The following is a 115,343-nucleotide window of genomic DNA, read 5'->3' as shown; positions in this document are numbered from 1 at the left end:
AGGTCGGGGAATCTGCGCTCGAGCTGTTCGATGCTCTGTTGATCCGCGGTGACGAGATCGAGATCGGTGGGCGTGAGCTCGCGCTCGGAGTGTTCCTCCACGTATTCACTCAGTGCGCCGAGTGCTCGGGCCCAGAGCTCCGCCAGTTCGGTGACTTCGGCCTCGCTGAGAATGCCGCGGGGGAAGGACCACGTAGCGCGCAGAATCGGACCGTGTGCGGTATCGGTCGTGACGGCGTTGATGTCGAGCACCGACGCGGCGGCCAATTCGCCGCTGTGCGCTTCGTCGAGGGTCACTTCCGAGATCGGCAGCCACGGCACTTCGCCGTGCTCGGGATCCGAGCCGGCAAATCGTCCGAGGTAGTTGAACGAGATCTGCGGCGTGGGCAGCTCACGAAGTTCCTCGTTTCGATCGAGGTACTTCAGGATGCCGAACCCGATTCCGTTGTCGGGCAGGCCGAGCAGCGTTTCCTTGACGAGTTTCACGGCGGAGGCGGCGGTTGATCCCCCGGCCAGTGCATCGACGACATCGAGTCCGGTGAGATCGATCCGGACGGGGAACAAGGTGGTGAACCAGCCGACCGTGCGCGAGAGGTCGGCGCCCGGTACGGCGTTCTCCTCGCGGCCGTGCCCTTCGAGGTTGACGAGCACGTCCCCGCTGCGCTGTCCGCGCGATCGACGCCAGGCGGTGACGGCAATCGCGAGAGCAGCGAGCAGCCCGTCGTTCACCGAGCCTCCGAAATGCTGAGGCACCGTCGAGATGACGTTCTCGGTCACGGAGGTCGGAACGTCGACGCTGACGCGGTCGACGGTGGCTCCGACATCGACGGCTGGGTCGAGCCCGCGTGCCCCGAGCAATGGCTCGTCGGTCCGCATTCTCGACCACAGGTCGATCTCGTCGCGTCGCTGCGCAGCGGTCTCGGCGAGCGCTGTCGCCCAGCGACGTATCGACGTTCCACCCGGCGGAAGTATCGGTGTTTCTCCGTCGAACGCCGAGGCATAAGCAGTGACCAGGCCCGGGACGAGCATGCGCCAGGACACACCGTCGACCGCGAGGTGATGAAGGACCAGGAGCAACCGTCCGGCTTCGGCCCGGTTGCCGTTCGAGCTGACGGGATCCAACCAGACTGCGCTGATCATCTTCCCGTGTTCGGGATCGAGGCGGCTGGATGCGTCCTGCATCGCGGTTTCCGCAGCGGCGACGAATTCTTCGCCGCTGGTGGACACGATGGGGGTTCGGCGCAGGATGTCGGGGGCGGTGATGCTCCCTGGCTCGCGGATCTCGAGTTGGTGAGTCGCGGCGTCCAGGCGCGCCCGCAGCACGTCGTGACGATCGAGGATCGTTTGCAATGCTCGTTCCAGCGCGGGGCCGGAGACATCCGCGGGCAGTGCGATCAGCGCGCTCTGGCTGTAACTGCGGATCGTGCTCAGGTCACCGCGACTGCGTTCGACGAGCCACTCCATGATCGGCGTGAGCGGTAGCGGGCCGGCTCCCCCGCCGGGTAGCTCCGTGAGAACCGGTGCCGTTTCCGATGATTCGATGAGGAGCACTTTGGTGAGGCCGGCCACGGTCTTCGCTTCGAAGACGTCCCGCGGAGTGAAGACGAGGCCTGCGGACTTCGCCCGTGAGACGAGTTGGATCGACATGATCGAATCGCCGCCGAGACCGAAGAAGGAATCGTCCACTCCGATACTGCCCCGACCCAGCACCTCCGCGAAGAGGTCCGCGAGGACCGCTTCGGTCGCGGTGGCCGGCGCCCGCGTCGCCTCGGTTGGTCCCGTGACGGTGAAGTCCGGAGCCGGGAGGCTGCGTCGGTCGAGCTTTCCGTTGACCGTCAGTGGAAGCGATTCGAGGACGACGATCGCGGTGGGCACCATGTACTCCGCGAGTTCGGCGGCGACGAAGTCGGTCACCGTCGCTGAATCGACGGTACTGCCTGTTTCGGCGACCACGTACCCGACGATCCGCGGTGACGCTCCCTCTGTCCGAACAAGTGCTACCGAGGCAGCGACGCCGGGGCAGCGGAGCATTGCGGCTTCGATCTCTCCGAGTTCGATGCGGAAACCACGCACCTTCACCTGGAAATCACTGCGGCCCACGTACTCCAACTGCCCCGCGTCGTTCCACCTCGCCAGGTCCCCGCTCCGATACATTCGATCCCCCGAACTACCGAATGGATCGGGAAGGAACCGCACCGAAGTCAATGCGGGTTTCCCGAGGTATCCCCGAGTCACCTGATCACCGGCGACGTACATTTCGCCGACGACACCTGGTGGTACCAAGTTCAGTCGCCGATCGAGTACGTAGACGGACAATCCCGGTACTGCTCGCCCGATGATGCTCGCCGACGCGTGCTCGCTGTCGTTGCGGTCGAGTGCGATTCGACTGACGTGCACTGTCGTCTCGGTGATCCCGTACATGTTGACCAACGTCGGAGCCGTGTCGGCCCGCCTGTCGTACCACTTGCGCAACTGCCCGAGGTCGAGCGCTTCGCCACCGAAGACGACGTAGCGCAGTGCAAGGTCGGGACCGGTGCCGTTCGGTGAGTACGCACGGTCGGCTTCGGCGAGTTGGTAGAAGGCGGTGGGTGTTTGGTTCAGCACCGTCACTCGCTCCCTGCGGAGCAGTTCGTGGAACATGTCCGGCGATCTGGTCGTGTAGTAGTCGACGACGACCAGCCGGCCACCGTGCAGCAGCGGCCCCCACAGCTCCCAGACGGAGAAGTCGAATGCGTACGAGTGGAACATCGTCCACACGTCCGTGTCGTCGAACCCGAATGTCGGGGCGGTGTTGTCCATCAGAGTCAGCACGTTTCGGTGGCTGACCTGGACACCTTTGGGGCGCCCTGTGGATCCGGAGGTGTAGATGATGTACGCGATCGCGTCGGGCAGAAGTGGTGTCGTCCGGTCCGCGTCGGTGATGCGATGGGGCGCGGAGTGATCGAGGCGTACCGCGATCTCCGGCGATCCGAGTTCGACGACGTCTATGCCGGATTCGATGATCTCCGAAGGTAGGTCACTTCGGAAGTCTCCGGTCGTGACCAGGCATACCGGCCGCGCGTCGTCGAAGAGGAACCGCATGCGCTCGGCCGGGTAGGTGATGTCGACCGGCAGGTATGCCGCTCCGGTTTTGATGACGGCGACGAGGGCCAGCACGAGATCGGTGGTTCTGGGCATCGCAACAGCCACCACGGATTCCGGACCGATACCGCGGCCGATCAGGAGCCGCGCCAGGCGGTTAGCGCGCCCGTCCAGTTCGGCGTACGTCATGGCGCCGTCGCTGTCGTTGACCGCGGTCGACGACGGATGTGCTGCAACAGCCTCGAAGAATCGGTCCGCGATGTTGTCCGCTGGGGCCGGTTCGGCGTGAGTGTTCCACTCGGTCAGCATCTGTCGACGCTCGTCGGCGCTCACGACGTCGATGTCACCGGTAGGAGTCGACGGCTCTCGCGAGACCGCCTCGAGGATGGTGAGCAGTCTGCGTGAGAACGAATCGATCAATTCACCGTCGAACAGGTCTGTGGCGTAGATGAATTCGGCGTCGATTCCATCCGTTCCGCCATCCGCGTCGTAACGCTCGGTGACCGAGAGTTGCAGATCGAACTTGGCGACGGGTAGGTCGAACTCGACTCCCGAGACCGACAGCCCCGGCAATTCGAGTTGTGGGAGTGCATTGTTGCGGAACTCGATGAGGATCTGGAACAACGGAGTGTGCGAAGTCGAGCGTTCCGGGTCGAGTGCGTCGACCAACCTTTCGAAGGGCAAATCGGTGTGCTGGAACGCGCCGAGGTCGCCTTCGCGAACCTGGGCGAGGACGTCCTCGAACGACGCGTCGGGCGTGATCTGTGTTCGCAGCACGAGAGTGTTGACGAACATACCGACCAGGTGATCGAGTTCGGCCTCGCCGCGGCCGGCGACGGGTGTCCCGATGGCGATGTCCTCGGTACCGGCCAGGCGCGCCGCAAGTACCGCCAGTGCTGCGTGCATGAGCATGAACATGGTGGTGCCGTGCTCACGTGCCAGGTCGGTCAGCGCCCGATGGGTCTGCGGCGATACCGCGAACCGGTGGACCGAGCCGACCATGGACGGCTTTGCCGGACGTGAGAACGACGTCGGCAACGCGATCGGCTCGCCCAGTCCCGCGAGTCGGTCCTTCCAGTAATCGAGCTGACGGGTCAGAGCCGAGTCCGGATCTTCCTCGGAGCCGAGCACTTCGTGCTGCCACACAGCGAAGTCGCCGTACTGCACGGCCAGTTCCGACCAGTTCGGCGCACTGCCGGCACTGCGGGCCGCATAGGCCGCTGCCACGTCCGCTGCCAGGGGGTTCATCGAGAACCCGTCGGCGACGATATGGTGGACGACGATCACGAGTACGTGCCTGCGCTCGTCCCCGTCGACGCGCAGGACCGCGCAGCGAATCGGAACTTCGGCCGAGGCGTCGAAGCCTGCCGAGGCCAGCTCGAGGATTCGATCGGACACTCTGGCAGCAGTGACGATTTCCGGCTCCAGGATCGGCATGACCTCGTCGCTTGACATCACCTGCTGAACCGGCTGTCCGTCGATCGAGGGGAACTTCGTCCGCAAGCTCTCGTGGCGACCCAGTACGTCCGCTACCGCGGCCTGCAATGCGGCGAAGTCCAGATCGCCGTCGAGGCGCACTGCCAGGGGAACGTTGTAGGCGGGGGACGTCACGTCGAACTGGTTGAGGAACCACATCCGCTTCTGTGCCAGTGACACGGGCAGTGGGTCCGGGCGGGATCGCCGAGTCAGCGGTGGTCTGGGGTTCTCTCCGCGGCCGACGCTCTCCGCCAGACGCGAGAGCTGCCGAACTGTCGGAGACTCGAACAGTCCTCGAACGCCGATGTCGGTGCCGAGAAGTGCGTTGACGCGGGCGATGACGCGGGTCGCGGTCAGTGAGTTTCCGCCGACGTCGAAGAAGTGAGTGTCGATACCGATCGGAGACACTCCGAGCACGTCCTCGAAAACGCCCACCACCAGCCGTTCCAACTCGGTGGCCGGTGCAGTGAGTGTTTCGGCATCGGTGTCGAAACGAGGCGCCGGAAGAGCAGCCCGATCGACCTTGCCGACGCCGGTCAGCGGTAGTTCGTCGAGCACGACGACGCTTGCGGGCACCATGTGTGCCGGCAGTAGCTCCCGTGCCGCCGCCCGGATGTCCTCGGCGCTCACCCGGCGTTCGTCGTCGCAGACGACATATGCCGCCAAGGCCTGCTCGTCGGAGGGTCCGCGCACCGCCAACGTGACCGCGTACTCCACGCCGGGCAGCTGACCCAACGCCGTGTCGACCTCGCCGAGTTCGATGCGGAAGCCGCGGATCTTGACCTGGAAGTCGCTGCGTCCGAGGTACTCGATGGTGCGGTCGCTGCGCCAGCGCACCACGTCGCCCGTGCGGTACATCCGCTCCCCCGGCTCGCCGTACGGGTTGGCGACAAATCGTTCGCTCGTCAGTGGTGAGCGCCCGTGATAGCCGCGCGCGAGTCCGACTCCGGCGACATACAGTTCGCCGGGAACTCCGACGGACACCGGTTGAAGTCTGCGATCGAGGACGACCTCGCTGAATCCGCGGTTCGGCGGTCCGAGATAGACCTTCTCGCCGGCCGGGATGGGGTCGCTGAGGTTGCAGGAGATGGTGGTTTCGGTGGGTCCGTAGACGTTGACGAACGATCTTCCCGGCGCCCAGGTGCGCACCAGGTCCGCCGAGGGCGCCTCGCCGCCCACCGTGATGGTGGTCAGTTCGTCGATTCCCTCGGGATCCACCGACGTCAGCGCTGCAGGCGTGATGAACGCGTGGGTGACATGTCCCTCGCGGAGAACGTCGGCCAGTTCGGTTCCTCCGTAGACGGTGGTGGGAGCTACGACCAGTTCACCGCCGACGGCGAAGGCGAGCAGATACTCGAGAACGGAGGCGTCGAAGCTCGGAGAGGCGAAATGCAGTGCGCGTGAATTCTCGGTGAGACCGTAGCGATGACGCTGTTCGTCGGCGAAGTTCTCGAGACCGGTGTGCGTGACGACGACGCCCTTGGGTCGGCCGGTCGAGCCCGAGGTGTAGATGAGGTAGGCAGTGTTCTCCAACCGCGGGGTTCCTCGACGCTCGTCCTCGCGTAGCGGCGCCGTGGACACTCCGGAGAGCCGAGCGATGCTCGTCGGGTCGTCGAGTTCGAGCCACTTCGTCACACCGCCGTCGCCGGGTCTGTGGGCAGCCGTGGTCAATCCGAGCGAGGATGCCGAGTCCTCGAGCATGAACGAGATCCGGTCACTCGGGTAGCGAGGATCGATCGGCACGAAGGCGGCGCCGGTCTTGGTGATCGCCCAGACCGCTGCGACGGATTCGAAGGAGCGTTCCACACAGATCGCCACCCGTGAATCCGGCCCGGCGCCTTCAGCGATCAGCACGCGCGCCCACTGATTCGACGCCTCGTCCAGCTCTCGATAGGTCATCTTTCTCTCACCACAGGACAGTGCGACCCGTTCGGGGAATCTGCTCGCGGTGTCCGAAAAGATGCGATCGAGTGTCCTGACCGAGCGGCCCTGCCGGCCGCGCGCGGGAACCAATTGCTGCACTTGCGAATCCGGCATCAAACGCAGTTTCGCCAGCGGCAGATCCGGTTGCGCGGTGATCAGCTCGAGGGTGCGGAGCAACCGGTCGGCGATCGCGTCGATGTCGTGATCGCCCAGGACTCCCGGGAAATACTCGAATTTGAGCCGCAGTCGCCCGTCTGCCGCAGAGGCAACGATCGCGAGTGGATAGTGCGCGGCATCCTCGGCGTCGTGGACGTCGAGAACGTGCATTCCGGCTATGTCGGTGCCGGAGGAGAGTCCACCGCGGTCGACGGGATACGACTCGAACACAGTCAGCGTGTCGAACGATGCAGCGGACCCCACAGCCGAAGTGATGTGCGAAAGCCCGACATGATGGTGATCGGACAACCGCGCCTGTTCCGCTTGGACGCGAACGCACAGCGCCGCCAGGGACTCTCTTGGATCGAGGCGAACTCGGACGGGGACAGTGTTGATGAACAAACCCACCATCGACTCGACGCCGGACACCTGGGGTGGTCGGCCGGAGACGGTTCCACCGAAGACGACGTCGTCGCGTCCGAGAAGTTCGGCGAGCACGATTCCCCATGCCACCTGGATCAAGGAGGCTGTCGTCAGGCCACGGGAGCGGACGAATCCACGCAGAAGTTCCGTCTCACGTTCTCCGAGCGCTGTGGTCGTCGAGCGTGAGGTAGCGCCGTCCTCGTCGACGGCGTGAGTTCCGGTGAGCAGCGTCGGGTCGTCGAGTCCGCGGAGTGCTTCGCCCCAGGCTTCGATCGACACGCTGTCGTCGCGAGTGCTGATCCAGCTCAGATAGTCCCGGTAGGGGTGTACGCGTGGGATGGCACTGTGATCACTGTCGGTGGCGTAGAGCGTCAGTAGGTCGCGGACCAGCAGCGGCATCGACCATCCGTCGAGGAGGATGTGGTGGTTGGTCAGGATCAACCGATACGCGTCGTCACCGGTTCGCAGAAGCAGGAACCGCAGCAGGGGCGGAGTGGCCATGTCGAAGCCGCGGACCCGATCCGCATGGAGAAGCTCGCGTATCTCGGTCGCTTGTTCGGTGGGGGCCAACGGAGAGATGTCGATCTCGGTCCACGGCACGTCAACGTCGGCGCTGATCACCTGCACCGATCGTCCACCGGTGTCGGTCGTGAACGCCGCGCGTAGGTTCTCGTGTCTGTCGAGCAGTGCCTGTGCGGCGCGGTGCAACCGGGACGCGTCGACGCCGTCGAGTTCGAGTGCGAGTTGGACGGTGTACGCGTCCACAGTGTGTTCGGCGTAGCGGGCGTGGAAGAGCAGTCCGGATTGCAGTGGTGAGAGGGACCAGACGTCGGTCAGTGTCGGGAACTCGCGCTCGAGGTGGTCGATGGAATCCTGGTCGAGGTCGATCAGGTCGATGTCGGACGGGGTGAGTCCCCCGCGTTCGCTCTGTTCGGCGTAGGTGGCCAGCGCGCGCAACGCCTGCACCCAGAGGTCGGCGATGGCGCGAGCATCGCGCTCTGCCAGCACGCCGGTGGGATAGGCGATAGTGGCACCGATGTGCGGTGCGCCCGAGATCTCGGTGGTGACGACGTTGACGTCCAGGACCGAACCCACTGGCATCTCGGACCGCGCTGCCGCTTCCAGATCGACGTCCCGGGCCAGTGCCCAGTCCCCCAGTGACTCTCCTGCTTCGGTGCCGGAGAAACGGCCCAGGTAGTTGAACGAGATCTGCGGTTGGCGGAGGTCTTCGAGTTCCGCTCGACCCACCTCGTCGAGGTAACGCAGAACTCCGTAGCCGATGCCGCTGTCCGGAACACCCAAGAGTTCTTCCTTGACACGCTTGAGCACCACCGCTGCCTCTGGGGCGCTGCTCATCACTTCCGCGATGTCGATGCCGGCGAGGTCGATCCGCATCGGGAAGACGCTGGTGAACCAGCCGACCGTGTGCAGGACGTCCGCACCGGGCACCACGTGAGCTTCGCGTCCGTGGCCCTCCATCGAGATGAGCACGTTGTCGGTTCGTATGCCCTGTGCCTGCCTCCACTGCGTCAGTGCCAGTGCGAGAGCAGCAACGAGACCGTCGTTGACTGATCCACCGAAAAGCGCCGGAAGCGTGGTCAGGACTGTGTCGGACAGTTCGACGGGTACGTCGGCGACAACTCGGCCGACCGAATCGAACGTGTCGAGCCGCGGGTCCAGCGGCCGGGTTCCGATCAGCGGGTCGGCACCTTCGAGTATCGAACGCCACCGGGGCAATTCGACTCTTCGATCGGGCGCGATGTCGCGGAGCGCATGCGACCAACGACGAACCGACGTGCCCGAGTACGACGGCTCCGGTTCCTCGCCTGCATCGATGCGGTGGAAAGCCGACGCAAGTTCCGGCACGAGGACGCGCCAGGAGACACCGTCGACGGCGAGGTGGTGGATCACCAGGAGCAGCCGGCCGGCGTTGCGCACGCCGGACAACCAGACGACCCGCACCATCACGCCCCGGCCGGGGTCGAGTTCTCGACGCGCACCGCCCAGTGCGTCGACGATCGCCCCGTCGAACACCGCGGTGCCCGGCTCGGCCTCTACCTCGATCACCCGGCAAATATTCTCGGCTGCAACAGATCCCGGCTCGCCGACAACAAGCCTGCGCTCGCCGTCGAGCTCGAGGCGTGCGCGAAGGATGTCGTGACGATCGAGAACAACTTGAAGAGCCGCGGTCAACTGCTCCACACTGTGAAGCCCGTGCGGCGCGTTGAGAAGAGTCGCTTGGGAGAACGAATCGAGACCTCGGAGATCGGAGCCGAGCCGGTCGAGCCACCACTGAGCCACCGGCATCAACGGCACGTGGCCCACGCCGTCTCCGGGAAGTTCCTCGAGCACCTCGGGTTCGTCGTCCTTGGTCGATGCCAGCAAAACCGCAAGACCGGCGACCGATTTCACCTCGAAGACGTCACGCGGGGTGAAGACGAGCCCGGCATCGCGGGCACGGGCGACGAGCTGAATCGACATGATCGAATCGCCGCCCATCGAGAAGAACGAGTCGTCGACGCCCACCGATTCGACACCGAGGACATCGACGAACAAGGCGGCCAGCGTGCGTTCGGTATCGGATTCGGCGGCCCGCGAGCGTGCCTGGGTTGCTCGCAAGTCGGGAACCGGCAGGGCTCGGCGGTCGAGCTTTCCGTTGGCAGTCATCGGCAGTTCGTCGAGAACGACCACGACCGCAGGAACCATGTACGGGGCCAGAGCCGAGCCCGCGAACGCGATGACGGCCTCGGGATCCACAGTCTGAGCGTCGTTGGCAGGCACGACGTATCCGACGATCCGTGCGGCGCCTCCGTCACGTTCGAGCGTGGTCACCACGGAATGTGCAACGCCGGGATAGCGAGCCAGAACTGCCTCGATCTCGCCGAGTTCGATGCGGAATCCGCGAATCTTGACCTGGAAATCGCCTCGACCCTGGTACTCGAGTTCGCCGTTCTTGTTCCACCTGGCGAGGTCGCCGGTTCGGTACATCCGTGCGCCCGCACTGCCCGCAGGATTGGGCACGAATCGTTCGGCGGTCGTGCCGGCGCGGTTTCGGTAACCGCGGGCGAGTCCGTCGCCGCTGACGTACAGCTCTCCCGTCACTCCGACCGGGACGCGGTGCAGGCGATTGTCGAGGACCCACGCGGTGATGCCTGTCGACGGGCGACCGATCGTGACTCGATCGGTCGGGGACATCGGCTCGGTGATGCTGGCGACGACCGTCGATTCGGTTGGTCCGTAGGCATTGATCATGATCCGGTGATCGCTGACCCAGGCGGCGACGAGGTCCGGTGGGCAGACGTCGCCGCCGGTTCCGATGCACACCAGCTCGTTCAGTCCGCTCGGATCGACCGTGGCCAGAGCGGCTGGTGTGATGAAGGCGTGCGTGACGTGCTGGTCGGCGATCAGACTCGTCAGTTCGGTTCCGCCGATGATGCTCGGTGGGGCGATGACCATCGTGGCCCCGGCACCAACAGCCATCAGGAGTTCGAGAATCGAGGCGTCGAAGCTCGGTGAGCTGAAATGCAGCGTGCGCGAGGTCGACTCGACGCGGAAGCGACTGCGTTCCTGCTCGGCGAGTGCCGAAAGCCCACGGTGAGTGACCATGACGCCTTTGGGGACGCCGGTGGAACCGGAGGTGTAGATGACATAGGCCGGGTTGTCCACGGACACCGCTGCCAGCAGCTCCGAGGCATCTATCCGCTGATCACCGATCTGTTCGAGGGTTGCGAGTGTCTTTGCCTGATCGAGCAGAACGGCGTCTGCCTCGTCGGGGACGACACCCACATGCTCGGCGGTGGTGAGAACGACGCCCGCTCCCGAGTCGTTGATCATGTGGTGCACGCGGTCGACGGGATACGCCGGGTCGACGGGTACGAATGCAGCGCCGGACCGGGCAACCGCCCAGATCGCGACCACGGATTCCAGTGACCGTGGTAATGCCAGGGCGACAACGGATTCCGGACCGACCCCGCGGCTGATCAACAGTCGTGCAAGCCGGTTGGCGCGGCGGTCCAGATCGGAGTAGGTCAGATGGCGGTCGCCGAAAATCAGTGCAGCCCTCTGCGGTTCGTCGACGTACTTCCGCTCGAGCAACGTCGAGAAGTGAACCTGCTCGGGAAGTTCCGGTGCGACGGCGCGAATCGTGTCGAGATCACTCACGAGATCGATGTCGCCGACCGGCGTGTGCGGTGACTCGGTGACAGCACCGAGAATCCGAACCAGGTATCGAGCGAAACCTTCGACGGTCGACTCGTCGAACAGGGCGCTCGCGTAGGTGAACCCGGCCTCGATTCCGGCCGGCCGGCCGTCGTCGTCGAAGGTCTCGGCAAGCGTGAGTTGCAGATCGAAATTCGAGACGGCGGATTCGAGTTCGAGGACCTCGACGTCCAAATCCGTCAGACGAACTGCTGGCCGAGTGGTGTTCTTGAACTCCAGCATCACCTGGAACAACGGTGAATGCGACGTCGACCGCTCCGGAGCCAGCGCATCGACGACGCGCTCGAAGGGGACGTCTGCGTGAGCGAAGGCGTCGAGGTCGGTGCTGCGAACTCTGGCCAACAGATCGGTGAACGAGGCGGCGGGGTCGACGTCGGCGCGCAGGACCAACGTGCCGACGAACATACCGACCATCGGATCCAGCAGGGCATTTCCGCGCCCGGCGATCGGTGAGCCGATCGTGATGTCTTCCATGCCGGACAATCTCGCCACGAGCACTGCGTATGCGGCGTGCACCGCCATGAACATACTGCTTCGGTGTTCGATCGCGGTTTCGCTCAGACGACGGTGGATGCCGGCATCGATGTCGAATCGAACGACGCCGCCCGAGAGATCCTGCACACGCGGACGCGGTCGATCTGCGGGGAGCGCAAGAATTTCGGGAACACTCGCCAGTTGACGTGTCCAGTACTCGAGCTGACCGGCAAGAGTGCTGTCCGCTTCGTCGATCCGACCGAGAGCCCTTTCCTGCCAGATGGCGAAGTCCGCGTACTGGACCGGAAGAGGAGACCAGTCGGGCGCCTCACCTCGATGCCTTGCCGAGTACGCGCTCATCACGTCGAACGCCAACGGTGCCATCGAGAATCCGTCGGCGCAGATGTGATGGACGACCACGGTCAGGACGTGATCTTCTTCGTCGACCTCGATCAGTTCCGCCCTGATCGGTGGAGCCTGCGTGACGTCGAAGCCCCTCGAGGTGAGACGTTCGATCTCCCCGAGTACCGCTTCGGCGTTTGCGGCGACAACCGGCAGCGCGCCCAACGCTTCACCGGGTTCGACGATCACCTGCGCCGGCACTCCCTCGACCATGGGAAACAGCGTGCGCAGCGATTCGTGGCGAGTAAGCACGTCGGTGATCGCGCCCTCCAACACGGCAACGTCCAACCGGCCTCTCAGCCTGATCGCTATGGCGACGTTGTACGCCGCGGACGTGACGTCGAATTGATTGACGAACCACATGCGCTTTTGTGCCAGCGACAGCGGGATCGTCTGTGGCCGCGGCAATGCCTCGAGCGGAAGGACTGCCGGTCCCCCTCGTGCCGTGGCGCACTCGACCGCCAACTGCGCAACGGTCGGCGCGTCGAACAACTCTCTGATCGACAAGTTCAACGACAGCGAATCGTTCACGCGCGCCACAGCGCGTGCAGCGACGAGGCTGTTTCCGCCGATCTCGAAGAAGTTGTCGTGAACACCGACTGCCCCGGATTCCAGAAGCTCCTCGAAGATCGCCGCCAACTGCGCTTCGAGCGGTGTTCGCGGCGCCAGATACGTCTGCGAGCTGTCGAAGCTGGGCGCGGGCAGAGCCTTCCGATCAAGCTTGCCGGTCGAACCGAGAGGGAACACGTCGAGGGCGATGACCACAGCGGGAACCATGTAGGCCGGAAGGAGACCTCTCAACTCGGTGCGTAGGCCGTCCGTGTCGATCGAAGTGCCGGTGTCGGCGATGACGTAGCCGACCAAACTGTCACCGACCACGTCGTCGTGATGGACGAGAGCAGCAGCTTGCGCGACACCGGGCAGCCTGAGCAATGCTGCTTCGACCTCGGCGAGTTCGATGCGCTGGCCGCGGATCTTGACCTGGAAATCGCGTCGACCGACATAGTCGAGCAGCCCGTCGGCGCGCCACCGGACGACATCACCGGTTCGGTACATCCGGGTGCCAGACGGGCCGTACGGGTCGGCCACGAACCTGTCGGCGGTGAGATCGCTGCGCCCGAGGTATCCACGCGCCAGTTGCACTCCCGCCAGATACAGCTCGCCGTGAACGCCGACCGGAACCGGATGCAGCCGCCCGTCGAGGACATAGAGCTGGGTGTTCCACACGGGCGCACCGATGGGAACGGTGACGGTCATGTCGGGGGTGAATTCGGCGGCGCTGACGTCGACGGCAGCCTCTGTGGGTCCGTACAGGTTGAACAGTCCCGCAGAACTCAGACGGGTGAACGCCTCCGCAGTGGTAGGCGCGAGGGCTTCACCGCTGCAGAACACCTGACGCAGGCTCGCACACTGCCCGGCAGTCGCGGCAGCGACGAATTCCGCGAGCATCGACGGAACGAAGTGCGCCGTCGTGACGCCTCTGTCGGCAATCAACGCCGACAGGTACCCGGGATCACGGTGCCCGTCCGGTTCCGCGATCACCAACTGCGCGCCGGTCTGCAGGGGCCAGAACAGTTCCCACACCGAGACGTCGAAGGTCACCGGGGTCTTGTGCAGCACCACGTCCGACGCGTGAAGGGGGTACGTGTCCTGCATCCACAGCAGGCGATTGACGATCGAACGGTGTGATACTGCAACACCTTTCGGTCGACCCGTCGATCCGGACGTGAAGATCACGTAAGCAGCATTGTCCGGGCGCAGGGGTCCGAGCCGATCAGCGTCGGTGATCGGCGCCGTCGTGGACACCTGACGATCGAGATCGACGGCCACGATCGGGACTCGCGCGGGAAAAGCGCCGTGGTCCTGGGGCCGGCTCAGCACGCAGATCGGTTCCGCGATGTCGAAGACGTACGCGATGCGCTCGGCGGGATGATCGGGATCCACCGGGACGTATGCCGCACCGGCACGGATCACGGCGTGGACCGCGACGAGTAGTTCCGGTGACCGTCGAATCGACACCGCGACGCGCATGTCCGGGCCGACCCCGCGGGCGATGAGGGTTCTGGCAAGTTCACCGACCCTCGCGTCGAACTCCGCATAGGTCAGTGTCCGCTCGCCGTAGACCAGCGCGGCCCCCTCGGGTGTCCGGGCTGCCTGCTCCGCCACCAGGTCCGAGAGGGTGGTGATCGGTACGGCGTGTTCGGTGGCATTCCAACGCTCGAGGACCAGTTCCGCCTCGCCCGGAGCTGTGAGATCGACGTCGCCGACGACGGATTCCGGGTAGGCAGCTACCGCGTCGAGGAGCATCGTGAAGCGATCAGCGAGGCCGGACATGGTGTCCGAGTCGAAAAGCTGGCTGGCGTAGTTCAACTGGCCGTCGAGATGGTCGCCGCGGTCGGTGAGAATGACCTGAAGGTCGAACTTTGCCGCGCCCGTCGACAGTTCGTCGACCGTGACCTCGAGCTCGGGCAAAGTGACCTCGGTGGGAGCGGCGCCCTGCATCACCAGCATCACCTGGAACAGCGGCGCCTGGTTGTCTGCGAGGGATTCGACGAGTACGTCGTACGGCACTTCGGTGTGCTGCAAGGCCGCCACGTCGACGTCGCGGACGCGGGTGAGAACTTCACCGAAGGTGAGTCCCCCCTCGAGAACCGTCCTCAGCACCACCGTGTTGACGAACATTCCGACGACGTCGTCGAGAGCGCGCTCGCTCCGCCCGGCCACCGGAGTGCCGATCGTGATGTCGTTCGCTCCGGATTCTCGGCTGAGCAGGACGGCCAGCGCGGCGTGGATCACCATGAACACGCTGACGTCGCTGCGCGCCGCGATCTCGCCGACCCGGCGGTACGTCGCGGAGTCGATCCGGAAATCGAGATCGTCACCGCGCAGCGAGACACTCGCAGGCCGCGGGTGATCCATCGGCAGTTCCGCGAGCTCACCGCGTTCGGTGAGCGTGTGCGACCAGAACCGCAACTGCTCGGCAAGAATCGAATCCGGGTCGGACGCTTCACCGAGCGCTCCGCGTTGCCACTCGCTGAAATCGCCGTACTGCACTTCGAGTGGCAGCCACGCCGGCACGCGTCCGCTCGCCCGCGAGGCGTACGCCACCATCACGTCACGAGCCAGCGGCGCCATCGACAGGCCGTCCGCTGCAATGTGGTGCACGACGAGGACCAAGGTGTGCTCGCGTTCGTTCACCTCGAGCAGAGTCGCGCGGATCGGCACCGATTCGCTGACGTCGAATCCCTCTCGCGCGAGCTCACTCGCCCGCGCCGAGGTCGCTGCGGCAGGCACCGTTTCCACCTCGAGATGATCGAACATCTCGTCCACACCGAGAACGTGCTGGACGGGGCCACGCGCACTCTCGGGGAAAACGGTCCGCAAGATCTCGTGTCGAACGATCACGTCCCGCAGCGCGGTGAACAGTGCATCGACGTCGAGATCGCCGGTCATCGAAACCGCGATCGGAATGTTGTACGCCGGCGAACTCGGATCGAGTTGATTGGTCAGCCACATTCGTTGCTGCGCCAGAGATACCGGTATCCGGTCAGGGCGATCGATACGCGTCAGTGCCGGGGCACGTGTGTTCCGCGAGTCCGCGAGGTCGGCACGTGCTGCCAGTGCGGAGACGGTCGGCGCCTCGAAGAGGTCGAGAACGCTCAGCGTCGTTCCGAGAGCTCCGTTGACCCGCGACACGACGCGGGTCGCGATCAACGAGTCACCGCCGAGGTCGAAGAAACTGTCGTCTGCTCCCGCCCGGGTGATACCGAGCAGATCGCAGAACACCGCCGAAATTCGCTTCTCGGTCGAGGTCTCGGGGGCACGGTATTCAGCCGACCCGCCCACAGAATCGATGTCCGGTAACGCTTTCCTGTCGATCTTTCCTGCCGGAGTCAACGGAATGGAGTCGAGGACGACGATCCGCGCCGGAACCATGTGGGCTGCCAACGAAGATCTCGCGTGGGCGACCAGCTCGGAGTTGTCGATGTGTGTGCCCACAGCCGCCGTGACGTACGCCGCCAACAGTGTTTCCCCACTCGGGCCCGCAACTCCGGCGGTGACTGCCTGTGCGACGCTCGGGTGGCGGCGCAGCACGTCGTCGATCTCGCCGAGCTCGACGCGGAAACCGCGGATCTTGATCTGGAAGTCGCTCCGGCCGAGGTACTCCAGCTCACCCTCGCCGTTCCACCGCGCGAGGTCACCCGTGCGGTACATGCGCTTTCCCGCAACACCGTTGGGGTCGGCAACAAATCGTTCGGCCGTAATCGTGGCACGCGCGTGGTACCCGCGCGCCAAACCGACACCGCTCACATAGAGCTCGCCGGCGACACCGATCGGCACCGGTTGAAGCCGCGAGTCCAGGAGGACGGTTGCGGCTCCGCGCATCGGCTTCCCGATGGTGACGGGAACATCGCTGCTCAGCGGTCCGGTCAGAGTGGCGACGACGGTGGTTTCGGTCGGTCCGTACGCGTTGAACATCGAGCGTCCGTGTGACCACTGATCCACCAGCGCGGGTGAGCATGCGTCGCCGCCGGTCACGACCACTCGTAGATCCGGTAGGCCGGCGGGATCGACTGTTGCCAGCGCGGCCGGGGTGACGAAAGCGTGGGTGACCCGTCCGATACGCATCACCTGTGCCAGTTCGTCGCCGCCGTACACGGTGGGCGGCGCGATCACCATCGTTGCCGAGCCCCCGAAGGCAAGGAGGAGTTCGAGGACTGAAGCGTCGAAGCTCGGCGAAGAGAAGTGCAGGGTGCGGTCTCCTGGTTCGACTCCGAACCTGACTCGTTCTTCGTCGGCGAAGCTGCTCAGCCCGCGGTGACTGACCACGACGCCTTTGGGGACACCTGTGGAGCCGGACGTGTAGATGAGGTATGCCGGATCGTCGTAGCTCAGGCGCGTACGCCGCTCGGCGTCGTCGACCGGTGCATCGGAATGGTGCGAGGTGTCCAGTTCGTCGAGGAGCAGCCAATCCACCGAATCGGCGAGCCCGCCGTGGTGCTCCCCCACACTGATTCCGACCACAGCTCCCGAATCGGTGAGCATGTGCCGAATACGATCCTCGGGGTAGTGCGGATCGATCGGGAGGAAGGCACCGCCGGTCTTGGCCACCGCCCACGTCGCGGTCACCGATTCGAGAGACCTCGACAGCGCAAGGGCGACATAGGTGCCGGGGCCGACTCCCCTGTTGATCAGTTCACGGGCGAGTGTGTTCGACTCGGCGTCGAGATCCCGGTAGCTCACCTCACGATCACCGAAAACGAGCGCTGGGGCATCGGGGTTCACAGCCGAGGCCCGGCGGAGAATATCGGGGAGAGTCAACGGGGAGGACGCGGTCGCTCCCCGCGCCGGTACCAGGGACTCACGCTCGAAGTCGTCGAGGAGATCGAGGTCTCCGACCGGCGTTCGCGGGGCTGCTGCTGCGCCTGCAAGGATCCGCACCAGTCGCGAGAGGAAGGCTCGGACCGTGGATTCGGCGTAGTGCTGCGTGGAGTACGCAACCTCGAGGGCGCCGGTATCTGCGTGGACGTCGATCGCCACGTCGAGGCCGGCAATCGTGGTCTCCTGCGAGCCGTCGTTGAGGTGGACGTGCAACTCGGGCAGTGCGGGGACACCTGCCGCCGATCGAATCGACAACGTATCGCGTTCTCGAGCAAGAGAACTCACGAACTCGTCGAACGGCGCCGCCGGATCGACCTCGCAGCGCAGGGGCAAAGTTCCCCACTCGGTCCTCGTTCCGATCAGCACGTCCCGGCGCTCGGTCGATCTCGACAGCAACGAAGCAAATGCGGCATGGACAACGGCAAAGAGGGAGACGCCTTCCGTGCGCGCAAGTTCGGCGACCGCGGGATCGAGTGGGACGCTCAGCCGATTCGTACCGGTGGGCTCCGATTCGGCGTCGATTCGCTCGAGGCCCAGTGTCTCGAGGTCCAGTGTGGAGCCCTCGTCGGAGTCCCCCAGGTATCTCGCCCAGAACCGCTCGAGTTCCCTGCGCTGTGCACTGCGCGCCCCTGCCTCGGCACTTGCCGGATGAATCCGGTTCATCGGCGTACCGGCCGGTGCTGCTGTCAGTTCTGCGACCAACTCGGTGAACGCCCGGTGGTGCTCGGCCAGTTCGTCGTGGCCGTAGCGATTGGGGTTTCCGCGAAAGTCGATCAACGTCTGCGCCGGATCGCCGCTCTGGTACACGTTGACCAGCAGATCCTCGACCGGACCCGACGTGACGATGTGATACTCACCGGTCAGTGGCCCGAGGGTTATCTCCTGCCGGAAGAGCATCACATTCATCATCGGGCCGGACAGACGCGCGTCGCCGACGGTCAGACCGGCATCACGCCGGATGTCCTCGAGGCTGCATCGCTGATGACGAAGCGCACCGAGAAGTTCGAGTTGCACGCGCCCGACCAGATCGTCGACACTTTCGTCCGGGTTTACGTGGATGTGTAGCGGCGCGACGTTGACCAGCATTCCGCCGGACCGCTGCAGCGGTGCCGTCGTCCTCGCGGAAACCGGCAGGTTGATCAGCACGTCGTCGTAGCCGGTACTGCGGGACAGGTAGCACGCCAGTGCCGAAATCAACACTGCGGCCGGAGTTGCACCGGAACGTGAATTCCACTCGTCCAAGGCAGCAAGGCTGTCCGCCGACATCGCGGCACTGACGAGTTCACTGCGTGCAGTCGGGGGTCCCTCACGGGTGGCCAACGTCGAACCGTGTTCGACGCCCGACACACGCTGGGCCCAGTACTCGCGGTCGGCTTCGAATCGGCTCGATTCGCGGTACTTCTGGTCGAGCTCGGACAGCGTCGTGACGTCGAGCGCCTTGTTCACCGCAGGCTCTCGACCTTCGACGGCTGCGGTGTAGATCGCCGCAATCCGATTGACGATCGTCATACCGCTGTATCCGTCGAGAGCGACGTGATGAATCCTGGTGTACCACAGGTAATCCCGATCACCAGTTTGAAGAATTGTCATCTCGACGAGACGATCGCGAGTCAGATCGAGCGTCGTCGCGTAATCGTTGTCCATCCACTCCGAGGCAGCCTGCCGAGGGTTCTCACGCTCGCGGAAGTCGAAGTAGTCGATGCCCGGGTCGATCGTGAAGTCCACGATCTGGCAGGGCTCCCCATCCGGGTACATCAACCGTAGAAACGGTGATTCGAACTCGTGGGCAGCCTCCACCGCGGCGCGACTGAGCAGTTGCATGTCCAAATCGCCGTGGAACTCGATGTACTGCGCGATGAAGTACGGGACCGTCGGGTGAAGTTGCTGCGCAAACCACATGCTGCGCTGCACCGCTGACAGGGGGAACGCTCCTGCCGGCAGGCTTCGCGATCCGGTGAGCGGGTCGATCCTCTTGTCGGTATCCATCACGACCACCCCCACACAGCGTTGTGACGATCAGCGCCGGGAAGTGTGGCTCGGGGATTGAAGAGAAACATCGCACCGCCTCGATATCGAGTGGAAACCATGTGGCGATCCTGCGAGAGCGCAGCAGAAGGTCATCGACCTCGACGAAGGGTCGCTTCGAAGTCCGAACCTCCCCGAAGGTCCGAACTCAGGATCAAAATTTGTCGTCGTCAGGCGTCAGGAGCACCGCAGTGTTGCAGTGCTCGACGCAAGGCTAGAAACCGGTTGCCCACACCTGCTCTACCGGAAACGTTCGGCTTCGCGGGCAAGCTCGGTCAACCGTTCACACAACTGTGTGAGCTCTGAACTCTCTGCGCCCTCGGCAACTGCTGTCGCCACATCTTCGGCAGCGCATCGGACCTCGAACATCCGATCCACGAGTTCGACCGCTTCGACTGCGGTCAAGATGACGGCGTCAGCCGGGATCGACGTGCCCTTGACGGCATTGCGCTGCTCGTACGCACGCTGTCGACAAGACTGGCTGCAGTACCGGCGTCGACGACCGACACCGGTCACCGCGACCTCTCGACCACACCACACACACGGGTTTCCCGAACGCGCAGACTGCGGTGATCCGACGCGGGTGCTCTCAGCCATGAATCGACACTGTACTCGAGATTCGGACGCCTTCGATGAACGCGCACGGTACCCGGTAAGATGGAGAGGTTGCGTCTTCTCGCCACACGGGAACCAATCGGGTGCTCGTGGCGTTGTAGATGAGTGTGAGCGTCTACTCCCCAAGTCAGGGCGCCCACCAGCGGTGACGAACGAAGAGAGGACACCACCATGGCAGATCGCGTACTTCGAGGTAGCCGACTCGGAGCTGTGAGCTACGAGACCGACCGTGACCATGACCTCGCGCCCCGTCGTATGGCCAAGTACAAGTGCGAGAACGGCGAGATCTTCGACATCCCGTTCGCGGACGAAGCCGAGATCCCCGGCACCTGGTTGTGCCGAAACGGCCTCGAAGGCACCCTCATGGAGGGGACTGCTCCCGAAGCCAAGAAGGTCAAGCCTCCCCGCACCCACTGGGACATGCTGCTCGAGCGTCGCTCGGTCGAGGAACTCGAAGAGCTCCTCAAAGAGCGTCTCGATTTGCTGAAGGCCAAGCGTCGCGGCGCATGAACTAGCACTTCGATCAAGACCGTCCGGTTCTACACCGGGCGGTCTTTCTCGTTCTACGGGGAGTGATCGTTCACAAGTCGACGTCATACTTCGGCCCTTCTTCGACGTGGCAACTTCAGGATGCTTCGCGGTCCTCAAAGACACTTCAGGACAACGTCATTGAGCATCCAGGCGCACTCGCGGGCCGACAGTGCGCAAATCCTGGACTTGCGCTGAAGAACCATCGGCACTGCGTCGTGCACCAGTGTGAGCTGTATCCCCCACCCCGCGACACACCAAACTTCGGTACACCAAACTTCGATACGGAGTGAACTGGTAGCCCAGTCACTCGGCCGGGGGGGGGGGGGGGGGGGGTGGGGGGGGGTGCCACCCCCCCCCCCCCCCCCCCCCCGACTGGGGTGTGGGTGAATGATTTGCGGTGCTGAACGGTTCTTCCGCTACTTCCCGGTCACCGAGTGATGCTCTGTGCCGCGGTTCCTTGGCGGAGGCGGGTGATTTCGTTGCGTGATTCGACGACCTGCGGGCTGTCGTCGCCCTTGCTGACAGCTAGGTCGCTGCACAGATCCAGCGCGGCACGAACGATATGTCGTCGTTGGCGGCGTTCGGTGCGAGTGGGTGCGGCTTTCGCGTAAGTGCGTTGTTGTCGCCATCCGCCGGCGGCTGTCACCTCGGCGTCGGTCAGGACGCCGGACTCGATTTCCGGGGCGAGAATGTCACGGACGAAGTGGGATTCACGTGGGTGCGCCCAGACGAACGCGATCCACAAGGCAGTGAACGCGAAGACGATGTCGCCGATCATGATGACGAACACGAACGAACTGCTGCCGCCGGCGATCGCGAGCATAGAATCCCACACGCCGTGGATCAGGATGGGTGCCCCGATCAACGCCAATCCGCGTCCGATCCGCCGGGGCTGGGCCGGGGTGCCGATCAGATAGATCACGCCGGCGCAGAAAAGAGCGGTGAACAGGGGATGAGAGACGATGTCGGAGTAGGTGCGGGTGGCGATGGAACCGAGCAGGCCGTCGGTTTGGTGGGCGCCGAAGCCCTGTGTTGCGCCGGCAATCGAGTACAGAAAGTCTTCGCTGGTCTGAAATCCCAAGCCGATGAAAGCACCGAGGAGCAGGCCGTCGGTTGCGGTGCGCACCAGGCGTGGTGCAAGCGCGAGGAGGACTACGATGCCGATGCCTTTGGCGGTTTCCTCCACGAAGGGTGCAGAGAGGCCCGCATGCCAGTCCTGAGCCCATACCTGCCCGAAAATCTTCGAGTAGAGCGAACCGACTGCTCCGTTCGCGGGTACTGCGATAGTGAACGTTGCTGCGGTGGCGCCCCAGATGAAGCCGGTGACCACTAGTCCTACGGGTTGGCGTTCATAGCGGTCGATGTGCCGGAACCACCATGTCCAGACCGCGGCGCTGATGACGCCGACGATGCCGGCAACGAGGAGTGCGCGCCCGAAGTATCCGGCGAAGGGAGCAAACATCTGCCAGCCTTTGACGAGGCCGAATCCGCACATCCACAGGTATATCCAGAACACGACGTTGCGTGGCTGGAAGAAGTGAAATTTCTCGCCCCAGGCCGTCGTATCGAATGCGAGGGAGCGGGTTTCGAGGAGATCGGTGCTCACTTGGTGTCTCCCTCGTGTGTGCCGATAGAGGCGATCATGTCGGTGATTTCTCGACTGCGGGCGGCGATCTGATCGGGTGGGCCGACTACCTGTACCCGAATTCCCTTGCCGTCGACGACGAATGTGGTCACCGATCCGGCGGACCGCGGAGTGTCAAAGCTGACCTGGACGCCGCTCAGACCCCCGGCGGTGCTGATCGGCTGGCGCGCACCGGAGACCGCAAGCACGGAACTGCCGTTCGTCGCAAGACTCACGGCATCTGTTTGGGAGAGGAGTTCGTCGGCAGTTCCACTGAATGTGTCGGCGTCGACGCTCACGGTGACGGTGCCATCGGTCAACGTCACACGTGGGAGCGAATCGGACGCGCCATGTTGGTCGGTTCGGAAACCACTGTCGACATTCCAGCCCGCAGGTGCGGCGAAGGAGACCGTTTCGGTCACGGCCATCCGGTCTCCGGCGCCGGTTGGATCTTCGGAGGAGACAGCGGAATCGATGGCGGGCACGATCACGGTCCAGAGCATCCACACCGCCAAGATCGCGAGGGCGTGTGGAAAGACTCGTGTGTCGAATCCGAGGAAGCGGTGATCCGCTGGTGGACGTCTTCCGTGTAGGGGCTCGTGCTTGTGTGCAGTACTCGAAATAACGCTCAATTTCCCTCGTTTCCATTGCACGGCAGGTGCACTGACTATCGCAGAAACGGACAAATTCCGTGCATCAGCCGGCACCTGCCGGTCATCGAGACGATCGTGCACCAAGTTCCCGTAGGCGCGAGATCACCGAGAGCTCCTAGTCGACGGTGAACCGTCGCATCGCCAGATGTCCGAACACGCCGACCAGAATCAACGTGACGCCTGCGGTCACGGAAACGGAGTCGGTCACCAACCCCGCGATGCCGGTCACGGCTACGAACACCGGCAAAAAGTCGAACAGCCTGAAAATCGACTGCGGTGGTTCGGTTTCGAGGCCCTGAGCCTGAGCGGCCTTGTTCGGCGCATACTCGGGGTACCACTCGGTGAAGGAGATCGCGAAGAAGGTTCCGAGCAACTGCAGAATCCATCCGGTCCAGAAGTTGTCACCGTCGTGCAGCAGTGCGTCTCCGAACAGGCCCACTACGGCCGACCAGGTGAAGGCGAGAGCCCACACCGCCGTAATGACGTAGTTGATGCGCAGAAACAGTGGCGTCGTCCAATACTCTTCAGGCGTCGACTCTTTCGCGTACTGCAAAGTGAAAGGATTGCGGAGCAGGATCGATCCGAAGGCAAAGACCACCAGCGCGATGTTGGTCAGTTCGCCTCCCCAGAGTTCGAACCACCGAATCGTGTTCGCCGACGCGAGGAGGCCGATGGCCGCCAGAACGCCGAAGAACACGACGTCGAAGACCTCCAACAGCTTCACGGTGCCGCCGCGCCGGTGACTGGCCGCCAAGATCAGCAGCGACAACCCGAGGGCTGCGGCCGCGGATTCCTCGAACCTTCCCGGCCCGGAGAGCAAAGACAGCAAGATCCACGGTGACAGGCCGGCGAGCGGTGACTGCAGAACCGCGTCGACGACACTGGTTTTGTGAACTGCATCCCGGGGCTCGGACTTGTCTGGCTCGGTTTTCTCAGGCTCGGTCACAAGAAGCCGCCTTACGCAGGAACGGGTGGCACAGCGAGTACCCGCGTAGGCGCTCCTCGGAACATCGGCAGCCCTAATATCCGATGCTCGGCTCAGATTGCCGCAGTCTCCTCGGGTGAGTGCTCAGCCTGATCTCGGCGCCGGGCCAGCACTGCCATGGCAATCGCGCCGACCGCGATGATGCTGAGCACGATCTCCGGCACCGGACCTACTCGGCTGGCAAGGGTGGAGCTGGTCGAGAGCGGCACCTTCGCCACCAGGGCCGCCGGCACGAACAGGTCGGTTTGCGAAGTCACCGCACCGTCGGGAGCGATGATGGCGCTGACACCACTGGTTGCGGCGACAACGACGGCGCGGCCGTGCTCGACTGCCCGCACACGCGACATTGCCAGCTGCTGATAGGTCATCTCGGTGTCCCCGAAAGTGGCGTTGTTGGTCGGTACCGCCAGCAACTGTGCACCGTTGCGCACCGATTCCTGGAACGCCCGGTCGAACGCCACCTCGTAACAAGTCGCGACACCGATGGGTACCCCCGCTGCATGGACAACGCCGTTGCCCTCGCCGGGAACGAAATTGCCCGCGCGATCGGCGTACGAGGAGAAGTTCCGGAAGAAGCTTCGGTAGGGCAGGTATTCGCCGAACGGCTGAATGATCTTCTTGTCGTGCTGTTCCTGAGGACCGTTGGCGCCGTCCCACACGATCACCGAATTGGTAGTCGTACGATCGGCGTTCACGAGTACGGTGCCGACAAGAATCGGCGCTCCGATCGCTTCGGAGGCCCGGGTGATGTCGGCAGCGGCATCGGCGTTTCGCAGGGGGTCGATGTCCGAGGCGTTCTCCGGCCAGATCACGACGTCAGGCTGATCGACGCGGCCCGCGTCTACCTCGGCAGCAAGTTTCACGGTTTCGGCGACATGGTTGTCGAGGACCTGCTTGCGTTGCGAGTTGAAGTCCAAGCCCAACCTCGGAACGCTTCCCTGAATGGCGGCGACGGTGATCGTTCGATCACCGGAATCCATGGTGGACAAGAACGGCGACACCGCGAGAGCAATGATCACGGGCACGAGGGCAGCGGCAACAGCTCCGAAGAATCCTCGGTCCCATCGTTTGGCCGCGACAGCGACTGCAACTGCTGCCAAGCCGGTACCGGTCAGGGCCACCGCGAAGCTGAGCAGCGGCGCACCGCCGACACTCGCAAGAGGGAGGAGCCACCCTTCGGATTGACCGAATGCGAGCCTGCCCCAAGGAAATCCGCCGAAAGGAACGCTGGAACGAAGCCACTCGGTGAGCGTCCAGGTCGCAGCAATCCACAAGGGTGCCCATGGCAACCTCGCCACCAGAACCGCAAGCAGCCCGAACAGTCCGATGAACAACGACTCCACCGCGGCCAACGCGATCCACGGGACCGCACCTACGAACACACCGATCCACGGAAGCAACGGCACCAGAAATCCGAGACCGGCCAAGTATCCGTAACCGAAGCCGGCACGAAGGCGCAGTCCGCCGCGCCCGAAGTTCGTCAACACACACGTCAGAAGAGCGATCCCGACGGGCGCCAAGAACCACAGCGGGCGGGGTGGGAACCCTGCGAAGATCAGGAATCCACCAGCGGCCGCGTACAGCGAACGTAGCCATGCGGAACCGGTGAGCACAGCGCTCACACGGGAGCGATCACCGACAGACGCCTCTGCGCCGGCCTCACTCACTCGACGAGCCGCGCTGATAGACGACGCGTCCGCGATGCACCGACTTGATGCAGACCGGAATCGGCGCATCTTCCGCCAGCCTCGGCAGAGCGGGTACGCGCGAGCGCGGATCGGTAGACCATCGCTGAACCGAGTCGGCGGGTGCGCTGACTTCGAGTTCGCCTGCCTCCCACAACACGTAGGAGGCCGGTGCGCCCGGATTGAGGGTTCCCGCGGCGCCGTCCCGCACTCCGCCCGCGCGCCAGGCGCCGCGAGTTGCCGCGGAGAAGGCCGCACGCGGCGAGATTCCACTTCCGTCGGTGCGGTGCTGGACAGCGGCGCGCAGCATCGCCCACGGCTCGATGGGGGTGACCGGGGCGTCGGAGCTGAATGCGAGCGAGACACCCTTACCGGCAGCAGGTGTAAACGGATTCAACGCTGCTGCGCGCTCGACTCCCAGGCGCGTGGCGTAAAGACCGTCGGTGCCACCCCACAGTGCGTCGAACACCGGTTGGACGCTAGCGATGACACCCAAGGCGGCAAAGGTTTCCGCGTCGGCCATGGACATCATTTCCGCGTGCTCGAGGCGGTGACCCAACGCGGCGACCTTGGGGCCACCCAGTTCGTCGGCGACCCTGCGGAACGCGGCAGCTGCCGACGAGACGGCGCCGTCACCGATGGCATGGAACCCGGCCTGGACGCCCGCGAGGGTACAGGCCCGGATGTGTGCGGCGATCGCGTCGACGTCGAGGTAGGCATTGCCCGTCGAATCAGGTTGGTCTGCATAGGGTTCGAGCAACCACGCGGTATGCGAACCGAGCGAGCCGTCGATGAAGAGATCCCCGCCGAGTCCGTCTGCTCCGGTTTTGTCGAGGAGCGCGCGAGCATCCTCTTCGCTGTCGACACGCTCACCCCAGTAGCCCCGAACCTCCACGCCGTGATCGTGGGCCAACAGTTCCTGGAAATCGGTCAATCCCGAGATGTCCGGTCCCCCGCACTCGTGAACGGCCACGATTCCGCGTGAGGCGCAGAGATCGAGCGCAGCGGTACGAGCAGAAGCGCGCTGAGTTTCCGTCAGCAGATTCCGAGCGGCATTGCGCGCCAGGTGGTGTGCGTCGAACGTCAACGGGCCTTCGGCTGAGTATCCAGCGGTGTCGGCGAGGCCGGAGATCCCGTCGCGCAGTGCGCTCGAGCACGCGGCCGAGTGAACGTCGATCCGCGAGAGATACACCTTGCGGCCAGGGGCGGCCGCGTCGAGATCTGCGGTCGACGGCGGGGTCTGTTCGGCCCACTCGGTGTCGTCCCAACCGTGTCCCCAGATGACTGCGTCGGGATGGGCAGTTTCGGGGTTCGCGGCTGCGAATGTTCGTACTCGCGAGAGACATTCGTCCAGAGAGTTCGCGCCCACGAGATCGAGGCCGACGAGATTGAGTCCCAGTGCGGTGATGTGGACGTGGGTGTCGACGAACCCGGGAGTGACAAACGCACCACCCAGGTCTTCGATCTCCGCGGCGGGGTGCAACGCCCGTCCGGCGCGCTCGTCGCCGACCCACACGACGGTGCCGTCGGTGATGGCGATCGAGGTCGCGTCAGGTGCAAATGAACTGTAGATCCGGCCGTTGACCAGCAGACGAGTAGTCACGAGCACCCAGTCTGCCTGTTAGTACTGCGGCCCCCGCGAACGGGTGGGTGTATCCGTGTCCAGAATCTCACCCTCGAGGACGAGTTCCTTGCCGTTGCTGGCGACGTACTCGGTGGTTTCGGGTGTCTCGACGATGATCTCGCCGTCGATCACCTCGCCGTTTCCGCGCATCCGCGCCGCGTAGCCGACGGTTCCGGCGAAGGCGTCACCACCGGCGGCAAATGCTGCTGCGCGCTTACCTGCCAGGAGCACTGCAAGCGGGCGCAGCGCCCAGCGGGTCGGCGGAATCAGAAGCAGCAGGCCCAGAACCGAAGTCACGAGTCCGGGTACGAACATCAACGCGGAGCCCGCCGCGACCAAGGCGCCGTCGGCGACCGCCAGTGACGGCGATCCCTCACCCCGCGTGGCCTTACGGAACCCGTCCATGACCCGTCGCCACTGCGAGCGCATGAGGATCAATCCGACAAGCGATCCGGCGAGAAACAGCAGCACTGTCCAGGCGACACCGATGGCGTTGCCCACGATGACCAAGGCTGCGATCTCGACGATCACGTAGAGGAGAAATACGGCGGCGATCATGACGTCCCCTTTCAGACGGTCTATTCGTTCAACGCTCGAGAGGCCGGTTTTTCTCCCGACAACGACGCAGAGGTGCAAAACAGGTGGGTGCCGTGAGTCACACGGGCCTTCTCTCACGCACGTGCGACTTGCCTGGCGTTAACTAACGCTCCGCTAACGATTCTAAACCTCAAGTTGACGTTGAGACTCAGCGCATGGTCAAGTCACTTCGGGCCGCATTTCCCGGCCTCATGAAATGAAGGAGCCCGACATGAGCCGACTCCCCGGCAAGACACTCGCCCGACGCATTCCCGCTGCCATCGCCGGCACTGCCGCCGTCGTGGCACTCACCGCCGGCAGCGCGATGATCAGCGCGGGAACCGCGGCCGCAGAACCGGTGGTACCCGAAGGAATTGCCGCACTGATCGCGCAGGCCGCAGCCATCTCCCCCGAAGCCTCTGCTGCTGTTCAGCAGTTGATCGGCACGGCAGGCGCTGATCAGATCACGACCGCTCTCGATCTCCCGGACATCGGCGTCACCAAGCCGCAGTCGTTCATGTACCCCGCACCGACGGTCGGGTGTGGCGTGGCCGGTGAACCCGTCACCGTCACCCTCAGCTCCGCACAGGCCGGTCCGAACTTCCCGTTGCCGCCGTGGGTCGAGGCCGACCATCTCCGGTTCCAGGCAATCCCGGGTTACGTCGGCATACCCAAGACCTCCGGGTTGAGTGTTGCCTGGATCAACGTCGGCACGTTCAAGGGCGGCATCGTCCCGTTGGACGAGAAGTTGCCCGTACTCGATACGCCGTTGCTCTCGAAGGTCGTCGACACCGGTGACGGCAAGGTGTTTGCCGCTCTGTTCGGCAATGTCGATTACGCAGACGGGAAGACCTGCATCGTGCTGCCAACAGTGGGCTCTTTTGATGCTTGAGCAGAGCGAAACGCTCGCTGCCTGACAGGCGGCTGGCCTACGCGCCCGGAGTCACCAGTCCGGTCTCGTAGGCCAGCACCACAGCCTGCACACGATCACGCAGATCGAGTTTGGTGAGAATGCGTCCGACGTGCGACTTGATCGTCGATTCGGACAGGTACAGCTGCTGTGCGATCTCGATGTTCGACAATCCCGTGGCCACGTGCCCGAGTACTTCGCGTTCGCGTTCGGTCAGGACGTCGAGAACCACCGGATCGCGTCGCGGCGCCGGACCGTCCACGATGAACCTCGACAGCAGACGACGTGTCACCTTCGGGGAGACAACCGCGTCACCGGCTGCCACGCTGCGGATTGCCGACACGAGATTCTCGGGCGGGGTGTCCTTGAGAAGGAAGCCGCTGGCTCCGGCGCGCAAGGCACCGAGAGCGTGTTCGTCCAGGTCGAAGGTCGTCATCACCAGGACCCTGGATTCGATCCCGGAGGCAAGAATCTGCTCGGTCGCTTTCACTCCGTCGACAATCGGCATCCGCACGTCCATCAATACGACGTCAGGCTTCAGCGCCACCGCCGCTGCGACCGCCGCGGCTCCGTCACCGGCCTCACCGATAACCGAGATGTCTTCATGTGCTTCGAGCACCATGTTCAGGCCCATCCGCATGAGTTCCTGGTCGTCGACTAGCAGCACGGTGATGGGCACGGCGTAAACCTATCGGGCCTGAGACGTCGGTGCCAATGCGATTGCGGCGAGCCGGTATCAATCGTGGATCTCGAGCGGCAACTCTGCGTACACACGCCAACTGCCGTCGGGGCGTCGTCCGGTCTCGAGTGTCCCGTGCAGTACCGCCACCCGCTCACGCATTCCGACCAGTCCATTCCCCGAACCGTGGGAGAAGGTCGAACTCGACGTTCCGTTGTCGACGACCTCGAGCAGCACCGCGGTGTCGGTGCGGCGCACGGTGACTCGGGCCTTCGGGTTTGCGCCGGCGTGGCGGAGGACATTGGTCAGTGATTCCTGAACGAGGCGATGAATGCCCAGGCTGACCGATGGACTGACATCGTCGAGCTCGCCGGTCAGCTCGAGGCGCACGCCGAGACCAGCGGCACGCATCATCTCGACGACCTTGGCGATGCCGGCCGTTCCGTGTTGCGGCATCAAATCGCTACTGACCTCGGTGCGCAGCAGCGAGACGGTCCGGCGAAGCTCGGCAAGGGCGTCGCGTCCGGTGCTGGAGATGTTGCCGAGCGCCTTCTTGGCCAACGCGGGATTGGAATCGACCGCATACGACGCGCCGTCCGCCTGGACGATCATCACGCTGACCGCGTGGGCGACGACATCGTGGAGTTCGCGGGCGATTCGGGTTCTTTCCGTGGCCACCGCATCCTCGGCACGCCGATCCCGTTCGTATTCGGCCACTTCGAGTCTGGCGGCCACTTCCTCGTCGTAGGCGCGGCGGGCGCTCAAGAACTCGGCGGTGATCCAGGCCAGTGCATAGAGCAGCGTCGCGATGATGATCGTCAGGATCACGTCTTGGCGGATGACGAGCAACGAGAGAGTCATGTCCAGGGCAAGGAAGCACGCGAATATCGCCCCGGTACGCCGATCGACGTAGGCGACGAGTGTGTAGAGCGAAACTCCGAGCGCCAGCAGGCCTGGATGTTCCGCAGCCGGATCCCCGGTCGCCCACATCATCAGGGTCGCGAAGTACGACATCGACAATATGGACGCAGCGGACACACGCGGATATTTGCGACGCCACACGACGGGAAGGCAGATCAGAAATCCGACGACGAGCTGGGGCCACCGCTCCTCACGCGGCGAACTGACGAACGTGACTACCTCGAGCGCGAAGAACACGAGCGCCAGCGCGCTGTCCGCGATCATCGGCTTTCCTCGCAGCCACAGGCTGAACCTCCGCATGTGCTCAAGAGTGTCACAGCTGTGAAAGAGTCACCGCCGTGGATATTGCTGATTGGGGACTGCTGATGACGGCAGCGACGGCGGCGGGTTGGGTGGACGCCGTCGTCGGCGGCGGCGGATTGATTCTGTTGCCCGCGCTCTTTCTGGTCGCACCCCAATTGACCCCGCAAGCGGCCCTGGCCACCAATAAATTGACGGCCTTCACCGGGACGAGTGCTGCGGTGTACACGTTCTCCCGTCGAATCCCGATGGAGTGGCGGCAGATGGCGCCGGCAGCCGCGTTGGCTGCGGTGACGGCCGCGTGCGGGGCGGCGGCCGTTTCGCTGATCGACAAGAAGTACTTCATTCCGATCGTGATGGTCGTCCTCGTCGCCGTCGCCGTCTTCGTGACAATGCGTCCGACGCTGGGCACCACGATCGCGACCCATCGTCCGACGCAGCGCAAGACCGTCCTCGTCCTGCTGCTCTCCGCCGGACTCATCGGCCTCTACGACGGTCTGCTCGGGCCCGGCACCGGCACCTTCCTCATCATCAGCTTCGCGACCTTCCTCGGAACCGAATTCGTTCGGAGCGCAGCGATGGCGAAGGTGATCAATCTCGGTTCCAATTTCGGCGCGCTCGCCTACTTCGCCGTCACCGGGCATGTCTGGTGGAGTTTGGGTTTGGCGATGGCGGTGTGCAACGTTCTCGGCGCGGTCATCGGTTCGCGGATGGCGCTGAGCAAGGGATCCGGATTCGTGCGGATCACGCTGTTGGTGGTCGTGATCGCCATGGTGATTCGCCTCGGATGGCAGCAGTTCGGCTGAGATCGGCGGTCGTCGGCTAGCGTCGTGTGCGTGACCGTCACCCGAGATGTCGATGCAGATTTCCTCGCCCTCCCGCTGCGAGCTGTCGCTGATGCGGCGCTGTCGGCAGCGAGAACGGCCGGCGCCCAGCACGCCGATGTTCGTGTCCACCGCGTGCTCACACAGTCGATCAGGTTGCGCGACGGCGTAGTTCAGGCTGTGTCCGACGGAGACGAGATCGGGGTCGCCGTCCGTGTGATCGTCGACGGCACGTGGGGATTCGCCTCGCACGCCGACGTATCCCCTGACGTCGCGGCTGCGCTGGCACGCCAAGCGGTCGAGGTTGCGAAGGCATTGCGCTCGCTCAATCGGGATCCGGTCACCCTTGCCGACGAGCCCGTCTACGCCGACGCGACGTGGGTGTCCCCGTACCTCGAAGATCCCTTCGCGACACCGACGGCCGACAAGGTAGCGCTGCTGGTCGACTACTCCGGACGGCTTCAAGCCGCCGACGGCGTGGATCACGTCACGGCGAGTGTCCTCCAGGTCAAGGAGCAAACTTTCTATGCGGATCTGGCCGGTTCGTCGATCACCCAGCAACGGGTGCGTCTACACCCCGAGTTCGAGGCCACTGCCGTCGACAAGTCGGCCGGCAGCTTCGAATCGATGCGCACCTTGGCGCCGCCGGTAGGCCGCGGATGGGAGTACCTCGGGGCGGAGAGCACATGGAACTGGGGCGATGAGCTCGCGCAGATCCCGGAGTGGCTGGCCGAGAAGACCAAGGCACCGACCGTCGAAGCGGGTCCGACCGACCTCGTGATCGATCCGACCAATCTGTGGCTCACGATCCACGAATCCATCGGACACGCCACCGAATACGACCGGGCGATCGGCTACGAAGCGGCCTACGCCGGTACGTCGTTCGCGACGCCGGACAAGCTGGGAACGCTGAAATACGGAACGCCACTCATGCACGTGACCGCCGATCGTAACGAAGAGCACGGCCTGGCCAGCGTCGGATTCGACGACGACGGCGTCGCCTCTCAACGGTGGGATCTGGTGGCAGAGGGAACACTGGTCGGGTATCAACTAGACCGCGTGTTCGCGCCGAGGCTGGGGCTGACGCGTTCCAACGGTTGCTCGTACGCCGACTCCGCACATCACGTTCCCATCCAGCGTATGGCCAACGTCTCGCTTTCCCCCGACCCTTCTACGGACACCTCGACTGCAGACCTGATCTCGCGAGTCGAGAACGGCATCTACGTCGTCGGTGACAAGTCCTGGTCGATCGACATGCAGCGCTACAACTTCCAGTTCACCGGTCAGCGGTTCTTCAAGATCCGTGACGGAAAGCTCGACGGTCAGGTGCGTGACGTGGCGTATCAGGCGACGACGACGGATTTCTGGGGCTCGATGGAAGCCGTTGGCGGTGAGTCGACCTGGCGCCTGCAGGGCGCGTTCAACTGCGGCAAGGCACAACCCGGTCAGGTTGCGGCGGTCAGCCACGGCTGCCCGTCCGCTCTGTTCCGCGGAGTCAACATCCTCAATACTCGTTCGGAGGCTCAGCAGTGATCGATCCGCAGCAGGTCGTCGAGCGTGCATTGGCCGCGAGGACGGTAGACGAATCGTTGGTGATCGTGACCGATGCGAGTGAGGCGTCGCTGCGGTGGGCCAACAATTCGATGACCACCAACGGAGTTTCGCTGTCCCGGACGTGGACGGTGATCTCGATCGTGCGCGAGGGTGACATCGCGAAGGTGGGCACTGTCAGTTCCAGCAGTGTCGATCCGGAGCAGATTTCCGCACTCGTACAGGCAAGCGAAGAAGCTGCGCGCACAGCCACTCCGGCTGACGACGCGTCCGACCTGATCACGCAGTCGGCGGCAGAGACCGACTGGGACCTGCCGGCCGCCCTGACCGACATCGGTGTCTTTGCTCAGTTGGCTGCCGACCTGGCGAAGGGCTTCGACGGCGGCGACCAGTTGTTCGGCTTCGCTCACCACCAGTTGCACACCACCTGGCTCGGAACTTCGACGGGCGTGCGACGTAGAACGGCTCAGGCCACCGGCTCCGTGGAAATCAACGGCAAGCGCGACGACGCCAGCGCCTGGGTCGGATCCGGAACCGTCGATTTCAGCGATATCTCGATACCGAAGCTCTTGTCGCAGTTGACCACTCGACTCGACTGGGCGGAAAATTCGGTCAGTCTGCCCGCCGGCCGCTACGAGACGATTCTTCCGCCGTCGGCTGTCGCGGACCTGATGATCTATCTGATGTGGACCATGGAGGGTCGCGGCGCCGAAGAGGGCCACACCGCACTTTCCACCACCGGTGGTACCCGGATCGGCGAGAAGCTCGGATTGCCACTGACACTCACCTCCGACCCCGGCGCCGAGGGCTTGCAATCCGCGCCGTTCGTGATCACGACGTCGTCGAGTGAATCCGTCTCACTGTTCGACAACGGTATGGAGATCGAACCCGTCGACTGGGTCCGAGACGGCGTCGTCAATGCGCTGGCGTACCCGCGCCACGCTGCACGAGAATTCGGTCGACCTGTCGCAGTTCCCGGCGACAATCTCATCCTGACCGGTGGTGACGACACCTCGATCGAGGACATGATCGCAGGTACCGAGAAGGGTCTACTGCTCACAACCCTCTGGTACATCCGTGAGGTCGATCCCACGACGCTGCTGTTGACCGGACTCACCCGTGACGGGGTGTATTTGATCGAGGACGGCAAGATCGTCGGTGCCGTCAACAACTTCCGTTTCAACGAGAGTCCGCTCGATCTCCTGCGGCGGGTCACCGAGGCTGGACGCACCGAGATCACGCTTCCCCGGGAGTGGAAAGATTGGTTCACCCGCACGGCCATGCCGCCCATGCGGATTCCCGACTTCCACATGTCCTCGGTCAGCCAGGCGCAGTGATGACGAAGGTCGTGATCGCCGGCGGCACCGGCGCTCTCGGCCGCCGAATCAGCGACGATCTCGCGGACCGCGGATATGACGTCGTGGTCCTGACTCGCTCACCGAAACCCGGCAGGCACAGGCAGGTTCAGTGGGACGGCGTCACGGTGGGCGACTGGGCGGGAGAACTCGACGGCGCATCGGTGATCAATCTGGCCGGCGAGTTGGTCGATCGCCGACCCACACCGGCAAACATCGCACTACTCACCAGTTCCCGAGTCGATCCGACCCGCGCGCTGGTCGAAGCGTCGAAACTACTGGCGAACCCTGTTCCGGTGTGGATCCAGGCGAGCACGCTCGCGATCTACGGCGACGCCGGAGAGACCCGGCTCGACGAGGCTTCCCCACTCGCTGACGGGCCACCTCAGATGACCGACGTCGCAAAGGACTGGGAGGCAGCGGTCGAGGGAGCAAACACGTCACGAGTAGTGATCCTGCGAACCAGTGTCGTGTTGGAGAAGGGCACACCGGCGCTCGAGCGACTGCTGTTGCTCGTGCGTCTCGGACTGGGCGGACGCGTCGCCTCGGGTAGGCAGTGGACCAGTTGGATTCACATCGAGGACTGGCTGTCGATCGTGCGCTGGGCACTCGAACCCGATTCGGCTGCCTCGGGCGTGGTCATCGCGACTGCTCCGGATCCCGTCCGAAACTCAGAACTGATGGCCGGGCTGCGCAAGCACCTTCACCGGCCACCTGCGCCGCCGACGCCCGCTTTCATGGTCAGAATCGGCGCGTTCCTTCTTCGCAGCGACGCTGCCCTGGGCCTGACGGGTCGTCATGCCGTATCGAAAGTGTTGGCCGACAAAGGCTTCCCCTTCACGTATCCGCGCTTCGACTCAGCGTTGGACGATCTGCTCGGCAACTGACGCGCGGTCAGGCTGCAGTGATGGCAAGTCCGATCGTTCCGGTCTTGCCGCGGCGAAGGAGACTGCCTTTCATGGTGATCCAGCCGAGGATTCCGTAGCGACGCGCGATCGCGTCGCGAGCATGATCGGTGCCCGGTCCGTCGAGGATCTCGGCGACGGCGGCCACCGGTTCACCCTTGGGATTTCCCCGAGCGTCACACGCAGCGACGGTGACCGACGGGTTTCGCCTGATGCGCTTGACCTTGTAGGAATCGGTGACGGTCCACATCAGGAGCTTGTCGCCGTCCGGCGCGGCCCAGAGTGGAGTCGCCACCGGAGTTCCATCCTTGCGGAAGGTCGTGAGTAGGACGTACTTGGCCTCGGAGACGCGCTTGAAGTCGGGGTTCACTCCTCGAGGATAGGTGCGAGCGCCTCTCGCTGAACACCGACAAGATTCCGCGACTATCTGGTGACCGATCAGTACCACCCAGGAAGTGCCACTTATGCACGTTTTATCCGGTTCTTCATGACGTCGGATACGCCGTTTCGTCCCCGAACTCCATCTCGAGTTATTCTGAGGCAAACCGTCGAACTGGGGAGTCGAACTTACACATGCAGCGCCGTGACATGCAGCGTCGTGACTTTTTCAAAGCCGCCGGGGCGGGGGCGGCAGTTGCAGCCGCGGCGCCGCTCATGTCGACGTCGACCAGCCACGCCACCCCCGCACCACTGCGGGCGCTCCCGATGGGTGCTGATCACTACCGCGCGCTCGTCCCCGAGTTGTTCGCACCATCTCCTACTCCCCCGGAGCATTCCGAAGCCATCGTCATCGGGTCCGGATTCGGCGCAAGCGCCACCGCCCTCCGGTTGGCGCAGAGCGGCACCCAGATCACCATCCTCGAACGCGGACTTCGGTGGCCGCATGATCCGCAACGGGAGATTCACACCTCCGACATGCTGGCCGACGGCCGCGGAGTCTTCCGGCGAACATCGTTCACCAACCTCACCGGACTCCCCGTGGCGTGCGACTACTTCAGCGGCGTCCTCGATGCCACCGACTACCAACACATCTCGGTCTGGCGCGGCGCTGCAGTCGGCGGTGGTTCCATCATCTTCACCGGCGTGATGATCGCGCCCGAGCGCCGATTCTTCGACGCAGTCTTCGGCAACTCCCTCGACTACGACGAGATGGCGTCCACCTGGTACCCCAAAGTGCACCAGATGCTGCGTCTGAGCCCGTTGCCCGAAGACATTTACCAAACCCCGAACTTCGGTCACTCGCGTCGTTGGGATCAGGACGCTCGTCGTGCCGGATTCGATCCGCAGCGGATCGACGGGATCTGGAACTGGGACGTGGTGCGCTCAGAACTCGACGGCCGAACCCGAGCCTCGGCCACTGTCGGTGACAGCAACATGGGTAACTCCAACGGCGCGAAGTTCGACCTCACACAGAACTACATTCCTGCCGCCGAAGCCACCGGACGAGCCACCGTCTGTTACGGACATCAGGTGCTCGCGATCAGTCGCGAACGTGATGGACGCTACGTCGTCGACGTCGAATCGACGGATCCGACGGGTGGCGTTCTGGCCCGGAAGACTCTTACCTGTGACCGTCTGTTCCTCGGCGCCGGCTCGATCGGCACCTCCGAACTGCTGGTACGCGCCCAGGCGACGGGCGCGCTGCCCAACCTCAACGAACACGTCGGTAAGGGCTGGGGAACGAACGGCGACGCCGGGATGGTGCGCTCGTTCGGCTTCAGTGACGGCACTGCGCAAGCCTCACCGTCGGCATCACGCATCGTCGACGAGTCGGGAATGCCACTCTCCCTGGAAAATTGGTACGTCCCCGGCCTACCCGTCAACATCGGCATGCTCGGAACATTGGGGATGACCCTCGACTCGCAGCGCGCCGACTTCGCCTACGACGGCGGCTCCGATCGGGTGGTGCTGAACTGGCCGAAGAACGGCAACGACGCCACCGTCGAGGCACTACGCGCCGTCCAGAACAAGATGGCCTTCGCCGGCACCACGCTGCCGTCGGCATTGCCGTTCGCGAAGGACGTCAATTCCTCGTTCACCGCGCATCCCCTAGGCGGTGCGGTTCTGGGCAAGGCCACCGACGGTTACGGGCGAGTCAAGGGCTACGACGGCCTGTACGTGATGGACGGCGCCGCTATTCCGGGCAGCACCGGCACCGTCAACCCGTCACTGACCATCACTGCTCTGGCGGAGCGGAACATCGCTCAGATCATCAAGTCCGGACGCTGACTCACTTCAGCGCCCGGATCTGCAGGTGATGCTCGAGGTCTACTCCCCCTCGAGCTCGCCTTCGGTTTCGAGGTACACCTGACGCAAGCCGTCGAGTGTCTTCTGCTCGGGGTGCTCCCACATGTTGCGCTCGGCGGCTTCGAGGAGCCGCTCGGCGATTCCGTGCAAGGCCCACGGGTTGGACTGCGTCATGAACTTCTGGTTCTGCTCGTCCAGAACGTAGGTCTCGGCGAGCTTTTCGTACATCCAGTCCGCGACCACGTTGGTGGTGGCGTCGTACCCGAAGAGGTAGTCGACCGTGGCCGCCATCTCGAAGGCACCCTTGTACCCGTGACGGCGCATCGCGTCGAGCCAGCGGGGATTGACCACGCGCGCCCGGAAGACACGTGCGGTCTCTTCCGAAAGTGTGCGTGTGCGAACCGATTCCGGCCGAGTGCTGTCGCCGATGTACGCCTCGGGCGACTTTCCGGTCAGCGCGCGCACGGTGGCAACCATGCCGCCGTGGTACTGGAAGTAGTCGTCCGAATCGGCGATGTCGTGCTCACGCGTGTCGGTGTTCTTGGCCGCCACGTTGATTCGACGGTATGCACTGCGCATGTCGTCGGCTGCCGGGATTCCGTCGAGGCCACGGCCGTACGCGAAGCCGCCCCAGTTGGTGTACACCTCGGCGAGGTCGTCGTCACCGCGCCAGGTCTTGGAGTCGATGAGTTGCAGCAGGCCGGCGCCGTAAGTTCCGGGCTTCGAACCGAAGATGCGGGTGGTCGCACGCCTGGCATCGCCGTGCTCGGCAAGGTCGGCCTGCGCGTGGGCGCGCACGTAGTTCTGCTCGTCCGTCTCGTCCAATGCGGCGACCAGCTGAACGGCGTCGTCGAGCAGTGCGAGCACGTGCGGGAACGCATCACGGAAGAATCCGGAGATGCGGACGGTGACGTCGATGCGCGGACGGCCGAGCTCGTCGAGATCGATGACTTCGAGGTTGACGACGCGTCGGCTTGCTTCGTCCCAGACGGGGCGAACACCGAGGAGCGCGAACACTTCGGCGATGTCGTCGCCGGAGGTACGCATGGCGGCGGTACCCCACACGGACAGACCCACCGAGCGCGGGTACTCGCCGTGATCGGCGAGATATCGAGCGGCGAGCGACTCGGCCATCGCCTGACCGGTCTCCCACGCCAGTCGTGAGGGAACTGCCTTGGGATCGACGGAGTAGAAGTTACGACCGGTGGGAAGCACGTTGATCAGGCCGCGCAGCGGTGACCCACTCGGGCCGGCGGCGATGAAGCCGCCGTCGAGCGCGTGCAGGACCTGCTTGATCTCGTTGTTCGTCTGCCGGAGGCGTGGAACCACTTCGGTGGCCGCGAACTGAAGGATCTTCACGATGGTCTCGTCGTCGCTGAGTTGTTCTGCCGCAGCGGGGTTCCAGTCGGCGTCGTACATGCCGCGAACCAGAGCGTGCGCCTTTTCCTCGACGTCGTCGACACGGTTGCGGGACTCGTCGCCGTCTTCGCTGAGCCCGAGAGCTTCGCGCAGACCAGGGACGCTCTGTTCGCCGCCCCACATCTGACGGGCACGGAGCATGGCCAGGACCAGTTCGATTTCGGCGTCGCCCTCGGGTGCGCGGCCGAGAATGTGCAGACCGTCGCGGATCTGGACGTCCTTGATCTCACACAGCCAACCGTCGACGTGCAGGAGCATGTCGTCGAACACGTCTTCTTCGGGACGCTCCGCGAGGCCGAGGTCGTGGTCCATCTTGGCCGCCCGCATCAGCGTCCAGATCTGCTGGCGAATGGCCGGCAGCTTGGACGGGTCCAGTGCGGAGATGTTGGAGTGCTCGTCGAGCAGTTGCTCGAGACGGGAGATGTCGCCGTAGCTTTCGGCGCGGGCCATCGGCGGGATCAGGTGATCGACGAGAGTCGCGTGGGCGCGACGCTTTGCCTGTGTTCCTTCACCCGGGTCGTTGACGAGGAACGGGTAGATCAGCGGCAGGTCGCCCAGGGCCGCGTCGGTGCCGCAGTTGCTCGACATGCCGAGTGTCTTGCCGGGCAACCATTCGAGGTTTCCGTGCTTGCCGAGGTGCACAACGGCGTCGGCGCCGAATCCGCCGTTGTCCGGTGTTGCAGCGATCCAGCGGTAGGCCGCGAGGTAGTGGTGGCTCGGCGGCAGATCCGGGTCGTGGTAGATCGCGACGGGCTTTTCACCGAATCCCCGCGGCGGCTGGACCATGAGGACGATGTTGTTGAATCGCAGTGCCGCGATGACAATTTCGCCGTCGGGGTCCTGCGAGCGGTCGACGTACAGCTCTCCGGGCGCTGCGCCCCAGTGCTCTTCGACACCGCTGCGCAGTTCCTCGGGCAGGGTGGCGAACCATTCGCGGTACTTCGCTGCCGAGATGCGGATCGGATTGCCCTCGAGCTGCTCGGCAGTGAGCCAGTCGGGATCCTGTCCGCCGGCCGCGATCAGGGCATGGATCAGCGCGTCGCCGTCCTTCGCCGCCAGGCCGGGAACTGCGTCCGGACCGTCGACCGGACCGAGATCGTAACCGGCAGAACGCATTTCGGTGAGCAGGTCGATTGCGCTCGCCGGAGTATCGAGACCGACGGCGTTGCCGATGCGGGCGTGCTTGGTCGGGTACGCCGAGAGCATCAGAGCAACGCGACGCTCGGTGGTGGGAATGTGGCGCAGCTTGCCGTGACGGACCGCGATCCCGGCGACACGGGCGGCGCGCTCGACGTCGGGGACGTACGTGGACAGTCCGTCGGAGTCGATTTCCTTGAAGGAGAACGGGACGGTAATGATGCGGCCGTCGAATTCCGGCACCGCGACCTGGGTCGCGACGTCGAGAGGCGACAGTCCGTCGTCGTTCTCGTCCCAGGTGGCGCGGCTACTGGTCAGGCACAGGCCCTGCAGGATGGGGACGTCGAGCGCAGCGAGTGCGGCGACATCCCAGGCTTCGTCGTCGCCACCGGCGGACGCGGTCGCGGGCTTCGTGCCACCGGCAGCAAGAACTGTCACGACCATGGCGTCGGCGCGGCGGAGCGTGCTCAGAAGTTCGGCTTCTGCGGTTCGCAGAGATGCGCAGTAGATCGGCAGCGCGGTGCCACCGGCCTCGGCGACCGCGTCGCACAACGCCTGGATGTACCGGGTGTTGCCGGCCAAATGCTGAGCGCGGTAGTACAGAACTGCGATGACCGGACCGCTCGCCGAGTCGGGATCGGGCGCGAAATCAGCGATGCCCCAGGAAGGCAGGTGGGCCGGCGGCTCGAACCCGTGGCCGGTGAGCAGGACGGTGTCGGACAGGAAGTGGTGCAGCTGTGCCAGATTCTGTGCGCCACCCTCGGCCAGGTAGTTGTGCGCCTCGGCAGCAACGCCGGCGGAAACCGTCGAGCACTCCATGAGGTCGGCGTCCGGCGCGTGCTCGCCGCCGAGAACGACTACGGGGAGTCCGGAGGCGAGGACCATGTCCAGGCCGTCTTCCCAGCTGCGACGGCTGCCGAGGATACGAACGATCACGAGGTCGACGCCGTCGAGCAAGGGCGGCAAGTCCTCCGAGACCAGCAAGCGTGAGGGGTTGGCCCAGCGATAGGAGACGCCGTCGCCGGCTTCCTGGCTGGCGCGGGCGCTCAGCAGATCGGTGTCGGACGTGGAGAGCAGAAGAATCACGGGTGAAGCCTTCCTGGGGTTTCGCGCCCCGTGGCACAGATCTGTCATCGACGGCGGTTGAGGGTCTGACTCGTGTTTCCGAGCGGAAACACGTCCCGCTCGAGCAACACTCACAGTGGCGCGACCGCACCGGACTCTCACCGGTTTCCTCAACTGCCGTCACTGGTGGTGGTGATGCTACCGGTCCGCAGAAGGCACTCATGACAGGTCGTACCCTGGAGCCATGCCCACGGACCGTTCACAGCCAGACGCGTGCCCGGGTGCACTGCAAGTTCACCACGCCGCCGACGGCGCACTGGCACGCGTGCGCCTACCCGGCGGACTCCTCACCCCGGTCCAATTGCAGACGCTCGCCGACGCAGCGCGCGATCTCGGCAACGGGCAGATGGAACTCACCTCGAGGGGCAACGTACAACTGCGCTCGGTCTCGGACCCCGAAGCCTTCGCGGCGCGTATCGCTTCGGCCGGTCTGCTGCCGTCCGCGACGCACGAACGAGTGCGCAACATCCTCGCGTCCCCACTGTCCGGCCGTATCGGGGGCGTCGCCGACATTCGTGAACTGGTCCACCGTCTCGATTCGGCGATCCAAGCGGATCAAGCATTGGCAGATCTGCCAGGGCGAACCCTGTTCACCCTCGACGACGGGCGCGGAGACATCACCGGGCTACGGGGCGATTTCGGACTCCATGCGCGCAGCGCCACCGAGCATTCACTGGTGCTCGCCGGTCACCGCACCACTCATCGTGTACAGGCGGACGACGCCGTCGAATTGCTCCTCGCGGCGGCTCGTTCATTCCTCGACGTCCGCGACAAGCACTGGCGCCTGGCCGAGGTTCCGGACGGAATCGAACGCACCCTCGAGCAGCTGGGTCTGAGCGCCGAGTCCACCGTTGCGGCGGACCTCACGCCGGATGCACGGCCCACTATCGGCTGGCTCGAGCAGCGCGACGGGACCGTAACTCTGGGCGGCGGCCTGCGATTCGGGCTGCTCGACGCTCGGCTGGCCGAGTTCCTCGCCGCCGTCGACAAGCCCGTCGTCGTGACGCCGTGGCGATCGGTGCATATCTTCGACCTCGACGAATGGGCAGCCGAGCAGGTAGTCCGGGTGCTGGCACCCATGGGGTTGATCTTCGACGAGAACTCACCGTGGCTCGAGGTCACCGCCTGCACCGGAAGTCCGGGATGCGAGAAGTCGCTCGCCGATGTGCGCACCGACGCGATCACCGCCGTCGAGCAGGCAGAACTTCCCGTTGTCGGGCGCCAGCACTGGGCCGGGTGCGACCGCAGTTGTGGACGTCCCCGCGGGGACGTAGCGGATGTGATTGCGACGGGCGACGGTTACCGGGTGAATCCGGCCGATCGGTGATGCCTCTATCGTGTGGCACATGATCGAGTACATCCGTGACGGCGCGGAAATCTATCGCCAGTCCTTTGCCACCATTCGGGCCGAAGCCGACCTGAGCCGTTTCCCGGCGGATGTCTCGCAAGCTGTAGTGCGCATGATTCATGCAAGTGGCCAGGTCGATCTCGTCGACGACGTCGCCTTCACACCCGGTGTCGTCTCGGCTGCGCGCGCAGCTCTGCGCGACGGCGCGCCGATTTTCTGCGACGCCCAGATGGTGGCTGCCGGCATCACGCGCAAGCGTCTGCCCGCCGGCAACGACGTCATCTGCACCCTCGGCGATCCGCGGGTTCCCGTGCTGGCGTCGACCATCGACAACACTCGCTCGGCGGCTGCTCTCGAACTGTGGGGAGCCAAGCTCGAGGGCGCTGTTGTCGCGATCGGAAACGCACCCACCGCACTGTTCCATCTCCTGAACCTCATCGAAGCCGGAGCGCCCCGTCCGGCCGCCATCGTCGGAGGTCCGGTCGGCTTCATCGGCGCTGCCGAGTCGAAGGAAGCCCTCATCGAACACGCCAGCGGGATCGATCATCTCGTTCTCCGCGGCCGACGCGGCGGCAGCGCGATCACCGCCGCCGTCGTCAATGCGATTGCGAGCGAAGTCGAATGAGTGCAGGCAAGCTCTGGGGTGTCGGTATCGGCCCCGGCGATCCCGAATTGGTGACCGTCAAGGCCGCCCGCGTCATCGGCGAGGCAGATGTGGTTGCCTTCCACTCCGCGCGGCACGGCAAGAGCATCTCCCGCGGAGTTGCAGCGCCGTACATGCGCGAAGGACAGATCGAAGAACACCTCGTCTACCCCGTGACCACCGAGACCGTTGATCATCCCGGCGGATACCAGGGCGCGATGGACGAGTTCTACGAAGCAGCTGCCGAACGGCTGGCAGTTCACCTCGCGGCCGGTCGAACCGTCGCGTTGCTCGCCGCCGGCGATCCGCTCTTCTACAGCTCCTACATGCACATGCACAAGAGACTGGCCGATCGCTTCGACGCCGAAGTGATTCCCGGCGTCACCTCCGTCAGCGCGGCATCTGCTGCACTCGGAAAGCCACTGGTCGAGGGTGAAGAGATCCTGACGATCCTGCCCGGAACGTTGCCGCAGGCCGAGCTGACCAGGCGGCTCAAGGAAACCGACGCCGCAGCCATTCTCAAGCTCGGACGCACGTTCCCGCCAGTCCTGCAATCGCTCGAGGATTCCGGCCGACTGGGCGAAGCGCACTACGTCGAGCGTGCGAGCACCACACGTCAACGCGTCGAATCCGCCGCCGACGTCGACCCGGACGGAGTTCCGTACTTCTCGATCGCCATCGTTCCGAGCCCGTCGAACAACCCTCGACCTGCAACCGAGTCTCGCGGCGAGGTGGTCGTGGTCGGACTCGGACCGGGCGACACCGCCTGGACCACACCCGAAGTGGCGCATGAGCTTTCGTTGGCCACCGACCTCGTCGGCTACGGCCCGTACGTCGATCGCGTGCCGACGCGTCCGGGCCAGCGTCGCCATTCCAGCGACAACCGCGTCGAAGCGGAACGCGCCGCGATGGCGTTGGACCTCGCGAAGAACGGCGCCCGTGTAGCTGTCGTCTCATCGGGAGATCCCGGTGTATTCGCCATGGCTGCAGCAGTTCTCGAAGTTGCCGCCGAAGACCAGTGGCGCGGGGTCCCGGTCCGCATCCTTCCCGGCATGACGGCGGCAAACGCTGTCGCCAGTCGCGTCGGCGCTCCCCTCGGGCACGACTATGCGGTGCTCTCGTTGTCTGATCGCCTCAAGCCGTGGGATGTCGTCGCGCGCCGCATTTCGGCAGTTGCAGCCGCAGACATGGCATTTGCGGTCTACAACCCGGCGTCGAAGTCCCGGACGTGGCAGGTCCAAGCCATGAAGGACCTCGTGCTCGAGCACCGCTCCCCCGAGACTCCCGTCGTCATCGGCCGCGATGTTGCCGGTGCCGAGGAATCAGTTCGCGTCGTGACCCTCGGAGAGCTCGAGCCTTCCGAGATCGACATGCGGACTCTGCTGATCGTCGGCTCCTCGATGACGACGGTCGTCGAAACCGGTTCGGGCCGTCAGGTGTTCACCCCGCGGCGCTACCCGGAGTGAACATCGCACAGCGATAGCATGACCTCATGCCCGTCAACCGGACCCGGAAAGCCAGATACGCGCGTAGGCGCAAACGCCGAATGGATCTGATGGAGCACGACCTGTCCGTCGAGCAGTGGTCCGCGCTCAAAGCGGCCTGGGGTGGCTGCGCGTACTGCGGCGAGCCGGACGAGTCGCCGCAACGTGACTGCGTGCTGGCGATCTCCCGCGGTGGGCGCTACACACTCGACAACATCGCACCGGCTTGCCGCTCGTGCAATGCGAGCAAATGCAACAGCGAGGTCACTCTCTGGTTGCGGCGCAAGGGTTATGACGAGAAGGCCTTCCTCCTGCGCCACGCGGAGATAGGGATCGAGATGAGGGCGCAGTTCTCGGAGCAGTCGTGACGGCCCCGGACGAGTTGCGCCTGATTCTCGACGAGCTCATGGAGTTCGAACCTCTGTTTCACCGAACTCGAGTAGCGATGTCAAGCGCCGAGTTCGATGCGGTCGTCGACCCGGAGTTCCGGGAGATCGGAGCCTCCGGCGCTCGATACACCCGCGACTACGTGCAGTCGGCAGTCGCGAGCCGGCGACTCCGCGGCGAGGTGAACGACGCCGCCGAACTCGGGTGGAGGGTTGACCGACCCGCGCTGAGCCGGATTGCACCTGACACGTATCTGGTGACTTACCGGCTGGTGCAAGCGCAACGAGTTACCGAGCGATCATCCATCTGGCGGTTCACCGAGAATCGATGGAGCGTGTTGTTTCATCAAGGCACAGTCGTCGAAAGTGGTTTGGAAGCGTGAACGAATCGACCCACAACCCCACCATTCCGCTTTGGATGGACATCACCTTCACCGCCTTCGTTCTTGCCTGGATCTTCATCACGATTAGCGCGCTCGTGGCGATCGTGCGCACTGACTTCGAACGCTCGGGCGGCAAATTCTGGTGGTCGGCACTGGTGATCGCGGTGCCTGTACTCGGTGCGCTCGTCTGGTTACTGTTCGGTCGACCCCCGCGTGACTCCAGGTCCCGAACCTGATCTACACCGACGGCCCGGCAGTAGTCTGAGTACGGTCCGGTGCTGTCACTCTGCGCCTATCAGGGGAGAACAACGAGATGAGACCACTTCGATACTCGATCAACGTCACACTCGACGGCTGCTGCCATCACGAGGCGGGGCTCCCACCCGACGAGGAGTCGATGCGCTACTGGACCGCTCAGATGGAACGAGCCGATGCCTTGCTGTTCGGCCGGGTGACCTACGAGATGATGGAGTCGGCGTGGCGGCGGCCCGCAACGGGCACATGGCCTGACTGGATGGACGAGTGGGAGATCCCGTTCGCCCAGGCCATGGACCGGGCGAAGAAGTACGTCGTGTCGAACACGCTGAGCGGGGTCGATTGGAATGCCGAACTCGTGCAAGGCGACTTGGGGCCAGTGATTCGACGGCTCAAGGAGCAGCCCGGCGAAGGCCTGTGGGTTGGCGGCGTAACACTCCCCCTGGCATTGGCAGACCTGGGACTGATCGACGAGTACGAGTTCGTTGTGCAACCGGTCCTCGCCGGACACGGACCGACGTTGCTCGCCGGTCTGCGTGAGCGCATCCAACTCGAACTCGTCGATCGCCACGAGTTCCAGTCGGGTGCAGTCGCCGTGCGATATCGGACCACTCAAGTACCGCCCCCGGGTCAGGTATCGGACGGTTAGTCGACGCATGGCTGGAAATGCGCGGTTGAAAGACATGTCGTCGCCTCAGGTCGGACACGAGAAAGTTTCCAGTCTTGTTCGATGTTCGGTATTGACCGGACACTCGGCACAGCACGAGCATTAGCCACCGAAGTCTCCGGACAACCCTCGACGAGATCGAAGCATCGAACTGGATCACGAACAAGTTCTTTCCGCCCGGCGGACCGTAAGGACATATGTCGCCATCGAGCGCCTCAGCAAAAATGGCCAAGCTGGACGGCTACTAGCGAGCGAAGGATCGAAATCGCCACCATCGCGAGCGCCACAAAAATGATCATCTGAAAAGCTTCGGTCAAATCGATGCAGGATTCGGTGACGCCACTACTTCGGGTCTTGCTGAGAAACGAAACCTGGTCGAGATCGTATCGGCGTCCGACACAGGCCGGACGCCGATACGAGTTCACGTCAGCTCACAGGAGCGCCACCGCTCCCGCCGAGGTGGCGGGCGAAGAACCGAGCCGAACTGTCTCGCTCGTAGTCGGGCACCGGATAGTGCCTGCCCGAGTAGGCGTGCAGCGTCTTCTCCTTCGAGCCGAAGGCATCGAACAACGCTATCCCCGACGTGCGGTCGTAATCCTTGTCGTCCCAAGGGATCCGGTACTCGACCGGGACCGCGAGCTTTCGTGCCGCTTCGATGAGGGAGTCGTCCACAAAAACTCCCCCGAAGCTCACGGCAGCGATCCTGGATTCGACCGGGGCCAACATGAGCCCGGTCACGACCCCTAGCGACACGCCGCCGAAGCCGATCGGAGCGTCGGCGTTGACGTCGGGCAGCGTTTGCAGAGCGTCGATGGTCGCCTGCCATTCCGGCACTGCACGCTCCGCCAACGATCGGTTGTACTCGACGACGATCGGGGCGATCGGCTCGTGGGCCGCCCTAGCCTGGTGGATCGCCTCGACCCACTGTTCGTCCTGTGTGTTCCGCGGGCGGTCGCCGTGTCCGGGCGCGTCGATCGCGGCGACTGTGAACCCGTGGGAGCTCACACTGTGGAGTGCGCTGGCAACCAGTCCTGGTGCCTTCTTGTGCATGCCGCCGGAGTGCCCGGACAGCAGAAGGGGTGATTCGACAGATCCGGACGCGGGTGACCAGAGCACACCGGTGATGTCGTCCAGAATGAAATGGCGTTCGACGACCCCGTTCGACGTTGTCTCGGAAGTGAATTCGATGGTCTGAGAATTGGATTGCATGGTGTTACCTTTCGGGATTGCCTACTCGAGGCGCTCCCGGCGACACCTACGTCAATCGCCGATCCGTGAACACGAGTGGGAGCACCCACATGGTTACAGCGTTCATGGGTCTCACCTCCTGGCGTGTTGTCACGGTCTCGCACAAGCTATCAACCCCAACCGAAGCTCGTCCAATCATTTTCCGGGCCACTGATCCGACAGACGGCCCTGCCAGTTCTACGATCGTGTGTAGTAGATTCCAAATGACAACCAACCGGTCGTTATGAGGAGTCTGATGTCGGTCGATCCAGTTCTCGCGCAGTACAGCGACTACGCCTTCGCGTCGTCTTTCGCGATTTACGTTCTCGCCCTGGTTCTTTCCGTCGTCGACTTCTCCAGCACACCCCTCTCTGCCACGGTGCGACCGGCACTCGCACATGCCGGAAGTGCATCGAATCCTGCATTGCCCGGCCGGATCGCATTGCTGCCGAATCGAACCCGCGCCCATCGTGCGGGTCGCGCTGCCATGTCTCTCATCGTCGTCGCCCTGGTCCTCAACGTCACCGCGCTTGCACTTCGCGGCATCTCGACGCACCGATGGCCTCTCGGAAACCTCTACGAGTACGCGCTTTTCCTCAGCGCGGCATTGGTGGCATGCTGGCTGGTCATTCTGCGCCGGTACCCGATTCGATCGTTGACCATCTTCGTTCTGTCACCCACCGTGGTGCTTCTGTTCGTCGCCGCCGCAAGCATGTATGCCGAGGCAGCGCCGGTCGTACCCGCTCTTCGTTCGTACTGGATCGGCGTGCACGTCACGATCATCGTCGCCGCCTCCGGCATCCTTACGTTCGCAAGTTCGGTCAGCGCACTTTTCATGATTGCCGAGGTGGGCCCGCAGTCGAAGAAACGCGCGTTGCGTTGGATTGCGGCACGACTGCCGTCATCCGAATTGCTTGACCGCGTGGCCTACCGAACAACGGTCGTCGGGTTCCCGTTGTTCAGCATCGGGGTGATCTGCGGGGCGATCTGGGCGGAGGCCGCGTGGGGACGTTTCTGGGGCTGGGACCCCAAGGAGACGGTCTCGTTCATCTCCTGGGTTCTCTATGCCGCGTACCTCCATGCGCGCGCTACCGCCGGGTTGAAGAACATGCGTGCGGCATGGATCAATGTTGCTGCGCTCGCCACCATGCTTTTCAACATGTTTGCGATCAACTACGTCGTGTCGGGATTGCATTCGTACGCTGGATTGAATTGACGCCTACAACGGGTCAGACCCGCGATCGGGCGACGCTCTGGCGGACGGCACGGATGTAGCGGCGCGTGACAAACGCCTGTACTCGACGTCCGATCGGAGCGCCGAGACGCACCCACCACGTTCCGGGCTTGGAGAACGCAACGATCTCGATACGAACCGCTTGGCTGGCCTCGTCGAACTGGACGACAAACAATTCCTCCCCGCATTCGGGGTGGCCCGCGCGGGTTCCGTACGCGAAGCCCTTGCGATTGGGTTCGTCTACGACATAGACGATCCGAACGGGGATAGTTACCGGACCGAGTCCGAAGGTCGCATCCTGACCCGCCACGGCGGTCGGGGCTGCCGTCCGTACGGCCAGTCCGGCTCCGCGGTGCATTCCCCAATTCGCGACGGTTCGAGCGGCAACCTCGAAATCCTCCCGTCCGGATCCGACCGTCGCGCTCTCGTGAACGTGGTGATAGCCGGCGGGGAGAACGCCTGACGTTGCGCCCACCTCGAGGTACGTCAGCCCGCCCGGGCGGGACGCCATCATTGCTCGCGTCGGTGGCTGAGGATGTTGACCACGTGGCCGTCGGGGTCGGCAGCGAAGAACCTGCGTACACCCCACGGCTCCTCGGTGACGGGATAGACGATGGTGTCGCCGCGCTGCACCGCGGCCTCGTACGCCGCGTCGAGATCGTCCACCTCGACGGAGACGTCCGGTACTACGGGCGCATGAGCGTCGTGCGTCATGACGCTGATCTGCAATGACGGATCCGTCGGCGAAGCCAACGTCACGATCCACCCGTGATCCATGACAACTTCGAGGCCCAGCACTTCGGTGTAGAAGCGCTGCGCGGCCTCGAGCGAACTACTCGACAGATCCGAAACTATCCGCGTGACGGCCATGTCCCGCAGGCTACGCCGCCGCCGGAGTCCACCGCGACTTGACGAGGCGCTCGATGTCACCGGAAAGTTCGTCGCTGACGATCCCCGGAAGCAGGATCTGCCACATCTCGTCGACACGATCCGGAAGATCCGAGCGTCGGGTGAGAACGTTCGAAACCAGCTGTACCCCCGTGAATGCCGAGGGCATGAACCTGCCGAACGATTCTGCGCTGACCGATTTTCGGATTTCACCTTCCGCCTGAGCCCTGGCGGTGAGATCGGTGATTGCCGAGATCCATTCGGCGTACGGTTCCACCGGCCCCTCGTACGTGCTCAGTTCCAGCGTGAGGCGAATGCCCGCGCGAACGATCGGCTCGTCGACAATCTGGCGTGCCATTTCGTGCGTGAGCATGATCATCTGTTCCAACGGGTCCTTGCCCGTCGCGGAAATCGCCTGCACCGACTCGATCGAGAGCCGATGCTGTTCGGCAATGATGAACTGCGCGAGCTCGTCCTTCGACGCGAAATGGAAATACAACGCGCCCTTGGTAGTACCGGCCCCCGAGACTATGTCGGCCATGCTGGTGCTGCCGTAACCAGTCTTCTCGAACTGCGCGGCCGCGCCGGCAACGATTTGCTGCCGAGTCAGCTCGGCGCGTGCTTGCTTGACCACTGAATCCCTCTCGTCCTCCAAAGGCCCCCGCCCAGCAAACCCCACGGTTCGCGCCACATTCCAGCTATACCCAAAAACTTCACAATTGCCCCACATTACCAGCGCTCCTTCCATTGCTTCAATTACGAATGCAACAAAGTCGCTGGTCAGACGTCCGATTTAGAGGGAATCTCCTCTCCCCAACGTGCTTTCGTCAACCCGCGCACGGTCCACCAACTCTCCGACGAGGAGCGTCAGCTCCATCATCTGGTCGGTGATTTCCTCACGCAGCTGCGTTGCATCCGCCTCGGAAATCGCGCCGGACTTGGTATCGAAAGACATCAACAACTCGATATTGGTGCGAAGTGCAGTCAAAGGAGCCAGAAGGTCCTGGCCCGCTTCGGTGATCAGACTTCTCTGGCGTGCCCGCGATTCCGACAACGTCCCGAGCATCCGATTGAAACTGACTGTCAACGACGCCAACTCGTCGTCACCGGTCACCGGGATCGGCGCAAGATCATCCGTTTCGGCGACCCGCCGCGTCGCCGCAGTAAGTCGCGCAATCGGCCGTAATCCTGTGCGTGCCACAGCATCTCCGGCCGCGTAAGCTAGGGCGATTCCGGCCGCCCCGAGTGCCGCCAACACCACTGCCAGTCGCTTGAGTACCGAACGCGTCGGCCCCAGGGATTGCGCGACAACCAAAGTCTGGCCCGCAACCGAGGGCTCGACAAGAATTCGATACGCATCAACCGTCGCGATTGTCTGCGACGAATTGCCGTCTGCGATCGACCTGATGGCATCTGCGCTCGTGCTGAACGGCGGCAGACCGGGAGTCGCCGTCACCAAGGCGCCGTCGGCAGTAAGAAGCCCCACCGCCTGGATGACCGCTGTATCCGCGCCGGCCGTCAATCCCAGAACCGGTGTGACACCGCCGAAATTGACGGTGTCGGTGATCGCGTCACTCGTGCGCTCGAGTTGTCGATCGACGTTGCCTTGCAAATACGCGTTGAACACTATGTACACCGCCGACGCCGACACGATCACCGCGATCGCCACCAGGCCTGCAGTCAGCAATTTCACGCGAGCATGGAGCGTCCGCACGTGAATTCCCGATGGTTTTCGACGGCTCATTCCGGGAACCGACACTCTCATGCGCGGTCCCGCAGTGCGGCGTCGAAAAATCCCAACATCCCTCCAGTATGGTCACGGAACCTTAGACGAACCTGAAGCGAACGCGATGTCGGCCTCACAGCGCCGTTCCACGACCGAAAGCCGTGAGCCAGTCCATCGCCTCGGCTTCGGTATCGAATGCCGGGACGGTCGCCGGGATCGGTGGTCGTTCGACGACGATCACCGGGATCGACAATTGCCTGGCTGCGGCGATCTTTGCGTACGTCTGCTCGCCGCCACTGTTCTTGGTGATCACGACGTCGATGCTGTGAGTTCGCATCAGATCGACTTCCGCTTCGATGTCGAATGGACCACGTGCGAGCAGCAATTGCGAGTGAGGCGGCAATGTCCCTGAAGGCGGATCGATCGAGCGCACGAGAAACGAGACGCTCTTCACGCGGTCGAACGCCGAAACTCCTTGCCTCCCGATCGTCAGAAAAGCGCGTGAGCCGACCGTCGGCACCAACTCTGCGGCGTGATCGAGATCGTGTGCCGGAAGCCAAGTGTCACCGAGTTGCTCGCGCCAGGGCGGGCGTCGGTACATGGCGTACGGCACAGAATTCGCAAGGCACGCTTCGAACGCATTCTGGGTGATGCGAGCGGCAAACGGATGCGTGGCGTCGAGCACTGCACGAATATCATTGGCCGACAACCACTCCGACAGCCCTTCGGCTCCCCCGAACCCGCCGATACGCACTTCCCCCTCCGGCCATCGAGGATCACGAACCCGGCCGGCCAGCGATGTGACAACCTCGAGGTCGGCTGAACCGGCCAAGCGAGAAGCGATCACTCGACCTTCGCCTGTGCCGCCGAGCAGGAGCACGCGACGACGAGTACCTGTCGAGGTCAGTGTGTGCTTCTCTCGCGCGCTGCCGAGTAGAGGTAGCTGTCCGGAAACCCCTCCGCAGTCAACACTCGGCCGACGATCACGACGGCCGTCTTCGTGATGCCGGCCGCATGAACAAGTTCGACGATCGTCTTCACAGTGCCTCGAACAACGATCTCCTCGGGCCGTGAGGCGAAGGCGACCACCGCGACCGGGCAATCCTCGCCGTAATTGTCGGCCAACTCGGATGCGATCTGTTCGATGCGATGAGCGCCGAGGTGAATCACCATCGTCGCGCCGCTGCGGCCGAGGGACCGCAGATCCTCGCCCTCCGGCATTGCCGTCGACAAGGTGGAGACTCGGGTGAGAACAATGGTCTGCGAGACGCCTGGGACAGTCAGCTCGCGCCCCAGCGCGGCTGCTGCCGCGGTAAATGCAGGAACACCGGGAATCATGTCGAAATCGACTCCTGCGGCGTCCAGGCGACGAGCTTGCTCTGCCACTGCACTGAAGATCGACGGATCACCGGAATGCAAACGCGCGACGTCCAGCCCAGCGGAATCCGCTTCGACAAGAATCGCGGTGATCTCGTCCAGGCTCAGCCGAGCAGTGTCCACGACCTGAGCTCCGACCGGGCACCACTCGAGCAACTCCGCTGGAACAAGGCTGCCTGCGTACAAGCACACAGGGCTCGCAGCGATGATCCGTTGCGCGCGGACAGTGATCAAATCTGCCGCACCGGGACCCGCACCGATGAAATGAACGGTCATTGTGTGGATTCCTCCGGCGTATCTGTGTCTGCGCCTGCAGACGGCTGACGTTTTGTGACGGACCATTGGACCACCGGAAGTTGCGGTCGCCAAACGTTGAACGTTCCCAACGGCTCGGCGCGCTGCACCTGAAAGCGTCGAAGCGTCCCACCATGGCGACTCATCCAGCCGAGCAGCAACGATTCGGACTCGGCGGTCACGGCGTTCGCGACCAGACGACCACCCACGCTCAACTGCTCCCAGCACGCTTCGAGCATTCCCGGTTGCGTGACGCCGCCGCCGACAAACACCGCATCGGGACGTCGAGTTTCGTCCGCAAACGCCTCCGGCGCGGCCCCTTTCACGTTCAACGCAGGCACGCCGAGATTGAGTGCATTGGCACCGATCTGCGACACGCGGCTCGCCACCTTCTCGAATGTTGTTGCAGTGCAACGTGGGTGAGTTCGCATCCACTCGATGGCGACGGTTCCCGACCCACCGCCCACGTCCCAGAGGTGTTCTCCCGGCGCCGGGGCAAGCGCGCACAACGTCAACGCACGGATCTCCTGCTTCGTCATCTGACCGTCGCCGACAAAAGCAGCATCCGGTAGCCCCGGGATTCGAGTCAGCCGCAAGAGAGGATCGGCCGCGATGCACTCGACGGCCAGAACGTTCAACGCGTCCACGTCCTCGTCCGCGTGATCCCACTCGTCTGCGACCATGACGGTCCGCGATTCCCCGGCCCCGCCCAGCTGGGCCAGCACGGTCACTATCGATCGACCGAAGCCCGCGCCGGACAACAGACGTGCCACCTCCCCCGGTGTCGAGCGCCCGTTGCTCAACACCAGCAGTCGCGCACCGTCAGTCACGGAAGCCAATACTGTCGCCGAGTCTCGGTTGACCAGGCTCACGACGTCGATCTCGGCCGATGCCCATCCCATTCGCGCGCTCGCCAACGCCGCCGACGACGGGTGGGAGATCACTCGCACGTTGTCCGCGCCGAGCAGCCTGACCAATGTGACACCGAGACCGTGGAACATCGGGTCACCGCTGGCGAGCACGCATACTCTGCGGTCCGCGTTCTCGGCGAACATCGACGGCAACGCCGGAATCATCGGAGACGGCCAGGTCAGCCTGGTGGGCGCACGCCGTGCCCCGAGATGTGTCGCCGGGACCAAGTCCAATTGGCGCGGCGACCCCATCAGGACCTCCGCGCCCAGGATTGCGCCCTTTGCGCTCTCGGACAGCCCATCCCAGCCGTCGGCGCCGATGCCGACGATCACCACCGGGTGTGTGGTCATCGCGGCATCCGGCGCCAGATCGTCTGAGGCAGAAGCCGCATGACGAAGAACACCGGCTGCAGAATTCGCGGTACCCACACACGCGTCGCCCCGGAGTTCAGTCCCCGCACGACGGCGTCCGCGACCTGCGACGGAGTGCTCGACATCGGGGCAGGCGACATTCCCTCGGTCATCTTGCCGATGACGAACCCGGGCCGTACCAGCATCAATTGGACGCCCGAACCGTGCAGCGCGTCGCCGAGGCCGCTGGCAAAACCGTCCAAGCCGGCCTTTGCGCTCCCGTAGACGTAGTTGGCGCGGCGAACCCGGACGCCGGCGACGGACGAGAACACCACGATCTTTCCGGTTCCCTGTCCGCGCATGATCTCCGCGAGATGCGTGAGGATGCTGACCTGAGCCACGTAGTCGGTGTGCACCACCGCGACCGCGTGCGCCGCGTCGGTTTCGGCACGCGCCTGATCGCCGAGAATCCCGAAGGCCAGCACTGCAATCGAAATCCGGCCGTGCTCGGCCACTACGGCGCCCAGGAGGTCTCCGTGCGTGTCGACGGCGTCGGCGTCGAACTCGACGGTGGAGACGTCGACAGCGCCGGCGTTTTTGAGCATCTGCTCCTGCTCCGACAGCTCTCCGCTGCGTCTGGCAGCCAGAACGATGTTGCGGCCCGGCGCGAGCCTGACCGCGATCTCGAGGCCGATCTCACTTCGTCCGCCGAGGAGCAGTACCGTCTCGATGTCATTCACGTTCGCACCCGCAGTCACCGCTCCAGTGTCCTGGATTACCGTCGTGGCATGACGCTCACCCCCTCCACCACGCCATCGTCACAGCAGACTCTCACTGAAGACGGGCTGAAGTTCGTCGGTGAATACCACCTCGCGACACTCACGACGTTGCGTCCGAACGGCACCCCACACGTCGTTGCCGTCGGGTTCACCTGGGACCAGGAAGCCGGAAAAGCGCGCGTGATCACCAGCGGTGGCTCACAGAAGGCGATCAACGCAGCGCGTGGCGGATACGCCGCCGTCAGTTCGGTCGACGGTGGCCGCTGGCTCACGCTCGAGGGGCCGGCACGCGTGCTCACCGACGCGGACTCCGTGGCCGACGCCGTTCGGCGCTATGCCGAGCGGTACCGCCGGCCACGGGTCAATCCCGCGCGCGTGGTCATCGAAATCGACGTCACACGCATACTCGGGTCCGCTGCGTTCAAGAAAAGCTGATCAGGCGAGGACAGTCAGGCCGTGCGGACGGTTGTTGAACGACTCGCAACCGTCGGCGGTCACGACGACGATGTCCTCGATACGGGCACCCCAACTGCCGCGGAAGTAGATTCCCGGTTCGATGCTGAAGGCCATACCTTCGACGAGTTCGATGGTGTTGCCCTCGACGATGTACGGCTCCTCGTGCACGGACAGCCCGATACCGTGACCGGTGCGGTGAACGAATACCTCTGCAAGCCCTTGTGCGGCAAGCACTTCGCGGGCTGCAACGTCCACGGATTCTGCGGAGACTCCTGGCCGCACCGAATCGACCGCAGCCTGCTGCGCCGCCTCGAGTACCGCGAACTGTGCGGCAACCTCCGCGGAAGGCTGCCCCATGCTGTACGTGCGAGTGGAGTCCGAGTTGTATCCGGGCTCGACCGGTCCGCCGATGTCGATGACCACGATATCGCCGCTCTCGATCACCCGGTCCGAAACCTCGTGATGAGGATCGGCGCCGTGCGGGCCCGAACCGACAATCACGAACGCGGCCTCGGTATGCCCCTCTTCGAGAATCGCCACCGAAATCGCTTCGCCTACTTCAGCTTCCGTACGTCCGACGACCAAGAACTCGGCCATGCGGGCGTGAACACGGTCGATGGCCGCACCGGCTCGCCGCAATGCCTCGATCTCGGCGCCGTCCTTGACCATCCGCAATTCGCGCAAGACGCCGGTGGCGAGAATCGGCAACGCGCCCAAGGTGTCTGCGAGCGGGATCAGATGCAGCGCAGGCATCGCATCCGTCACCGCAACCTTCGCGCCGGTCGGGAGTTGCGCCGCCACAATCGCATACGGGTCGACACCGTCGACCCAGTCGAGGACGGTCAACCCGAGATCGCCCACTGCCGATTCCTTCAGCGACGCCAACTCCAACCGAGGAAGTACGACGGACGCCTTCGCCGTGTCTGCGGCGATGACCAACGCGGTCAAGCGCTCGAACGAGTCAGCCCGAGAACCTGTCAGGTACCGAAGATCCGGACCTGGAGTCACCACCAGACCGTCGAGACCTGCTGATCGAGCCAACTCCGCGGCGCGAGCGATACGTGCGCCGTACACGGCGCTGGAGAATCGGGAATCCTGTTCGGCTGGAGACGTCATGGCTTACAGGTTAGTGCCGACTGGCAGGATGGTGACCATGAGTGGGCCATTGCTTCTCCTCGACGGTGCCAGCCTGTGGTTTCGTGCGTTCTACGCGCTGCCCGAGTCATTCGTCGACCCCGACGGAAGACCTGTCAACGCCGTGCGCGGTTTCACCGACATGGTTGCTTCCCTGATCACCAAACACCAGCCGAGTCGTCTCGCCGTGTGCCTGGACTTGGACTGGCGACCGCAGTTCCGCGTCGATGCAGTCCCGACGTACAAAGCGCATCGCGTCGAGGAAGGCTCTGACGGTGCGTCCGAAGAAGTTCCGGACACGTTGACGCCTCAGGTCGACATGATCATGGACGTGCTCGCTGCAGCGGGTATCGCGACGGCGGGTGCAGTCGGACTCGAAGCCGACGACGTACTGGGAACGCTTGCCGCCACCGAGCGCGAAGATCTCACCGTCGTCGTCAGTGGTGACCGAGACCTACTGCAGGTCGTCACCGACGAGTACGTGCCCGTCCGTGTCCTGTACGTGGGCCGTGGCCTGTCCAAGGCGGAACTCTTCGGACCGGTCGAGGTTGCGGAGAAATACGGAGTCCCCGGTGACCGTGCGGGCGAGGCTTACGCCGAACTCGCGGTACTGCGCGGAGACGCCTCCGACGGTCTACCCGGCATCAAGGGTGTCGGTGAGAAGACTGCGTCGACACTGATGCTCCGTTACGGCTCGTTGGCCGGACTTCGGGCGGCCGCAGCTGATCCTGAATCGGATATGGCCAAGGGGATTCGCGCAAAACTGACCTCACCTGAGGCAATGGCTTACCTTGATGCTGCGTTGCCGGTCGTACGAGTGGTTCGCGACGCGGACGTTCAGTTCTCGAAGGACGACCGACTCCCGGCGACCCCCGTCGATCCCGCACGCCTCGAGGAAGTGGCGGCCTCGCTGAACATCGAGCGCTCGGCCGGCCGGCTTGCCGCCGCGCTCGAGGCTGCGGCGGCAGGCCGTTCCGACCAATAGGGCGTCAGCTCGGGCGGCTGACCTCGTACGTGCCGTTGTCGTCGACAAACGTCACGGTCACGTTCGACTTCACACCCGCGATCGAAAGCGTGCAGGTGAACTTGTTGCCTGACTTGACTTCCTGGTCCGCGGGGCACTGAACGTTGCTCACGTTCTTCGCCCCGTAGGACTCGGTGACGATCTTCTCGACGCCGGCCTGAGCCGCGCTCTGATCGAGTGTGTTCTTGCCGAAGACTCCGAACACCAGGGCCACCACGACAGCGGCAAGAACGACGAGAACGCCGATCGCACCGAAGATCAGGGGCTTCTTCGACTTACCCGACTGGTTTCCGGGCGCACCGGGACTCGGGAACGGCTGAGCCTGGTTCCACTGGTTCTGCTGTCCCGGAGTCTGCCCGGGGGCCGTGGCGCCCCACGCCTGCTGCGGTGCGGCAGCCGGAGGCTGACCCCACGCCTGGGTTGCGTCAGGTGACTGCTGTTGCCCGGGCTGACCCCACGGCTGTGCGGGAGGTTGTTGCTGGGGTTGTCCCCACGGCTGTTGCTGGCCGGGTTGTCCTTGTCCAGGCTGTTGCGGCTGACCGTACGCAGGCTGACCACCCGGCTGGCCGTAGGCAGGTTGTCCCCACGGCTGTTGCTGGCCGGGCTGCTGACCGGGCTGCGGTGTTTGACCAGGCTGACCCCACGGCTGTTGCTGGCCGGGCTGCTGACCAGGCTGCTGTTGTCCGCCCGGCTGCTGAGGATTCTGCCCCCACTGCTGCTCGTTCGGCTGCTGCTGATCACCAGGACCCCATTGCCGATTCGGATCGTTCGGTCCGTAAGGCCCGCTCATGTTCGCCTCCCACTCGAAATACCAGTCTGCGAATCAAACCACATAGTTGCGGTCATGCTGCGTCGACAGCAACTACCCCGCGACGAATTGCAGCTACCGCCCGCGCCGCAGTCTTCGCGACGTCGGCATCCGTCGAAGTCAGGCGGACCTGATCGAGGAGATCGATCACCTGACGACACCAACGTACAAAGTCACCCGCAGACAGCGCACGACCCTGCACTCCGGCCGCGATCAGTGCGTCGACAAGCGAGTTTTCGCTCGCCCAGTGATAAACGGCAGTGACGAATCCGAGATCCGGTTCCCGCGTCGGCGGCAGCTTGTGGCGAATCTCGTCCGACCGCAGTTCGCTCCACAATCGTTGAGTGTCGTTGAGGGCGTGACGAAGCGCCGCTGTCGGCACTCGATCCACGGTGTCCCCGTCCCGACGTGATTCGTAGACCACCGAGGACACGACGGCCGCCAACTCAGCCGGGCTGAGACCTGTCCACGCCCCGGTCCGCAGGCATTCGGCGACCAGAAGGTCGCTTTCCGAGTAGATGCGGCTGAGTCGTCGTCCGGATTCGGTGACTTCGGGCGCTGCTTCGGCAGTCATGTACTCACGCTCTTTGAGTAGCGCAATGATGCGGTCGAACGTCCGCGCCAACGAGTTGGTGGTGGCCGCAGCCTTTTCCCTCATCGACTGCGTTTCCCTGGCCAGCCGGTTGTAGCGCTCACCGATCCGGCTCAGATGTTCACGATCGGGCCAGCTGTGGCACGGATGCGAGCGAATAGCACGTCGCAAAGTAGCGACCTCGGCATCTTCGGATGCGCCCGCCTTGTGGCGCTTCTTTCGCCGGGGGGCACTGATCCCGGTACTACGCAACGCCGAGGCCAGATCGCGCCGGATCCGGGCGGTGTGGTGATCGACATGCTTGGGCAGTCGCATCTTGCCCAGAACGTCGGCGGCTTCCGGGAAATCACCCGAGGAGAGTCGGCCGGCCCACTGATCGGCCGTCAGAACCAGCGGACGCGGGTCCTTCGGATCGTTGTCCGGGACTAGGACCACCGCCACCCCGGAATGACGACCGATGGGAATTGCGATCACGTCACCGCGGGCGAGTGCACGGAGGGACTCCACCGCATCTCCGCGTCGGTCTTCGCGGCCCTTACGTTCGAGCGCGCGCTCGCGCGCACTGAGCCGCTCACGCAACGACGCGTATTCGAAGTACTCACCGTCCGCACCGCCGAGTTTCTCCTGCAAACCCTTCAGTGCTTCTTCGTTCCGCTCGATGCCACGCACCAGGCCGACCACCGAGCGATCCGCTTGGAACTGCGCGAAGGAACGCTCGAGCAGCTTCCGTGAATCCGCCGCGCCCATGCGCTCGACGAGATTGATCGACATGTTGTACGAGGGGCGGAACGAACTGCGGAGCGGGAACGTCCGTGTCGACGCCAAGCCGGCGACATCCGTCGGCTCGACCCCGGGCTGCCACAGGACCACAGCGTGGCCTTCGACGTCGATGCCGCGTCGGCCGGCCCGACCCGTCAGCTGCGTGTACTCCCCCGGCGTCAGTTCGGCGTGCGATTCACCGTTGTACTTGACCAGACGTTCGAGCACCACCGTGCGTGCCGGCATGTTGATGCCGAGGGCCAGCGTCTCGGTCGCGAAGACCGCCCGCACGAGACCCTTGACGAACAGTTCCTCGACTGTCTGGCGGAATGCCGGCAGCATGCCGGCATGGTGAGATGCCAGTCCGCGTCGTAGTGCCTTGCACCAGTCCCGATATCCGAGAACTTCGAGATCCTCTTCGGGTAGTTCCCCGGTGTGTTTCTCGATGATGGTGTCGATCTCGCGGACCTGCTCCGGCGAAGTGAGATCCAGTCTGGACCGCAGGCACTGTGCAAGAGCCGCATCACAACCGGCGCGGCTGAAGATGAAAGTGATGGCCGGGAGCAGTCCGGACTGATCGAGCTGAGCGATGACGTCAGGTCGTGGCAAGGGCCGGAAATCGTTGGAACTCTGGTAGCTGCCGCGTCGTCCGCGGCCACGCGGCTGCCAGCTCTCGACGCGTTCGAGAGCCTGACGCTGCTTGACGTGGCGAACCAGATCCTGATCGACGAGCACGGTCTTCGGCCCGGCAGCAGGATGACTACGACTGTCGAAGAGATCGAAGATTCGCCTACCGACCATGATGTGCTGCCACAGCGGGATCGGCCGAGTCTCGTCCACGACCACAGTGGTGTCGCCGCGGACGGTTTCCATCCAGGCACCGAATTCTTCGGCATTGCTCACGGTCGCCGACAAACTCACCAGGCGTACGTCCTCGGACAAGTGCAGGATCACTTCCTCCCACACCGCCCCACGGAACCGGTCGGCCAGGTAATGCACTTCGTCCATGACGACGTGCGAAAGCCCGCGCAGTGCCTCGGAGTTGGCGTAGAGCATGTTCCGCAGGACTTCGGTGGTCATGACGACCACCGGTGCGTCAGAGTTGATACTCGAATCACCCGTCAGCAGACCGACTTCGCCGGGGCCGTACCGCTCGACGAGTTCGGCGTACTTCTGATTGCTCAACGCTTTGATCGGCGTCGTGTAGAAACACTTGCGGCCCGCCGCCAGAGCCAGGTGGACAGCGAACTCGCCGACCACGGTCTTGCCTGCACCGGTCGGCGCGCAGACAAGGACGCCGTGGCCCGCTTCGAGCGCAACGCATGCCTTCACCTGGAATGGATCGAGTTCGAACTTCAGGCTGGACGCGAACGTGCTCAGTTCACTCTTGTTCATAACCACCTCGTCAGGGTTTCACACGCCGCCGACGTGGTGGCACGGCGCTCAGAGAGTGTCAGTGAAATCCTGGCCGGGCGCGTTGTCGCCGGCGGTGTCGGATTTCTCCGCGACCGGAGCCTTGGACTTGGACTTACGTCCGAACAATCCACTCGATTCGGCCTTGGGTTTGGTCGGATTGTCGAAAGCCTCGTTCAGATCGGACGGAGCCGAGATGGAGGAAGCTTCCTCGTCGGACAGTGCGCCCCAGTCTTCACCGGCTCGCTTGGCCTTACGTTTGTCGTTGAGGCGAGCGATCTGGACCGCGACCTCGAAGAGAAGCGTCAGAGCCAGCGCGAGCGCCAACATCGAGAACGGATCCGACCCTGGCGTGGCAACTGCAGCGAATACGAAGAGCCCGAAGATCAATCCTCGACGCCAGGCCTTCAAACGCTCGTACGTCAGAATGCCGGCAAAGTTCAACACGACGACGAGCAGTGGAATTTCGAAGCTGACGCCGAAGATGAGCAGCAGATTGATGATGAAGCCGAAGTACTCCGAACCACTGAGCGCGGTGATCTGGACGTTGTCACCGATGGTCAGGAGGAAGTGCAAAGCCTTCGCCACGACGAGGTACGCCAGGATTGCGCCGAGAATGAAGAGAGCGGCACCTGCGGTGACGAATCCGACCGCGTAGCGACGCTCTTTGGCGTAGAGGCCCGGGGTGATGAATGCCCACAATTGGTAAAGCCACACCGGGCAGGCAAGAACGATGCCGGCGGTGAGCGCCACTTTGAATCGCAGCATGAACTGCTCGAACGGCCCGGTCGCCAGCAATCGGCACGCGTCGTCGGTGCTGAGGTTGGCGCGACTCTCGGACGGAAGCTCACAGTACGGTCCGCGAAGCAGATCGCCCAGACTTTCGAGACCGAGTATCGAGTGTGAATACCAGAAGAAGCCGAACGCCGTGGTGATGATCACGCCGAGGAATGCGAACAACAAACGAGTCCGCAATTCGTACAGGTGGTCGACCAACGACATGGTGCCGTCTGGGTTGACCTTCCGCTTGCGGTTACGCGGGTCTAACGGAATACGCACTGTGCATCCTGGTCTTGGTCAGCAGACAACCGGGGTGAACGAATATTTCACCCCGGCTAGAACGCAGTGTGTACTAGAGCGGCTTGACTTCGGTCGGCTGCGCAACTGGTGCTGCTGCACCGTTTGCGACCACCGCGGTGTTGGCCGTCGGCAACTGTGCCGGAGCAGGCTGTGCGACCGGCGCGCTTGCGGGCGCCGCATCGTCGTTCTGCATTTCCTTGACTTCGCTCTTGAAGATGCGGAGGGAACGACCCAGACCGCGTGCTGCATCGGGAAGCTTCTTCGACCCGAACAGAATTACGACGACAACAGCGACAATCAGCCAATGCATCGGCTGCATTGCACCCATAACGACCTCCCATGATCAGATTCCTCGATGCTACCGGACACAACCGGCGCTCGGAGGTGCCAAAGCACTTACTTCAGCTACCTTTTACCTGTTTGTTTCCTGCGAACTCACTGAACGTGAAGTTTCCCGAAGTTTTACGAACCGATTACGTCATAGGCGTCGAGCGCCGCAACGGCTCGATCACGGACTTCGGAGACCAGTTCCGGCGGATGAAGGACCCGAACGCCCTCACCGAATCCCAACACCAGCCTTGCCATCCATTCAAGTGTTCCGAAACTCATCGTCGCCTCGACCGACCCGTCGTCGTTCACGTGCTCGACGTCCAACGGGTAGTAGTCGAGCATCCACACCCACTCTTTGGTGATGAACAACCGCGCTTCCGGAAGGGAACCGTCGCCGCTGAACAATTCGAGATTCGAATCCTCCTCGAGGGCCTGCGGCGGCGGGTCGGCGGGCTCGTCGAGTTGGACGGCGGCGTCGATCCGATCGAATCTGAACAACCGCACGCCCTCGGCTTGACGGCACCACGCCTGGAGGTAGCTGTAGTTGTCGACCAACACGATACGAACGGGGTCGACGATGCGCTCGGAGACCGCGTCACGCGAGGCCGAGTAATACGTCAATCGCAGGGCGGTCTTGTCTGCGAGCGCGGCTCTGACCGTCGCGGCTATCGGGTCTTCGGCGATGTCCGGCGCCGGCGATGTGTCCCGGTCCTGACCGATGGCTCGTGCCGCGGCCGAGCCTGCTGCGTCCTCGATCTTCGCGATGGCACGCTGCGCCGAGGACGGATCGACCATGCCGGGCATTTCCACCAAGGACCGCAGGGCGATCAGCAACGCCGTCGCCTCCGTCGAGGTGAGGCGCAACGGGCGATCGATCCCGGCCGAGAACGTGACCTCGATACTTTCCTCGGAGAAGGACAGGTCGATGAGATCACCGGGACCATAACCGGGCAGTCCGCACACCCACAGTTGATTGAGGTCGGTCATCAGTTGAGTGGTGCTGACACCGAGCTCCTCGGCGGCCTCGGCGGGACTGATGCCAGGATTCGCGATGAAGTACGGCACGAGGTTGAGCAGCCGTGCCAACCGCGACGACAGTCGATTGCTCATCAGTGGTCCCCCTGTCCATTGCCGGTGATCGGGCTCGCCGCGGCGGCGCGCAGCTTCGCGACGACCTCAGCACGCAAATCCGGTGGGTCCAGCACCAATGCGTCCAACCCGTGACCGGCGATCAACCGAGCGGTCCATTCCCAGGATCGGACGGGGATGGCCAGCACGCTGCCGTCGCGATCGGTCAACCGCCGTTCGGACGACGACGTCGCAAGCCGCCGAAGCTCATGGGCGCGGCCGTCTGCGACCCACACCGTAGCCGTCCCGGTCACGACGCCCGAACCGGTCACGCGATCGACGACCTCGCGAAGGTCGACACCTTCAGGTTTGTGAACCGAACCGGCCGGGCCGAACTCCCTGACGTCGTCACCGATCCGTGAGAGCCGGAAGGTCCTCACCGCATCACGGTCGACGTCGTGCCCGACCAGGTACCACTTGCCGTTGTGCGTGACGACGCCCCACGGTTCGACGGTGCGCTCGGTGAACGGTTCGTTCAATGCGCCGCGGTGCTGAAAATGAACTGCTCGGCCGGCGTCGACCGCTGCAAGAAGCTTGCCGAGCGCGGGCTCCGAACCGCGGGTGCGCGCGGGAATCGCGGTGACCGGGGCGGCACTGACTTCTGAGTCGACCTGGACGCCGGCCGCTCGGAGTTTGAGTAGTGCACTCTGGGCTGCCGAAATCAGTTCCGGCGACTCCCACAACTGCACCGCGACGGCGACTGCAGCAGATTCCTCGCTGGTGAGGTCCACGTCCGGAAGCTCGTAGGCATTGCGATTGATCCGATACCCCTCGACGGTCGAGAACCGTCCTGCCAGACCGGTTTCCAACGGGACACCCAGGTCACGAAGTTCGTTCTTGTCGCGCTCGAACATGCGACTGAACGCTTCGTAGTTCGCGGAATCGTTGTACCCGGCCACACTGTCACGGATTTTCTCCGCCGTGAGGAACTGTCTGGTGGACAGCAACGCGATCACCAGGTTCATCAACCGCTCGATTTTTGATGTCGCCACGCCGAAATCCTAGTGGCTATCCGATAACCGAACGCGCGCCGGACACTTTCGTGCCCGGCGCGTCGCCGCAAAACAGACCTGCTGTGTTGTAAATCGTGAAATTGGGTGACCTACATCGAAGCGATCAAACGCTCGACACGCTCGTCGACGGAGCGGAACGGGTCCTTGCACAGCACCGTTCTCTGTGCCTGATCGTTGAGCTTGAGGTGAACCCAGTCGACTGTGAAGTCCCGGCCTGCTGCCTGGGCTGCGGTGATGAAGTCGCCCCGCAATTTGGCGCGCGTGGTCTGCGGCGGATTCTCGACGGCGTCGTCGATCGTCTCGTCCTCGGTGACCCGCTTGACCAAGCCCTTGCGCTGGAGAACGTCGAAGACGCCCCGGCCGCGTTTGATGTCGTGGTAAGCCAAGTCGAGCTGCGCGATCTTGGGATCGGACAGGTCGAAACCGTGACGGTCCTGGTAGCGCTGGAACAGCTTGCGCTTGATGACCCAGTCGATCTCCGTGTCGACCTTCGCAAAATCCTGAGCTTCGACGGCATCGAGGGTGCGACCCCACAGGTCGACTACCTGCTCCACCTGCGGGTCCGGTTCGCGGTTACGCAGATGTTCGACTGCCTTGGCGTGGTATTCGCGTTGAATATCGAGGGCACTGGCCTGACGTCCACCAGCAAGGCGAACCGGCTTTTTACCGGTCACGTCGTGACTGACCTCGCGGATGGCACGAATCGGGTTGTCCAGCGCGAAATCGCGGAACGACACCCCGGCTTCGATCATCTCGAGCACCAGTGCGGCAGAACCGACCTTGAGCATCGTCGTCGTTTCGGCCATGTTCGAATCGCCGACGATCACGTGCAGGCGGCGGTACTTCTCGGCGTCCGCGTGCGGTTCGTCGCGGGTGTTGATGATCGGACGCGAGCGAGTGGTAGCCGACGAGACGCCCTCCCAGATGTGTTCCGCGCGCTGCGAGAGGCAGAACGTCGCGGCCTTCGGAGTCTGCAGTACCTTTCCGGCGCCGCAGATCAACTGGCGCGTGACGAGGAACGGCAACAAGACATCCGAAATGCGGGAGAACTCACCGGCGCGCGCGACGAGAAAGTTCTCGTGGCAGCCGTACGAGTTTCCGGCCGAGTCGGTGTTGTTCTTGAAGAGATAGATGTCGCCACCAATACCCTCCTCGGCGAGTCTCGCCTCGGCGTCGATCAGCAGTTCTTCGAGCACACGCTCACCGGCACGGTCGTGATTGACCAGCTGGATGAGGCTGTCGCACTCGGCCGTCGCGTACTCCGGGTGCGAACCCACATCCAGGTACAAGCGAGCTCCGTTACGGAGGAAGACGTTGGAGCTGCGACCCCACGACACGACACGACGGAAGAGGTAACGAGCAACCTCGTCGGGGCTCAGTCTCCTGTGCCCGTGAAAGGTGCAGGTAACGCCGAATTCCGTCTCGATACCCATGATTCGTCTCTGCACACTTCGACAGTACAACCAGAATGCGAGGTTCACCCGTGTACTTCGATCGCGTCGTAAGTCACGACTCGACAACGTCGGGCGGCAGCATAGTGTGACGGTGTGAGCCTTATTCGCCGAAAAGTTGTCCGAAGCGACGTCAAAGTCATGGAAAGCACTGGAGCACTGCGCCCTTCCGTGCTCGACCCGACCATGCGGTTTCTCTCCAGAGCCGCCGATCACGGCGTTTTGTGGATGGTTGTCGCCGCCTTGCTCGCGATGATCGGCGGGCGGCCCCGTAGGGCAGCAGCACGCGGGCTGCTCGCACTGGCCGGTTCCAGCGCGCTGGCCAACGGCATACTCAAGCCCCTCTTTCCCCGCCGACGCCCACCGGCACGCGTCTGGCTGAGCCCGAAGCGAGGCGTCGACATTCCGACGTCGTCCTCGTTCCCCTCTGGACATTCGTCTTCGGCCGCGGCATTCACCGCGGCAGTGGCCATGGAGTCCCCGGTTGCTGGAGCTGCTCTCGCACCACTGGCCGCAGCAGTGGCGTACTCACGCGTTCACAACGGAGTCCACTGGCCGTCCGACGTCTTCGCAGGCCTCGCGGTCGGCGGTGCTATCGCTGCCGGCACGCGTCGTTGGTGGGCGGTACGCGACGAAGAGCCCGCCGAACTCGGACCCGAGTGCGTGGTTCCCGCGCTCCCGCGCGGAGAAGGCTTGTTGGTCTTCACCAATCCTGGTTCAGGCTCCGAGGACGACGGGATCGTGGAATCGATTCGAGAACTACTACCTGCGGCGATCGTCTACGAGTTCGACGCGGACATCGACTTCGACATGCAGATCGATGCCAAGATCCCCGAGCTCTCGCCGAAAGCGTTGGGTGTATGCGGCGGCGACGGAACAGTGGTCACGGTCGCGACCGCGGCGACAAAGCACGAGCTACCACTTGCGGTTTTTCCCGGCGGAACATTGAACCATTTCGCCCGCGACGTCGGGGCGGTGAATGTCGAGGAGACCGCACGGGCAGTCGAGTCCGGTCAGGCGGCATTCGTCGACCACGCGGTGGTGCGCACGGATTCCGGAGTGACTGCACGGTTTCTCAACACAGCCAGCCTCGGTGGATACCCGGATGCTGTGCGCCTGAGGGAAAAATGGGAACCGCGTTTCGGTAAGTGGCCGGCCGCAGGAGCCGCGATGATCCGGGTTCTCGCAGCGGCGGAGCCGATGACGGTGACCATCGACGGGAAGCGGACCACAATCTGGATGCTGTTCGTCGGAAACGGGCGATACTCCCCCGCCGATCAGGTGCCGATGTCGCGTCCGGAGATGAACCGTGGACTACTCGACGTCCGCTATCTGCGCGCGGATAAGAAATTCTCGCGCTCACGTCTGCTGTTTGCGGCTGCCACAGGAACATTGGGCAGCTCGCGGGTCTACGTTCGCGAACTCGTCTCGTCGATGTCGGTTCGAGTCGCCGATTCACCGGTAGCCATCGCCACCGATGGTGAAGTGGTGGCAGACGCGCGCCGGTTCGATTTCGACACCGAACCGGGCGCGGTGGCCGTCTACCGAGTCACTCAGTGACTCCAGACCTGCAGTAGCTCCCAGACCTACGGAGTATCTACGAGGGTGCGTCGCCGTTTGCCGGCGGCGCATCCTCGACTGCTGCCGGAGCTGGAAGCATCTCTTCCAAAACCGTTCCAGCGATCCGTTTGAACGCACGGCGTGGACGATTGCTGTCGAGTACGGCAACCTCGAGTGCACTCACATCGAGAGTTCGTGGTTCCGCCTCAGTGGTTCCGGCCGGTGCCGGGCCGCCCTTTTGGAGCGCCCCGACTGCAATCCGCACTGCGGATTCGAGGTCGAGGTCTCGCTGGTACGACTCGCGCATCGCCGTCACGATCGGTTCGGTCGTGCCGCCCATGACCACGAATTCCTGCTCGTCCGCGATGGATCCGTCGTACGTGATCCGGTAGAGCTGAGCCGGCGTACTGCTTCCGAAGCGACCGATCTCGGCAACACAGATCTCGACCTCGTACGGCTTGGGCTGCTCGGTGAAGATCGTTCCCAGGGTTTGTGCGTACGCATTGGCGAGCGAACGCCCGGTGACGTCCCGACGATCGTACGAGTACCCACGCATGTCTGCGTGGACGATGCCCGCGCGGCGCAGATTCTCGAACTCGTTGTACTTGCCCACTGCCGCGAATCCGAGACGGTCGTACAGTTCGCTGACCTTGTGCAGAGCACGCGACGGGTTCTCGGCGACAAAGAGCACTCCGTCGCGGTAGGTGAGAACGACGACGCTGCGCCCGCGGGCAATTCCCTTGCGCGCCAATTCCGAACGATCGCGCATGATCTGTTCGGCGGATGCGTAATACGGCATCGTCATAGCGCAGACTCCCCTTCCGGACTCGCGGTCGCCGTGCGAGCCGCGACGATCTCCCTGGCGATCTCGGCAGCCCTGGTGGGCGACAACTCCACAGCGCCGGCCGAGGTGATGGTGACCGCCGTCGGATAGATCCCCCGTGTCAGATCAGGACCACCGGTAGCCGAATCGTCATCTGCCGCGTCGTACAGCGCCTCGACGGCGAACCGAAGCGCGGTGTCCTCGTCGATTCCCGGTGAATACAGCTTCTTGAGCGCCGATTTCGCGAACAGGGAGCCAGATCCGACTGCGTGATAGCCCGCGCGCTCCTCGTATCGCCCACCGACGACGTCGTAGGAGACGATGCGACCGGCGGTGGACGGATCGACCGCGTCCAGGTCGTAACCCACGAGCAGTGGCACAACCGCCAAACCTTGCATCGCTGCTCCGAGATTTCCTCGAACCATCGACGAAAGTCGATTGGCCTTGCCGTCGAACGTGAGTGGGACGCCTTCGATCTTCTCGTAATGTTCGAGCTCGACCGCGAAGAGCCGGACCAGTTCGATTGCGATCCCGGCCGTACCGGCAATACCCGCAGCCGAGTAGTCGTCCGTGACGTACACCTTCTGCACGTCACGGCTGGCGATGAGATTGCCCATCGTCGCTCGGCGATCACCCGCGAGCAGAACACCACCCGCATAGCTGATCGCGACGATGGTGGTGCCGTGCGGAGCTACGTCTCCCCCGCCCATGACAACACCTCCTGTGTCGGCGAAGCGGTTCTGCGGAAGATGCTCCGGTGCATGCACCCGAAGGTATTCCGAGAATGACGACAGATTCGAGCCGAAGCTCAACCGTGTGTCCCCGTCTGTGATCCGGGGCGCGCGATCCACCGTCACTGGCCGCCCTTCTGGACGTAGGCACGGACGAAGTCCTCGGCGTTCTCTTCCAACACGTCGTCGATCTCGTCGAGCAGGTCGTCGGTTTCTGCAGCGAGCTTCTCGCGACGTTCCTGGCCGGCACTGCCGTCGCCACCAGTGGTTTCGTCGTCTTCGCCGCCACCGGCACGCTGCGTCTGTTCTTGAGCCATCGCCGTCGACCTCCTTGTGTGAAGGGAGCTCTCGCGAGCATCCTGTTCGGCCCAGCAGAGTCGGTAACTGATCCCGCTCGGACCTTCACCCTACCGAGCGGCACCGTCAGGTGTGGAGAGACGCGACGGCGAGCCGCATCGGCTGATTTCAGTGAGTGAGCTGATCAACCAGTTCCGCGGCGCTGTCCACGGAGTCGAGCAACGCTCCGACGTGCGCTTTGGTACCTCGAAGCGGCTCGAGGGTGGGGATACGGATCAACGATTCACCGCCGAGATCGAAGATGACCGAATCCCAGCTCGCGGCCGCGATATCGGCCCCGAATCGGCGTAGGCACTCGCCCCGGAAGTATGCGCGAGTGTCGGTGGGAGGGTTCGTGACCGCGTCGAGAACCTGCTGTTCGGTGACAAGCCGCTCCATGGAGCCGCGAGCAACCAGGCGGTTGTACAGGCCCTTGTCGAGTCGCACGTCGGAGTACTGCAGATCCACCAGATGCAATCGCGGCGCCGACCACGCGAGTCCCTCACGATTGCGGAACCCTTCGAGCAGACGCAGTTTGGCCGGCCAGTCGAGGATGTTCGCGCACTCCATGGGATCGCGCTCGAGGAGATCGAGAACCATCGCCCACTTGGCGACGATATCGTCCGCTCGCGGATCACGATCGGTCTCACGGTCGAGGAACTTCGAGACACGTTCGAGGTAAATGCGTTGCAGCGCAAGCCCTGTCAGTTCACGTCCGTCGGCCAGCGCAACGGTCTTGCGCAGAGTGGGGTCGTGACTGATGTGGTGGACGGCCGTGACCGGACGCGCCAGTTGCAGATCGGTGAGGTCGACACCTGCCTCGATCAGGTCGAGTACCAGCGCCGTTGTTCCAACCTTGAGGTACGTCGACATCTCCGCGAGGTTCGCGTCACCGATGATGACGTGCAGGCGGCGATACTTGTCCGCATCCGCGTGCGGTTCGTCGCGGGTGTTGATGATTCCGCGCTTGAGAGTGGTCTCGAGGCCTACTTCGACCTCGATGTAGTCGGATCGCTGCGAAAGCTGGAATCCGGCCTCGTCGCCGGACTGACCGAGACCCACACGACCGGAACCGCAGATCACCTGCCGGGACGCGAAAAACGGCGTCAAACCGGTCACGATCGAGGCGAACGGGGTCTCACGTGAGCAGAGGTAGTTCTCGTGCGTGCCGTACGAGGCACCCTTGCCGTCGACGTTGTTCTTGTACAGCTGCAGCCGTGGCGCACCCGGCACGCTGGATGCGTGCCGCGCAGCCGCTTCCATGACGCGTTCGCCGGCCTTGTCCCAGATCACGGCGTCGAGCGGGTCGGCGACCTCGGGCGCCGAATACTCCGGATGGGCGTGATCGACGTACAACCGTGCCCCGTTGGTGAGAATCATGTTCGCGGCGCCGATCTCGTCCGCGTCGATCACCGGCGCGGGACCGCTCATTCGCCCCAGATCGAAGCCTCGGGCATCTCGCAGCGGAGATTCGACCTCGTAATCCCAGCGTGTGCGCTTGGCCCGTGGCACGCCCGCTGCGGCGGCGTAGGCAAGCACCGCCTGGGTTGAAGTGAGAATCGGATTCGCCGACGGCTCACTGGGTGAAGATATTCCGTATTCGACCTCGACACCGATGATCCGCTGCATGACACAAGAGCCTATGTGATTGCGGCGCGGCACCCACAGGCGTGGCACAGTTGGAGGAATGCACCAACCTCTCACCGCAGACCTGAATCCCGCGGACGAGGTAGTCGCCGTGTACGACCGGACGGGTAATCCGATCGGCCGAGCACCACGTTCGGTCGTCTACTCGGGTGGGCTCTGGCACGCGAGTGCGGGCGTCCTGGTTCGTACCGGGGACGGCTCCCGCATCTACGTCCATCGCCGAACCGACACGAAAGCGGTGTTCGGGGGCTATCACGACTGTCTTGCCGGAGGTGTCGTCGATCCAGGTGAGACGCCGCAGGAAACTGCGATCCGTGAAGTCGGTGAAGAACTCGGAATCTTCGGAACGGCAGACCAGCCACTCCGACTGACGGAGATCGCTCGAAAATCCTGGGACGGCGAGTGGAACAACTCTCCGTTGCGCTGTCACCTGTTTGCGTTCGAACTCAGATACGACGGGCCGATGGCACATCAGCCCAGCGAGATCGCCGAAGGTTGGTGGTGGACGCCGAAAGAACTCGGCGCCCACCTGCAGGACCCGTCGTGGCCGTTCGTTCCGGACTCACGCGCGCTGCTGGCCGACTATTGCTGGAGCTGAACACCGCTGGGACTGAACACTGGTGGGACCTGTGATCAGCCCGGGGTGATCGCCGAGAGCCACGCAGCGAACGCGCTGGGGTTGCGGGTCTGCGCGAGAACGCGACCGGGTCCGGTGAAGTCGAAGACAAATCCTTCACCGGACTTCATCGACTGAATGGTGCGCCCCTGAACGGCGCGCCGCATGTTGAAATTCATGCCGAGGTCGTAGGCGACCACGTGACCGGTATCGATCGTGACTGTCTCGCCTGGCTGCAAGTCGATGACGTCGATCGCGCCGTAGACGGCCAGCACTACTTCACCGTCGCCACTTGCCCGCAGGCCGAAGCCTCCTTCACCGCCGAAGAGGTTGGACATGCCGCCCCACTTGGACTCGACCGTCACACCGTAGGAGTTGGCCAACCAGGTTCCACGGTTGAGGAAGAACGGGCGATCAGAGGTGATGGTCAGCGGGATCAGATCTCCGGGAAGCACACCAGTCACGTCGACCCAACCACCTTGCGGCGGAGCGGTATACGTCGTGACGAAAAATGATTCGCCGCTCAGCATCGACCGCTTGAGTCCCTGCAGGACGCCGCCCTGCGCCTTCGCTTCGAGAACTACGCCGGCAGAATGCGCGAGCATCGCCCCGCTCTCCACGCGCAGCGGTTCGCCGGGCGCGAGGTAGCAGCGAGCGACTGTGGACGACGGATTGTGTCGAAGATGTATCTGCACGGCGGGACTCTAAACCAGCGCGACCGACCGGTCCAATCGCAACGAAGTCAACGGCAGCGACGCAGAGATCGGGCCGACAACTCTCGCGGAGTGGCCGGCCCGATCGATGTTCGTTTCGTTACAGGTACTGGCCCGTGTTCGACTCCGTGTCGATCGCGCGGCTCGCACTGGCGTTCTTGCCCGTGACGAGAGTGCGGATGTAGACGATCCGCTCACCCTTCTTGCCCGAAATACGTGCCCAGTCATCAGGATTGGTGGTGTTGGGCAGATCCTCGTTCTCGGCGAACTCGTCGACGATGGAATCGAAGAGGTGCTGCACACGCAAGCCCGGAGCACCGGTGTCGAGCACAGACTTGATCGCGTACTTCTTGGCGCGGTCGACGATGTTCTGGATCATCGCCCCCGAGTTGAAGTCCTTGAAGAACAGAACTTCCTTGTCGCCGTTGGCGTACGTGACCTCGAGGAAACGATTCTCTTCGCTCTCCGCGTACATGCGATCGACGACGCGAACGATCATCGCCTTCAAGCATGCAGTGCGATCTCCACCGAACTCGGCGAGGTCGTCTGCATTGATCGGCAGACCGTCCACCAGGTACTTCGAGAAGATGTCCTGAGCGGATTCCGCGTCGGGGCGCTCGATCTTGATCTTCACGTCCAGTCGGCCGGGACGCAGGATGGCCGGGTCGATCATGTCCTCACGGTTGGAAGCGCCGATGACGATGACGTTCTCGAGCCCTTCCACACCGTCGATCTCGCTGAGCAGCTGCGGAACGACCGTTGTCTCCACGTCGGAGGAGACTCCCGAACCACGGGTACGGAAGATCGAGTCCATCTCGTCGAAGAAGACGATCACCGGAGTGCCCTCGGACGCCTTCTCACGAGCACGCTGGAAGATCATCCGGATGTGACGCTCGGTTTCGCCGACGAACTTGTTCAGAAGTTCCGGGCCCTTGATGTTCAGGAAGTAGGACTTGGCGTCCTTGCTGTCCTGACCGCGGGCTTCGGCGATCTTCTTGGCCAACGAGTTGGCGACGGCCTTGGCGATGAGCGTCTTGCCGCAACCAGGCGGACCGTAGAGCAGTACACCCTTCGGCGGCCTCAGTGAGTACTCGTGGAACAGATCCTTGTGGAGGAACGGGAGTTCGACGGCATCACGGATCTGTTCGATCTGACGCCCGAGACCACCGATGTCGTCGTAGTGAACGTCCGGAACTTCTTCGAGAACCAGATCTTCGACCTCGGCCTTCGGGATGCGCTCGAAGGCGTACCCGGCCTTGGTGTCGACGAGCAACGAGTCGCCCGGACGCAGTTTCCTGGTCGGAGAATCGGCGTCGTACGCGATGATGTCGGCTTCGGGGTCGGCGAAGACGGCTGCCAACGGCGCTGCGAGCCAGACGATGCGCTCTTCGTCGGCATGGCCGACCACCAGTGCGCGCAAGCCGTCGTCGAGTACCTCACGGAGCGTGCTGATCTCACCGACCTGCTCGTAGGTGCCGGCCTCGACGATGGTGAGTGCCTCGTTGAGGCGAACCGTCTGCCCGAGGGCGAGGGTGTCCGTGTCGATGTTCGGTGAGCACGTCAACCGCATCTTGCGACCCGACGTGAACACGTCGACGGTCTTGTCCTCGTGTACCGAGAGAAGGACTCCGTAACCGCTCGGCGGTTGACCGAGTCTGTCGACTTCTTCACGAAGCGCGATGAGCTGCTGACGGGCCTCTTTGAGGGTGTCCATCAACTTGCTGTTTCGGATGGACAACGAGTCCACCTTCGACTCCAGCTCACGCACCTGCTCCGGCGATTGTGCAAGTTGTCGGCGCAGTACTTGTGCTTCCACTCGTAGCGCGTGGAGTTCTTCTGCTGCCGCAACCGAATCCGGGTTCTCTGTCGAGCTCATGTGCGTCTCCTCCCAGTGCGATCCATCAACGCTACCGGCATAAGGCCCCAACTGTCGCCAGACACGGTGCGCGAGTGCGAATTCACACCTGCGCGCGGACCGTGCCGACTGGTCTCGAGCCAGAATTTGGTCATGTTAGCCTTGCCTACAAGATGGAGACAGCGCCTGTCTCTCTTTACAACGAAAGGTAACGCTGTGATCATCCGCAAGACTCTCATCAGCGCTTGTGCTGTCGCTGCCGTCCTGACCATGGGTGCATGCAGCTCGGACGACAACAAGGATTCGACGGCTGCAAGTTCGACTTCCGCCGCCGCCTCGAGCACCACGGCCAAGGCCTCGGCTTCCGCCACGACGTCAGCTGCCGCTGCCGCAGCGGCTCCGACGGCCGAGGAGCTCAACGCTTCGCTCGTCGCTCTGATCGATCCGGCCAAGCCGATCGAGGAGAAGACCGCTCTGGTGGTCGACGGAACCAAGCGTCAGGCCAACATCGAGACGATGAGTGCTGCGCTGGGCGGTAACCCTGCCTACGCGATCACGTTCAACGTGGACAACGTCAAGGTCGACGGTCAGACCGCAACCGCAGACGTCGCCGTCGTCAGCCCGCACGGCGCCGCCCCGGCCACCCCGTGGACCTGGGAGCTCGAAGACGGCTCCTGGAAGCTGTCCGACACCTCGGCATGCGCGCTCCTGGAAATGGGCCGCGCTTCCTGCACCGCATAACTTCCAGCTACTACAAGAGCGGCGATCCGGATACCGGATCGCCGCTCTTGTTGTTTTCGTGTGACTACTTGGCCGCGGTGTTCGAGCCCTTGCCCGCACGCCGCTGCGGCTTCGGGGTGACAGTTCCTTCGGCGAGACGACGAGCGCTCACGAGGAACGCGGTGTGGCCTTGCATCCGATGTTCGGGGCGCACCGCCAATCCGACGACGTGCCAACCGCGCACGATCGATTCCCACGAGCGGGGCTCGGTCCAGCATTCTTGCTCCCGCATCGCCTCGACGACCTTCGAGAGCTGAGTAACGGTCGCGACGTAGACGATCAACACGCCGCCCGGCACGAGTGCCTTCGAGACGGCGGGCAGGACGTCCCACGGGGCCAGCATGTCGAGGACGACGCGATCGACCTTGCCTCCGTGCGCTTCCGGATCGAACTCGGCGAGATCGGCGATGGTCAGTTCCCAGTTCGGCGGACGTTCCCCGAAGAAGGTCTCGACGTTGCGAACCGCATGTTCGGCATGATCGTCGCGGACCTCGTAGGAGATGACCTTGCCCTCGGGTCCGACGGCACGCAGCAGCGAACATGTCAGTGCGCCGGAGCCGGCTCCGGCCTCGAGCACGCGTGCTCCGGGGAACACGTCGCCTTCGTGGACGATCTGAGCTGCGTCCTTCGGGTAGATGACCTGGGCACCGCGCGGCATGGACAGCACGTAGTCCACCAGCAGGGGGCGCAGTGCGAGATAGGGCGTGCCGTTGACCGACTTGACGACGCTGCCCTCGTCGGCACCGATCAGATCGTTGTGAACGATTCCGCCCTTGTGGGTGTGGTATTCGCGGTTCGCCTCGAGAACGATCGTGTAGTGGCGTCCCTTGCCGTCGGTCAGCTGTACTCGGTCGCCGACGCGGAACGGACCTGACGGCCGCTTGCCCGGCGCAGTGAGATCAGCTTCTGGAAGCTCTTGTTCGGGAATCTCGGCGACAGCGGACTGCACAACCTCATCCACTTCGGTCGTGCCTTCTTCTGGTTGCAGCTCGTTCGCCATGCGCAGATGATCCCTGTTCGCTTGTTTCCGGTGTCCTCGCCACCGGCTCCGACGGAGTTGTCGGACCAACCGCATAGCCTGCCAGGTGTGAGCTCTGTCGAATTGCCAACCCCCACTCCAACGGGTGCAACATCACACGAGCGCCCGCGTAGTCGGCCGGCGCTCTCTCCGTCTCGGGCGGGTGACTACAAACAATGCCCCCTGCTCTATCGCTTCCGAGCAGTCGACAGAATTCCGGAAACGCCAACCAGAGCCCAGGTCAGAGGCACCGTCGTACACGCGGCACTGGAAGCACTGTTTGCACTCCCGACCGGTCACCGGGTTCCGGATCGCGCAGCCGAACTCGTCCGTCCCGCGTGGGAACGTGTCAGTGCCGAGTCTCCCGAGGCCGCTGACCTTGTTCCGGAGGGCGAGCTGGATTCGTTCCTCGACGAAGTCGGCAAGCTCGTCGCGACGTACTACACGCTCGAAGATCCCACTCGATTCGATGCCGAGGCGTGCGAGGTCTACGTCGAGACCGAATTGGAGAACGGCGTTCGACTCCGCGGCTTCGTCGACCGGATAGACGTTGCACCGACGGGTGAGGTGCGGGTGGTCGACTACAAGACCGGAAAAGCGCCTCGCGAGTTCACCGAATCCAAGGCGCTCTTCCAGATGAAGTTCTACGCGCTCGTACTGCTGCGCACTCGCGGAATCGTTCCCGCACAACTGCGCCTGATCTATCTGGCCTCCGGCTCGATTCTCACGTACGCCCCGGATCACGACGAGCTCATCCGATTCGAGCGAACCCTCTCCGCCATCTGGAAAGCGATCCTCGCAGCAGGTGCGACCGGAGACTTCAGACCCAAGCCTGGCAAACTGTGCGACTGGTGCGATCACAAGTCACTGTGCCCCTCGTTCGGCGGAACACCTCCGCCCTATCCAGGTTGGCCGGACCTGCTGAGCACCGAACCTGTTGCCGCAAAGGAGAATTCATAACATGACGGACAGTTCGTACTACCGCTACCTCGGAACGACGGAGGAAGGGCACGAGCGGTTCGCGAGCACGCAGGCAACTGTCAGCATCTGGGGCCCGACACTGCAGCACGGCGCTCCCCCGTCGGCGCTGTTGGTACGAGCCCTCGAGCGGTGCGGTGCGCGCGACGAAACCCGTCTGACGCGCGTCGTCGTCGAGATTCTCGGACCGATTCCGATTGCCGACCTCGAAGTCCGGTCCTGGATCGAACGACCCGGTCGCCGAATCGAATTGATCGTCGCCGAACTGTGGGCAACCACCGCCGACGGATCTGCACGCGCGGTTGCGCGCGGTACGGCGTGGCGGATGGAGACGGTGGATACCGGCGACGTCGTCCACGTAGTCGATCCCCCGCTCGAACCCCGCGACAGCGGCACCCCGGGCGTTCTCGAGGGTCTGTGGAGCGTCGGCTATCTCAAGACCCTCGACTGGTCCTGGATTGCTCCGATCGGGTGCGTGGGAACCGGGAAGGTATGGGCGCGCCCCAAGCCAGAGCTGGTCGAGGGTGAGAAGATGTCTGCTCTCGAGCGTTTGTTCGCGGTGGCCGACATCTCAAACGGGGTCGGCGCCAAGCTCGACCCGGAGCACTGGACGTTCCTCAACACAGATCTCACGGTGCATATCTTCCGTGTGCCCGAGGGAGAGTGGGTCGGTGTCGCCGCCGAAACCACAACGGGTCCGGACGGCGTCGGCATGTGTGCGGGCGTGCTCTACGACGAGCAGGGTGCCGTGGGCCGTATCGCCCAGACTTTGCAGATTCGCGCCCGTTCCTGATTTCCAGGAACGGGCGCGAATGCGCGTAAATCTATTCAGGCAGTGATCAGAAAGCGCGTACCGAGCGGATGTTCGACGCGAGGATGGCCTTGGCACCGAGTTCGGCCAAGGCATCCATCACCTGGTTGTGTCCCTTGATCGGGACCATCGCGCGAACCGCGACCCAGTCGGGATCGGCCAACGGTGAGAGGGTCGGCGATTCCATACCGGGAGTCATCTTGATGGCGTCGTCGAGGATGGTGCGCGGGCAGTCGTAGTCGATCATCAGATTCTGCTGCGCGAAGACAATTCCGCGTACGCGTTCGATGAGCTGGTTGCGGGCGGGATCGTCCTGCGGAGCGCCGGTGCGCTCGATCAGGACACCTTCGGAATCGCAGAGCGATTCACCGAAAGCCACGAGGTTGTGTTGGCGGAGAGTACGACCCGATCCGACCACGTCGGCGATCGCGTCGGCGACGCCGAGCTGAATCGAGATTTCCACTGCTCCGTCGAGACGGATGACGGTGGCGTCGAGTCCGCGATCTGTGAGGTCCTTACGGACCAGGTTCGGGTACGACGTTGCAATGCGCAGGCCGGACAGATCCTCGACGGCCCAGTCCTTGCCGGCAGGTGCTGCGTAACGGAACGACGAACGGCCGAAGCCCAGTGACAGACGCTCGGATACGGGAGCACCCGAGTCGCCGGCGAGATCACGACCGGTGATGCCGAGATCCAGCTCACCGGAGCCGACGTAGATCGCAATGTCCTTGGGGCGCAAGAAGAAGAACTCGACCTGATTGGCCGGATCGAGGACTGTCAGATCACGGGAATCGGTGCGTCGACGGTAGCCGGCCTCGCTGAGAATCTCGGCGGCGGACTCGGACAGTGAGCCTTTGTTGGGAACTGCTACGCGCAGCATGGTGGATGTCCTTTCGGAAGGTGTGGGTGACGTGAGACGACATGAATCGGAAGCCCTGGACGAGCGAGACGGAGTACATCTCGCTGGTCAGCTCCGATCACAGATGTCGGTACACGTCCTCGAGGGTCAGTCCGCGACCGACCATCAACACCTGCGTCCAGTACAGCAGCTGGGAAATTTCCTCGGCTAGCTGCTCATCGCTCTGGTATTCCGCAGCGATCCACACTTCACCGGCTTCCTCGATGACCTTTTTGCCCTGAGCATGCACACCGGCGTCGAGGGCGGCGACAGTGCCGGACCCCTCGGGGCGAGTAGCAGCACGCTCGGTCAATTCGGCGAACAAGGATTCGAAGGTCTTCACGGGTAGCTATTCTTTCACGAGGACGGAAGCGGTTTTCACACGCCCACGAACAGCGGTGTTCACAGGCCTGCGTCGAGGCTGCGCGAACTCACGAACCTGCGGGTCTGCCCGGTGATCGGATCCGGGTACTCCAACGCTCGCGCCAACAATCGCAACGGAGTCGAGAAGTCACCGGGCACTGCGGGCAGATACTCCGGATAGTAGTTGTCACCGACGATCGGGACGCCCAGCGAGTTGAGGTGCAGCCGAAGCTGATGGGTCCGGCCGGTCCGTGGGAGCAACCTGTATCGCCCGAGCGTCCGGCCGGCCGAGTCGGTGATCACCTCGATCAGTTCGATCGACGTCTCACTGTTCGGCTCGCCCGCGATTTCGGTAGCCGTCATCTCGCCGTGAACTTTGTTGATGCGGCTGCGCACCGTGCGAGGGAAAGTCAGTTCCGGATCGAAGCCCGCAATCGCCTCGTACTCCTTGACGATCCGCTGCTCGGCAAAAAGTTCCTGGTACGGCCGTCGTAGGTCCGGTGTCACGGTGAACACGATGACACCCGCCGTCATCCGGTCGAGGCGGTGAACTGGCGCAAGATCTGGAAGGTCCAGGTCACGACGCAGGCGCACGACTGCGCTTTCGACGATGTGCGCTCCCCGTGGAATGGTCGCCAGGAAGTGCGGTTTGTCGATCACGAGAATCGAGTCGTCGCGGTACAAGATCTCGATCTCGTGCGGAACCGGAATCTCGGGGGCCGGCTCGCGGTAGAAGTACACGAACCGGGTCGGCTGATAGGGCGTTCGGCTCGTGATCTTCCGCCCGTGCTCGTCGACGACGTCCCCGGCGCTGACGAGGTCCGCCCACAGGTCCCGCTCCCCGGGATGCGCGCCGACCAGGTGCTCGAGGACGGTCCGCGCCGACGACTCCGCCGGCATCCGCAGCCGGTCAGGTCCGAGACCGTTTCGGATCGGCAACGGAGCCTTGGGCACAGCTCAGTCCTGCTCGAGGTCTGGTGAACAACTCTCGCAGAGCAATTCGAGGGTTCGGCCGTCGCCGTCGATCCGGTTGCGGTACCGCGGGGTCGGAGTACCACAATCGACACACACGCCGAGTGTCTTGGCTTCGGATGAGAACTCGATGTTCATCCGCTTGTCGAACACGTACAGGGAACCGTCCCAGAGGCCGCGGTCGCCGAAAGTCTCGCCGTAACGGACGATTCCGCCGTCCAACTGATAGACCTCGTCGAAGCCACGTGAGCGCATCAGCGAAGACAACACCTCACAGCGCACTCCGCCGGTGCAGTACGTGACCACGGCTTTGCCCTTGAGATGGTCGTATTTGCCACTGTCGAGTTCGTTGACGAAATCCCGAGTGGTGGCGACGTCCGGAACTATCGCATCTCGGAAACGGCCGATCTCGGCTTCGAAGGCATTGCGCCCGTCGAAGAACACGACGTCGTCACCGCGAGTGTCGACGAGTTCGTGTAGTTCCTTGGGCACCAGGTGAACTCCTCCGCCGACCACACCGTTCTCGTCGACTTTCAGCTCGTCGGGGGCACCGAACGTCACGATCTCCGAGCGTGCCTTGACACTCAGACGAGGGAAATCGTTCCCGAGGCCGTCCGACCACTTGATGTCAGCGGTACGGAAGGGTTCGTAACCACGCGTACCACGGACATATCGCTTGACATCCTCGATGTCTCCGCCGACCGTCGCGTTGATCCCGTGCGGCGAGACGATGATCCGGCCCGTCAGGTTGTTGGACTCGGCCAGGCTGTGCTGCCACAGCTTGATCGCTTCCGGGTCCGCCAACGGCGTGAACTGGTAGAAGAGAACAATTTTCGGAATAGCCACAGCAAATCCAGCCTAACGTGCCGCGCTCGAGTGAACGTCGTGAAGATCGTGAATGGACAAGTCCAACAGGGACTCTCGAAACACGCGTCCAGGGCCGGCGGGGACGTCGACCTCACACGGAACGACGAGCACCGCGCAACCCGCAGCGCTGGCCGACGCCGTGCCGGTCGGCGAGTCCTCGATCGCGAGGCACTGCGCCGGCTCGAGTCCGAGCAGATGCGCGCCGCGCAGGTACGGATCCGCTGCCGGTTTCCCGTTGGGGACCTCGTCGCCACACACCGAATGGTCGAAGAACTCACGGCCGAGCATGCCGAGTGCCCGATCGACCAGAACTCGCTCGGTGTTGGTGACCAGTGCAGAACGCAGACCACCGTCACGCACGGTCGACAGTGCGTCGCGAGCACCCGGCCGCCAGGTCACGCCGTCCTCGAACAGATCGCCGACGCGGGTGTACATCCAGTCCTTCGCCTCGGCGATGGCATCGGGATGCTTCTCCAGGCCGAGAGCGTCGAACACCGTCGCAAGGGCGAAGGGACTCGACGCACCGATGACGGCAACGCGTGTCGCTTCCGTCATCGGTCCGCCCAGGCGTAGGGACAGCTCACGAAGCGCGATGTCCCACAGCTTCTCCGAATCGAGCAGGGTGCCGTCCATGTCCCACAGGACACCACCGAGCGTTGATTCGGATACTTCGGTCAACAACTCAGACATTGAAATACTTTGCTTCCGGGTGGTGCAGGACAAAAGCGTCCGTGGACTGCTCGGGATGCAGCTGCAGCTCCTCGGACAATTCGACGCCGATTCGTTCGGGTTCGAGCAACGCAACCAACTTGGCTCGATCCTCGAGATCCGGGCACGCGCCGTATCCGAACGAATAACGAGCGCCGCGGTACTCGAGATCGAAGTAACCGGCAACCTCGGTGGGATCCTGCTCCGCGACGGTGTGACCCTCGGGAAGCACTAGCTCTTCACGGACGCGTCGATGCCAGTACTCGGCCAGAGACTCCGTGAGCTGGACACCGATTCCGTGAACCTCGAGGTAATCGCGGTACGAGTTCGATGCGAACAACTCGTTGGCGAAGTCCGCGATCGGCTGACCCATCGTCACCAACTGGAACGGAAGAACGTCGACCTGCCCGGTGGCCTCGGCGTCCTTGCGCGAGCGAACGAAGTCCGCGATGCACAGGAAGCGGTCGCGGTGCTGGCGCGGGTAGGTGAACCGGAACCTTTCGGGTGCATCCGGTTTCGGCTCGGTGAGCACGATGACGTCGTCGCCCTCCGAGATCGCCGGGAAGTACCCGTACACGACCGCGGCATGCGCGAGGATGCCCTCGGACGTCAACCGATCGAGCCAGTACCGAAGTCGCGGACGGCCTTCCGACTCGACCAGTTCCTCGTACGTCGGACCGTCGCCCTTGCGCTGACCGCGAAGGCCCCACTGGCCGAGGAAAAGAGCGCGCTCGTCGAGCAGCCCCGAGTACTCGGACAGTGAGATTCCCTTGACGATGCGCGAGCCCCAGAAGGGAGGTGTCGGTACCGCGATGTCGGTTGCGACATCGGAACGCTCCGGCAGGACCACGGGAACCGCTGCAGCCTTACGCTTTTCGGCGATGCGCTTGGAACGCTCGTGACGTGCCTTACGCTCGGCAGCCTTCTCGCGAGCAGCGATGGCCTCCGGGCTGTCCGGCGCCGGGCCGCCACCACGCTTGGTCGTCATGATCTGGTCCATCAAGTTCAGACCCTCGAAGGCGTCGCGGGCATAGCTGACGTCGCCCTCGTACACCTCCTGCAGGTCGTTCTCGACGTAGGAGCGCGTGAGCGCCGCACCACCGAGCAGCACCGGGAACTTCTCGGCGACTCCACGTGCGTTGAGTTCCTGGAGGTTTTCCTTCATCACGACAGTGGACTTCACGAGCAGTCCGGACATGCCGATCACGTCGGCTTTCTTGTCCAACGCGACGTCGAGGATGGTCGCGATCGGCTGCTTGATACCGATGTTGACGACCTCGTAGCCGTTGTTGCTCAAGATGATGTCGACCAGGTTCTTGCCGATGTCGTGAACGTCGCCCTTGACGGTCGCGATCACGATGCGACCCTTGCCGTCCTCGTCGCTCGCTTCCATGTGCGGTTCGAGGAATGCCACGGCAGCCTTCATGACCTCGGCCGACTGCAACACGAACGGCAACTGCATCTGTCCGGAGCCGAACAGCTCGCCGACGGTCTTCATGCCCGAGAGCAAGGTCTCGTTGATGATGGCCAGCGGAGGCTTGATCGTCATCGCCTCGGTGAGGTCGTCGTCGAGGCCGTTGCGCTCACCGTCGACGATGCGGCGTTCGAGCCGGTCGAACAACGGAAGTCCCGCCAGTTCCTGCGCACGAGACTCACGCGCCGACGCTGCCGAAACGCCCTCGAACAGAGCCATCAGCTTCTGCAGCGGGTCGTACCCCTCGCTACGACGGTCGTAGACGAGGTCGAGTGCAGTTTCACGCTGCTCGTCCGGAATTCGGGCCATCGGCAGAATCTTGGACGCATGAACGATCGCCGTGTCCAGACCTGCCTCGGTGCACTCGTGCAGGAACACCGAGTTGAGGACCTGACGAGCTGCCGGGTTCAAACCGAACGAGATGTTCGAGATACCCAGGGTGAAGTGGAGTTCCGGGTACGCAGCCTTGAGCTGACGGATCGCTTCGATGGTCTCGATGCCGTCGCGTCGTACCTCTTCCTGACCGGTCGAGATGGGGAAGGTCAAGGCGTCGACGATGATGTCGGACTCGGCGAGTCCCCAGTTTCCCTTGATGTCCTCGATCAGACGCTTGGCGATGGCGACCTTCGTCTCGGCGGTGCGAGCCTGGCCCTCTTCGTCGATGGTCAGGGCGACGACCGCCGCGCCGTGCTCCTTGACCAGAGTCATGATCTTGTGGAAACGCGATTCGGGGCCGGCGCCGTCTTCGTAGTTGACGGAGTTGACGGCGCAGCGGCCACCGAGGTGCTCGAGGCCGGCCTGCAGGACGGCAGGCTCGGTGGAGTCGAGCATGATCGGCAGCGTCGAGGACGTCGCCAGGCGGCTGGCAAGTTCCGACATGTCGGCGGCACCGTCGCGGCCCACGTAGTCGACGTTGAGGTCGAGCATGTGTGCGCCGTCGCGGGTCTGGTCCTTGGCGATGTCCAGGCACTTCTGGTAGTCCGCGGAGAGCATCGCCTCGCGGAAAGCCTTGGAGCCGTTGGAGTTCGTGCGTTCGCCGATCATCAGGATGCTGGCGTCCTGCTCGAACGGCACCGCCGAGTACAGCGAAGAGGTGCTCGGCTCGTGGATCGGCGTGCGCTGGGCCTTCTCGACCTGACGGACCGCGTCGGCGACCGCGCTGATGTGCTCGGGCGTCGTACCGCAGCAGCCACCGACGAGGCCGAGTCCGAACTCGGAGACGAAACCACTGAGGGCTTCGGCCAATTCGTCGGCAGTCAGCGGATACTCGGCGCCCTTGGGGCCGAGCTGCGGCAGGCCGGCATTGGGCATGACCGACACCGGCAGCGTGGAGTACTTGGACAGATGACGGAGATGTTCACTCATCTCGGCCGGCCCGGTGGCGCAGTTCAGACCGATCATGTCGATACCGAGTGGCTCGAGTGCCGTCAGCGCCGCACCGATCTCACTGCCGAGGAGCATCGTTCCGGTTGTCTCGACCGTCACGTGAGTGATGATCGGCAACCGCAGTCCGAGTTGCTCCATCGCACGCTGGCTGCCGAGGATTGCAGCTTTCACCTGAAGCAGGTCCTGGCAGGTTTCGACGAGGATGGCGTCGGCGCCACCGTCGATCATGCCGAGCGCAGCTTCGGTGTACGCGTCACGCAGGACTGCGTACGGTGCGTGTCCCAGGCTGGGGAGCTTGGTTCCCGGTCCCATCGAGCCGAGTACGAATCGGGCCATGCCGTCGCGGCCTGGTCCCATCTCGTCCGCTACTTCACGGGCGAGAGCAGTGCCTTTTTCCGCGAGTTCGCGGATCCGGTGAGAGATGTCGTAGTCGGCGAGGTTGGGCAGGTTGCAACCGAAGGTGTTGGTCTCGACGGCATCGGCACCAGCGGCGAAGTACGCACGGTGGATGTCTTTGAGCACGTCGGGACGGGTGTCGTTGAGGATCTCATTGCACCCCTCGAGGCCGAGGAAGTCGTCCAGGGTGAGGTCCGCGGCCTGCAACATGGTGCCCATCGCTCCGTCGCCGATGACAACGCGCTGTTTCAGCGCATCAAGCAGGGCAGAGTTAAATGGGGCAGACATGCCGTCCAGAGTAGTGGGCGCACCGACAAGCTCTGGCCGTAGGCTGGGTGGGTGAGTCCAAGTGAGTTCCCCGTCACTCCCGACGGCCCGGTCGATTTCGATGATTCCGCGGCCTTCGAGAGCCCTGACGGCTTTGCCGTCGACAGCAGCGACCGCCTCGAGGGCGACATCCCTGTCCTACGTGATCCCATCCTCGTTGCAGCTTTCGAGGGCTGGAACGACGCCGGTGACGCAGCCAGCGGTGCGGTCGAACATCTCGAGCTGATCTGGGATGCCCAGCCGCTCGCCGAACTCGATTCAGAGGACTACTACGACTATCAGGTCAACCGCCCCACAGTCCGGCAGGTCGACGGTGTCACTCGCGAAATCGTTTGGCCGGCAACACGTTTGTCGGTCTGTTCGCCTCCTGGCAGCGAGAGCGACATCGTCCTGCTTCGCGGGATCGAGCCCAACATGCGGTGGCGCAGTTTCTGCGAGGATCTGCTCGAGCTGATCGACCAACTGAACGTCAAGACGGTCGTCATCCTCGGCGCCCTGCTCGCCGATACTCCGCACACCCGACCGGTCCCGGTGACGGGCACGGCCTACAGCAGTGAATCCGCCGCCCGATTCAACCTGGAACAGACGCGGTACGAAGGCCCGACGGGCATCACCGGGGTTCTTCAGGACGAGTGCGTTCGTGCTGGTGTACCCGCTATTTCGTTCTGGGCGGCGGTTCCGCACTACGTCTCGCAGCCACCCAACCCGAAGGCCACAGTGGCCCTCCTTCAACGAGTCGAGGATGTTCTCGACATCGAGGTCCCACTCGGGGAGCTCCCGGCTCAGTCGGAGGATTGGGAGGAAGCGGTCAACGAAATGACCGCGGACGACGAGGAAATCGGCGAATACGTGCGCACCCTGGAAGAACGGGGAGACGCCGAAACCGACATCAGCGAAGCAATCTCCAAGATCGACGGCGACGCCATCGCCGCGGAATTCGAGCGCTACCTCAGACGGCGAGGCCCCGGCAGCTTCGGACTGTGAGCAAGAACACTCCAGAAGAAGGTGGAAGTACGCAGCGCCCACTGCGCCTCCAGCTTCAACTGATCGCGCTGTACGCCGGCGGGTTCCTCGGCCCGTTCGGCGGCGGCGTGGTTGCTTCGATCCTTCCCGAGATCGGTGACGATCTAGGGGTCGGTCCGTCGGCGGCCGCCTCTTCCCTCACCGCGTACCTGCTCCCCTTCGCCGCTCTGATGTTGGTGTCGGGGACACTCGGGACGCGGTGGGGCAAGGTTCGGACGGTGCGCATCGCTTACGGCGTCTACGTCCTCGCGTCGTTGGCATGCTTCGTCGCCCCGACACTCGAGATCTTCCTTGCCGCCCGGGTACTGCAGGGCTCCGCGAACGCATTCACCACGCCGCTACTGCTTGCCTCGTTGGCGGCCGCAACACCGCAGGCACGGCTGGGTCGAGCCCTCGGAGCCTTCGGCGCTTTCCAGGCCGCAGGGCAGTCGTCGGCTCCGTTGATCGGCGGACTGGCGGCCGAATTCGACTGGCGTCTGGCCTTTCTCGTCATCGCAGTGGTCGCGGGCATTCTGGGAGCCGTCGGACTTCCGAAGTCCGAAGCACCGGCAGCGACCACTCCCGCCCGTCTCCGCGATGCATTACGCCCCGAAGTGCTCCGCATCGGTATCGCTGCATTGCTCGGCTGGGGCGCCCTCGGTGGACTGAGCTTCCTGCTCGCCTTCCGCTTCGAAGACGAGTTCGGGCTGTCCCCCACCGTCCGCGGCCTACTGCTCACCGTCTTCGGCGTGGCCGGCATCCTCTCGGCCCGGCGCATCGGAATCCTCATCGATCGCATCGGCGCACGCTCCTCCGTGATGATCGGCGCCCTGGGCGGAGCAGTTCTGGTCTCCGTCGTCGGCCTTGCCGGCTTGGTGCCGGTGATCGCGATCGCATGGTTTGTCGCAGGCGTCGCGAGCCAGTTCGTGCTGGTCGGCGTCAACGCGGCGGTCCTCGGATCCGCGGGGCCGAACCGTGGCGGCGCCGTGTCCGTCGTCCAAGCGATGCGCTTCGGCGGCGCCGCTCTTGCTCCCCTGGCCCTGACACCGATTTACGACTCTTCGCCTGCCGCGAGCTTCCTGATCCCCGCACTACTGCTCGCCGTCGTCGCTCCCCTGATCATGCCGAAGCAACGCTGATCGGTCTCGGCAATTTCGAATTTGAAGTTGTGTAGGTAGTGAGTTTCTCGGCGAAAGTGACCACCGTTGTCGCGAGGCTGTCAGGCCGAATGTTATTCGGAAAATCTTGTGTTTCCGTCGTCGACAGATATTGATACCATTGGAACATGAGCGATTCTGAGTCGGAACCGGAACGGCCGATCGACATTTTTCGGCGATCGGTTGCCGTCATCGAAGAAAATTTGCCTCCTACCTGGTCTTTGTCGACACAGCGCTCCCCCGACCTGTCCGAGGCGCCACTCCGACTCGACCTCCGCTCCCCTGACGGCGCGGTGGCCAAATTCGGCGTCTACGCCGCTCACGGTGTCCTGAGCAGCGACGTTCCCGGTATCGCCGATCGCTTCCCCACCGGTCAATCGGGCTTCGTGTGCGCAAAATATCTGTCCGAGCCGGTTCGCCGGCAGCTCGATTCCCACGCGATCTCGTACGCAGACGCCACGGGCAACGTGTCGTTGACCGCTGATCGACCCGCCGTCTGGGTGCGTGGACGCGGAGCCGACGCCGATCCGTGGCGGGGGCCCGGACGTCCTTCCGGACAGTTGACGGGCGATCCGTCAGCTCGCGTCGTGCGTGCGCTTGCCGATTTCGCGGCGCCACTGGCGATCACTGCCTTGGTGCGCCTGGCCGGTGCGTCGACGGGAGCAACCTATCGGGTGGTTCAGACACTGTCGGATCGTGAACTGGTGACCAGGCTCCCCCGCGGTGGGATCGGTGACGTCCGCTGGCCGAAGATGCTTCGTGAATGGGCGGCTGAGGCCGGGGCCAAAGCGCCGACGCCTCACGGCTTTCACGCGCCGGACGGGTTGGAAGCACTCTTCGATCAACTGCGTCAGCTCAGCGGTCACATCTACGCCGGTACCGCCTCGGTGGCCGCCGCACCCTTTGCTCGGTACGCGCCCACTCGACGTGCCCACTTCCATGCCGACAACGTCGATCAGTTCGCCGACGCTCTCGGACTACGGCGGGTGGAATCCGGCGGTGACGTGTGGATCACCGCTCCCCTCTCACCGTCTGCCTTCGACCGATTGCTCACCCGCGACGGCATCCGCATCGTCGCCCCCAGCCAAGCGTTCGCCGATCTGCTGGTCGGCCCGGACTCCGACGAGGCGGCGGCCGAGCACCTGCTCACATGGATGATCGAGAACGAATCGCAGTGGCGACGCGCCGCATCCCCTGCTACGGATCGCCCGTAGGAAAAAGAGGGGGCGTCTCTCGCCTACCCTGTCATGGTGGAAGAAACGAGTGCGCCCGATTACGCCGCGTACGCCGACACCAATCGACTGAAGCTGTTTTCGTTCACGATCGCGGAAAAACGGGCCGAGTACCTCTGGGTACTTCGTGCCTTCGACCATGCTCGCGCCAACTACACCGTCCTGCTGCATGCCGGAGCCGTCGCGCAAATCCTCGAGAAGATCGGTGGATCGGATCCGGCGGCCGATCTGTCGGCAGCAGAGGTCACTCCCCTTTTGGATCAGCTCCACGTGTGGGAGATCCTCGAGCGCAGCTACGACGGCACCCGCGCGGCCACGCTGGCCGAGTACCGCAATCGCCACTTCGTCTACCAGTTCGGTCAGGCCGGATACCAGGTCTATCGATCAGTCGAAGACGTTCTCGCCGCACGCCTGGACTCGGCGTCGCTCTCGCGTCTCGCTTTGCCGGACCTGCTCGCAGACATGTCCGAACTCGCCGAGGCCAACCGAAGCTCCGACGGCGATCTGATCTTCCGCAAGCTCAAGCGCCTCGACTCGACACTCTCCGACATGGCTGATCGAGCCGCGCACTTCTATCTGACCCTCGGGGACCTCGTACGGACCACGGAGATCACTCCGCAGGCTTTCCTCACGCACAAGGACGCTCTGCTCACGCACATGCGGGAGTTCAGCTCCGATCTGGCGCGCTACGCCCCCAAGCTCAAGGAAGCGATCGAGCACGTCGAATCCACCGGGGTCGATCGCATGATCCGCCTCGCCGCCGCCAGTGACGAACGGGTGTTCGTCCCGATCACCGAACGCGAAGACGACTGGGCTGCGCGTTGGCGAGGATTGACCGCCTGGTTCGTCTCCGCGGAATCGGGGATCAGCGAGTCCGAGCGTCTACGTGAGGGCACGATGAGCGCGATCGCCGCGGTTCTGGCGCTCCTTCGCCGCGTCACGGAAACCCGTCGCGGCGGCGTCAGCCGTGAGAGCCAGCTCCGGCACCTCGCCGGCTGGTTCGCCGCCACGCCGTCCGAAGACGCAGCTCATGCTCTGTTCCAGGCAGTGTTCGACCTCGGTCGTCCACGCCATCTCTCGATGGTGCATCCGGACGCCGACATCATTTCGCACTCACGCTCGTGGTGGGAGGCACCGCCGGTCGAGATCGCGCGAACACTCGCCGAAACCGGCCGCCCGCCCTCACCCGGCTTGCCGAGCAAAGTCGCCCGCAACGACGGCAGCATCCGCCGCCTGCGCGAAGAGCAGTTGGCGGCGCAACGTACGCGCAGTGCCGCGGCGCAATCCCTCGCGTCGAACGGTGTTTATCAGCGCGAACTCAACGAGCAGGAGACCGAAGTTTTGCTGAGTCTGCTCAATGCAGCACTGACCGCGCGCGTTCCGGTGGTGGGACGCGTCAAGAGCTCCACCGGTAGTGAGAACGGGGTGAAGCTGACGCTCAGTCCCTCGGACGGTTCGACCACCATCAAGACTGCTCGCGGACGAATGCATCTCGACGGCATCGAGGTCAGTGTTCGATGAGAGCTCGCGAGATCACGCCCCTAGCCCTCGATTCGTACCAACGAGCGGCGCGTGTGATTCTGTCCAATCACCTGATCACCTCGACGTACCCGGATCGAATTGCGTTGCCGCTCTTGCGCCGTTGGGCCACCGAGCTACGTGACGACTTACTGGAGCTGTTCGGATACCGCCTCGAGGTGACAGAGACCACCGCTCGCCTGTTCACGGTGTCGGATCGGCTCAACCCGTCGGCACCGGCCCGAACTGCCTCCGAGCGAACCTTCGATCGCACGCGTTACGCCTACCTGGCATTGTGCCTGGCCGCGTTGGGCCGCGCCGGGAACCAGATCACGTTGTCGGAGTTGGCGGATCACGTCGCGGCCGATGCTGCACAAGTCGACGGCGTCGAACTCTCCACCGATCGTGCGTCCGACCGCGACGCCTTCGTCGACGCAGTGGGCTGGCTCGGAGTCAGAGGCGCCATCGCCCTCGCCGACGGTGACGCAAACGGCTGGGCGTCCAATCCCGAAGCGGGAGAAGCGCTCTACGACATCGACCGTTCCGTCGTCGTAGCGCTGTTCCGTCCACCGCGCGCCCTGCAGCACCTACACTCCATCCGCGGACTCCTGGCCGTCGAGACCTCGAGCGCCTCCGAGGACGACGGAATTCCCGTGGACGCGAAAGAGATCGGACGCCGAGTACGTCGGGCACTCGTCGAGCGCCCGGTCGTACTGGCCGGTGAACTCGATCAGCACGAATTGATCGCGTTGGCGCAGCCCAAGACCGCGTCGGAAGTCGAACTACTGACGGGGTTGGTGGCCGAGCGCCGCGCCGAGGGAATCGCGATGATCGATCCCACCGGCCGACTCTCCGACGTCCGCTTCCCGAGCACCGGAACGATCGCTCAGGTGGCACTTCTCCTGGCCGGCGAGATTGCCGACCGCGTACTCGACGTCGACGCTCCTGAACTGCCGAAACTTCCGATCCCGCACGTGTCGGACGATCACCTGATCGAACAACTCGATGCCGCCATCCCCGAGGCCGGGATCTTCGAGGACCTCGCCGACGAGGACGACGACTTCGTGCTGCCCGCCGGCGAACCGGCCGAGCCACCGCCACCCGTCACGTACCCGAAAATCGACGACGACTGGCTCGCTGACAAGGTCACCGAGTTGGTGGACCAGTTCGGGCGAACTTTCGCGGCGCAGTGGCAGGCCGATCACAACGGGCTGCGCAAGCAGGCGCTCGGGTTGCTGCAACGTCTGCGCCTGACGCATGCGGTCGACGGCGGCGTACTGGTGTTGCCCGTCCTTGCCCGGTACCGCGACGTCGTGGTCTCCGTGCGCGAACGCGATCCTCAGATCGACTTCGCGGTGGACAACTCCGCACCGGATCCGGTCGACGAATTCGGCCCCGAACCTTCCCCCAACGGCGAACTATCAGAGGTAGAGAACGTATGAGCAACGCCCGCTTCCGACCTACTCGGGCTGGAATCATCAACCTCTGGGATTACCGAGACCAAGAGTTCTCGTTCGCCGACGGTCGACTGGTTCTGCGGGGACCCAACGGATCCGGCAAGACCAAGGCCCTCGAGGTCCTGTTCCCGTTCGTCTTCGACGGCCGCATCGAACCGCGGCGCCTCAACCCGTTCGCCGGTGAAGAGCGCACGATGAAGTCCAACCTGCTCTACCGGGGCCAAGACAGCGCGCACTCCTACGTGTGGATGGAGTTCTGCCGCGGCTCCCTCGAAGATCCCGAGTCGGTGACCGTGGGAATCGGCATGCGCGCAACACGCACCAACGACAAGGTCACCCGCTGGTACTTCGTCGCCGACGGCCGCGTCGGAGTCGACTTCTCGCTGATCGGCAACGACGATCGTCCTCTCACCAAGAAGCAGTTGGCCGAACAACTCGGCAGCGATTCCATCACCGACCGTCCCCTCGACTACCGCACAGCCATCGACGCGCGAATGTTCGGTCTCGGTGTGCAGCGCTACGACCAGCTGATCAATCTCATTCTCACGCTTCGCCGCCCCCAGCTCGCGAAGAACCTCGACCCGAAGGGCCTTTCGCAGGCACTCACCGACGGTCTCCGTCCACTCGACGATCAGTTGGTCCTCGAAGCTGCGCGTTCGTTCAGCGACATGGAGGAAGTCGGCCGCGCGCTCGAGGGGCTCGCGGCCGCCGATCAGGCAGCCCAGAGTTTCATCGGGGTCTACACCAAGTACCTGCGTCAGCAGTCTCGCGGAGAGATCGAACAGGTCAGCACCCGCCTCGCAGCGGTCACCAGAGGTGTTGCCGCCATGGACGAGTCGTCGCTCGCCCAGACCCGCAGCCGTGAGGCGCGGGCAGCAGCCGAGGAGCGCTTCAACCAGGCCGAGCAGGCACTCGAGAACGCGCGCGCCAATGTCGAAGCACTGCAACGCTCGAGCGCGTACGAAGGCAAACAGCAACTCGACGACCTCGCCCAGGCCGTCGCGACGCTCAAGCTCTCGACCGAGCAGCAGGCAGACAAGTCCCGGAAAGCGCAGGCCGCACTCGCACAACGCGGCGACGAAGCCGACAAGGCTGCATCGTCGGTCAAGCGTGCGGCCGAAGCACTCTCGCGCGCCGAGGACGAACTGCAGGCGGCAGCCGAGGACGCCGGCATCGTCTGGACTCCCCTGCCCGACGGCTCACGCAGTGACCAGATCACGGCAGCAGTCCGTGGCCATGCCGAGGAGCGTGACGGTGACGTACGCGTCGTCCGCACCGCACTGGCGACCGTCGAGAAGGCGGCGACCGAACGAACCCGGGCCGAAAACAGCTCTCGCCGTGGACAAGAGCTGCTCGAAGCGTCCAAGGCCGCGGTACTCGAGGGCGAAGCTGCCGTGGAACTCGCACGCAGTCAGTGCGCCAGCGGGCTGCGCGCGTGGTGGACCGATCACTCCTCCCTGTTTTCGGCTGTCGGCGCCGACACGTCGCTGTTCGAAGCTCTCGACGCGGCGCTCGCCGAGGTCGGCGACGAAGACGCTCCGGCGCTGTCCGCAGTTCTCGCCGAGCACACCGAGGCCGGCACCGAGACGCTGCGCGAGCGTCGACGTGAGGCCGAAGCTGAAATATCTGCATCACACGCCTCCATCGCGGCTCTCAAATCCGAGCGCAAGGCCGTCTCCGCGGAACACGACGACGCTCCGCCTGCCTTCCACGCACGCACCGACAACCGCAGTGAACTGGGTGGTGCACCGCTATGGCAGTTGGTGCGCTTCGCCGATTCCGTCGAACCAGACGTGGCCACGGGAATCGAATCCGCACTCCAGGCGGCAAATCTGCTCGACGGCTGGGTCTGCCCGGACGAGAAGATTCCCGAGCACGTCAGCGAGCAGTTCCTGACGGCTCTGCCCGTCAAGCAGCGTCCGAAGGGACGAACGCTGGGCGACGTCCTCGAGGTCGAAGGCAATGCCGACGTACCCGACGCTCGGGTACAGGACATTCTCGCGTCGATCAGTCTCGTCGAGGCGCCGGGCGACTCCGATGCAAGCGTCGCGATCGGCGTCGACGGCCGCTTCTGGCAGGGCGTCGCGCGTGGCCGGCACGTCAAGGCCGACGCCGAGTACATCGGCACCACAGCACGGGCGCGTCGACGTGAGGCTCGGATCACCGAGATCGACGCGGCTCTGGAAGAACTTGCCGCGGCAGTCGATACGGCCAAGGCACTGGTGGCGCAGACCAACGAGCAACTGAGCCGGATCAACTCTGCGGCAAAGGAATTGCCGAAGACAGGTTCGATCCTGCGCGCACTCAAGACGGTCACCGAATCCGCCGGCGCACTCCGTACTCGCTCGGAGGCCACGGAAACGGCACAACGCGAACTCGATGCGGCGATCGCTGATCTCGCGGCGAAGGAAAAGCAACTCCGAGCGACGGCGTCGCAGCACCGGACGCCGCATATCGGCCGTGAACTCGACTCCCTCGCGGCGGCGATCCGTCATTTCGAGAAGCAGGGGGAACTGGCGCTGCGCTGCCGACGGGAGCATGCCAAGGAAGTCGAACTCGAACGCGAGTCTCGCGACCGTCTCGACGAATCACGCGCCAATGCGGAGGAATTCGCCGAGGAAGCCGCCATCGCCGAGGAGAGTCTGCTCCAGCAGGTGCAGCGTCTCGAGACGCTGCGCGACACCCTCGGTGCCAGCGCCGAGCAGATCGACCTGGACCTGGCAAAAGCCCGCGCGAAGATCGAAGAATGCAAGGTCGAACAGCGTGCGGCGCGAAAGGCATACGACGCCGCCGTCCTCCAGATCGGCACGGCGGAGGGTGCGTACAACACCGCCGTGGAGACCTTGCGTCACACCCTGACCGAAACCCGCAGTGATGCAGAGCGACTCGCACCCTACGCGCGCCCGGACCTTCTCGAGTTGTTGGGCGTCAAGGAACATCTGAGCTGGCCGGCAAGTTCAGCGGCGTGGATGAGCCCCGATCAGTTGGTCTACCGCATCCAGAACGAAGATCGCAGCGAGGACGCAGCCCACCCGCCCGTCCTCCCCGAAGACGTCGACAGGTTGTACCGAGCGCTCGAGGCTGCGACCTCGGCAGTCCGAGTCACCGACGGCGCCCGAAAGGCAACCCGCACGGCACTGACCTCGGCGCTGCAGGACTTCGACGCGCAACTCGCAGCGGCCGGACAGGACTACCGTCTGCAGTGGGATGCACCGGATGGGCTGACCGTCGTACGAGTCCAGGACGATCAGGGCTATTCGTCGATCGGCGAGTTCGCAACGCGGATCCACGACGCTCGCGGCGATCAGGAGCAGTTGCTCACCGAATCCGAGCGTCGCATTCTCGAAGATGCCCTGTTGACGGGATTGGCTCAGCAGATCCACGAGCGCACGGTCGACGCACGCGAGTTGATCGCACAGATGGGCACCGAGATGCGTGAGCGTCGGATGTCCTCAGGCAATACCATCGGCGTTCACTGGGTGCTCGCCGACAACCTCGACGACAGCTCGCGGGCAATCTCCAAGCTGCTGGATCGAGACGCGTCGGCCCTCGGCGTCGATGAACTGGCAACTCTGCGAGCACATTTCGCGACGCAGATCCGTACCGCCCGCGCGGCGCACCCCGAACGCTCGTACCCGGAGATTCTGTCCTCGGCGCTCGACTACCGTCAATGGCGCGTGTTCTCGTTCACCCTCATCAGCGGTGAGGGCAAGGAAGACCGTCTTACCGTCGCGCGGCACAGCGCGCTGTCCGGTGGCGAGCAGTCGGTTTCGCTGCACCTTCCGCTCTTCGCGGCGGCGCACGTCATGTTGGACTCGGCCGACCCGCACGCCCCGCGTCTGCTGGCACTCGACGAGGCTTTCGCCGGTGTCGACGACAACGGTCGCAGCGAGCTTCTCGGCTTGAGCGTTCAGTTCGACCTGGACCTCTTCATGACCGGCTACGACCTGTGGATCACGTACGCAGACGTCCCCGGCTGTGCGCACTACGACCTCGCGCACTCCACGGCCGAACAGGCTGTCAGCGCCGCGCTGCTGGTCTGGTCGAACGGTGAGCTGCTCGCCGAGCACGACGGAACGGATCTGGCGAGGGCATTGGGCTCGCCGCTACGGCGCCGGGTACCGACACCAGCCGAAGGTGCGTTGGACTACGCCTAGAAACTGCTGTGCGCCTTTATTAACCGCGGGCGGTTAACAAAGGCGCACAGCAGGGGTTCAGCGAAGCGAAATACCCAGTAGGGCGTCGACGGCATCGGCGAACTCGCCGGGTGCCTGCGTGTCGGATCCGCCGCCCTCGATGGCGCGGCGGGCCCAACCGTCGAGCGCGTCGAGCGCCTTCGGGGTGTCGAGATCGTCGGCCAGGTGCTGACGCAAACGCGCAACAGTGTCGGTGGCAGACGGCGCAGAACCGAGAGCCGCGGCCTCGCGCCACACCTTCAGGCGCGACTGAGCATCCGCGAGGACCTGATCAGTCCACGCGCGATCCTGGCGGTAGTGGCCGGACAGCAGTCCGAGACGGATTGCCGCTGGGTCCACCCCCTCACCGCGCAGCTTGGAAACGAAGACCAGGTTTCCGCGACTCTTCGACATCTTCTCGCCGTCGAGACCGATCATGCCGGTGTGCACGTAGTGCCGCGCGAAACGGCGATCACCCGTTGCCGATTCGGCATGCGCCGCCGAGAACTCGTGGTGCGGGAAGATCAGATCGCTGCCACCGCCCTGGACGTCGAAGCCGGAGCCGATGCGGTTGAGTGCAATGGCCGCGCATTCGATGTGCCAGCCGGGGCGCCCCGGCCCGAAGGGTGAGGGCCACGAGGGCTCGCCCGGACGCTCCGCACGCCAGACAAGTGCGTCGAGAGGATTGCGCTTTCCGACGCGATCGGGATCTCCGCCGCGTTCGGCAAAGAACTTCTCCATCGTCGCGCGGTCGTAGCCCGACTCGTAGCCGAACTGCTCGGTCGCGTCGGCACGGAAGTAGACGTCGGGGAACTCCGCGTCGTCGACGATGTACGCGGCGCCGGACGCCACGAACTTCTCCACCAACTCGACTACTTCGTTCACCGATTCGACGGCGCCGATGTAGTCCTTCGGCGGAAGCACACGCAGCGCTTCCATGTCCTCGCGGAAGAGTGCCGTCTCACGCATGCCGAGGACGATCCAGTCCTCGCCGTCGCGATTGGCTCGCTCGAACAGCGGGTCGTCCACGTCGGTCACGTTCTGGACGTAGTGGACATCGTGTCCGGCGTCGCGCCAGATGCGGTTCACGAGGTCGAACGTGAGGTACGTGGCCGCGTGGCCGAGGTGGGTGGCGTCGTACGGGGTGATGCCGCAGACGTACATCGTCGCCTTCTCGCCCGGGGTGACGGGGCGAACCTGACGGTCGGCTGTGTCGTACAGCCGCAACGGCGGCCCCTGACCGGGAACGGACGGGAGTGCGGTATCGGACCAAGACTGCATGCTGCCGAGCCTAGTGGAGACTGCTCTGAGGCTGGGAAGGTGCTGGCTGATCCTGCTCTGGTTCGGGCGTCGACGCGAGCTTGCTCGGCCACCAGATCTTCTGACCGATGTCGTAGGTCAAGGCCGGGACCAGCAAGGATCGGACGATCAGAGCGTCGAGCAGGACACCGAACGCCACGATGAACGCGATCTGGGCGAGGAACAACAGCGGGATCACCGCCAACGCCGAGAAGGTTGCTGCCAGAACAACTCCGGCAGATGTGATCACCCCGCCGGTCACCGTGAGTCCCCGCAGAGCGCCCGCCCTGGTGCCGATCTTCAGCGCTTCCTCACGCACCCTCGTCATGAGGAAGATGTTGTAGTCGATTCCCAGAGCCACGAGGAACACGAACGCAAAGAGCGGGACCACCGGATCCGCGCCGGGGAAACCGAAGATGTGGTCGAACACCAGCGACGAAATGCCCAGTGTCGCAGCAAACGAGAGCACAACGGTGCCCATGAGAAGCAGCGGTGCGAGAAGCGAACGCAGCAAGAGCGAGAGAATCACGAACACCACGATGATCACCACGGGAATGATGAGTGTCCGGTCCCGTGTCGAGGTGGTCTTCGTGTCGAGGTCGGTCGCAGTGACGCCACCGACCAATGCGTCGGCGCCCTCCACTGAGTGAACTGCATCACGCAGTCGCACGATGGTGTCTTCGGCCTCGAGCGAGTCGGCAGCGTCAGTCAACGTCGCCTGCAGGGAGACTCGCCCGTCGACAACCAGAGGCGCTCCCCCGTTCTGCACGACGCTCACGTCGCTGACACCCTCCACGCGACTGGCTGCCGCAACGGCATCCACTTGGTCTGCATTCGCGATGACCACGGCCGGTGAACCCGAACCCGCGTCGAAGTGCTCGCCGAGAATCTCCTGGCCTGCAACCGAATCGACATCGAGCAAGAAGATGTCGGACGACGAGACACCGCTGGCTTTGAACTGCGGCATCATCATCGCGAAGATCACCAGCACCAGCGTCGACGCCACCCAGAAGCGGCGCGGATGCCTACCGATTCGAGCAGCGAGCCCGGCCCAGAACCGGTGATCGTTCGCCTCGTCGTGGTGCTCGCGGTCGGCATCGAACTTCGGCTTGGTCGGCCAGTACGCCGTCCTCCCGAACAGAACCAGGACAGCAGGTAGGAAGGTCATCGATGCGAGGAAGGACGCGGCGATACCGATGGCGGCCACCGGACCGAGTCCGCGGTTCGAGTTCAGGTCGGAGAGCAACAGGCACAGAACGCCCGCGATGACCGTTCCTGCAGACGCTGCGACAGGTTCGAGCGTCGCGCGCCACGCAGTGCGCATTGCTGCGTACTTGTCCTTCTCGATCCGCAACTCTTCCCGGTAGCGAGAGACCAGCAGTAGCGCGTAGTCGGTGGCGGCACCGAACACGAGGATGAACAGGATGCCCTGGCTCTGACCGTTCAGTGCGATGACGTCCGCGTCCGCGAGCAGATACACGAGCAAGCTCGACAATCCGAGTGCGAAGATCGCCGAGAAGATCACCACGAACGGCAGGATCGGGCTTCGGTAGACGATGATCAGGATCACGATCACGACGGATCCGGCTACCAACAACAGCAATCCGTCGATACCGGCGAATGCTGCCGACAGATCCGCAACCTGCCCAGCGGGGCCGGTGACCTTGACCGTCAGTCCGTCAGGGCTCGACTCCAGCGCCGCGCGCAGCGCTTTCACGCTGTCCTTGACTTCGAGGGTGCTGTCGACCGGCAGGAACATCTGGAGTGCCTGGCCGTCGGCCGACGGGATCGGCGGCGATGAGGCGTCGCCGAATCCTTCGGTACCGACGAACGAATCGACGGTCTGGGACAGGAAGGTGGAGTCGGCGGGCTCGAGGCCACCCGGTCGTTCCGCCACGATGATGGCCGGCACGAAGCGCGTGTCCGTGAAGCTCTCTTGAAGCTTTGCCACCTCGGTCGCTTCGGCCGACGCGGGCAGGAACGACGTGTTGTCGTTCTGCTGCACCGTGCTGAGCTTTCCGGCGAACGGACCGCCGAATCCTCCGATTGCCAGCCAGCCGATCACGAGGAGAGCTGGCACAATCCATCGAAGGCGACGAACAGGACGATTTTGTACTGGTGTGCTCACTGGGTCTCCAGGGATCGGCAGCAGAGGACTTGCCGACTATTTTGTTCAGCATGCTGAGTAATTGCAAACGGAAGGCAGAAAAATGAGCAGCGACGGCCTGGACGACTGGCCCACCGGCCGGCTGTTGTCCACCGCTGCACGCCTGGTGGAGCACTCGTGGGAGAAGGTCTTGCGGTCTCAGGACATGACGCACGCGGGCCTGATCGTGCTCCACTCGATCGCCGGTGGGGCAGCGTCTCAACGCGACATCGCGAAGAACGCCCGAGTCACCGATCAGACGATGAGCCGCACGATCGACCGTCTCGAACGAGCGGGTTACGTCACTCGTGACACCGATCCGAGGGACGAGCGTCGGCGCGTGATCGCGATAACCGACGCCGGAAGACTGACGTACGAGCGACTACTGACGCTCGAGAAGGAAGATGCGGCGTTGACCGTCGGCGTCGGGGATGTCGCCGCGCTGCGCGAACAACTACTGCGATTGGTTCGCTCACCCGGATTGAAGACGGCAACTCGCGAACAGCAGGAAACGTCTCGCGACTAGAAGGCCGGCCAGGGAATCGTTCGATGGCCGTTCGGCTCAGGCATCACCGCGGACTCGGCGAACTGCATCGCCCGCACCGCCAAAGCCACGATCTCTTCCTCGGTGATCAGTTCGGACAACTCGTCGCCGAGATCCCCGTCGAGAGTTGTCGCGAATTCGGCGACGTCGGCGATCAAAGCACCGGGTACGGGCTGCCCGGCCCACCCCCACAACACCGTCCGCAGCTTGTTCTCCGAGTGAAGACAGATTCCGTGATCAACGCCGTACACCGAGCCGTCGACGCCCTCGAGGGCGTGACCACCTTTACGGTCGGCATTGTTGATGAGGACGTCCAGAACGGCCATTCGCTGCAGCCGTGGATCGTCCGCATGGATCAGAGAGACTGGTTCACCCTCCGAGTCGAAGGCCTGCAGGACCTCGAACCACCCCGGCGGAACGTTGCCGGGACTGCACAGGTCCACCATCTCGAGTCCACCAGATCCATCCGCGCGGCGATCGACGGTGTCGATCCATCGCTGCACCATGCCTGGACCGAAAGGGCCGTCCCGCAACACTGTTCGCGGAATCACTCCCCAACCCAGCGCCTCGGACACGCGGTACGACGCGACCTCACGCCCCGCCAGAGTGCCGTCCGGGAAATCCCACAGTGGGCGTTCACCCCGGACCGGCTTGTAGACCACGCGGGTGGACTTCTCCCCCAGAGTTGACTCACATACCAGCGTGGCGTTGCTCGCCGTGGTGATCTGACCGATCAGAGTCAGATCACCCTCGAGCAGCACGTCCGGCACACCAGGTTCGGACACGACGTCAGACCTCGTCGTCGTCTGCGTCGTCGATCGCGAAACCGAAGGACTCGCCGCGTCGGTACCCATTGGTGCGGATGCAGACGTGCCCCTCGGGCGCCAACGGTTCACCACACAGCGGGCACGGCGCGCGTCCCGCCGCGATGACGCGTTCGGACCGCAGCGAAAACTCGCGCGCTTGCTCCGGAGTCAGGAACACACGGACTGCGTCCGGACCGTCGTCGGCGTCGTCGAGGACAACCGATTCGTCGAACTCCGTCTCGCTGACGGCAAGCAGCTCCACGACGACCGCCCCGGCATCGGCGTCCCAACCGAGCCCCATCGTGCCGACCCGGAACTCCGCGTCGAGTGGTGTGACCAGCGGGCTGAGGTCGGAGACGTCGTCGGCTTGTGGCGGAACCTCGGTTCCGAAGCGTCGATGCACCTCTTCGAGGAGTAAGCCCATGCGATCGGCGAGAACCTGAACCTGCTGCTTCTCGAGCAGCACACTCACCACCCGTGATTCGTGCACGGCCTGGAGATAGAAAGACCTGTCACCGGGTTCGCCCACCGTTCCTGCGACAAATCGGTCAGGAGTGCGAAATACGTGAATCGCGCGCGACATTGCACCTCCTCGAGTTCGAGCAGAACATCACTGAATACCCATTATCCGTCACAGCTCACGCACCGACCTCTCCGCCGGGGACGGACTCCTGCGCGGGAGCCGAACCGTTGGTCGCGGCCTTCGCTGCACCGATCGCGGCGAGCACGTCTCCGGTGTCGTTGACGCGAAGAACGAACGGCAGTGTCGCCGTGTAGCGAATCACACTGACCGAGGCGGGCTCGGCGACGATGCGCTGGAACGAATCGAGATGCATCGCAAACGCGTCGGCGAGAACCGATTTGATGACGTCACCGTGCGTGCACGCGATCCAGACGACGTCCTTGCCGTGTTCTTCGGCCAGCCGTGCGTCGTGCTCTCGGATCGCGGCAACGGCTCGCGCCTGTACCTGGGCCAGCCCTTCACCGCCGGGAAACACTGCACCGGAAGCGTGGCGCTGCACCACTTTCCAGAGCGGTTCTTCCAAGAGTTCCTTGAGCGGGCGACCCGTCCAGTCGCCGTAATCGACCTCGATGAGGCGATCCTCGACCACCGGCGTCAGACCACGGTCGACGGCAATGGGGCCGACCGTCTGCTCACACCGCAACAGCGGCGAGCGGACGATCTCCGCGATGTCCAGACCGACCAGCCGATCGACGACGCCTTCGGCCTGTTTCCGGCCGTGGTCGTCGAGTTCCACACCCGGCGTTCGACCGGCCAGGGTATGGGCAGTGTTGGACGTCGACCGCCCGTGCCGCAGTAGGACAACTGTCATTCCACAACCCTAATGGGGCGGTGGCCGCACGGACGGGTGGTCGACGTCGAAACGGGCCCTATGTCGCGGACACGACCCCTGTGGCCAGCAACGCAAGGACGACTACGCCGAGAGCGATTCTGTATCCGACGAACCAGTACATGGAGTGATCGACAACAAATCGAAGCAGCCAGGCGATCGCTGCGTAACCGACCGCGAAGGCGATGACGGTTGCCACCAGCAACTGCGGACCGCTCGCGTTCAGACCCTCACCGGCCGGCTCGAAGGCATCCGGGAGGCTGAACAAACCGGAGGCGAGAACTGCCGGAATCGCCAACAGGAACGAGTAACGGGCTGCGGCCTCACGGGTGAGTCCGAGGAAAAGGCCGGCACTGATCGTGCCACCCGAACGTGAGACACCCGGGATGAGCGCGAGCGCCTGAGCCGAACCCATGATGATGCCGTCGCGCGCTGTGAGCGATTCGATCGGGCGCGTCTTGCGTCCGTAGTACTCGGCAGCAGCGATGACGAGCGCGAACACGATCAGCATCGTGGCAATCAGCCACAGATTGCGTGCGCCGGTACGGATCTGGTCTTTGAAGAAGAACCCGAGGATGCCGACCGGGATGGTGCCGATGATGACGTACCAGCCCATCCGGTAATCGAGATCGCCCCGGTGCTCGGCATTGAACACACCTCGGAACCAGGCAGTGATGATCCTCACGATGTCGCGTGCGAAGTAGATCAGGACCGCCAACTCGGTGCCGAGCTGCGTCACCGCGGTGAACGACGCGCCGGCGTCACTGCCGAAGAATATCTCCGACACGATTCGCAAATGTCCGGAAGACGAGATGGGCAGGAACTCGGTCAAGCCCTGCACGAGGCCCAGGATCACGGCCTGGAGCCAGGTCATCGCTTCGCCCATCACTCACCGATCCCGGCTGATTCGAATGGGGTTACTGCACACAGGTTTCGTGTGTCGGGTTCACGTTTCACCGGCGCCACGCTACCGGGGCCCACGGCGCCGCGCCGCGCCCGGCACGTCCGTGTCCGAATACCCCGACTCGAGGCGAGCGCCTACTAGTCTGCACGTGGTGAGATCTCTCGGGTGCCGCACTTGCGCACACGAGTCGGGCGCGAGATGCAGGCGGTTATGAAGCACAGATCTGTCGGAACGAGCGGACTTCGGGTCTCGCGACTTGGGCTCGGCACACTGACATGGGGACGCGACACGGACGGCGACGAGGCTGCTGCGCAGCTACTCGCGTTCGCCGAGGCCGACGGAACCCTGGTCGACACCTCGCCCGCCTACGGCGCCGGTGCGGCGCAACGAATCCTCGCCGAGTTGCTCGACGACGTCGTTCCACGTGACGAACTCATCATCAGCTCGAGCGCCGGCATCGACCCCACACCGATCGGCACCGACCGCGTCGACTGCTCGCGGCGCGGATTGCTCCGCCAGCTCGACGCGACTCTTCGTGAACTCGGAACCGACTTCCTCGACATGTGGCAGGTCGCAACCTGGGATCCGCTCACGCCTGTCGACGAGGTTGCAGCAACCCTCGACTACGCCGTCTCGAGCGGCAAGGTGCGGTACGTCGGAGTTCGCGGCTACCTCGGCTGGCAGCTCGCGACGGCCGTAGGAGCCGGTGGCGCAACAACACTCGCCGCGACGCAGGCCGAGTACTCGTTGCTCGCACGCGGCGTCGAGGAAGAATTGTTCGCAGCGGCGGCCCATCACGGCGTCGGAGTGTTCGCCGCAGTACCCCTCGCGGGCGGTGTGCTGACCGGCAAGTACCGCGACGGCATTCCAGTCGATTCCCGCGGCGCCGACGAAGCACATTCGCAGGATGTGCAGAGCTATCTGACCGATTCCTCGATCCGGGTGGTCGACGCAGTCGTTACCGCTGCCGACGGTCTGGGTACTTCCCCACTGGCGGTGGCACTGGCCTGGGCGCGCGATCGCGCCGGGGTGGCCAGCGCCGTCGTCGGCACGCGTGATCTCGCCCAGTTGACAGGAGTACTGGCAACCGAAGAATTGGAACTTCCGAAAGCGATTGCCGCGGCTCTCGACGATGTGAGCGCTTGATCTGTCCCGCTGATCGAAATACCGGAGGTATCGTGTTGGCGAGGGCAGGCTAACCTAGTAGGCAACGCTTGACTACAGCCTCAGGAGAATCAATGACCACGCTCGACGTAGACAGCCTTTCCGCAGACGCAGGCCCAGCCTTCTCCGAACGAATCAAGACCGAGACGGACGCAGCACACCGCAAGACGGAGCAGTCGCGATTCGTAGGCGCACTACTCGGCGGTGAGCTGACCACGGCTGGCTACGCCGCACTTCTGGGACAGACGTACCTCGTCTACACGAGCCTCGAAGAGGCCGGCCGCACACACGCCGACAACGAGTTGGTCGCCCCGTTCCTGTCCGAGGATCTGTTGCGCGTGGCTTCACTCGAGGCCGATCTCGAGTTCCTCGGCGGACCGAACTGGCGCGACGAACTCGTGGCACTGCCGGCAACCGAGCGCTACATCGCCCGCCTGAAGGAGGTGGCGTTCGACTGGCCTGCCGGCTTCGTCGCACATCACTACCTTCGGTACATGGGCGATCTCTCGGGCGGACAGATCATCCGCCGGATGCTCGAACGCGCCTACGGATTCGAGACCGACGGACTTCGCTTCTACATCTTCGAAGGCATCCCCAAGCCGAAGCCTTTCAAGGACGACTACCGCTCGAATCTGGATGCACTGCAGATTCCCGCCGAGGAACAGCAGCGTTTCATCGACGAGGTGAATCTGGCATACCGCCTCAACGGCGACCTGTTCGCCGACCTCGAAGGCGACATCGAGAGCTACCTCGTCAAATGATGAAGCGCTTGGCCGCGGCGGCTCTGGTCGCAGCAGCCGGTTTCGGTCTGGTGGCTTGCGGGTCCAGCGACACTTCGACGACATCTCAGGGTGCCAGGACCGCGGTACTCGAAGATTCCAGCCCGGTTCCCGTGTCCGACAACCCGACCGCGACACTGCCCGTGACGGTGAAGAGCTTCGACGGCGTCGACGTGACCATCACCGACAACAGCCGGATTGTTGCGGCCGATCGCTACGGGACACTCGCGACGACGACGGTGGCGCTCGGCCTCGGTGACAATCTCGTCGGCCGCGACACCGCCGCCAAGTTCCCCGCAGTCGCGGACGTGCCGGTTGTCACGGTCGGCGGCCAATCGCTCAACACCGAGGCAATTCTCGACCTCAATCCCACCGTTGTTCTCACCGACACCAGTATCGGGCCCAAGAGCGTCCAGGATCAGTTGCGCGCCGCCGGTGTTCCCGTCGTCTTCTTAGATCCGACCCGAACACTCGAGGGTGTGCCAGGACAACTCCAGGCCGTCGCCGACGCGCTCGGCGTCCCCGCCCAGGGCGCGGCGCTGGTCGATCGGACCGAATCGGAAATCGCTGGAGCTCGTGACCTGGTCCCCACCGAGGGCGATCCACTGAAAATCGCATTCCTCTACATGCGCGGATCGGCCATCACCATGATCGGCGGTGAAGGGTCCGGAGCAGATTCCTTGATCGAGGCACTCGGCGCCACCGATGCAGGAACCGCCTCGGGCATCACACAACAATTCGTGCCCATCACCAGCGAAGCGCTCATCGCCGCAGCGCCTGACGCCCTGCTGATGATGACGGACGGATTGGCATCGATCGGCGGAATCGACGGCCTTGAAAAGGTCCCTGGCATCGCTCAGACGCCGGCTGGAAAGAACAAACGAGTAGTCGACATGGAGGACGGTGTACTGCTCAGCTTCGGGCCGAACACCGGACGCGTCATGGCGGCACTCGCCGAAGCGATCTACGAGCCCGGTGGATCGTGAGCAAAGATTCGTGAGTGCTGATTCGTGAGTACAGAGACAGGTAGTTCCGAAGCAGGTAAGACTGTGTCCGCAGCTGAGGATTCACACGACGTCGGGGGCGCCCACAAGTCGGCGTCTGGCCCCGCGTCGCGGTCGCGGGTGAGTGCGGTTCTGGTCAGCTTGACTCTCGCCCTGGTGATCGTCGCGGTGCTGTCGGCGTGCATCGGTCAAGTTCCGACGTCGCCTCTCGAGGTTTTGGGAAGCATCCTGCATCGCATCGGGCTCGACCTCGGTCCGATGCCCGCCCATCCCAGCGGTGAAGTGACTTTGTGGGAGGTTCGATTCCCCCGCGTCGTGCTCGCCATCTGTGTCGGCGCGGCGCTGGGATGTTCCGGTGCGCTCCTGCAGGGTGTGTTCTCCAATCCGCTCGCAGAACCCGGAGTGATCGGAGTGTCTGCGGGCGCGGCAGTTGGCGCGAGTGCTGTCATCGTCGTCGGGGGAACGTTCGTGGCCGGCTGGGCCGTTGCTGCGGCTGCGTTCGTCGCCGGGCTGGTCACCACCGCGGCGGTCTACCTGCTGGCTCGGCACGAAGGCCGAACCGAAGTAGTGACGTTGGTGCTGACGGGCGTCGCGATCAACGCGTTCGCCGGCGGGCTCATCGCGTTCTTCACCTTCGTCGCCAGCCCGTCCGCTCGCGATCAGATCGTGTTCTGGCAACTCGGCTCACTCAACGGCGCTTCCTGGAACGCAGTCCTGATCGTGGCGCCGATGACCGTCGTCGGGATCGCCGCGACCATGATGATCGCCCCACGTCTCGACCTGCTGGCGCTCGGTGAACACGCGGCCCGTCACCTGGGCGTCAACGTCGAACGGCTGCGCCAGTTCGCGGTACTGATCGTCGCTCTCCTCGTCTCCGCAAGTGTTGCCTTCACGGGAATCATCCTCTTCGTCGGCCTGGTCGTTCCGCACCTGATGCGCATTCTCGTCGGCCCCGGCCACCGCGCGCTGATTCCGGCGAGCGCCCTCGCCGGCGCACTGGTTCTGCTTGTCGCAGATCTGGGCTCGCGGTCGCTGATCGACAACGCAGACCTGCCCCTCGGAATGCTGACCGCTCTGGTGGGCGGCCCCTTCTTCTTCTGGCTTCTCCGACGCACGCGCGCGCAACAGGGCGGGTGGGCATGAGCAGCCTCGTAAGAAACTGGCGCGAACTGTTCGGCCGCGTCACCCCCGAACCGAAGAGCCCAGCCGTCGGTGATGTCACCCTCGAGGCGCGCGACATCACAGTCGAACGCGGTGGTCGGCAGATTCTGGAAGGCGTGTCCATCGAAGTCCGGGCAGGCGAGCTAGTCGTTCTCGTCGGACCGAACGGCGCCGGTAAGTCGACTCTTCTTGCGGCGTTGGCCGGTGATCAGCCCGTCATCGCTGGGCGGGTGGACGTTGACGGCACCGACCTCACTCAGTGGTCGCCGATCGACATGGCGCGCCGACGCGCGGTGCTCCCCCAGAAACACACCATCGGATTTTCGTTCAGCGCTCGCCAGGTGGTTCGTATGGGACGTGCGCCATGGACCGGAACTCGCCGAGAAGACCGCGACGGCGCTGCTATCACCGCGGCGATGAAGACCTGCGATGTCGAGGGGTTCGCCAATCGGCCGTTCGCCGTGCTGTCCGGCGGCGAGCAAGCTCGGGTCGCGCTGGCCCGGGTACTGGCACAGGAAACGTCGACCATCCTGCTGGACGAGCCGACTGCAGCTCTCGACCTCGGACACCAGGAAGCGGTGATGTCCGTGGCGCGCGCTCGCGCTGCGGACGGCGATGCCGTCGTCGTCGTTTTGCACGACCTCGCGTTGGCAGCGGCGTACGCGGATCGGATCGTCGTGCTCGAAAACGGCCGCATCGCCGCTGACGGTCCCCCGGAATCGGTGTTGCACGAAGAGCTTCTGACCCGCGTCTACGGTTATCCGGTCGAGGTGTTCCCGCATCCGACAACCGGAGCAACCCTGGTCATCCCGCGCCGAGAATTCACCGAACAGAATCGATGATCGATCCCAGCCTGTTCAGGACGGCTCTCACCGTCGGCAGGCTGCGGCCGTCGCCCTCGCGAACTCCGTCACCGGGACCCGGCTGTGACCAATCAGCCTCCGTGGACAGAACTGCGTCGCGGACCACACCGGCGATGCTTCGCTCGTCGGTCAGATCGATGTCGGTCACCGATCGCTCCGCGGTGGCGACAACGTCTGCAGGGGTCGGCACACTGTGCTCGCAGTATTCGCCGTATACCTCGACGAACAGCATGCTCTTTCGTACGCGGAACGCAAAAGTTCGACCGTCGGACCTGCCGAAACCGTGTGCATGGGCGCCGACGGTGAGGTCCTCGATCTCGAAGCCCGGCCGCGCCGGTTCGGGCGACTGCGCGCCGGAATCGGTGGGTTCTGTGGGAATCACAATGATCTCCTCGGTGATTGCAGCGTCAACCGCAATCGCTGTTCGTACGGTATCGCGTCAAGGGTGTGAGCGGAATGGTCGGTAGTTCCTCGACGCGATGAACGGCGCCCGACTGCGATCAGGGATGATCGATGACAGTCGCACTGCGTGAAGAACAGATGACAAGAAAAAGAGGAACTACACATGGCTCGCCTAGGGATCCGCACCACTTCAGCAGCAATGGGGGCGGCGGTTCTGCTGGTCACAGGATGTTCTTCCGGAGATGGCGGAGACGACCTCATCACGATCGATCCCGCAACGGCAGCGGTCTCACCGGCCACCACCAGTACCCCGGACGGCGTGGTTCACCCGTATTCAGGTCTGATCGATTCCATCACATTCGACCCGATCACGCGCAGCGCTGTAGTGGTTGCCAACGACCCCCGTTCGGTGCTGGTCGTTCCTTCGGACGGTTTGGCCGGCGCCGACCCCGCCTCTGCAGGTCGTCCAACAGCCCTGGATTCCGACGTACGCGACGTTTCGATCGGCTCTGACGGTAGCGCTCTTCTGTCGATGGATCGCCAGGTAGTGAAGCTGAATCTGACTTCGGGCGAACAGATGTCCATCCCGGTCGACGGGCAGGCGAATTCAGCGGTCGAACTCAACGACGGCCGCATCGCGATCGGCACGGACAATGGTTCAGTTCACATCGTCGACCCGAAGACCGATCAGTCACAGACGGTTTCGGGATTCGCATCCGTCGACGAACTCGCGGTCACCGGCGACAACCTGAGCGCCCTCGATCACCATCAGACCTCGCTGACGGCGATCAACCTCGAAGACGGCAAACTCGGCGTCGCTCTCCGCGCCGGTGAGGGCGCAACTCATCTGGCCACCGATCGCTTCGGACGCATTCTGGTCACCGACACCACCGGCAACGAACTGCTCGTCTTCACTGCCGATCCGCTCCTGATGCACCAGCGCTACCCCGTCGGCGAGTCGCCGTACGCCGTCGCCTACGACGAGGCCGCGGATCGGGTGTGGGTGACACTGACCGCGACCAATGAAGTGGTCGGCTTCGATCTGTCGTCCGGCATCCCCGTGGAGACCGGACGGTTCAAGACGGTGCGACAGCCGAATTCGTTGGCCGTAGACTCTTCCAACGGCAATCTGATCGTCGGATCGGCAACCGGTGACGGGCTGCAGGTCATCCCGTCACGGGAGAACTGATGGAAAAGCGTACGCGCGGGATCCCCGCGCAGTGGGAGACGTCGGACGACAAGTTCGACTACGTGCCGCTCCGGCTACCGCCGAACGTTTCGCGGGTCACGGCGTCGATGCGTCTGGCGATCTCCGCCGAGTTCGGCGGATGGGAACTCTCCCGAGTCCGTCTCTACCCCGACGGCAGTCGTCGCGTGCTCCTCAAGCGAAAGAAGACGCCGCTGCACGTGACCGATCCGGACGGCATTCAGCACTGATCGTCCAACAGACGACCAGGGCCCGCCGCTGTCGAAACCGCTGACAAAATCACACCATCGAAGAGCTGGAGAATCGTGTACCAACTGCTGCTGAGCCTGATGTTCCGGGTCCCACCGGAACGCATCCACCACATTGCCTTCACCGCGATGAAACTGGTGACACGGTTCGCTCCCCTTCGCTGGCTGGTCGCAAAAGTCCTTGTCGTCGACGACCCGGTTCTGCGGAGTCAGGCATTCGGTCTGACGTTCCCGGCACCTCTCGGCCTCGCCGCAGGATTCGACAAGGACGCCACCGGCGTCGACGCCTGGGGCCCGTTGGGATTCGGTTTCGCCGAGGTCGGAACAGTGACGGCCCAGGCTCAGCCCGGTAACCCCGCGCCGCGTCTCTTCCGTCTTCCGGCCGACCGCGCTTTGATCAACCGGATGGGCTTCAACAACCACGGCGCTGGTCACGCGGCGAATTTCCTGCGACAGCGCCGCGTCACGGTCCCGATCGGTGCCAACATCGGCAAGACCAAGATCGTCGAAGCCGCCGACGCCGCTGCCGACTACACCGCCAGCGCGCAGCTTCTGGGTCCGCTGGCCGACTTCATGGTCGTGAATGTCAGCTCGCCGAACACGCCCGGACTCCGTGATCTGCAGGCCGTCGAATCACTGCGCCCGATCCTGCAGGCCGTGCTCGACACCGTCAGCGTGCCGGTACTGGTGAAGATCGCGCCCGACCTCTCGGACGAGGACGTCGACGCGGTCGCCGATCTGGCAATCGAACTCGGGCTTGCCGGAATCGTCGCGACCAACACCACGATCCGTCGCGACGGTTTGAAGACCCCGGACGCCGAGGTAGCTGCACTCGGCGCAGGCGGGCTGTCCGGTGCACCGGTCGCCGAGCGCTCACTCGAAGTACTTCGGCGCCTGTACGTCCGAGTGGGCGACAAGATGACCATCATCTCGGTCGGCGGTATCGAGACGGCCGATCAGGCGTGGGAACGGATCCTCGCCGGCGCGACACTGGTGCAGGGATACACCGGCTTCATCTACGGCGGACCGTTCTGGGCTCGCAGCATCCACAAGGGGATAGCCAAGCGGGTCCGCGCAGCGGGTTTCTCGTCGATCGCCCAGGCTGTGGGAGCTGAGAACCCTCGCTAGAAACTGCTGTGCGCCTTTATTACCCGCGGGGGTTTAATAACGGCGCACAGCAAAGTGACTATTCGACCTCGAACGTCCCGGTCAGGGTTGCACGCGCAATCGCGTGATGGAACACGTTGAAACCGAGGAACGCCGGCGACGAGTCAGGGGTGACTCCGTCGAGCGTCTCCACGTCGAGGGCATGCACCGCGACGATGTAGCGATGCGGACCGTGCCCGGGAGGCGGGCCTGCACCGATGAAACCGAACCCGCCACCGTCGTGGCTGAGGGTGACGGTTCCGGCGGGCAGGACATCGCTGTCCGCCGCGCCGGCACCGGCGGGGAGCTCGGTGACGGAAGCGGGGATGTTCGCCACGGCCCAGTGCCAGAACCCCGACGCAGTCGGTGCGTCCGGATCGAACACCGTCACGACGAAGCTCTTCGTCTCGGCTGGAAAGCCGGACCACGAGAGCTGCGGTGAGATGTCTTCGCCACCGGGGACACCGAAGGCTCCACTGGCCTGAGCAAGCTTCAGCGGCTGGCCCGCAGTGATGTCGTCACTGGTCAGCTCGAAACTCGGCAACTTCGGCAATGGTTCGTACGGATCGTGCGCCATGCGAATCCTTTCTGTGACAAGAGAGCTCGATGTGCGTCGAGCTCACGGATCTATCTACGTGCTCGTCAGGAATTGAGCAGGAAATGTTCCAGAACACGTGTCCCGAACAGTAGTGCGTCCACCGGAACTCGCTCGTCGACGCCGTGGAACAGCGCGCTGAAATCCAGCTCGGGCGGCAACTGCAACGGCGCGAAGCCGAAGCAGCGAATGCCCAGTTTCGCGAATGCCTTCGCGTCGGTTCCGCCGGAGAGCATGTACGGAACTGTGCGAGCCTCCGGATCGTGGGCGAGGATCGCCTCGTTCATGGCGTCTACGAGGTGGCCGTCGAACGTTGTTTCGTACGAATCCAGCTTGGTGATCCACTCGCGGGTCACGTCGGGACCGATCAGTTGGTCCACCGTGCGCTCGAATTCGGCCTGCCGTCCCGGCAGCACGCGGCAGTCGAAGACCGCCTCGGCAGTCTGCGGAATGACGTTCGCCTTGTATCCGGCCTTGAGCATCGTCGGGTTCGCCGTGTCACGGAACGTCGCCCCGATGATGTTGGCGATCGTCCCCAACTTCGCGAGAGTCCCGTCGATGTCGGGTGATCCCGGATCGAAGTCCAATCCGGTCTCCTCGCCGACGGCGGTCAGGAACTCCGCGACCGAATCCGAGATCACGATCGGGAACTGGTGGGCAGCAAGCCTCGAGACCGCGCCGGCGAGTGTCGCGACTGCGTTGTCGTCGTGGAGGAAGGAGCCGTGTCCGGCGCGTCCCTTGGCAGTCAGACGCATCCAACCGAGGCCCTTTTCCGCAGTCTCCACGAGGTAGAGCCGGCGGTCGGTTCCGTCAGGCCGCGGAACCGTCAGCGAGAAACCGCCGACCTCACCCACGGCCTCGGTCACTCCCTCGAACAGATCCGGGCGGTGCTCGACCAGCCACTGGCATCCGTACTTTCCGCCAGCTTCCTCGTCCGCCACGAAGGCGAACACCAGATCACGCGGCGGTACGACGCCTTCCGCCTTGAACTGTCTGGCGAGGGCCAGGATCATCCCGACCATGTCCTTCATGTCCACGGCGCCGCGCCCCCAGACGTAACCGTCCTGGACGGTGCCGGCAAAGGGATGGACGCTCCAGTCGGCGGGCTCGGCCGGAACTACGTCGAGGTGACCGTGAAGCATCAACGCACCACGACCAGACTCGGCTCCCTTCAAACGAGCAAAGACATTTCCTCGGCCGGGTGCTCCGGACTCGACGTATTCCGTCTCGTAACCGACTTCTTGAAGCTGCGCGGCAACCCACTCCGCGCACGCACGCTCGCCTTTGGTGGTTTCGAGTTCTCCCGTGTTCGAGGTGTCGAAGCGGATGAGGGAACTGACCAGTTCGACTACTTCTGCTTCGGCTCTGCTCGGATTCGGATTATTCGGGGTTGTGGTCATTCCACTTTCCTACCATCGAATCAAACGACGCGGGCGACCGGAATGCCCCGCAACCTGGCGATTTGGGGCAGCTCACCTAATCGGATACTCTTTCCCAGCACCGAGAAATCGGGGCCGAGTCCGAGTGGCGGAATGGCAGACGCGCTAGCTTGAGGTGCTAGTGTCCTATTAACGGACGTGGGGGTTCAAGTCCCCCCTCGGACACTCTGTGTTGAGACAGACAGGAAAAGCTCCGGTTCATCGAACCGGAGCTTTTCTCGTAATTGGCGAAGTTCCCGCACCAGGGAACAGTCCGCGCGAGCGGCGATCGAGATGGAACAGAAGTTCGAAGTGGATACAGACACCAAGAAGTCGGATGCACTGCAGGCAGATTCGCTGGAAACAGCCGATTCAGAATCTGCTCGAGCCGAACTCACCGGCCTCGACCCCGCGGAACTCGAAATCTGCCTGAAGGTCCTTTCCGAAGCCGCCGAACTCGACGACGAGCATCCCGATTCGATCACCATGCAGCGCGCTGTCGGCCATCTGTTCAAGCGGCTCAAGAAGAAGCGTCGCCTCGCCTCGCGCGCAGCCGTCAACGAAGCCGACCGCCAAGTAGTCGCTGCGACTGCCACCGGTTCACCGGATCGCATCGACGACGAGACCGCAGGCATTCCGATCAAGTCGAACACCGCCGGCGCCTCCGCCGGAACGCTCATCAAGGCGCGGCCGTGCTACATCTGCAAGCAGCGCTACACCGCAGTCGACGCCTTCTACCACCAACTGTGCCCCGATTGCGCTGCCACCAGCCGCAGCAAACGTGATGCCAGCACTGATCTCACCGGCCGACGCGCACTTCTGACCGGCGGCCGCGCGAAGATCGGCATGTACATCGCGTTGCGCCTGCTGCGTGACGGCGCACATCTGACCATCACGACGCGATTCCCCAACGACGCGATCCGCCGATTCAAAGCGATGGAAGACAGCAACGACTGGATTCACCGTCTGCGCATCGTCGGCATCGACCTCCGCGACCCCGCCCAGGTTGTTGCACTCGCGGATTCCGTTGCCGCACAGGGTCCACTCGACATCCTCATCAACAACGCCGCGCAAACCGTCCGACGCTCCCCCGGTGCCTACGGCGCTCTGGTCGACGCCGAGTCCGGTGCGCTTCCCGCCGGTGAACTCCCTGATGTCCTGACTTTCGGCAAGACGAGCGACGCCCACCCCGCGGCTCTGGCCGGATCGCTGTCGGACGTCGCAAGCATCACCTCCGGAAATCTGTCCGCCGACGCGGTCAGTTCACTCGCCCTCGTCGCCAAGTCGGCGTCACCCGATCGCATCGAGCAGGGCATCGCCATCGACGCGGGCGGGCTGCTGCCCGACCTCGCGCACACCAACAGCTGGGTTCAGACCGTCGAAGAGGTCGATCCAATCGAGCTTCTCGAAGTCCAGCTCTGCAACTCGGTCGCGCCCTTCATTCTCGTTTCGCGCTTGCGCCCGTCGATGGCCGCGGCCGCTGCACGACGCAAGTACGTCGTGAACGTTTCCGCCATGGAAGGCCAGTTCAGTCGCGCGTACAAGGGCCCTGGCCACCCGCACACCAACATGGCCAAGGCAGCACTGAACATGCTGACCCGCACCAGCTCCAAGGAAATGCTCGACGACGGCATCCTCATGACCGCCGTCGACACCGGCTGGATCACCGACGAACGCCCACACTTCACCAAGATGCGGTTGGCCGACGAAGGTTTTCACGCACCACTCGACCTCGTCGACGGTGCCGCCCGCGTCTACGACCCCATCGTTCAGGGTGAACTGGGCGTCGACCTGCACGGCTGCTTCCTCAAGGACTACAAACCCTCGCCGTGGTGATGGGCGGCACCGCCGCGGTGGTGACAGGCAGCACCTAGCCGCCCCGATGTGGCGATCTCGTCACCCCCAAACCCCCGTGTCGAGTAGCTCATTTCAGGTAGAGCACAGCATTGCAGGCGATAATGGAGTGCGTACCTGCTCACCGACTCGGAGGAACCATGACGATCGCCGTCGTACACAAGGACAGCCCGGAAGGCCGCGCCGCAATCGTGGCCGCCGCACGGGAATCCGTGGGTCGAAGCGAGGAACTGCTGGTTCTGCACGTCCTGGACGACGTCAACATCGGAGGCACGGTCAACCTCG

At 63.9% G+C, this 115,343-nt stretch carries 90 protein-coding genes, 1 tRNA gene and 1 riboswitch (2 of these 92 cut by a window edge); of the genes, 40 read left to right on the top strand and 51 right to left on the bottom strand.

The window, feature by feature from the left end; translation table 11 throughout:
- Together M1L53_RS19050 and M1L53_RS19045 are read right to left on the bottom strand one after the other, a co-directional pair.
- On the bottom strand, window positions 1-19,520 hold the 5' portion of the coding sequence (locus M1L53_RS19050; RefSeq protein WP_054188260.1) for a non-ribosomal peptide synthetase. The gene continues 7,057 nt to the left of window position 1, outside the view; 19,520 of the gene's 26,577 nt are visible here — the first part of the coding sequence; its start codon is at window positions 19,518-19,520; its stop codon lies beyond the left edge, outside the window.
- A gap of 279 nt (window positions 19,521-19,799) precedes the next feature.
- Window positions 19,800-20,156 carry a hypothetical protein gene (locus M1L53_RS19045; protein ID WP_042450945.1) on the bottom strand — a complete coding sequence of 119 codons (357 nt, stop codon included), beginning with the start codon at window positions 20,154-20,156 and terminating at the stop codon, window positions 19,800-19,802.
- Between the two features lie 189 nt (window positions 20,157-20,345).
- Between M1L53_RS19045 and M1L53_RS19040 the strand changes: the two genes are divergently transcribed.
- Window positions 20,346-20,684: an RNA polymerase-binding protein RbpA gene (locus M1L53_RS19040; RefSeq protein WP_003944971.1), complete on the top strand. Its 339-nt coding sequence runs from the start codon at window positions 20,346-20,348 to the stop codon at window positions 20,682-20,684.
- A 448-nt stretch (window positions 20,685-21,132) separates the two neighbouring features.
- On the opposite strand, the gene M1L53_RS19035 is transcribed toward M1L53_RS19040, so the two are convergent.
- The 6 genes from M1L53_RS19035 to M1L53_RS19010 form a co-directional block, all read right to left on the bottom strand.
- On the bottom strand, window positions 21,133-22,311 hold the full coding sequence (locus M1L53_RS19035; RefSeq protein WP_261949252.1) for a PrsW family intramembrane metalloprotease: 1,179 nt from the start codon (window positions 22,309-22,311) through the stop codon (window positions 21,133-21,135).
- Window positions 22,308-22,961: a hypothetical protein gene (locus M1L53_RS19030; RefSeq protein WP_228400993.1), complete on the bottom strand. Its 654-nt coding sequence runs from the start codon at window positions 22,959-22,961 to the stop codon at window positions 22,308-22,310. The genes M1L53_RS19035 and M1L53_RS19030 overlap by 4 nt, the downstream gene beginning before the upstream one ends.
- Window positions 22,962-23,097: 136 nt before the next feature.
- Window positions 23,098-23,928, bottom strand: a complete 831-nt coding sequence (locus M1L53_RS19025; protein WP_047270554.1) for a hypothetical protein — start codon at window positions 23,926-23,928, stop codon at window positions 23,098-23,100.
- A 92-nt stretch (window positions 23,929-24,020) separates the two neighbouring features.
- Complete coding sequence (lnt, locus tag M1L53_RS19020; RefSeq protein ID WP_030536364.1) at window positions 24,021-25,589, bottom strand: apolipoprotein N-acyltransferase; 1,569 nt, start codon at window positions 25,587-25,589, stop codon at window positions 24,021-24,023.
- Window positions 25,590-25,626: 37 nt separating this feature from the next.
- A complete protein-coding gene (locus M1L53_RS19015; RefSeq protein WP_054188246.1) occupies window positions 25,627-27,261 on the bottom strand; it encodes an amidohydrolase in 1,635 nt (544 codons plus the stop codon).
- Between the two features lie 12 nt (window positions 27,262-27,273).
- Window positions 27,274-27,834 (bottom strand): FxsA family protein, encoded by a 561-nt coding sequence (locus M1L53_RS19010; protein WP_003944915.1) that lies wholly within the window; start codon window positions 27,832-27,834, stop codon window positions 27,274-27,276.
- A 250-nt stretch (window positions 27,835-28,084) separates the two neighbouring features.
- Between M1L53_RS19010 and M1L53_RS19005 the strand changes: the two genes are divergently transcribed.
- The gene (locus M1L53_RS19005; protein WP_007729826.1) at window positions 28,085-28,744 is read left to right on the top strand and encodes a hypothetical protein; all 660 of its coding nucleotides are present in this window, start codon (window positions 28,085-28,087) and stop codon (window positions 28,742-28,744) included.
- 37 nt (window positions 28,745-28,781) lie between these two features.
- On the opposite strand, the gene M1L53_RS19000 is transcribed toward M1L53_RS19005, so the two are convergent.
- Both M1L53_RS19000 and M1L53_RS18995 read right to left on the bottom strand, forming a co-directional pair.
- A complete protein-coding gene (locus M1L53_RS19000; RefSeq protein ID WP_054188247.1) occupies window positions 28,782-29,441 on the bottom strand; it encodes a response regulator transcription factor in 660 nt (219 codons plus the stop codon).
- Between the two features lie 57 nt (window positions 29,442-29,498).
- On the bottom strand, window positions 29,499-30,626 hold the full coding sequence (locus tag M1L53_RS18995; RefSeq protein ID WP_083471225.1) for a sensor histidine kinase: 1,128 nt from the start codon (window positions 30,624-30,626) through the stop codon (window positions 29,499-29,501).
- A 74-nt stretch (window positions 30,627-30,700) separates the two neighbouring features.
- Here M1L53_RS18995 and M1L53_RS18990 point away from each other — a divergent pair, with 74 nt between their 5' ends.
- The 4 genes from M1L53_RS18990 to M1L53_RS18975 are packed head-to-tail and all read left to right on the top strand — an operon-like array spanning window position 30,701 to window position 35,279.
- Window positions 30,701-31,468 carry a TSUP family transporter gene (locus M1L53_RS18990; RefSeq protein ID WP_030536361.1) on the top strand — a complete coding sequence of 256 codons (768 nt, stop codon included), beginning with the start codon at window positions 30,701-30,703 and terminating at the stop codon, window positions 31,466-31,468.
- A gap of 30 nt (window positions 31,469-31,498) precedes the next feature.
- Window positions 31,499-33,019, top strand: coding sequence for a TldD/PmbA family protein (locus M1L53_RS18985; RefSeq protein ID WP_007729833.1), 1,521 nt, complete (start codon window positions 31,499-31,501; stop codon window positions 33,017-33,019).
- Entirely contained in the window at window positions 33,016-34,374 is a 1,359-nt protein-coding gene (locus M1L53_RS18980; protein ID WP_054188249.1) for a metallopeptidase TldD-related protein, read from the top strand. Before M1L53_RS18985 ends, M1L53_RS18980 begins: the two co-directional genes overlap by 4 nt.
- Window positions 34,374-35,279: a TIGR01777 family oxidoreductase gene (locus M1L53_RS18975; protein ID WP_007729835.1), complete on the top strand. Its 906-nt coding sequence runs from the start codon at window positions 34,374-34,376 to the stop codon at window positions 35,277-35,279. The genes M1L53_RS18980 and M1L53_RS18975 overlap by 1 nt, the downstream gene beginning before the upstream one ends.
- Before the next feature lie 7 nt (window positions 35,280-35,286).
- Here the strand turns inward: M1L53_RS18975 and M1L53_RS18970 are convergent, their stop codons facing one another.
- Entirely contained in the window at window positions 35,287-35,667 is a 381-nt protein-coding gene (locus tag M1L53_RS18970) for a PPOX class F420-dependent oxidoreductase (protein WP_054188250.1), read from the bottom strand.
- 203 nt (window positions 35,668-35,870) lie between these two features.
- Here M1L53_RS18970 and M1L53_RS18965 point away from each other — a divergent pair, with 203 nt between their 5' ends.
- Window positions 35,871-37,526, top strand: a complete 1,656-nt coding sequence (locus M1L53_RS18965; protein ID WP_083471224.1) for a GMC oxidoreductase — start codon at window positions 35,871-35,873, stop codon at window positions 37,524-37,526.
- Window positions 37,527-37,565: 39 nt separating this feature from the next.
- Here M1L53_RS18965 and cobN read toward each other — a convergent pair whose 3' ends face one another.
- Complete coding sequence (gene cobN / locus M1L53_RS18960; protein ID WP_054188251.1) at window positions 37,566-41,186, bottom strand: cobaltochelatase subunit CobN; 3,621 nt, start codon at window positions 41,184-41,186, stop codon at window positions 37,566-37,568.
- Between the two features lie 63 nt (window positions 41,187-41,249).
- Window positions 41,250-41,335, bottom strand: a riboswitch (cobalamin riboswitch).
- Between the two features lie 74 nt (window positions 41,336-41,409).
- On the opposite strand from cobN, the gene cobG reads away from it, so the two are divergent.
- From cobG to M1L53_RS18925, 7 genes are all read left to right on the top strand, one after another.
- Window positions 41,410-42,552, top strand: coding sequence for a precorrin-3B synthase (gene cobG, locus M1L53_RS18955; RefSeq protein ID WP_054188252.1), 1,143 nt, complete (start codon window positions 41,410-41,412; stop codon window positions 42,550-42,552).
- A gap of 19 nt (window positions 42,553-42,571) precedes the next feature.
- Window positions 42,572-43,198: a precorrin-8X methylmutase gene (locus M1L53_RS18950; RefSeq protein ID WP_007729839.1), complete on the top strand. Its 627-nt coding sequence runs from the start codon at window positions 42,572-42,574 to the stop codon at window positions 43,196-43,198.
- On the top strand, window positions 43,195-44,682 hold the full coding sequence (gene cobJ, locus M1L53_RS18945) for a precorrin-3B C(17)-methyltransferase (RefSeq protein ID WP_007729840.1): 1,488 nt from the start codon (window positions 43,195-43,197) through the stop codon (window positions 44,680-44,682). Before M1L53_RS18950 ends, cobJ begins: the two co-directional genes overlap by 4 nt.
- 26 nt (window positions 44,683-44,708) lie before the next feature.
- Window positions 44,709-45,068: an HNH endonuclease gene (locus M1L53_RS18940; RefSeq protein WP_065455757.1), complete on the top strand. Its 360-nt coding sequence runs from the start codon at window positions 44,709-44,711 to the stop codon at window positions 45,066-45,068.
- The gene (locus M1L53_RS18935; RefSeq protein WP_054188253.1) at window positions 45,065-45,469 is read left to right on the top strand and encodes a DUF4440 domain-containing protein; all 405 of its coding nucleotides are present in this window, start codon (window positions 45,065-45,067) and stop codon (window positions 45,467-45,469) included. The genes M1L53_RS18940 and M1L53_RS18935 overlap by 4 nt, the downstream gene beginning before the upstream one ends.
- Window positions 45,466-45,705 carry a PLDc N-terminal domain-containing protein gene (locus M1L53_RS18930; protein WP_054188254.1) on the top strand — a complete coding sequence of 80 codons (240 nt, stop codon included), beginning with the start codon at window positions 45,466-45,468 and terminating at the stop codon, window positions 45,703-45,705. Before M1L53_RS18935 ends, M1L53_RS18930 begins: the two co-directional genes overlap by 4 nt.
- Before the next feature lie 77 nt (window positions 45,706-45,782).
- Entirely contained in the window at window positions 45,783-46,373 is a 591-nt protein-coding gene (locus M1L53_RS18925; protein ID WP_054188255.1) for a dihydrofolate reductase family protein, read from the top strand.
- A gap of 444 nt (window positions 46,374-46,817) precedes the next feature.
- Here the strand turns inward: M1L53_RS18925 and M1L53_RS18920 are convergent, their stop codons facing one another.
- On the bottom strand, window positions 46,818-47,600 hold the full coding sequence (locus M1L53_RS18920; protein WP_007729845.1) for an alpha/beta hydrolase: 783 nt from the start codon (window positions 47,598-47,600) through the stop codon (window positions 46,818-46,820).
- Window positions 47,601-47,874: 274 nt separating this feature from the next.
- On the opposite strand from M1L53_RS18920, the gene ccsB reads away from it, so the two are divergent.
- The gene (gene ccsB / locus M1L53_RS18915; protein ID WP_007729846.1) at window positions 47,875-48,834 is read left to right on the top strand and encodes a c-type cytochrome biogenesis protein CcsB; all 960 of its coding nucleotides are present in this window, start codon (window positions 47,875-47,877) and stop codon (window positions 48,832-48,834) included.
- A 13-nt stretch (window positions 48,835-48,847) separates the two neighbouring features.
- Here the strand turns inward: ccsB and M1L53_RS18910 are convergent, their stop codons facing one another.
- The 8 genes from M1L53_RS18910 to M1L53_RS18875 form a co-directional block, all read right to left on the bottom strand.
- Window positions 48,848-49,363, bottom strand: coding sequence for a DUF1990 family protein (locus tag M1L53_RS18910; RefSeq protein WP_007729847.1), 516 nt, complete (start codon window positions 49,361-49,363; stop codon window positions 48,848-48,850).
- Window positions 49,363-49,722 carry a VOC family protein gene (locus M1L53_RS18905; RefSeq protein WP_007729848.1) on the bottom strand — a complete coding sequence of 120 codons (360 nt, stop codon included), beginning with the start codon at window positions 49,720-49,722 and terminating at the stop codon, window positions 49,363-49,365. Before M1L53_RS18905 ends, M1L53_RS18910 begins: the two co-directional genes overlap by 1 nt.
- A gap of 10 nt (window positions 49,723-49,732) precedes the next feature.
- Entirely contained in the window at window positions 49,733-50,374 is a 642-nt protein-coding gene (locus M1L53_RS18900; RefSeq protein WP_019748499.1) for a ScbR family autoregulator-binding transcription factor, read from the bottom strand.
- Between the two features lie 159 nt (window positions 50,375-50,533).
- Complete coding sequence (locus M1L53_RS18895) at window positions 50,534-51,454, bottom strand: HAMP domain-containing protein (protein ID WP_007729850.1); 921 nt, start codon at window positions 51,452-51,454, stop codon at window positions 50,534-50,536.
- 145 nt (window positions 51,455-51,599) lie between these two features.
- Window positions 51,600-52,346: a cobalt-precorrin-6A reductase gene (locus tag M1L53_RS18890; RefSeq protein ID WP_058226718.1), complete on the bottom strand. Its 747-nt coding sequence runs from the start codon at window positions 52,344-52,346 to the stop codon at window positions 51,600-51,602.
- Between the two features lie 23 nt (window positions 52,347-52,369).
- Window positions 52,370-53,119, bottom strand: a complete 750-nt coding sequence (cobM, locus tag M1L53_RS18885) for a precorrin-4 C(11)-methyltransferase (protein WP_054186426.1) — start codon at window positions 53,117-53,119, stop codon at window positions 52,370-52,372.
- Window positions 53,116-54,399, bottom strand: coding sequence for a bifunctional cobalt-precorrin-7 (C(5))-methyltransferase/cobalt-precorrin-6B (C(15))-methyltransferase (locus M1L53_RS18880; protein ID WP_050655278.1), 1,284 nt, complete (start codon window positions 54,397-54,399; stop codon window positions 53,116-53,118). The genes cobM and M1L53_RS18880 overlap by 4 nt, the downstream gene beginning before the upstream one ends.
- Window positions 54,396-55,157 (bottom strand): SDR family NAD(P)-dependent oxidoreductase, encoded by a 762-nt coding sequence (locus tag M1L53_RS18875; RefSeq protein ID WP_051649467.1) that lies wholly within the window; start codon window positions 55,155-55,157, stop codon window positions 54,396-54,398. The genes M1L53_RS18880 and M1L53_RS18875 overlap by 4 nt, the downstream gene beginning before the upstream one ends.
- A 30-nt stretch (window positions 55,158-55,187) precedes the next feature.
- Here M1L53_RS18875 and M1L53_RS18870 point away from each other — a divergent pair, with 30 nt between their 5' ends.
- Window positions 55,188-55,613, top strand: a complete 426-nt coding sequence (locus tag M1L53_RS18870; RefSeq protein WP_142006203.1) for a PPOX class F420-dependent oxidoreductase — start codon at window positions 55,188-55,190, stop codon at window positions 55,611-55,613.
- On the opposite strand, the gene M1L53_RS18865 is transcribed toward M1L53_RS18870, so the two are convergent.
- Window positions 55,614-56,750 carry a Xaa-Pro peptidase family protein gene (locus tag M1L53_RS18865; protein WP_047270523.1) on the bottom strand — a complete coding sequence of 379 codons (1,137 nt, stop codon included), beginning with the start codon at window positions 56,748-56,750 and terminating at the stop codon, window positions 55,614-55,616.
- 37 nt (window positions 56,751-56,787) lie between these two features.
- Between M1L53_RS18865 and M1L53_RS18860 the strand changes: the two genes are divergently transcribed.
- Window positions 56,788-57,753, top strand: coding sequence for a 5'-3' exonuclease (locus tag M1L53_RS18860; RefSeq protein ID WP_003944862.1), 966 nt, complete (start codon window positions 56,788-56,790; stop codon window positions 57,751-57,753).
- Window positions 57,754-57,757: 4 nt separating this feature from the next.
- On the opposite strand, the gene M1L53_RS18855 is transcribed toward M1L53_RS18860, so the two are convergent.
- The 7 genes from M1L53_RS18855 to pafA all read right to left on the bottom strand — a co-directional run bounded on the left by M1L53_RS18855 (window position 57,758) and on the right by pafA (window position 66,363).
- A complete protein-coding gene (locus M1L53_RS18855) occupies window positions 57,758-58,582 on the bottom strand; it encodes a DUF4333 domain-containing protein (RefSeq protein ID WP_003944884.1) in 825 nt (274 codons plus the stop codon).
- Window positions 58,583-58,634: 52 nt separating this feature from the next.
- Window positions 58,635-61,346, bottom strand: a complete 2,712-nt coding sequence (locus M1L53_RS18850; protein ID WP_003944907.1) for an RNA helicase — start codon at window positions 61,344-61,346, stop codon at window positions 58,635-58,637.
- Between the two features lie 48 nt (window positions 61,347-61,394).
- On the bottom strand, window positions 61,395-62,423 hold the full coding sequence (tatC, locus tag M1L53_RS18845; protein ID WP_003945030.1) for a twin-arginine translocase subunit TatC: 1,029 nt from the start codon (window positions 62,421-62,423) through the stop codon (window positions 61,395-61,397).
- Window positions 62,424-62,496: 73 nt separating this feature from the next.
- The gene (gene tatA / locus M1L53_RS18840) at window positions 62,497-62,772 is read right to left on the bottom strand and encodes a Sec-independent protein translocase subunit TatA (protein ID WP_003944836.1); all 276 of its coding nucleotides are present in this window, start codon (window positions 62,770-62,772) and stop codon (window positions 62,497-62,499) included.
- Window positions 62,773-62,906: 134 nt separating this feature from the next.
- On the bottom strand, window positions 62,907-63,884 hold the full coding sequence (locus tag M1L53_RS18835) for a YafY family protein (RefSeq protein ID WP_054187396.1): 978 nt from the start codon (window positions 63,882-63,884) through the stop codon (window positions 62,907-62,909).
- Entirely contained in the window at window positions 63,884-64,894 is a 1,011-nt protein-coding gene (locus M1L53_RS18830; RefSeq protein WP_003944939.1) for a YafY family protein, read from the bottom strand. The genes M1L53_RS18835 and M1L53_RS18830 overlap by 1 nt, the downstream gene beginning before the upstream one ends.
- A 110-nt stretch (window positions 64,895-65,004) precedes the next feature.
- On the bottom strand, window positions 65,005-66,363 hold the full coding sequence (gene pafA, locus M1L53_RS18825) for a Pup--protein ligase (RefSeq protein WP_007729869.1): 1,359 nt from the start codon (window positions 66,361-66,363) through the stop codon (window positions 65,005-65,007).
- 144 nt (window positions 66,364-66,507) lie between these two features.
- On the opposite strand from pafA, the gene M1L53_RS18820 reads away from it, so the two are divergent.
- Window positions 66,508-67,926 carry a bifunctional phosphatase PAP2/diacylglycerol kinase family protein gene (locus M1L53_RS18820; protein WP_185744504.1) on the top strand — a complete coding sequence of 473 codons (1,419 nt, stop codon included), beginning with the start codon at window positions 66,508-66,510 and terminating at the stop codon, window positions 67,924-67,926.
- Window positions 67,927-67,963: 37 nt separating this feature from the next.
- Here M1L53_RS18820 and prcA read toward each other — a convergent pair whose 3' ends face one another.
- From prcA to dop, 4 genes are all read right to left on the bottom strand, one after another.
- Window positions 67,964-68,731 carry a proteasome subunit alpha gene (gene prcA / locus M1L53_RS18815; protein WP_003945006.1) on the bottom strand — a complete coding sequence of 256 codons (768 nt, stop codon included), beginning with the start codon at window positions 68,729-68,731 and terminating at the stop codon, window positions 67,964-67,966.
- Window positions 68,728-69,606: a proteasome subunit beta gene (prcB, locus tag M1L53_RS18810; RefSeq protein ID WP_054187394.1), complete on the bottom strand. Its 879-nt coding sequence runs from the start codon at window positions 69,604-69,606 to the stop codon at window positions 68,728-68,730. The genes prcA and prcB overlap by 4 nt, the downstream gene beginning before the upstream one ends.
- On the bottom strand, window positions 69,603-69,797 hold the full coding sequence (locus tag M1L53_RS18805) for a ubiquitin-like protein Pup (RefSeq protein ID WP_003944925.1): 195 nt from the start codon (window positions 69,795-69,797) through the stop codon (window positions 69,603-69,605). The genes prcB and M1L53_RS18805 overlap by 4 nt, the downstream gene beginning before the upstream one ends.
- A gap of 148 nt (window positions 69,798-69,945) precedes the next feature.
- Window positions 69,946-71,445 (bottom strand): depupylase/deamidase Dop, encoded by a 1,500-nt coding sequence (gene dop, locus M1L53_RS18800; RefSeq protein WP_003944852.1) that lies wholly within the window; start codon window positions 71,443-71,445, stop codon window positions 69,946-69,948.
- Window positions 71,446-71,503: 58 nt separating this feature from the next.
- Here dop and M1L53_RS18795 point away from each other — a divergent pair, with 58 nt between their 5' ends.
- Window positions 71,504-72,061 carry an NUDIX domain-containing protein gene (locus tag M1L53_RS18795; RefSeq protein ID WP_007729886.1) on the top strand — a complete coding sequence of 186 codons (558 nt, stop codon included), beginning with the start codon at window positions 71,504-71,506 and terminating at the stop codon, window positions 72,059-72,061.
- 35 nt (window positions 72,062-72,096) lie between these two features.
- On the opposite strand, the gene M1L53_RS18790 is transcribed toward M1L53_RS18795, so the two are convergent.
- Window positions 72,097-72,774, bottom strand: a complete 678-nt coding sequence (locus tag M1L53_RS18790) for a TIGR00266 family protein (RefSeq protein ID WP_003944961.1) — start codon at window positions 72,772-72,774, stop codon at window positions 72,097-72,099.
- Window positions 72,775-72,892: 118 nt separating this feature from the next.
- The gene (gene arc, locus M1L53_RS18785) at window positions 72,893-74,668 is read right to left on the bottom strand and encodes a proteasome ATPase (RefSeq protein WP_003944870.1); all 1,776 of its coding nucleotides are present in this window, start codon (window positions 74,666-74,668) and stop codon (window positions 72,893-72,895) included.
- A 195-nt stretch (window positions 74,669-74,863) separates the two neighbouring features.
- Here arc and M1L53_RS18780 point away from each other — a divergent pair, with 195 nt between their 5' ends.
- Window positions 74,864-75,388, top strand: a complete 525-nt coding sequence (locus M1L53_RS18780) for a hypothetical protein (protein WP_030536339.1) — start codon at window positions 74,864-74,866, stop codon at window positions 75,386-75,388.
- A gap of 64 nt (window positions 75,389-75,452) precedes the next feature.
- Here M1L53_RS18780 and M1L53_RS18775 read toward each other — a convergent pair whose 3' ends face one another.
- Window positions 75,453-76,376, bottom strand: a complete 924-nt coding sequence (locus M1L53_RS18775) for a tRNA (adenine-N1)-methyltransferase (protein WP_007729892.1) — start codon at window positions 76,374-76,376, stop codon at window positions 75,453-75,455.
- Between the two features lie 138 nt (window positions 76,377-76,514).
- Between M1L53_RS18775 and M1L53_RS18770 the strand changes: the two genes are divergently transcribed.
- Both M1L53_RS18770 and M1L53_RS18765 read left to right on the top strand, forming a co-directional pair.
- Entirely contained in the window at window positions 76,515-77,405 is an 891-nt protein-coding gene (locus M1L53_RS18770; protein WP_370852750.1) for a RecB family exonuclease, read from the top strand.
- A gap of 1 nt (window position 77,406) precedes the next feature.
- A complete protein-coding gene (locus tag M1L53_RS18765) occupies window positions 77,407-78,216 on the top strand; it encodes a thioesterase family protein (RefSeq protein ID WP_003944950.1) in 810 nt (269 codons plus the stop codon).
- Window positions 78,217-78,262: 46 nt separating this feature from the next.
- On the opposite strand, the gene hisG is transcribed toward M1L53_RS18765, so the two are convergent.
- The 6 genes from hisG to metH form a co-directional block, all read right to left on the bottom strand.
- Entirely contained in the window at window positions 78,263-79,114 is an 852-nt protein-coding gene (gene hisG / locus M1L53_RS18760) for an ATP phosphoribosyltransferase (protein WP_003944905.1), read from the bottom strand.
- Between the two features lie 97 nt (window positions 79,115-79,211).
- Window positions 79,212-79,475, bottom strand: coding sequence for a phosphoribosyl-ATP diphosphatase (locus tag M1L53_RS18755; protein WP_003944933.1), 264 nt, complete (start codon window positions 79,473-79,475; stop codon window positions 79,212-79,214).
- Window positions 79,476-79,534: 59 nt separating this feature from the next.
- The gene (locus tag M1L53_RS18750; RefSeq protein WP_054187397.1) at window positions 79,535-80,395 is read right to left on the bottom strand and encodes a pseudouridine synthase; all 861 of its coding nucleotides are present in this window, start codon (window positions 80,393-80,395) and stop codon (window positions 79,535-79,537) included.
- A gap of 57 nt (window positions 80,396-80,452) precedes the next feature.
- Window positions 80,453-81,313 carry a rhodanese-related sulfurtransferase gene (locus tag M1L53_RS18745; protein ID WP_042450983.1) on the bottom strand — a complete coding sequence of 287 codons (861 nt, stop codon included), beginning with the start codon at window positions 81,311-81,313 and terminating at the stop codon, window positions 80,453-80,455.
- A 12-nt stretch (window positions 81,314-81,325) separates the two neighbouring features.
- Entirely contained in the window at window positions 81,326-82,024 is a 699-nt protein-coding gene (locus tag M1L53_RS18740) for an HAD family phosphatase (protein WP_007729900.1), read from the bottom strand.
- Window positions 82,017-85,586, bottom strand: coding sequence for a methionine synthase (gene metH, locus M1L53_RS18735; RefSeq protein ID WP_047270513.1), 3,570 nt, complete (start codon window positions 85,584-85,586; stop codon window positions 82,017-82,019). The genes M1L53_RS18740 and metH overlap by 8 nt, the downstream gene beginning before the upstream one ends.
- Window positions 85,587-85,754: 168 nt before the next feature.
- Between metH and M1L53_RS18730 the strand changes: the two genes are divergently transcribed.
- From M1L53_RS18730 to M1L53_RS18705, 6 genes are all read left to right on the top strand, one after another.
- Entirely contained in the window at window positions 85,755-86,609 is an 855-nt protein-coding gene (locus tag M1L53_RS18730; protein ID WP_223257810.1) for a PAC2 family protein, read from the top strand.
- Window positions 86,606-87,766, top strand: coding sequence for an MFS transporter (locus tag M1L53_RS18725; RefSeq protein ID WP_054187393.1), 1,161 nt, complete (start codon window positions 86,606-86,608; stop codon window positions 87,764-87,766). The genes M1L53_RS18730 and M1L53_RS18725 overlap by 4 nt, the downstream gene beginning before the upstream one ends.
- 146 nt (window positions 87,767-87,912) lie before the next feature.
- A complete protein-coding gene (locus M1L53_RS18720; RefSeq protein ID WP_054187392.1) occupies window positions 87,913-88,998 on the top strand; it encodes a hypothetical protein in 1,086 nt (361 codons plus the stop codon).
- 33 nt (window positions 88,999-89,031) lie between these two features.
- Entirely contained in the window at window positions 89,032-90,537 is a 1,506-nt protein-coding gene (locus tag M1L53_RS18715; protein ID WP_019748531.1) for a TIGR02677 family protein, read from the top strand.
- The gene (locus M1L53_RS18710; protein ID WP_054187391.1) at window positions 90,534-91,976 is read left to right on the top strand and encodes a TIGR02678 family protein; all 1,443 of its coding nucleotides are present in this window, start codon (window positions 90,534-90,536) and stop codon (window positions 91,974-91,976) included. The genes M1L53_RS18715 and M1L53_RS18710 overlap by 4 nt, the downstream gene beginning before the upstream one ends.
- On the top strand, window positions 91,973-96,148 hold the full coding sequence (locus M1L53_RS18705; RefSeq protein ID WP_054187390.1) for a TIGR02680 family protein: 4,176 nt from the start codon (window positions 91,973-91,975) through the stop codon (window positions 96,146-96,148). The genes M1L53_RS18710 and M1L53_RS18705 overlap by 4 nt, the downstream gene beginning before the upstream one ends.
- Before the next feature lie 57 nt (window positions 96,149-96,205).
- Here M1L53_RS18705 and mshC read toward each other — a convergent pair whose 3' ends face one another.
- Together mshC and M1L53_RS18695 are read right to left on the bottom strand one after the other, a co-directional pair.
- Window positions 96,206-97,447 carry a cysteine--1-D-myo-inosityl 2-amino-2-deoxy-alpha-D-glucopyranoside ligase gene (gene mshC / locus M1L53_RS18700; protein WP_003946190.1) on the bottom strand — a complete coding sequence of 414 codons (1,242 nt, stop codon included), beginning with the start codon at window positions 97,445-97,447 and terminating at the stop codon, window positions 96,206-96,208.
- 10 nt (window positions 97,448-97,457) lie between these two features.
- Window positions 97,458-99,548: an MMPL family transporter gene (locus tag M1L53_RS18695; RefSeq protein WP_225320402.1), complete on the bottom strand. Its 2,091-nt coding sequence runs from the start codon at window positions 99,546-99,548 to the stop codon at window positions 97,458-97,460.
- 127 nt (window positions 99,549-99,675) lie between these two features.
- Between M1L53_RS18695 and M1L53_RS18690 the strand changes: the two genes are divergently transcribed.
- The gene (locus tag M1L53_RS18690; RefSeq protein WP_003946187.1) at window positions 99,676-100,137 is read left to right on the top strand and encodes a MarR family winged helix-turn-helix transcriptional regulator; all 462 of its coding nucleotides are present in this window, start codon (window positions 99,676-99,678) and stop codon (window positions 100,135-100,137) included.
- Here the strand turns inward: M1L53_RS18690 and M1L53_RS18685 are convergent.
- From M1L53_RS18685 to M1L53_RS18670, 4 genes are read right to left on the bottom strand one after another with little or no spacing between them, the layout of a single operon-like run.
- Window positions 100,134-100,940: an SCO1664 family protein gene (locus tag M1L53_RS18685; protein WP_030537533.1), complete on the bottom strand. Its 807-nt coding sequence runs from the start codon at window positions 100,938-100,940 to the stop codon at window positions 100,134-100,136. The genes M1L53_RS18690 and M1L53_RS18685 overlap by 4 nt on opposite strands.
- Before the next feature lie 4 nt (window positions 100,941-100,944).
- Window positions 100,945-101,544, bottom strand: coding sequence for a DUF3090 domain-containing protein (locus tag M1L53_RS18680; protein WP_003946200.1), 600 nt, complete (start codon window positions 101,542-101,544; stop codon window positions 100,945-100,947).
- 55 nt (window positions 101,545-101,599) lie between these two features.
- Window positions 101,600-102,295, bottom strand: coding sequence for a histidine phosphatase family protein (locus M1L53_RS18675; protein WP_003946173.1), 696 nt, complete (start codon window positions 102,293-102,295; stop codon window positions 101,600-101,602).
- Between the two features lie 58 nt (window positions 102,296-102,353).
- Window positions 102,354-103,199 (bottom strand): undecaprenyl-diphosphate phosphatase, encoded by an 846-nt coding sequence (locus M1L53_RS18670; RefSeq protein WP_030537531.1) that lies wholly within the window; start codon window positions 103,197-103,199, stop codon window positions 102,354-102,356.
- A gap of 228 nt (window positions 103,200-103,427) precedes the next feature.
- Between M1L53_RS18670 and M1L53_RS18665 the strand changes: the two genes are divergently transcribed.
- The 5 genes from M1L53_RS18665 (at window position 103,428) to M1L53_RS18645 (ending at window position 108,167) form a co-directional block, all read left to right on the top strand.
- Window positions 103,428-104,363, top strand: a complete 936-nt coding sequence (locus M1L53_RS18665; protein ID WP_054187389.1) for an aldo/keto reductase — start codon at window positions 103,428-103,430, stop codon at window positions 104,361-104,363.
- 92 nt (window positions 104,364-104,455) lie between these two features.
- Window positions 104,456-105,142 (top strand): heme oxygenase (biliverdin-producing), encoded by a 687-nt coding sequence (locus M1L53_RS18660; protein WP_054187388.1) that lies wholly within the window; start codon window positions 104,456-104,458, stop codon window positions 105,140-105,142.
- Window positions 105,139-106,146: a hemin ABC transporter substrate-binding protein gene (locus tag M1L53_RS18655; RefSeq protein WP_054187387.1), complete on the top strand. Its 1,008-nt coding sequence runs from the start codon at window positions 105,139-105,141 to the stop codon at window positions 106,144-106,146. Before M1L53_RS18660 ends, M1L53_RS18655 begins: the two co-directional genes overlap by 4 nt.
- A 63-nt stretch (window positions 106,147-106,209) precedes the next feature.
- Window positions 106,210-107,307 carry an iron ABC transporter permease gene (locus M1L53_RS18650; protein WP_054187386.1) on the top strand — a complete coding sequence of 366 codons (1,098 nt, stop codon included), beginning with the start codon at window positions 106,210-106,212 and terminating at the stop codon, window positions 107,305-107,307.
- Window positions 107,304-108,167 (top strand): heme ABC transporter ATP-binding protein, encoded by an 864-nt coding sequence (locus M1L53_RS18645; protein WP_007733386.1) that lies wholly within the window; start codon window positions 107,304-107,306, stop codon window positions 108,165-108,167. The genes M1L53_RS18650 and M1L53_RS18645 overlap by 4 nt, the downstream gene beginning before the upstream one ends.
- Here the strand turns inward: M1L53_RS18645 and M1L53_RS18640 are convergent.
- Window positions 108,148-108,570, bottom strand: a complete 423-nt coding sequence (locus M1L53_RS18640) for a hypothetical protein (RefSeq protein ID WP_007733387.1) — start codon at window positions 108,568-108,570, stop codon at window positions 108,148-108,150. The genes M1L53_RS18645 and M1L53_RS18640 overlap by 20 nt on opposite strands.
- Window positions 108,571-108,753: 183 nt before the next feature.
- Here M1L53_RS18640 and M1L53_RS18635 point away from each other — a divergent pair, with 183 nt between their 5' ends.
- The 3 genes from M1L53_RS18635 (at window position 108,754) to M1L53_RS18625 (ending at window position 111,173) form a co-directional block, all read left to right on the top strand.
- A complete protein-coding gene (locus tag M1L53_RS18635; RefSeq protein WP_054187385.1) occupies window positions 108,754-109,779 on the top strand; it encodes a YncE family protein in 1,026 nt (341 codons plus the stop codon).
- Entirely contained in the window at window positions 109,779-110,027 is a 249-nt protein-coding gene (locus M1L53_RS18630; protein WP_003946171.1) for a DUF5703 family protein, read from the top strand. The genes M1L53_RS18635 and M1L53_RS18630 overlap by 1 nt, the downstream gene beginning before the upstream one ends.
- Before the next feature lie 75 nt (window positions 110,028-110,102).
- Window positions 110,103-111,173 carry a quinone-dependent dihydroorotate dehydrogenase gene (locus M1L53_RS18625; protein WP_054187384.1) on the top strand — a complete coding sequence of 357 codons (1,071 nt, stop codon included), beginning with the start codon at window positions 110,103-110,105 and terminating at the stop codon, window positions 111,171-111,173.
- Window positions 111,174-111,231: 58 nt separating this feature from the next.
- On the opposite strand, the gene M1L53_RS18620 is transcribed toward M1L53_RS18625, so the two are convergent.
- Both M1L53_RS18620 and M1L53_RS18615 read right to left on the bottom strand, forming a co-directional pair.
- Complete coding sequence (locus M1L53_RS18620) at window positions 111,232-111,768, bottom strand: YbhB/YbcL family Raf kinase inhibitor-like protein (protein WP_054187383.1); 537 nt, start codon at window positions 111,766-111,768, stop codon at window positions 111,232-111,234.
- Between the two features lie 65 nt (window positions 111,769-111,833).
- Window positions 111,834-113,186 carry a M20/M25/M40 family metallo-hydrolase gene (locus M1L53_RS18615; protein WP_003946170.1) on the bottom strand — a complete coding sequence of 451 codons (1,353 nt, stop codon included), beginning with the start codon at window positions 113,184-113,186 and terminating at the stop codon, window positions 111,834-111,836.
- Window positions 113,187-113,304: 118 nt separating this feature from the next.
- On the opposite strand from M1L53_RS18615, the gene M1L53_RS18610 reads away from it, so the two are divergent.
- The 3 genes from M1L53_RS18610 to M1L53_RS18600 all read left to right on the top strand — a co-directional run.
- Window positions 113,305-113,390, top strand: a tRNA-Leu gene (locus M1L53_RS18610).
- 108 nt (window positions 113,391-113,498) lie between these two features.
- Window positions 113,499-115,040 (top strand): SDR family NAD(P)-dependent oxidoreductase, encoded by a 1,542-nt coding sequence (locus tag M1L53_RS18605; RefSeq protein WP_074447104.1) that lies wholly within the window; start codon window positions 113,499-113,501, stop codon window positions 115,038-115,040.
- Between the two features lie 158 nt (window positions 115,041-115,198).
- On the top strand, window positions 115,199-115,343 hold the beginning of the coding sequence (locus M1L53_RS18600) for a universal stress protein (RefSeq protein WP_003946198.1). Its footprint extends 287 nt past the window's final position; the window shows 145 of its 432 coding nt (coding positions 1-145); the start codon lies at window positions 115,199-115,201; its stop codon lies beyond the right edge, outside the window.

It is taken from the genome of Rhodococcus sp. T9N (genome assembly GCF_024436645.1).
Lineage (GTDB): Bacteria > Actinomycetota > Actinomycetes > Mycobacteriales > Mycobacteriaceae > Rhodococcus_F > Rhodococcus_F qingshengii.
Note: the sequence above shows the minus strand (reverse complement) of the source record. Positions and strands in the feature narration are given on the sequence as shown.

Bases quoted from the DNA above. Each gene is read 5' to 3' on its own strand.
- M1L53_RS19045 (WP_042450945.1), bottom strand. From the start codon at position 20,156: ATGGCTGAGAGCACCCGCGTCGGATCACCGCAGTCTGCGCGTTCGGGA.
- M1L53_RS19040 (WP_003944971.1), top strand. From the start codon at position 20,346: ATGGCAGATCGCGTACTTCGAGGTAGCCGACTCGGAGCTGTGAGCTAC.
- M1L53_RS19010 (WP_003944915.1), bottom strand. From the start codon at position 27,834: ATGATCGCCGCCGTATTTCTCCTCTACGTGATCGTCGAGATCGCAGCC.
- M1L53_RS19005 (WP_007729826.1), top strand. From the start codon at position 28,085: ATGAGCCGACTCCCCGGCAAGACACTCGCCCGACGCATTCCCGCTGCC.
- M1L53_RS18995 (WP_083471225.1), bottom strand. From the start codon at position 30,626: ATGATCGCGGACAGCGCGCTGGCGCTCGTGTTCTTCGCGCTCGAGGTA.
- M1L53_RS18975 (WP_007729835.1), top strand. From the start codon at position 34,374: ATGACGAAGGTCGTGATCGCCGGCGGCACCGGCGCTCTCGGCCGCCGA.
- M1L53_RS18965 (WP_083471224.1), top strand. From the start codon at position 35,871: ATGCAGCGCCGTGACATGCAGCGTCGTGACTTTTTCAAAGCCGCCGGG.
- cobG (WP_054188252.1), top strand. From the start codon at position 41,410: ATGCCCACGGACCGTTCACAGCCAGACGCGTGCCCGGGTGCACTGCAA.
- M1L53_RS18950 (WP_007729839.1), top strand. From the start codon at position 42,572: ATGATCGAGTACATCCGTGACGGCGCGGAAATCTATCGCCAGTCCTTT.
- cobJ (WP_007729840.1), top strand. From the start codon at position 43,195: ATGAGTGCAGGCAAGCTCTGGGGTGTCGGTATCGGCCCCGGCGATCCC.
- M1L53_RS18940 (WP_065455757.1), top strand. From the start codon at position 44,709: ATGCCCGTCAACCGGACCCGGAAAGCCAGATACGCGCGTAGGCGCAAA.
- M1L53_RS18925 (WP_054188255.1), top strand. From the start codon at position 45,783: ATGAGACCACTTCGATACTCGATCAACGTCACACTCGACGGCTGCTGC.
- M1L53_RS18920 (WP_007729845.1), bottom strand. From the start codon at position 47,600: ATGCAATCCAATTCTCAGACCATCGAATTCACTTCCGAGACAACGTCG.
- ccsB (WP_007729846.1), top strand. From the start codon at position 47,875: ATGTCGGTCGATCCAGTTCTCGCGCAGTACAGCGACTACGCCTTCGCG.
- M1L53_RS18910 (WP_007729847.1), bottom strand. From the start codon at position 49,363: ATGGCGTCCCGCCCGGGCGGGCTGACGTACCTCGAGGTGGGCGCAACG.
- M1L53_RS18905 (WP_007729848.1), bottom strand. From the start codon at position 49,722: ATGGCCGTCACGCGGATAGTTTCGGATCTGTCGAGTAGTTCGCTCGAG.
- cobM (WP_054186426.1), bottom strand. From the start codon at position 53,119: ATGACCGTTCATTTCATCGGTGCGGGTCCCGGTGCGGCAGATTTGATC.
- M1L53_RS18880 (WP_050655278.1), bottom strand. From the start codon at position 54,399: ATGACCACACACCCGGTGGTGATCGTCGGCATCGGCGCCGACGGCTGG.
- M1L53_RS18870 (WP_142006203.1), top strand. From the start codon at position 55,188: ATGACGCTCACCCCCTCCACCACGCCATCGTCACAGCAGACTCTCACT.
- M1L53_RS18865 (WP_047270523.1), bottom strand. From the start codon at position 56,750: ATGACGTCTCCAGCCGAACAGGATTCCCGATTCTCCAGCGCCGTGTAC.
- M1L53_RS18860 (WP_003944862.1), top strand. From the start codon at position 56,788: ATGAGTGGGCCATTGCTTCTCCTCGACGGTGCCAGCCTGTGGTTTCGT.
- M1L53_RS18855 (WP_003944884.1), bottom strand. From the start codon at position 58,582: ATGAGCGGGCCTTACGGACCGAACGATCCGAATCGGCAATGGGGTCCT.
- M1L53_RS18850 (WP_003944907.1), bottom strand. From the start codon at position 61,346: ATGAACAAGAGTGAACTGAGCACGTTCGCGTCCAGCCTGAAGTTCGAA.
- tatA (WP_003944836.1), bottom strand. From the start codon at position 62,772: ATGGGTGCAATGCAGCCGATGCATTGGCTGATTGTCGCTGTTGTCGTC.
- M1L53_RS18835 (WP_054187396.1), bottom strand. From the start codon at position 63,884: ATGAGCAATCGACTGTCGTCGCGGTTGGCACGGCTGCTCAACCTCGTG.
- M1L53_RS18820 (WP_185744504.1), top strand. From the start codon at position 66,508: ATGGAAAGCACTGGAGCACTGCGCCCTTCCGTGCTCGACCCGACCATG.
- prcA (WP_003945006.1), bottom strand. From the start codon at position 68,731: ATGACGATGCCGTATTACGCATCCGCCGAACAGATCATGCGCGATCGT.
- M1L53_RS18805 (WP_003944925.1), bottom strand. From the start codon at position 69,797: ATGGCTCAAGAACAGACGCAGCGTGCCGGTGGCGGCGAAGACGACGAA.
- dop (WP_003944852.1), bottom strand. From the start codon at position 71,445: ATGCAGCGGATCATCGGTGTCGAGGTCGAATACGGAATATCTTCACCC.
- M1L53_RS18795 (WP_007729886.1), top strand. From the start codon at position 71,504: ATGCACCAACCTCTCACCGCAGACCTGAATCCCGCGGACGAGGTAGTC.
- arc (WP_003944870.1), bottom strand. From the start codon at position 74,668: ATGAGCTCGACAGAGAACCCGGATTCGGTTGCGGCAGCAGAAGAACTC.
- M1L53_RS18765 (WP_003944950.1), top strand. From the start codon at position 77,407: ATGACGGACAGTTCGTACTACCGCTACCTCGGAACGACGGAGGAAGGG.
- hisG (WP_003944905.1), bottom strand. From the start codon at position 79,114: ATGCTGCGCGTAGCAGTTCCCAACAAAGGCTCACTGTCCGAGTCCGCC.
- M1L53_RS18750 (WP_054187397.1), bottom strand. From the start codon at position 80,395: ATGCCGGCGGAGTCGTCGGCGCGGACCGTCCTCGAGCACCTGGTCGGC.
- M1L53_RS18740 (WP_007729900.1), bottom strand. From the start codon at position 82,024: ATGTCTGAGTTGTTGACCGAAGTATCCGAATCAACGCTCGGTGGTGTC.
- metH (WP_047270513.1), bottom strand. From the start codon at position 85,586: ATGTCTGCCCCATTTAACTCTGCCCTGCTTGATGCGCTGAAACAGCGC.
- M1L53_RS18720 (WP_054187392.1), top strand. From the start codon at position 87,913: ATGAGCGATTCTGAGTCGGAACCGGAACGGCCGATCGACATTTTTCGG.
- M1L53_RS18715 (WP_019748531.1), top strand. From the start codon at position 89,032: ATGGTGGAAGAAACGAGTGCGCCCGATTACGCCGCGTACGCCGACACC.
- M1L53_RS18710 (WP_054187391.1), top strand. From the start codon at position 90,534: ATGAGAGCTCGCGAGATCACGCCCCTAGCCCTCGATTCGTACCAACGA.
- M1L53_RS18705 (WP_054187390.1), top strand. From the start codon at position 91,973: ATGAGCAACGCCCGCTTCCGACCTACTCGGGCTGGAATCATCAACCTC.
- mshC (WP_003946190.1), bottom strand. From the start codon at position 97,447: ATGCAGTCTTGGTCCGATACCGCACTCCCGTCCGTTCCCGGTCAGGGG.
- M1L53_RS18690 (WP_003946187.1), top strand. From the start codon at position 99,676: ATGAGCAGCGACGGCCTGGACGACTGGCCCACCGGCCGGCTGTTGTCC.
- M1L53_RS18680 (WP_003946200.1), bottom strand. From the start codon at position 101,544: ATGTCGCGCGCGATTCACGTATTTCGCACTCCTGACCGATTTGTCGCA.
- M1L53_RS18675 (WP_003946173.1), bottom strand. From the start codon at position 102,295: ATGACAGTTGTCCTACTGCGGCACGGGCGGTCGACGTCCAACACTGCC.
- M1L53_RS18670 (WP_030537531.1), bottom strand. From the start codon at position 103,199: ATGGGCGAAGCGATGACCTGGCTCCAGGCCGTGATCCTGGGCCTCGTG.
- M1L53_RS18665 (WP_054187389.1), top strand. From the start codon at position 103,428: ATGAAGCACAGATCTGTCGGAACGAGCGGACTTCGGGTCTCGCGACTT.
- M1L53_RS18660 (WP_054187388.1), top strand. From the start codon at position 104,456: ATGACCACGCTCGACGTAGACAGCCTTTCCGCAGACGCAGGCCCAGCC.
- M1L53_RS18655 (WP_054187387.1), top strand. From the start codon at position 105,139: ATGATGAAGCGCTTGGCCGCGGCGGCTCTGGTCGCAGCAGCCGGTTTC.
- M1L53_RS18645 (WP_007733386.1), top strand. From the start codon at position 107,304: ATGAGCAGCCTCGTAAGAAACTGGCGCGAACTGTTCGGCCGCGTCACC.
- M1L53_RS18635 (WP_054187385.1), top strand. From the start codon at position 108,754: ATGGCTCGCCTAGGGATCCGCACCACTTCAGCAGCAATGGGGGCGGCG.
- M1L53_RS18630 (WP_003946171.1), top strand. From the start codon at position 109,779: ATGGAAAAGCGTACGCGCGGGATCCCCGCGCAGTGGGAGACGTCGGAC.
- M1L53_RS18620 (WP_054187383.1), bottom strand. From the start codon at position 111,768: ATGGCGCACGATCCGTACGAACCATTGCCGAAGTTGCCGAGTTTCGAG.
- M1L53_RS18615 (WP_003946170.1), bottom strand. From the start codon at position 113,186: ATGACCACAACCCCGAATAATCCGAATCCGAGCAGAGCCGAAGCAGAA.
- M1L53_RS18605 (WP_074447104.1), top strand. From the start codon at position 113,499: ATGGAACAGAAGTTCGAAGTGGATACAGACACCAAGAAGTCGGATGCA.